Annotated in this window: 111 protein-coding genes, 1 tRNA gene, 1 pseudogene and 3 other annotated features (1 of these 116 only partly in view); of the genes and pseudogenes, 17 read left to right on the forward strand and 96 right to left on the reverse strand. The window is 43.0% G+C overall.

Annotated elements, in window-relative coordinates; translation table 11 throughout:
- Positions 1 to 30: 30 nt before the first annotated feature.
- The 5 genes from V1497_RS13510 to V1497_RS13530 form a co-directional block, all read right to left on the reverse strand.
- Positions 31 to 104, reverse strand: a tRNA-Gly gene (locus V1497_RS13510).
- 79 nt (positions 105 to 183) lie between these two features.
- The gene (locus tag V1497_RS13515) at positions 184 to 699 is read right to left on the reverse strand and encodes a metallophosphoesterase (RefSeq protein ID WP_349408061.1); all 516 of its coding nucleotides are present in this window, start codon (positions 697 to 699) and stop codon (positions 184 to 186) included.
- A 25-nt stretch (positions 700 to 724) separates the two neighbouring features.
- On the reverse strand, positions 725 to 1,321 hold the full coding sequence (locus tag V1497_RS13520; RefSeq protein ID WP_349408062.1) for an XTP/dITP diphosphatase: 597 nt from the start codon (positions 1,319 to 1,321) through the stop codon (positions 725 to 727).
- 12 nt (positions 1,322 to 1,333) lie between these two features.
- On the reverse strand, positions 1,334 to 2,077 hold the full coding sequence (gene rph / locus V1497_RS13525; protein WP_349408063.1) for a ribonuclease PH: 744 nt from the start codon (positions 2,075 to 2,077) through the stop codon (positions 1,334 to 1,336).
- A 146-nt stretch (positions 2,078 to 2,223) separates the two neighbouring features.
- The gene (locus V1497_RS13530; protein WP_349408064.1) at positions 2,224 to 3,306 is read right to left on the reverse strand and encodes a GerMN domain-containing protein; all 1,083 of its coding nucleotides are present in this window, start codon (positions 3,304 to 3,306) and stop codon (positions 2,224 to 2,226) included.
- 275 nt (positions 3,307 to 3,581) lie between these two features.
- Between V1497_RS13530 and V1497_RS13535 the strand changes: the two genes are divergently transcribed.
- Entirely contained in the window at positions 3,582 to 4,289 is a 708-nt protein-coding gene (locus tag V1497_RS13535; protein WP_349408065.1) for a peptidase E, read from the forward strand.
- 45 nt (positions 4,290 to 4,334) lie between these two features.
- On the opposite strand, the gene racE is transcribed toward V1497_RS13535, so the two are convergent.
- The 11 genes from racE to V1497_RS13590 form a co-directional block, all read right to left on the reverse strand.
- The gene (gene racE / locus V1497_RS13540; protein WP_349410822.1) at positions 4,335 to 5,087 is read right to left on the reverse strand and encodes a glutamate racemase; all 753 of its coding nucleotides are present in this window, start codon (positions 5,085 to 5,087) and stop codon (positions 4,335 to 4,337) included.
- Between the two features lie 68 nt (positions 5,088 to 5,155).
- Positions 5,156 to 5,572 (reverse strand): MarR family transcriptional regulator, encoded by a 417-nt coding sequence (locus V1497_RS13545; RefSeq protein ID WP_349410823.1) that lies wholly within the window; start codon positions 5,570 to 5,572, stop codon positions 5,156 to 5,158.
- Positions 5,573 to 5,831: 259 nt separating this feature from the next.
- Complete coding sequence (gene ptsP / locus V1497_RS13550) at positions 5,832 to 7,550, reverse strand: phosphoenolpyruvate--protein phosphotransferase (RefSeq protein WP_349408066.1); 1,719 nt, start codon at positions 7,548 to 7,550, stop codon at positions 5,832 to 5,834.
- The gene (locus V1497_RS13555) at positions 7,550 to 7,816 is read right to left on the reverse strand and encodes a phosphocarrier protein HPr (protein ID WP_349408067.1); all 267 of its coding nucleotides are present in this window, start codon (positions 7,814 to 7,816) and stop codon (positions 7,550 to 7,552) included. The genes ptsP and V1497_RS13555 overlap by 1 nt, the downstream gene beginning before the upstream one ends.
- A 15-nt stretch (positions 7,817 to 7,831) precedes the next feature.
- A complete protein-coding gene (gene ptsG / locus V1497_RS13560; RefSeq protein WP_349408068.1) occupies positions 7,832 to 9,910 on the reverse strand; it encodes a glucose-specific PTS transporter subunit IIBC in 2,079 nt (692 codons plus the stop codon).
- A 208-nt stretch (positions 9,911 to 10,118) separates the two neighbouring features.
- Positions 10,119 to 10,958 carry a glucose PTS transporter transcription antiterminator GlcT gene (gene glcT / locus V1497_RS13565; RefSeq protein ID WP_349408069.1) on the reverse strand — a complete coding sequence of 280 codons (840 nt, stop codon included), beginning with the start codon at positions 10,956 to 10,958 and terminating at the stop codon, positions 10,119 to 10,121.
- Positions 10,959 to 11,421: 463 nt separating this feature from the next.
- Positions 11,422 to 11,646, reverse strand: a complete 225-nt coding sequence (locus V1497_RS13570; protein ID WP_221566329.1) for a helix-turn-helix domain-containing protein — start codon at positions 11,644 to 11,646, stop codon at positions 11,422 to 11,424.
- Between the two features lie 115 nt (positions 11,647 to 11,761).
- The gene (locus tag V1497_RS13575; RefSeq protein ID WP_414703645.1) at positions 11,762 to 12,229 is read right to left on the reverse strand and encodes an acyl-CoA thioesterase; all 468 of its coding nucleotides are present in this window, start codon (positions 12,227 to 12,229) and stop codon (positions 11,762 to 11,764) included.
- Between the two features lie 85 nt (positions 12,230 to 12,314).
- On the reverse strand, positions 12,315 to 13,079 hold the full coding sequence (sdhB, locus tag V1497_RS13580) for a succinate dehydrogenase iron-sulfur subunit (protein ID WP_349408071.1): 765 nt from the start codon (positions 13,077 to 13,079) through the stop codon (positions 12,315 to 12,317).
- A gap of 5 nt (positions 13,080 to 13,084) precedes the next feature.
- The gene (gene sdhA, locus V1497_RS13585; protein WP_349408072.1) at positions 13,085 to 14,845 is read right to left on the reverse strand and encodes a succinate dehydrogenase flavoprotein subunit; all 1,761 of its coding nucleotides are present in this window, start codon (positions 14,843 to 14,845) and stop codon (positions 13,085 to 13,087) included.
- Positions 14,846 to 14,858: 13 nt separating this feature from the next.
- Positions 14,859 to 15,512 carry a succinate dehydrogenase cytochrome b558 subunit gene (locus V1497_RS13590; RefSeq protein WP_349408073.1) on the reverse strand — a complete coding sequence of 218 codons (654 nt, stop codon included), beginning with the start codon at positions 15,510 to 15,512 and terminating at the stop codon, positions 14,859 to 14,861.
- A gap of 356 nt (positions 15,513 to 15,868) precedes the next feature.
- Here V1497_RS13590 and V1497_RS13595 point away from each other — a divergent pair, with 356 nt between their 5' ends.
- Positions 15,869 to 16,348, forward strand: a complete 480-nt coding sequence (locus tag V1497_RS13595) for a YslB family protein (RefSeq protein WP_349408074.1) — start codon at positions 15,869 to 15,871, stop codon at positions 16,346 to 16,348.
- A 78-nt stretch (positions 16,349 to 16,426) separates the two neighbouring features.
- On the opposite strand, the gene uvrC is transcribed toward V1497_RS13595, so the two are convergent.
- The 20 genes and pseudogenes from uvrC to zapA all read right to left on the reverse strand — a co-directional run bounded on the left by uvrC (position 16,427) and on the right by zapA (position 38,797).
- Positions 16,427 to 18,220 (reverse strand): excinuclease ABC subunit UvrC, encoded by a 1,794-nt coding sequence (uvrC, locus tag V1497_RS13600; protein ID WP_349408075.1) that lies wholly within the window; start codon positions 18,218 to 18,220, stop codon positions 16,427 to 16,429.
- A gap of 17 nt (positions 18,221 to 18,237) precedes the next feature.
- On the reverse strand, positions 18,238 to 19,698 hold the full coding sequence (locus V1497_RS13605; RefSeq protein ID WP_349408076.1) for a hypothetical protein: 1,461 nt from the start codon (positions 19,696 to 19,698) through the stop codon (positions 18,238 to 18,240).
- A 310-nt stretch (positions 19,699 to 20,008) separates the two neighbouring features.
- Positions 20,009 to 20,971, reverse strand: a complete 963-nt coding sequence (locus V1497_RS13610) for an FTR1 family iron permease (RefSeq protein ID WP_349408077.1) — start codon at positions 20,969 to 20,971, stop codon at positions 20,009 to 20,011.
- Positions 20,972 to 21,000: 29 nt separating this feature from the next.
- On the reverse strand, positions 21,001 to 21,741 hold the full coding sequence (locus tag V1497_RS13615) for a hypothetical protein (RefSeq protein WP_349408078.1): 741 nt from the start codon (positions 21,739 to 21,741) through the stop codon (positions 21,001 to 21,003).
- A gap of 57 nt (positions 21,742 to 21,798) precedes the next feature.
- Positions 21,799 to 22,528, reverse strand: a pseudogene (locus V1497_RS13620) (glycosyltransferase family 2 protein).
- The gene (locus V1497_RS13625) at positions 22,491 to 24,005 is read right to left on the reverse strand and encodes an ectonucleotide pyrophosphatase/phosphodiesterase (protein WP_349408079.1); all 1,515 of its coding nucleotides are present in this window, start codon (positions 24,003 to 24,005) and stop codon (positions 22,491 to 22,493) included. The pseudogene V1497_RS13620 and the gene V1497_RS13625 overlap by 38 nt, the downstream one beginning before the upstream one ends.
- Positions 24,002 to 24,919, reverse strand: coding sequence for a lysylphosphatidylglycerol synthase transmembrane domain-containing protein (locus V1497_RS13630; protein WP_349408080.1), 918 nt, complete (start codon positions 24,917 to 24,919; stop codon positions 24,002 to 24,004). The genes V1497_RS13625 and V1497_RS13630 overlap by 4 nt, the downstream gene beginning before the upstream one ends.
- Positions 24,916 to 25,860, reverse strand: coding sequence for a GDP-mannose 4,6-dehydratase (locus V1497_RS13635; RefSeq protein WP_349408081.1), 945 nt, complete (start codon positions 25,858 to 25,860; stop codon positions 24,916 to 24,918). The genes V1497_RS13630 and V1497_RS13635 overlap by 4 nt, the downstream gene beginning before the upstream one ends.
- Before the next feature lie 207 nt (positions 25,861 to 26,067).
- Entirely contained in the window at positions 26,068 to 27,258 is a 1,191-nt protein-coding gene (locus tag V1497_RS13640; RefSeq protein WP_349408082.1) for a hypothetical protein, read from the reverse strand.
- A gap of 337 nt (positions 27,259 to 27,595) precedes the next feature.
- On the reverse strand, positions 27,596 to 27,910 hold the full coding sequence (gene trxA / locus V1497_RS13645) for a thioredoxin (RefSeq protein WP_349408083.1): 315 nt from the start codon (positions 27,908 to 27,910) through the stop codon (positions 27,596 to 27,598).
- Between the two features lie 173 nt (positions 27,911 to 28,083).
- Positions 28,084 to 29,055, reverse strand: coding sequence for an electron transfer flavoprotein subunit alpha/FixB family protein (locus V1497_RS13650; RefSeq protein WP_349408084.1), 972 nt, complete (start codon positions 29,053 to 29,055; stop codon positions 28,084 to 28,086).
- A gap of 15 nt (positions 29,056 to 29,070) precedes the next feature.
- Complete coding sequence (locus V1497_RS13655; RefSeq protein WP_349408085.1) at positions 29,071 to 29,841, reverse strand: electron transfer flavoprotein subunit beta/FixA family protein; 771 nt, start codon at positions 29,839 to 29,841, stop codon at positions 29,071 to 29,073.
- 16 nt (positions 29,842 to 29,857) lie between these two features.
- Entirely contained in the window at positions 29,858 to 30,631 is a 774-nt protein-coding gene (locus V1497_RS13660; protein ID WP_349408086.1) for an enoyl-CoA hydratase, read from the reverse strand.
- 13 nt (positions 30,632 to 30,644) lie between these two features.
- Complete coding sequence (locus V1497_RS13665; protein ID WP_349410824.1) at positions 30,645 to 31,235, reverse strand: TetR/AcrR family transcriptional regulator; 591 nt, start codon at positions 31,233 to 31,235, stop codon at positions 30,645 to 30,647.
- A 197-nt stretch (positions 31,236 to 31,432) separates the two neighbouring features.
- Positions 31,433 to 33,148 (reverse strand): AMP-binding protein, encoded by a 1,716-nt coding sequence (locus V1497_RS13670; protein ID WP_349410825.1) that lies wholly within the window; start codon positions 33,146 to 33,148, stop codon positions 31,433 to 31,435.
- Between the two features lie 248 nt (positions 33,149 to 33,396).
- On the reverse strand, positions 33,397 to 33,804 hold the full coding sequence (locus tag V1497_RS13675) for a DUF350 domain-containing protein (protein WP_349408087.1): 408 nt from the start codon (positions 33,802 to 33,804) through the stop codon (positions 33,397 to 33,399).
- 14 nt (positions 33,805 to 33,818) lie between these two features.
- Positions 33,819 to 36,176 (reverse strand): endonuclease MutS2, encoded by a 2,358-nt coding sequence (locus tag V1497_RS13680; protein WP_349408088.1) that lies wholly within the window; start codon positions 36,174 to 36,176, stop codon positions 33,819 to 33,821.
- Between the two features lie 28 nt (positions 36,177 to 36,204).
- Positions 36,205 to 37,917: a DNA polymerase/3'-5' exonuclease PolX gene (gene polX / locus V1497_RS13685; protein WP_349408089.1), complete on the reverse strand. Its 1,713-nt coding sequence runs from the start codon at positions 37,915 to 37,917 to the stop codon at positions 36,205 to 36,207.
- Between the two features lie 82 nt (positions 37,918 to 37,999).
- Positions 38,000 to 38,548 carry a CvpA family protein gene (locus V1497_RS13690; RefSeq protein ID WP_349408090.1) on the reverse strand — a complete coding sequence of 183 codons (549 nt, stop codon included), beginning with the start codon at positions 38,546 to 38,548 and terminating at the stop codon, positions 38,000 to 38,002.
- A 3-nt stretch (positions 38,549 to 38,551) separates the two neighbouring features.
- Positions 38,552 to 38,797: a cell division protein ZapA gene (gene zapA, locus V1497_RS13695; RefSeq protein WP_349408091.1), complete on the reverse strand. Its 246-nt coding sequence runs from the start codon at positions 38,795 to 38,797 to the stop codon at positions 38,552 to 38,554.
- 315 nt (positions 38,798 to 39,112) lie between these two features.
- On the opposite strand from zapA, the gene rnhC reads away from it, so the two are divergent.
- The gene (gene rnhC / locus V1497_RS13700) at positions 39,113 to 40,066 is read left to right on the forward strand and encodes a ribonuclease HIII (protein WP_349408092.1); all 954 of its coding nucleotides are present in this window, start codon (positions 39,113 to 39,115) and stop codon (positions 40,064 to 40,066) included.
- Between the two features lie 34 nt (positions 40,067 to 40,100).
- Here rnhC and pheT read toward each other — a convergent pair whose 3' ends face one another.
- Both pheT and pheS read right to left on the reverse strand, forming a co-directional pair.
- Positions 40,101 to 42,533: a phenylalanine--tRNA ligase subunit beta gene (gene pheT, locus V1497_RS13705; protein WP_349408093.1), complete on the reverse strand. Its 2,433-nt coding sequence runs from the start codon at positions 42,531 to 42,533 to the stop codon at positions 40,101 to 40,103.
- A gap of 98 nt (positions 42,534 to 42,631) precedes the next feature.
- Positions 42,632 to 43,666, reverse strand: coding sequence for a phenylalanine--tRNA ligase subunit alpha (pheS, locus tag V1497_RS13710; RefSeq protein ID WP_349410826.1), 1,035 nt, complete (start codon positions 43,664 to 43,666; stop codon positions 42,632 to 42,634).
- A gap of 111 nt (positions 43,667 to 43,777) precedes the next feature.
- Here pheS and V1497_RS13715 point away from each other — a divergent pair, with 111 nt between their 5' ends.
- Positions 43,778 to 44,434: a hypothetical protein gene (locus V1497_RS13715; RefSeq protein WP_349408094.1), complete on the forward strand. Its 657-nt coding sequence runs from the start codon at positions 43,778 to 43,780 to the stop codon at positions 44,432 to 44,434.
- Positions 44,398 to 44,631, reverse strand: a binding site (T-box leader). It overlaps the preceding gene by 37 nt.
- Positions 44,632 to 44,699: 68 nt before the next feature.
- Here the strand turns inward: V1497_RS13715 and V1497_RS13720 are convergent.
- A complete protein-coding gene (locus V1497_RS13720) occupies positions 44,700 to 45,461 on the reverse strand; it encodes an RNA methyltransferase (RefSeq protein WP_349408095.1) in 762 nt (253 codons plus the stop codon).
- 153 nt (positions 45,462 to 45,614) lie between these two features.
- On the opposite strand from V1497_RS13720, the gene sspI reads away from it, so the two are divergent.
- Positions 45,615 to 45,821 carry a small acid-soluble spore protein SspI gene (gene sspI, locus V1497_RS13725; protein WP_349408096.1) on the forward strand — a complete coding sequence of 69 codons (207 nt, stop codon included), beginning with the start codon at positions 45,615 to 45,617 and terminating at the stop codon, positions 45,819 to 45,821.
- A gap of 61 nt (positions 45,822 to 45,882) precedes the next feature.
- Here the strand turns inward: sspI and V1497_RS13730 are convergent, their stop codons facing one another.
- The 26 genes from V1497_RS13730 to V1497_RS13855 form a co-directional block, all read right to left on the reverse strand.
- The gene (locus V1497_RS13730) at positions 45,883 to 46,968 is read right to left on the reverse strand and encodes a M42 family metallopeptidase (RefSeq protein WP_349408097.1); all 1,086 of its coding nucleotides are present in this window, start codon (positions 46,966 to 46,968) and stop codon (positions 45,883 to 45,885) included.
- 30 nt (positions 46,969 to 46,998) lie between these two features.
- Positions 46,999 to 47,499 carry a dUTP diphosphatase gene (locus V1497_RS13735; protein WP_349408098.1) on the reverse strand — a complete coding sequence of 167 codons (501 nt, stop codon included), beginning with the start codon at positions 47,497 to 47,499 and terminating at the stop codon, positions 46,999 to 47,001.
- Positions 47,500 to 47,596: 97 nt separating this feature from the next.
- The gene (locus V1497_RS13740; protein WP_349408099.1) at positions 47,597 to 48,169 is read right to left on the reverse strand and encodes a TVP38/TMEM64 family protein; all 573 of its coding nucleotides are present in this window, start codon (positions 48,167 to 48,169) and stop codon (positions 47,597 to 47,599) included.
- A 42-nt stretch (positions 48,170 to 48,211) separates the two neighbouring features.
- Positions 48,212 to 48,469 (reverse strand): DUF1294 domain-containing protein, encoded by a 258-nt coding sequence (locus V1497_RS13745; RefSeq protein ID WP_349408100.1) that lies wholly within the window; start codon positions 48,467 to 48,469, stop codon positions 48,212 to 48,214.
- Entirely contained in the window at positions 48,466 to 48,771 is a 306-nt protein-coding gene (locus V1497_RS13750) for an HNH endonuclease (protein WP_349408101.1), read from the reverse strand. Before V1497_RS13750 ends, V1497_RS13745 begins: the two co-directional genes overlap by 4 nt.
- Before the next feature lie 430 nt (positions 48,772 to 49,201).
- The gene (gene rplT / locus V1497_RS13755) at positions 49,202 to 49,561 is read right to left on the reverse strand and encodes a 50S ribosomal protein L20 (RefSeq protein WP_349408102.1); all 360 of its coding nucleotides are present in this window, start codon (positions 49,559 to 49,561) and stop codon (positions 49,202 to 49,204) included.
- 80 nt (positions 49,562 to 49,641) lie between these two features.
- The gene (rpmI, locus tag V1497_RS13760; RefSeq protein WP_349408103.1) at positions 49,642 to 49,830 is read right to left on the reverse strand and encodes a 50S ribosomal protein L35; all 189 of its coding nucleotides are present in this window, start codon (positions 49,828 to 49,830) and stop codon (positions 49,642 to 49,644) included.
- A 19-nt stretch (positions 49,831 to 49,849) separates the two neighbouring features.
- The gene (infC, locus tag V1497_RS13765) at positions 49,850 to 50,353 is read right to left on the reverse strand and encodes a translation initiation factor IF-3 (RefSeq protein WP_349408104.1); all 504 of its coding nucleotides are present in this window, start codon (positions 50,351 to 50,353) and stop codon (positions 49,850 to 49,852) included.
- Between the two features lie 82 nt (positions 50,354 to 50,435).
- Positions 50,436 to 50,570, reverse strand: a sequence feature (ribosomal protein L20 leader region).
- 200 nt (positions 50,571 to 50,770) lie between these two features.
- Complete coding sequence (thrS, locus tag V1497_RS13770; protein WP_349408105.1) at positions 50,771 to 52,705, reverse strand: threonine--tRNA ligase; 1,935 nt, start codon at positions 52,703 to 52,705, stop codon at positions 50,771 to 50,773.
- Positions 52,706 to 52,802: 97 nt separating this feature from the next.
- Positions 52,803 to 53,035 (reverse strand) — a binding site (T-box leader).
- Between the two features lie 69 nt (positions 53,036 to 53,104).
- The gene (gene ytxC / locus V1497_RS13775; protein WP_349408106.1) at positions 53,105 to 53,974 is read right to left on the reverse strand and encodes a sporulation protein YtxC; all 870 of its coding nucleotides are present in this window, start codon (positions 53,972 to 53,974) and stop codon (positions 53,105 to 53,107) included.
- A 167-nt stretch (positions 53,975 to 54,141) separates the two neighbouring features.
- A complete protein-coding gene (gene dnaI, locus V1497_RS13780; protein WP_349408107.1) occupies positions 54,142 to 55,080 on the reverse strand; it encodes a primosomal protein DnaI in 939 nt (312 codons plus the stop codon).
- A 12-nt stretch (positions 55,081 to 55,092) separates the two neighbouring features.
- On the reverse strand, positions 55,093 to 56,475 hold the full coding sequence (locus V1497_RS13785; protein WP_349408108.1) for a replication initiation and membrane attachment family protein: 1,383 nt from the start codon (positions 56,473 to 56,475) through the stop codon (positions 55,093 to 55,095).
- Positions 56,476 to 56,656: 181 nt separating this feature from the next.
- A complete protein-coding gene (gene nrdR, locus V1497_RS13790; protein ID WP_349408109.1) occupies positions 56,657 to 57,118 on the reverse strand; it encodes a transcriptional regulator NrdR in 462 nt (153 codons plus the stop codon).
- A 190-nt stretch (positions 57,119 to 57,308) separates the two neighbouring features.
- Entirely contained in the window at positions 57,309 to 57,689 is a 381-nt protein-coding gene (gene speD / locus V1497_RS13795) for an adenosylmethionine decarboxylase (protein WP_349408110.1), read from the reverse strand.
- A gap of 842 nt (positions 57,690 to 58,531) precedes the next feature.
- Positions 58,532 to 59,575: a glyceraldehyde-3-phosphate dehydrogenase gene (locus tag V1497_RS13800; protein WP_349408111.1), complete on the reverse strand. Its 1,044-nt coding sequence runs from the start codon at positions 59,573 to 59,575 to the stop codon at positions 58,532 to 58,534.
- 151 nt (positions 59,576 to 59,726) lie between these two features.
- Complete coding sequence (coaE, locus tag V1497_RS13805) at positions 59,727 to 60,320, reverse strand: dephospho-CoA kinase (RefSeq protein WP_349408112.1); 594 nt, start codon at positions 60,318 to 60,320, stop codon at positions 59,727 to 59,729.
- A gap of 10 nt (positions 60,321 to 60,330) precedes the next feature.
- Positions 60,331 to 60,975, reverse strand: coding sequence for a sporulation membrane protein YtaF (gene ytaF, locus V1497_RS13810; protein ID WP_349408113.1), 645 nt, complete (start codon positions 60,973 to 60,975; stop codon positions 60,331 to 60,333).
- Positions 60,976 to 61,109: 134 nt separating this feature from the next.
- Entirely contained in the window at positions 61,110 to 61,934 is an 825-nt protein-coding gene (mutM, locus tag V1497_RS13815) for a DNA-formamidopyrimidine glycosylase (RefSeq protein WP_349408114.1), read from the reverse strand.
- Between the two features lie 39 nt (positions 61,935 to 61,973).
- Entirely contained in the window at positions 61,974 to 64,610 is a 2,637-nt protein-coding gene (gene polA, locus V1497_RS13820) for a DNA polymerase I (RefSeq protein ID WP_349408115.1), read from the reverse strand.
- 242 nt (positions 64,611 to 64,852) lie between these two features.
- Positions 64,853 to 66,580, reverse strand: a complete 1,728-nt coding sequence (gene pnpS, locus V1497_RS13825) for a two-component system histidine kinase PnpS (protein ID WP_349408116.1) — start codon at positions 66,578 to 66,580, stop codon at positions 64,853 to 64,855.
- Complete coding sequence (locus V1497_RS13830) at positions 66,581 to 67,291, reverse strand: response regulator transcription factor (RefSeq protein WP_349408117.1); 711 nt, start codon at positions 67,289 to 67,291, stop codon at positions 66,581 to 66,583.
- 114 nt (positions 67,292 to 67,405) lie between these two features.
- Positions 67,406 to 67,882, reverse strand: a complete 477-nt coding sequence (locus V1497_RS13835) for a MaoC/PaaZ C-terminal domain-containing protein (RefSeq protein ID WP_349408118.1) — start codon at positions 67,880 to 67,882, stop codon at positions 67,406 to 67,408.
- 142 nt (positions 67,883 to 68,024) lie between these two features.
- On the reverse strand, positions 68,025 to 68,966 hold the full coding sequence (gene mdh / locus V1497_RS13840; RefSeq protein WP_349408119.1) for a malate dehydrogenase: 942 nt from the start codon (positions 68,964 to 68,966) through the stop codon (positions 68,025 to 68,027).
- Between the two features lie 12 nt (positions 68,967 to 68,978).
- Positions 68,979 to 70,250: an NADP-dependent isocitrate dehydrogenase gene (gene icd, locus V1497_RS13845; protein ID WP_226546755.1), complete on the reverse strand. Its 1,272-nt coding sequence runs from the start codon at positions 70,248 to 70,250 to the stop codon at positions 68,979 to 68,981.
- Positions 70,251 to 70,392: 142 nt separating this feature from the next.
- Complete coding sequence (gene citZ / locus V1497_RS13850) at positions 70,393 to 71,508, reverse strand: citrate synthase (RefSeq protein WP_349408120.1); 1,116 nt, start codon at positions 71,506 to 71,508, stop codon at positions 70,393 to 70,395.
- Positions 71,509 to 71,761: 253 nt separating this feature from the next.
- Complete coding sequence (locus V1497_RS13855; RefSeq protein WP_349408121.1) at positions 71,762 to 72,223, reverse strand: DUF441 domain-containing protein; 462 nt, start codon at positions 72,221 to 72,223, stop codon at positions 71,762 to 71,764.
- A 125-nt stretch (positions 72,224 to 72,348) separates the two neighbouring features.
- Here V1497_RS13855 and ytvI point away from each other — a divergent pair, with 125 nt between their 5' ends.
- Positions 72,349 to 73,467, forward strand: a complete 1,119-nt coding sequence (gene ytvI, locus V1497_RS13860) for a sporulation integral membrane protein YtvI (protein WP_349408122.1) — start codon at positions 72,349 to 72,351, stop codon at positions 73,465 to 73,467.
- Between the two features lie 418 nt (positions 73,468 to 73,885).
- Here the strand turns inward: ytvI and V1497_RS13865 are convergent, their stop codons facing one another.
- The 8 genes from V1497_RS13865 to V1497_RS13900 all read right to left on the reverse strand — a co-directional run bounded on the left by V1497_RS13865 (position 73,886) and on the right by V1497_RS13900 (position 84,518).
- Positions 73,886 to 74,281: an FxsA family protein gene (locus V1497_RS13865; RefSeq protein ID WP_349408123.1), complete on the reverse strand. Its 396-nt coding sequence runs from the start codon at positions 74,279 to 74,281 to the stop codon at positions 73,886 to 73,888.
- 50 nt (positions 74,282 to 74,331) lie between these two features.
- Complete coding sequence (gene pyk / locus V1497_RS13870; RefSeq protein WP_349408124.1) at positions 74,332 to 76,086, reverse strand: pyruvate kinase; 1,755 nt, start codon at positions 76,084 to 76,086, stop codon at positions 74,332 to 74,334.
- Positions 76,087 to 76,136: 50 nt separating this feature from the next.
- On the reverse strand, positions 76,137 to 77,096 hold the full coding sequence (pfkA, locus tag V1497_RS13875) for a 6-phosphofructokinase (protein WP_349408125.1): 960 nt from the start codon (positions 77,094 to 77,096) through the stop codon (positions 76,137 to 76,139).
- Positions 77,097 to 77,234: 138 nt separating this feature from the next.
- The gene (gene accA / locus V1497_RS13880) at positions 77,235 to 78,212 is read right to left on the reverse strand and encodes an acetyl-CoA carboxylase carboxyl transferase subunit alpha (RefSeq protein WP_349408126.1); all 978 of its coding nucleotides are present in this window, start codon (positions 78,210 to 78,212) and stop codon (positions 77,235 to 77,237) included.
- Positions 78,212 to 79,066, reverse strand: coding sequence for an acetyl-CoA carboxylase, carboxyltransferase subunit beta (gene accD / locus V1497_RS13885; RefSeq protein WP_349408127.1), 855 nt, complete (start codon positions 79,064 to 79,066; stop codon positions 78,212 to 78,214). Before accD ends, accA begins: the two co-directional genes overlap by 1 nt.
- A gap of 32 nt (positions 79,067 to 79,098) precedes the next feature.
- Positions 79,099 to 79,731 (reverse strand): FadR/GntR family transcriptional regulator, encoded by a 633-nt coding sequence (locus V1497_RS13890; protein ID WP_349408128.1) that lies wholly within the window; start codon positions 79,729 to 79,731, stop codon positions 79,099 to 79,101.
- A 33-nt stretch (positions 79,732 to 79,764) separates the two neighbouring features.
- Entirely contained in the window at positions 79,765 to 81,000 is a 1,236-nt protein-coding gene (locus V1497_RS13895) for an NADP-dependent malic enzyme (protein WP_349410827.1), read from the reverse strand.
- Between the two features lie 140 nt (positions 81,001 to 81,140).
- Positions 81,141 to 84,518 (reverse strand): DNA polymerase III subunit alpha, encoded by a 3,378-nt coding sequence (locus tag V1497_RS13900; RefSeq protein WP_349408129.1) that lies wholly within the window; start codon positions 84,516 to 84,518, stop codon positions 81,141 to 81,143.
- Between the two features lie 114 nt (positions 84,519 to 84,632).
- Between V1497_RS13900 and V1497_RS13905 the strand changes: the two genes are divergently transcribed.
- From V1497_RS13905 to V1497_RS13915, 3 genes are all read left to right on the forward strand, one after another.
- Entirely contained in the window at positions 84,633 to 84,992 is a 360-nt protein-coding gene (locus tag V1497_RS13905) for a YtrH family sporulation protein (RefSeq protein WP_349408130.1), read from the forward strand.
- Between the two features lie 3 nt (positions 84,993 to 84,995).
- Positions 84,996 to 85,499: a sporulation membrane protein YtrI gene (gene ytrI, locus V1497_RS13910; RefSeq protein WP_349408131.1), complete on the forward strand. Its 504-nt coding sequence runs from the start codon at positions 84,996 to 84,998 to the stop codon at positions 85,497 to 85,499.
- 103 nt (positions 85,500 to 85,602) lie between these two features.
- The gene (locus V1497_RS13915; RefSeq protein ID WP_349408132.1) at positions 85,603 to 85,791 is read left to right on the forward strand and encodes a hypothetical protein; all 189 of its coding nucleotides are present in this window, start codon (positions 85,603 to 85,605) and stop codon (positions 85,789 to 85,791) included.
- A gap of 82 nt (positions 85,792 to 85,873) precedes the next feature.
- Here V1497_RS13915 and V1497_RS13920 read toward each other — a convergent pair whose 3' ends face one another.
- A complete protein-coding gene (locus tag V1497_RS13920; RefSeq protein WP_349408133.1) occupies positions 85,874 to 86,830 on the reverse strand; it encodes a bifunctional oligoribonuclease/PAP phosphatase NrnA in 957 nt (318 codons plus the stop codon).
- Positions 86,831 to 86,936: 106 nt separating this feature from the next.
- Here V1497_RS13920 and V1497_RS13925 point away from each other — a divergent pair, with 106 nt between their 5' ends.
- Positions 86,937 to 87,239, forward strand: a complete 303-nt coding sequence (locus tag V1497_RS13925) for a YtpI family protein (RefSeq protein WP_349408134.1) — start codon at positions 86,937 to 86,939, stop codon at positions 87,237 to 87,239.
- 60 nt (positions 87,240 to 87,299) lie between these two features.
- On the opposite strand, the gene V1497_RS13930 is transcribed toward V1497_RS13925, so the two are convergent.
- From V1497_RS13930 to V1497_RS13950, 5 genes are all read right to left on the reverse strand, one after another.
- Positions 87,300 to 88,616: a CBS domain-containing protein gene (locus tag V1497_RS13930; protein WP_349410828.1), complete on the reverse strand. Its 1,317-nt coding sequence runs from the start codon at positions 88,614 to 88,616 to the stop codon at positions 87,300 to 87,302.
- A gap of 61 nt (positions 88,617 to 88,677) precedes the next feature.
- Positions 88,678 to 88,923, reverse strand: coding sequence for a hypothetical protein (locus V1497_RS13935; RefSeq protein ID WP_349408135.1), 246 nt, complete (start codon positions 88,921 to 88,923; stop codon positions 88,678 to 88,680).
- A gap of 78 nt (positions 88,924 to 89,001) precedes the next feature.
- Positions 89,002 to 89,682: a metal-dependent hydrolase gene (locus V1497_RS13940; protein WP_349408136.1), complete on the reverse strand. Its 681-nt coding sequence runs from the start codon at positions 89,680 to 89,682 to the stop codon at positions 89,002 to 89,004.
- A gap of 209 nt (positions 89,683 to 89,891) precedes the next feature.
- Positions 89,892 to 91,007, reverse strand: a complete 1,116-nt coding sequence (gene ald / locus V1497_RS13945; protein ID WP_349408137.1) for an alanine dehydrogenase — start codon at positions 91,005 to 91,007, stop codon at positions 89,892 to 89,894.
- A gap of 181 nt (positions 91,008 to 91,188) precedes the next feature.
- A complete protein-coding gene (locus V1497_RS13950) occupies positions 91,189 to 91,350 on the reverse strand; it encodes a hypothetical protein (RefSeq protein ID WP_349408138.1) in 162 nt (53 codons plus the stop codon).
- 177 nt (positions 91,351 to 91,527) lie between these two features.
- Between V1497_RS13950 and V1497_RS13955 the strand changes: the two genes are divergently transcribed.
- Positions 91,528 to 91,842 (forward strand): hypothetical protein, encoded by a 315-nt coding sequence (locus V1497_RS13955; RefSeq protein ID WP_349408139.1) that lies wholly within the window; start codon positions 91,528 to 91,530, stop codon positions 91,840 to 91,842.
- Between the two features lie 39 nt (positions 91,843 to 91,881).
- A complete protein-coding gene (locus tag V1497_RS13960) occupies positions 91,882 to 93,207 on the forward strand; it encodes a Na+/H+ antiporter NhaC family protein (RefSeq protein WP_349408140.1) in 1,326 nt (441 codons plus the stop codon).
- A 31-nt stretch (positions 93,208 to 93,238) separates the two neighbouring features.
- On the opposite strand, the gene V1497_RS13965 is transcribed toward V1497_RS13960, so the two are convergent.
- The 9 genes from V1497_RS13965 to sppA all read right to left on the reverse strand — a co-directional run bounded on the left by V1497_RS13965 (position 93,239) and on the right by sppA (position 100,654).
- Positions 93,239 to 93,748, reverse strand: a complete 510-nt coding sequence (locus tag V1497_RS13965; RefSeq protein WP_349408141.1) for a molybdenum cofactor biosynthesis protein B — start codon at positions 93,746 to 93,748, stop codon at positions 93,239 to 93,241.
- A 5-nt stretch (positions 93,749 to 93,753) separates the two neighbouring features.
- Positions 93,754 to 94,596: an EcsC family protein gene (locus tag V1497_RS13970; RefSeq protein WP_349408142.1), complete on the reverse strand. Its 843-nt coding sequence runs from the start codon at positions 94,594 to 94,596 to the stop codon at positions 93,754 to 93,756.
- Between the two features lie 135 nt (positions 94,597 to 94,731).
- Entirely contained in the window at positions 94,732 to 95,919 is a 1,188-nt protein-coding gene (locus tag V1497_RS13975; RefSeq protein ID WP_349408143.1) for an acetate kinase, read from the reverse strand.
- Positions 95,920 to 96,103: 184 nt separating this feature from the next.
- Positions 96,104 to 97,093: a class I SAM-dependent methyltransferase gene (locus V1497_RS13980; RefSeq protein ID WP_349408144.1), complete on the reverse strand. Its 990-nt coding sequence runs from the start codon at positions 97,091 to 97,093 to the stop codon at positions 96,104 to 96,106.
- Between the two features lie 166 nt (positions 97,094 to 97,259).
- The gene (gene tpx / locus V1497_RS13985) at positions 97,260 to 97,760 is read right to left on the reverse strand and encodes a thiol peroxidase (RefSeq protein WP_349408145.1); all 501 of its coding nucleotides are present in this window, start codon (positions 97,758 to 97,760) and stop codon (positions 97,260 to 97,262) included.
- A gap of 161 nt (positions 97,761 to 97,921) precedes the next feature.
- On the reverse strand, positions 97,922 to 98,422 hold the full coding sequence (gene ytfJ / locus V1497_RS13990; RefSeq protein ID WP_349408146.1) for a GerW family sporulation protein: 501 nt from the start codon (positions 98,420 to 98,422) through the stop codon (positions 97,922 to 97,924).
- Complete coding sequence (locus V1497_RS13995; RefSeq protein ID WP_349408147.1) at positions 98,370 to 99,065, reverse strand: DUF2953 domain-containing protein; 696 nt, start codon at positions 99,063 to 99,065, stop codon at positions 98,370 to 98,372. Before V1497_RS13995 ends, ytfJ begins: the two co-directional genes overlap by 53 nt.
- A gap of 80 nt (positions 99,066 to 99,145) precedes the next feature.
- Complete coding sequence (locus tag V1497_RS14000) at positions 99,146 to 99,634, reverse strand: RDD family protein (protein ID WP_349408148.1); 489 nt, start codon at positions 99,632 to 99,634, stop codon at positions 99,146 to 99,148.
- A 12-nt stretch (positions 99,635 to 99,646) separates the two neighbouring features.
- Complete coding sequence (sppA, locus tag V1497_RS14005; protein ID WP_349408149.1) at positions 99,647 to 100,654, reverse strand: signal peptide peptidase SppA; 1,008 nt, start codon at positions 100,652 to 100,654, stop codon at positions 99,647 to 99,649.
- A gap of 191 nt (positions 100,655 to 100,845) precedes the next feature.
- On the opposite strand from sppA, the gene V1497_RS14010 reads away from it, so the two are divergent.
- Entirely contained in the window at positions 100,846 to 101,643 is a 798-nt protein-coding gene (locus V1497_RS14010; RefSeq protein WP_349408150.1) for an NAD kinase, read from the forward strand.
- 63 nt (positions 101,644 to 101,706) lie between these two features.
- Here V1497_RS14010 and V1497_RS14015 read toward each other — a convergent pair whose 3' ends face one another.
- The 5 genes from V1497_RS14015 to V1497_RS14035 form a co-directional block, all read right to left on the reverse strand.
- Positions 101,707 to 103,293 carry an amidohydrolase gene (locus V1497_RS14015; RefSeq protein WP_349408151.1) on the reverse strand — a complete coding sequence of 529 codons (1,587 nt, stop codon included), beginning with the start codon at positions 103,291 to 103,293 and terminating at the stop codon, positions 101,707 to 101,709.
- Positions 103,294 to 103,421: 128 nt separating this feature from the next.
- The gene (gene mbcS, locus V1497_RS14020) at positions 103,422 to 105,014 is read right to left on the reverse strand and encodes an acyl-CoA synthetase MbcS (RefSeq protein WP_349408152.1); all 1,593 of its coding nucleotides are present in this window, start codon (positions 105,012 to 105,014) and stop codon (positions 103,422 to 103,424) included.
- A gap of 210 nt (positions 105,015 to 105,224) precedes the next feature.
- Positions 105,225 to 105,413, reverse strand: a complete 189-nt coding sequence (locus V1497_RS14025) for an alpha/beta-type small acid-soluble spore protein (RefSeq protein ID WP_226546789.1) — start codon at positions 105,411 to 105,413, stop codon at positions 105,225 to 105,227.
- 100 nt (positions 105,414 to 105,513) lie between these two features.
- The gene (gene thiI / locus V1497_RS14030; protein WP_349408153.1) at positions 105,514 to 106,722 is read right to left on the reverse strand and encodes a tRNA uracil 4-sulfurtransferase ThiI; all 1,209 of its coding nucleotides are present in this window, start codon (positions 106,720 to 106,722) and stop codon (positions 105,514 to 105,516) included.
- Position 106,723: 1 nt separating this feature from the next.
- Positions 106,724 to 107,869, reverse strand: coding sequence for a cysteine desulfurase family protein (locus V1497_RS14035; RefSeq protein ID WP_349408154.1), 1,146 nt, complete (start codon positions 107,867 to 107,869; stop codon positions 106,724 to 106,726).
- A gap of 336 nt (positions 107,870 to 108,205) precedes the next feature.
- On the opposite strand from V1497_RS14035, the gene brnQ reads away from it, so the two are divergent.
- Complete coding sequence (brnQ, locus tag V1497_RS14040) at positions 108,206 to 109,561, forward strand: branched-chain amino acid transport system II carrier protein (protein WP_349408155.1); 1,356 nt, start codon at positions 108,206 to 108,208, stop codon at positions 109,559 to 109,561.
- A gap of 121 nt (positions 109,562 to 109,682) precedes the next feature.
- Here the strand turns inward: brnQ and ezrA are convergent, their stop codons facing one another.
- Positions 109,683 to 111,383, reverse strand: coding sequence for a septation ring formation regulator EzrA (ezrA, locus tag V1497_RS14045; protein ID WP_349408156.1), 1,701 nt, complete (start codon positions 111,381 to 111,383; stop codon positions 109,683 to 109,685).
- Between the two features lie 215 nt (positions 111,384 to 111,598).
- On the opposite strand from ezrA, the gene hisJ reads away from it, so the two are divergent.
- Positions 111,599 to 112,417: a histidinol-phosphatase HisJ gene (hisJ, locus tag V1497_RS14050; RefSeq protein WP_349408157.1), complete on the forward strand. Its 819-nt coding sequence runs from the start codon at positions 111,599 to 111,601 to the stop codon at positions 112,415 to 112,417.
- Here the strand turns inward: hisJ and refZ are convergent.
- The gene (gene refZ / locus V1497_RS14055) at positions 112,414 to 113,085 is read right to left on the reverse strand and encodes a forespore capture DNA-binding protein RefZ (protein ID WP_349408158.1); all 672 of its coding nucleotides are present in this window, start codon (positions 113,083 to 113,085) and stop codon (positions 112,414 to 112,416) included. The two genes, hisJ and refZ, sit on opposite strands and share 4 nt — an antisense overlap.
- Positions 113,086 to 113,232: 147 nt before the next feature.
- Here refZ and V1497_RS14060 point away from each other — a divergent pair, with 147 nt between their 5' ends.
- A complete protein-coding gene (locus tag V1497_RS14060) occupies positions 113,233 to 113,712 on the forward strand; it encodes a GAF domain-containing protein (protein WP_349408159.1) in 480 nt (159 codons plus the stop codon).
- Positions 113,713 to 113,763: 51 nt separating this feature from the next.
- Here the strand turns inward: V1497_RS14060 and megL are convergent, their stop codons facing one another.
- The gene (gene megL / locus V1497_RS14065) at positions 113,764 to 114,972 is read right to left on the reverse strand and encodes a methionine gamma-lyase (RefSeq protein WP_349408160.1); all 1,209 of its coding nucleotides are present in this window, start codon (positions 114,970 to 114,972) and stop codon (positions 113,764 to 113,766) included.
- Between the two features lie 359 nt (positions 114,973 to 115,331).
- Between megL and rpsD the strand changes: the two genes are divergently transcribed.
- Positions 115,332 to 115,343, forward strand: the 5' portion of a protein-coding gene (gene rpsD, locus V1497_RS14070; RefSeq protein ID WP_349408161.1) for a 30S ribosomal protein S4. 591 nt of this gene lie beyond the right edge of the window; the window shows 12 of its 603 coding nt (coding positions 1-12); its start codon is at positions 115,332 to 115,334; its stop codon lies off the right edge, out of view.

Genomic DNA, 115,343 nt, shown 5'->3' on the forward strand with positions numbered 1-115,343 from the left:
GCTTAGCAACTGGGACATATTGAGAATTAATGGAGCGGGTGATGGGAATCGAACCCACGACCAGAGCTTGGAAGGCTCTTGTTTTACCACTAAACTACACCCGCACATCGATCAGCGACAATAACTAATATATCGCATCTCTGATAAAATGTCAACGGTTTTTTTGGTCGTGAGTCCTCTCCATTAGACCTGATATTCTTTTGATAGATCTGTCAATTCATCTCCGCCAACCTCGAAGAAGCGTACACGGATTTTCGAACGATCCTGACACTCGACAATCGCATAAGTCTTTTCCATTCTACCTCTTGGTAGGCGAATGCTTCCAGGATTGACGAACACGATGCCGTTCTTTTCGAATGATTCAGCAACATGAGAATGTCCGAAAAACACGAAGTCTGCTCCATATTCTTCGGCCTTATAAGCTAGGTTCATATAGGACATCTTCACATTATATAAGTGACCATGGGTGACAAATATCCGATAACCCTGCTCTTCGATGAGTGCTTCATTCAGAAATTCATCGTGTCCCAGATCCATATTCCCTTGTACATTGTGGAACGCTGAAAGATGTTCGTGATCCGAAGGAAGTTCAGAATCACCGCAATGAACCATAACATCAACCTGGTTCCGGTGTAACTCTTGAATTTCCTTAAGTTCACTCGTCAGTCCGTGACTATCACTTACGACTAATATCCTCATTGCTGAAAGGACCTCCTTATCGGCATTACGAAAAGATATCTGTCCAACGGTTCCGTAATTCCTTCATCGCATTTGCACGATGACTCAATTCATTCTTCTGTTCTGGTTCAAGCTGAGCCATCGTTTTGCCAAGAGACGGAACGTAGAAGATTGGATCATAACCAAAACCGTTATCTCCTATCTTCTCCTCTGTAATAAGCCCTTCACATTTCCCTTGGACAATACTTGTTTCTTTCCCCGGTTGTGCAATTGCTAAAACCGAAATAAACCTCGCTGTACGATCCGCTTCATGAACGGATTTCAATTCATAAAGCACTTTATCCATATTGGCGTCATCGTTTTTCTCTTCGCCGGCATATCGGGCGGAGTATACACCCGGCCTTCCATCCAACGCATCAATGACCAGGCCGGAATCATCCGCTATGACGGTCTGATTAAATTGTTTTGATATCGTTTCGGCTTTTATCGTGGCATTCTCTTCAAATGTAGACCCTGTTTCTTCAATTTCTTCATGGTAATCAAGGTCTCTTAGGGAAACCACGTCTAGGCCGAAACCCTCAAACATCTTCCTGAACTCTTTCACTTTTCCTTCGTTATGAGAAGCGATAATCAATTGTTTCATTTAAATACCCGCCTATTCTTCACCAATACGATGGTGGATGTCTCCAAGCGCTTCTTTTTGATAGTCAATTAATTCACTTATTCCTTTATCTGCAAGCTCAAGCATAGCTTGAAGCTGTTTATAAGAGAAGGTAGCCTCTTCTCCTGTCCCTTGAAGCTCGACAAACTCCTTAGCACCTGTCATGATAACGTTCATATCAACATGTGCCTGGGAATCCTCCTGATAACATAAGTCAAGGATTTCCCCATGTTCAGCTACTACGCCCACTGAAGTCGCAGCAAGGAATTCTTTGATTGGCATCTTCTTGATCGTTCCTTGATCCAGAAGTTGATGAAACGCCATCGCCATTGCTACGAATGCCCCTGTAATACTTGCTGTGCGAGTACCTCCGTCGGCCTGGATGACATCACAATCGATCCAGCATGTTCTTTCTCCAATTTTCTCAAGATCGACTACTGATCTCAGCGCTCTTCCAATCAGACGCTGGATTTCCATCGTCCTGCCGGAAACCTTCCCTTTACTCGATTCCCTGATATTACGTTGTTCAGTTGCTCGGGGCAGCATGGAATATTCAGCAGCTATCCATCCTTTCCCCTGGTTTCGTAAGAATGGTGGTACGCGATCCTCAATGCTCGCCGTACAAATGACTTTCGTATCCCCTACTGAAATCAAGACAGATCCTTCAGGATGTTTTATATAATCCGTTTCAATATGTATCTTTCTTAATTCGTCCTTTGCTCTTCCATCCGTTCGCATTGTCAATTCCTCCTCTATGTTACAGACACTATCGGTTAGTATGACCCATTCGTTTTGAATTTAAAGTACGTTTAAATAGGAAAAAGGCGGCTAAAATAACCGCCTCACTCCTCTCCTATCGTAACACATTTCGTATGGTTGTTCATTTAAAAATCTACTGTGTTCACATTGACAGGTCTGGAAACAGGCTCTGTCATTAACTTCCCATCCTCTTTCAAGACTTCGCTCTTCCCATTGACCTTAATCAACACTTTTTCAACACCCGCGATTTCCGTCAAGGACAGCACTAAGGAATTCAGTACGGCATCTGAAATGGCAGTCCCTTTCTCTTCACTAAGGATCGCTTCATTGAAGTTAAGTGTAACGACTCCATCTTCTTCTACTGGTGCACTTACGAGATCAACAGTGCTTCGCAGGTCTGTAAGCAAGCCTGAATAGTAGGATGGACCATTCAACAGCTCATCAACCGTGGACTTTACTAGGTTCTCTTTAGAAGAAACCACCCTTGTAACGGGTACATAATACAATTGGTTGTCATCGTTTTGGCCGATGAAATAAACGGTGACCGTATCACTATTCGTAACATCAACTACACCATTCGTCTCGATGTTGATTCCGTCAGCACGTGACATACTATCCCCGATCGGTGTTTGATTCACAGGCATGACCTTCTGGTCGATTCCGTTGATCCGGATTTTCACTGCACTGACTTTATCAAACTGAGTAAGTGTATAGGTGAGTGACTGGAGAATCCGCTGTTCATCTTCAGCCGCATAATCCTTGAATTCTTCAGAGAAATCCACAACAGCTGTTCCTTGATCAACATTGACATCCAAAACTTCCGTTCCTGCCGGGAGTACTGCACGCATTCCATTCGGGAGCAGATTCGACACTTTCCCATCCTGAATGAGGTGCTCGACAACTTGTTTCTCAGGTTCCTCCGACAGAGGCAAATTCATTGTTTGAGGAACGACCAACCCGTTCTTATCGACTAAGTAAACTTGTAGCTGTTGAGTCTCGGTTGCACCTGCAGGAGCATCCTTACCGCCAACTGCCGCATCGGTTTCTTGCTCAGCATCTTCGATCGAACTTCCTTCATCATAGATGACCTCTTGTGGCGGATCAATTTCATTATTAGTTTCTTCCGTTAACAGTCCACATCCAGATGTTACAACTAAAAGGCCTGTTAAAAGAGAGACGAATATCATTCTTCTCTGCTTTTTCCTCATTCCATTCCCTCCTACAGTGGTTTGTACTACTATATATACGAGCCATCTGTCCAATTAGACCAACCTTGTTCTAAATTTGGAAAAATGTATTACTGTTGGTTGACGAGGTAGGTATCGGGGGAAAAGTGCTGTGATTTTTTCTAAACCCAATTATGAAACCAGTCTTTACACAAACTTTCCTACAGACATGTTAAAATATGGTTATCTTCAGTCCGAAATAGTAGACAAATCTATAAAGATGTGAAAAAACTATACCCTGCTAAAGGAGAGTAGGCATGAGACAGATCATTGCAATGGGAGGAGGAGGTTTTTCAATGGAACCAGAAAACCTTCTACTCGATAAATACGTATTAGCACAAACCAATAAAAGTCTTCCCAAGGTATGTTTTATTCCAACAGCTAGCGGGGACCAAACCAATTACATAGAAAGATTTTATAAAGCATTCAATACGATTCCATGCCAGCCTTCCCACTTGTCCTTATTTGAGCCAACATTCAATGACTTGGAAAAGTTTGTACTTGAGAAAGACGTTATTTATGTTGGAGGAGGAAATACAAGGAATATGCTTCTTTTATGGAAGGAGTGGGGATTAGATAAAGTGTTGAAAAAGGCATACGAAAAAGGCGTTATTCTTTCTGGTCTAAGTGCAGGTGCAATGTGTTGGTTTGAGGAAGGATTAACTGATCCATTAAATGCACCTCTATATAAACTAGATTGTTTAGGCTTCTTGAAGGGAAGTAATTGTCCTCATTATGATGGAGAAGAAAAGAGGAAACCCTCATATCATCAGTTCATTCTAGATGGAAGAATGCAAGAAGATTACGCAATAGATGATGGGGCAGCTCTGCATTTTATAGATGAATCTCGATTTCACTCTGTCAGTTCAAGACCAAAAGCAAGGTCATACTTTGTTAGATGTAATAATGATGGGGTTATAGAAGAAGAGATACATACAACATACCTAAAAACAGTAAAAAGCTGATTCTGACCTCGTCGAGTAAATGAGGTACTGGAATCAGCTTTTTCCTTATAGATTAATATGTTCAATGTACTTGACGCTTTGGTCGAACCACTCTCTGGAGAGACGATTGAAAATCCGGCTTGATCCAGTCGTATAGAAACGATGTTCCGGAAGCTGGTCTCCTATATTCAAAAGGTTATTATAATAGAGAATCGTACTTACTTCACGAGCCGTTTCTTCGCCAGAAGAAATGATCGATACACCCTTGCCCATAACCCTTTTGATCAAAGGCATAAGAATGGGGTAATGTGTACATCCAAGAATCAACGTATCAATAGGTAAGTCCAACAAAGGCGTTAACCGTTGATGGACAATACGTAACGTATCTCGATCATGGATCATACCATTTTCTACAATCGGCACAAATTCAGGACAGGCAAGGCTATGCACGGTCACTTTACTATCTATGCTGTGCAATGCATTCACATATGCCCCACTGTTTATCGTTCCAACTGTTCCGATGACCCCGATTTGCCGGTTGTTGGTCACTTTAATCGCCGCTCTTGCTCCGGGATGGATGACACCTACAACAGGAATATCCAACTTCTCTTGTGCTTCTTCTAATACAGCCGCCGTAGCGGTATTACATGCAATAACAAGAAGTTTAACATCCTTTTCAAGAAGATAGTGGATCATGTTCCACGTGTATGTCCTCACTTCTTGCAACGGGCGGGGGCCATATGGGCAGCGTGCCGTATCACCCAAATAAAAGATTTTCTCTTTCGGTAGCTGTCGCATTACTTCCCTCGCTACCGTCATTCCTCCAACCCCAGAATCAATAATGCCTATCGGTCTTTTCAAATGAACCCCTCAATTTCTATGTAGGTCTAGTTGGTCTCAACCGAATTCATCTTGTCATAAAGAAGATGCAAGCTTTGGTGCAGACTTTCCATTTCTTCATCAGAAAGCTGCTCTGTCAAAGCTTTGAGATAATTCTGTCTACGCTTGATGACCTCTTCTATTATTTCGTACCCTTTTTCGAGTTTCTGTATTCTTACGACACGGCGATCCTTAGGATCACGTATACGTCTTACGAGTCCGTTTTTTTCCATACGGTCGATTAAATCGGTGGTCGTACTGTATGCTAAGTACATTTTATTCGACAGGTCCCCGATTGTCATTTCATTTTGTTCAAATAACCATTGCAGGGCCACGAATTGCGGTGGTGTTATGGAGAAATCATTGAGGATTTCTCTACCTTTTTGTTTTATATGAGCTGAAATCATTCGTAATGCCTTTTCCATTTCGTTGATCTTCACTTCTTTTGATTGCAAAGACGTAACCTCCTGAATAAACTGTTATTTCTATTTTGATTGGTTTACGACTTTTTTTCAACTCTTATTAATTTGTGTTTCCAACTATCGTGTTGATTCATGGAATTGTTTTGTGCTCAATTCTTGTAAAAACACTATTTGGGGGATCGAATAACCGCCCTTCTGTCCCTAATCTCTGCAAAAATGAATCAAAAAAGCCTGACTCGAATTTCGAGTCAGGCTACTTTCTTTATTTTAGAAAATGTTCTTGAACATAGTCTTTCACTTTTTCATCAGAATCCAACTGAAGGATCGTATCTACATGATTCGCAATCGTTTCCTTCTCCAATTGGAGCAACTGAGATCGCGCCGGAAGCACGGATGTGGCACTCATGCTGAATTCGTCCAGACCGAGTCCAAGAAGGATTGGTATGGCGATTTCGTCACCGGCCATCTCTCCACACATACCTGCCCATTTGCCTTCTTTATGGGCAGCATCAATAACATTCTTAACCAATCGTAAAATGGCTGGATTATATGGTTGATACAAGTAAGACACTTGTTCGTTCATACGGTCAGCTGCCATTGTATATTGGATCAGGTCGTTCGTGCCGATACTGAAGAAATCCACTTCCTTTGCGAAAATATCCGCCATTACCGCTGTTGAAGGAATTTCAACCATCATGCCGATTTCGATTTCATCAGAAACATCGGTTCCCTGTTCGACGAGCTTAGCCTTTTCATCTAAGAGGATCTCTTTTGCCTGAAGGAATTCCTGAAGGGTTGCAATCATCGGGAACATGATCTTCAAGTTACCGTAAGAGCTTGCGCGTAATAACGCACGGAGCTGTGTACGGAAGATGTCTTGTTGATCGAGACATAGTCGGATTGCACGGTAACCTAGGAAAGGATTCAGCTCCTTCGGAAGGTCCAAATATGGAAGCTCCTTGTCCCCGCCGACATCTAAAGTACGGATGACGACCGGCTTCCCTTCCATTTTCGAGAGTACTTCCTTATAAGCCTCGAATTGTTCTTCCTCAGTTGGGAGTTGGTCACGGTTCATGTATAGGAACTCAGTACGGTAAAGACCAATTCCTTCTGCGCCATTATTAAGCACTCCAGGAAGATCCTTTGGCGTTCCAATATTCGCTGCTAACTCAACATGAACCTCATCTGCCGTTACAGTGCGTTCATTGACAAGTTTAGCCCATTCCTTCTTCTGCTCTTCGTATCTCTCTTGTTTTCGTACATACTTCGCAAGCTCATCTTCAGTCGGATCAATGATCACTTCACCGTCGATTCCATCGATAATGATCATCGTACCGTTATCAACAGATTCCGTAATCGTCTTCGTCCCTACGACGGATGGGATTTCCATCGATCTTGCCATGATGGCGGAATGCGATGTACGCCCTCCGATATCTGTTGCAAATCCTTTTACAAATTTGCGATTCAATTGTGCTGTATCAGAAGGAGTTAAATCATCTGCAAGGATGATCACTTCGTCCGTTATCATTGATGGAGTCTTGAATTCGATACCCATAAGGTGGGCCAGGATACGCTTTCGTACGTCCCGGATATCTGCTGCTCTTTCCTTCATATACTCATTATCCATATTTTCAAACATGGATATGAACATGCTCGTCACATCATCCAAAGCGCTTTCTGCATTTACATTTTCTTCATTGATTTTACCTTTTACATTATCGATCAATTCAGGATCTTGAAGAACAAGAAGATGGGCAGCAAAGATTGCTGCCTTATCTTCTCCAAGCTCCTTTTCAGCGTGAGTTTTGATCGCTTCAAGCTCTTCTTTGGATTTTGCAATGGCTGCATCAAAACGTTCAACTTCATCTGCTGGGTTCTCAATCTTTTTCTTTTCGACGTCCAGTACAGGATTCTCAAGCTTGAACGCTTTGGCGATCGCAATTCCTGCTGAAGCGCCGATCCCCGTAATGCGTTTACTCATTACTCAGCTAATCCTTCCTGTTTCAGTAATTCTGTTAATGCAGACAACGCTTCATCAGCATCGTTACCTTCTGCTTTGATTGTAATTTCAGATCCTTGTTGAATACCTAAAGACATGACGCCCATGATCGATTTCAAGTTAACGGATTTTCCTTTGTGCTCAAGTTCAATATCAGAGCTGAATTGACCTGCTTTATTCACCAATGTCGTTGCTGGTCTTGCGTGAATTCCTGATTCGCTTGTTACTGTAAAAGTTTTCTCTGCCATTTTTCATCTTCCTTTCTATTTTTCAATTGAAATGATGTTTTCTTCACCGTGGTCTACAGATCCAGATTTCTCTATTTTAACTTTTTCTCCATCCTGAAGATTTGTAAACACGATCGGTGTAATTGTTGATTTTGCATGCTTAGCAATGTAGTCAAGATCAGCTTTCATGAGCTCTTGACCTTGCTTCACTTCATCACCTTGTTCAACCAATACTTCGAAGCCTTCACCCTTCAGGTTGACCGTATCGATGCCGAAGTGGATTAAGATTTCTCTACCATCTTTTGTTTCTAGTCCAATCGCATGTTTAGTCGGGAAGACATTCATCACTTTGGCGTCAGCTGGTGCAACCACAGTGCCATCGGTTGGTTCGATTGCGAATCCATCCCCCATCATCTTACCTGCAAACACTTCATCAGGTACTTCTGTAATTGGCATTAACTTACCTTTGATTGGTGAGTAAATAGAATAGTTATTCATATCAACATCTCCTTTCAAAGAATCAGGATTAACATCTTCAATTTGTTCTTGCACTTCTTCTTCAGGATCAACCTCCACTTTTCGTGGATGCTTCCCTTTCATGATATCTTGCATTTGTGATTTTATGGAGTCGGATCTCGGTCCAAAGATTGCTTGAATATTGTTCCCTACTTCTAGTACTCCGGATGCACCTAATTTTTTCAGACGGTTCTTATCAACTTTCTTCACATCGTTGACGGAAACACGTAGACGTGTGATGCATGCATCCAAGTGTGAGATGTTATCTTGTCCACCAAGTCCTTCTAGGATGTTGTATGGTAGTTCATCCGCTTGTCCAGCTGGGGACCCATCTTCATCATCATCCTCAACGTCTTCACGTCCTGGTGTCATCAAGTTGAACTTGCGAATCGCAAAGCGGAATCCGAAGTAATAGATGACGGCGAAGACTAATCCTACTGGAATGACGAGCCACCAGTTTGTCTGTGCATTCAGCACACCGAACAACAGGTAATCAATCAATCCACCAGAGAAAGTCATACCGATTTTTACGTCAAGAAGATGCATCGTCATAAACGATAAGCCTGCAAAGATTGTATGAATTCCAAACAATACAGGAGCAACGAATAAGAATGAGAATTCAATCGGTTCTGTAATACCTGTCAAGAAAGATGTAAGGGCTGCGGAAGCCATGATCCCTGCAACCACTTTCTTACGTTCCGGACGTGCTTCGTGATAGATTGCCAAGGCTGCTGCTGGTAAACCGAACATCATGAACGGGAATTTACCTGTCATGAAAGTACCTGCAGTCAGATTTTGAACGCCATCCTTAATTTGTTCAAAAAAGATACGTTGGTCTCCCCGAACGAGCTCTCCAGCTTCATTCGTATACGTACCGAATTCAAACCAGAATGGTGCATAGAAAATATGGTGCAATCCAAACGGAATCAATGCACGTTCAATGACACCGAATACAAACGCAGAAAGCGCAAGGTTCGCGTGAACCATGTTTTGTGAAAATGCATTCAAGCCATCCTGCACTGGTGGCCATACGAACGTCATGATGATTCCGAGAATGACCGCACTTGCTGCTGTCGCAATCGGAACGAAACGCTTCCCTGCGAAAAAGCCTAAGTAAGAAGGAAGTTCAATGTTATAAAACCGATTATACATATAAGCGGCTACGATACCGAGGATAATACCTCCGAATACCCCGGTCTGTAATGTCGGTATACCTAGGACAAGTGCATAGGCAGGGTCGACATTATCTCCAGTCACATCAGGAATTTCCAACCCTACTATGACACTCATAGTCACGTTCATAATGAGGAACCCTACTGTAGCAGCTAATCCAGCAACACCGTCACCGCCAGCTAATCCAATTGCAACCCCAACTGCAAACAAGAGCGCAAGGTTACCAAAAATAATTCCACCGGCCGATTCCATTACCGATGCAATTAGTACAATTGCGTCATTTTCCAAGAATGGCGCAAGCTTAAGTAATGTGGGATTTTGCAATGCATTACCGAATGCGAGAAGTAGACCCGCTGCTGGTAAGATTGCAACCGGTAGCATTAATGCTTTACCGACCTTTTGTAAAGTCCCGAATGCTTTTTGCATTTCTTTTACCTCCAATTAAATATGTTTGCTCCAATAAATAAGAATACGTTTTCATATTGGTCCAACGTATGGTTTAAAACAATATAAAAAAGCATGAGTAAAGAATGAAATACAGCTAAAGGTAGGTTTCTCTATCTTCTGCATTTCATAAACTTCTTCACTCATGCCTGATCGAATCAGTAACACGTAAAGGATACGTACTCTTAAATTATTGAGGTGAAAGCCTTTGCAAATGCATCGTTAGATAAACGGCTTCCGCCTCATCTGCTTTCTTGCCTAACGAATGCTGCATGACTTTCATCAGTTTCCAAGCAGTATTGTAGCATAAAGGGTATTCTTCTTTCAATACTTTTGCTAACCGTTCTTGATTTCCTACCTGCTCACCACTTTCCAATCGGTCTATGGCTCTTCTCAGATGCTGAATCAGCCTCATATAATCAATGCTCTCTTTATCAATGTTCATTTCCAGTTGCTGCTCGATAATTTGAAGCAATTGATTGATAAGATGCGAATAACTGTTCAGTTTAGATAAGGATTGATTGGATGTGGCACTATGAAGATGCAACGCAATGAATCCGATTTCTCCATCAGGCAGGGAAACGTCCGTCTGTTTACGGAGGATCTCGACAACCTCCTGAGCAACGGCGTATTCCTTCGGATACATCAGTCTCGTCTCTTCTGAGAACGGATTGACGATATCCATCCCCTGCTTGATGCGCTTTATCGCAAAGGCGATATGGTCAGTAAGGGCGATATGGATATGTTCATTGAATTTGACATCCAGCTTTTTCTCACTATATTCGATAATGTCATTCATGACCAGGACAATGGACTCATCAATCTGGGTCAAGAGCTGTTTATATTGCTGTTGTTTTTCCTTATCCTTCAGTATGTAGAGCTTGTCTACCCTCTGTTCTTCCAGCTCATCTCCTGGTTTCTTTGAGAAACCGATCCCCTTGCCGATCAATACTGTCTCCTGGCTGTCCATCCCTTCAGCAATGACGACATTATTATTTAAGATTTTGAGTATTTGATATCGTGTTTCCATAACACGCCATTCCTTTCAATGGTAAAACCTTGGCGAAACGTCAACATCATACCGAATCTGTTCGCAATCGTCAACTTTTATGCTGAAAGTAATCGGAACTGAAGGACACTTGGGGTGCTGATTTGTGGAGGATTGTCCTTCATCAGGGGGATGAAAGACATTTGCGATGCTTTTTCATGTGGTTTGTCCTTCATCGGCGTTATGAAGGTCTTTTCGACCGCAATCTGAACTCATTTTGATCTTCATCAGCCGTATGAAGGTCTTTTCGCTCGCTTTCTTCCTTTGTTTTGATCTTCATCGGCCTTATGAAGGTCTTTTCAACCGCTATCTTCCTTCATTTTGATCTTCATCGGCCTTATGAAGGTCTTTTCTCCGCTAACTTCCTTCATTTTGATCTTCATACGCGCTATCAAGGTTCTCCAAAAAAAAGAGCGGCTTTCAACCTATTGAAAGCCGCAAACCTCTAAATTTCCAACTCGCCAAGCCGCAGTAGCTCGACGACAGCCTGGGAGCGCCCCTTGACACCTAATTTTTGCATCGTATTGGAAATGTGATTTCGAACTGTTTTTTCACTAATGAAAAGTTGTTCTGCAATCTCCCTGGTTGTCTTGTCTTGAACAAGAAGTTCGAATACTTCTCTCTCCCTTTTTGTAAGTAGAGGCTTCGGTCGGTAGTGTTTATCTTTCAATGATTTCACCCCTCCTTGCATGGGCTAACGAGCTGCGGTCATGCAGAAAAGATATTTAGTCAACATATCATATGAAGGGATGAAATTGGTCGTGACTTGCCACGTTGAAAATAATTCAGATATTCACTGAATTTCGTAGCCTTTCCATTTGATCAATCATTTCTTCTGTCCACTTTACAGGGGCGCCTTGGGCTTTATCTATGTGAACAATCCTTCCTCTTCCCACAAATACCGGCTCCCCATTTTCATTTTCGGCCTTGTAGTGGAGATCGATGGAGGTCGTTCCAATATGTGCGATTTTTGCAAAGAGCTTCAACTCCTCATCAAAAAACACCTGCTTCAAATAATTACACTGCAAATCTGCCACCACCGGAATCGTTCCGCTGTCTGGTCTTCCCCATTGCTGCATGAATCCGAGTTCTTTGAACAGTTGGATCCGTACATCCTCAAAATAGATGAAAGGTACCGTGTTATTCAAATGATTGAAGGGATCCACTTCTGAAAATCGTACCCGTGTGGTCGTGTGGAAGTGGAATTCTTTCGACCAGCTGGTCCAATCTTGTATGTATTCGATGTTCTTCATCATCATCAGCCTCCATGTATTTGAAAATAGGATATAAAAAACAAGGACTGAGGCACGTTCGTGTCAGTCCTTGTCATTGAGGTATTTATTGTGCATCCGATCCGAAGAAGCTTCGGAATGACTGCAATGTTGTATCACGGTTCAATGCCGCAATCGATGTCGTCAACGGAATTCCTTTCGGACATGATTGAACACAGTTTTGTGAGTTACCACATGATGCGAGTCCTCCGTCTCCCATCAATGCTTCTAAACGTTCTGCCTTATTCATCTCACCTGTTGGGTGCGCATTGAATAGACGAACTTGGGATAATGGAGCTGGCCCGATGAAGTCAGACTTGTCATTGACGTTCGGACATGCTTCCAAACAAACACCACAAGTCATACATTTCGATAATTCATATGCCCATTGACGCTTTGTTTCAGGCATACGTGGTCCTGGACCAAGATCATACGTTCCATCAATCGGAATCCATGCCTTTACTTTCTTCAAGGCATCAAACATACGACTACGGTCGACTTGCAGGTCACGGACTACAGGGAATGTAGACATGGGCTCGAGGCGGATGGGTTGTTCCAACTGATCGACAAGAGCAGTACAGGATTGACGTGGTTTCCCGTTAATCACCATGGAGCAAGCTCCGCATACTTCCTCTAGACATCCCATTTCCCATGTGATTGGCGTTGTTTTTTCACCTTTACTATTCACAGGGTTTCGGCGAATTTCCATTAAAGCCGAAATGACGTTCATATTCGGTCGATAAGGGATTTCAAATTTTTCATCATAAGCTGCCGAGTCAGGGTTATCCTGACGTTTGATAATAAATTGAATCATTTTCGTCTCTTCAGCCATGATTATTATTTCGCTCCCTTCTTCTTAGAGTAGTCACGCTTACGAGGTTCGATGAGCGACGTATCGACATCTTCATACTCAAAGTCTGGACCATTCTTCTCTGCATTGAAGATCGCTTTCGTCGTCTTCAACCATTCTTCATCGTTACGATCAGGGAAGTCCGGCTTATAGTGAGCACCGCGGCTTTCGTTACGGTTCAAAGCACCTAATGTGATGACTCGTGCTAATTGAAGCATGTGCCACAACTGACGAGTGAAAGATACACCCTGGTTACTCCACTTGGACGTATCGTTGATGTTGATGTCTTTATAACGTTCCATCAATTCAACAATCTTCTCATCCGTCTCTTTCAACTTATCATTATGACGGACAACGGTTACGTTCGCCGTCATCCATTCACCAAGCTCTTTATGAAGCTGGTAGGCGTTTTCGGAGCCGTCCATTTTCATGATCTGTTCTAAGTGGTCTTGTTCTTTCTTCACTTGACGTTCATAGACAGTTGAAGAAATATCTTCAGTCGTCTTTTCTAATCCGTTGATGTATTCAGCTGCCTTAGGACCTGCAACCATTCCACCGAAAATAGAAGAAAGCAAGGAGTTCGCACCTAGACGGTTTGCACCGTGTTGTGAATAATCACACTCTCCAGCAGCGAAGAGTCCAGGAATATTTGTCATTTGATCATAATCGACCCACATGCCACCCATAGAATAGTGGACTGCAGGGAAGATCTTCATTGGTACTTTACGAGGGTCATCTCCCATGAATTTCTCATAGATCTCGATGATACCGCCAAGCTTGATATCCAATTCCTTCGGATCTTTGTGGGAAAGATCAAGGTATACCATGTTCTCCCCATTGATTCCAAGCTTTTGTCTGACACACACATCAAAGATTTCACGTGTAGCGATATCACGTGGTACAAGGTTTCCGTAAGCAGGATATTTTTCCTCAAGGAAATACCATGGCTTACCGTCCTTATACGTCCAGACTCGTCCACCTTCACCACGTGCAGACTCACTCATGAGACGAAGCTTGTCGTCCCCTGGAATTGCAGTCGGGTGAATTTGAATGAACTCACCATTTGCATAATGGACACCTTGTTGATATAAAGCTGCAGCTGCTGCTCCTGTATTAATAACAGAGTTTGTAGACTTACCGAAAATAACTCCCGGTCCGCCAGTCGCCATGATGACGGCATCGGATTTGAAGCTTTGGATTTCAGAGGTCTTCAAGTTCTGGGCTACAATTCCACGGCAGACATGATCATCGTCAAGAACCGCAGATTGGAAGTCCCATCCTTCATATTTCGTAACAAGTCCTTGAACTTCATAACGGCGGACTTGTTCATCTAGTGCATAAAGCAATTGCTGACCAGTAGTCGCCCCAGCAAAGGCTGTTCTATGGTGCTGAGTACCTCCGAAACGACGGAAGTCCAACAATCCTTCTGGTGTCCGGTTGAACATGACACCCATACGATCCAACAAGTGGATGATGCCTGGTGCAGCATCACACATTGCTTTTACTGGAGGTTGATTGGCAAGGAAGTCTCCTCCGTAAACTGTATCATCGAAATGTTCCCAAGGAGAATCCCCTTCACCTTTCGTATTAACAGCTCCGTTTATTCCACCTTGTGCACAAACGGAGTGAGAACGTTTAACTGGAACGAGTGAGAACAGATCAACGTGCATTCCTGCTTCGGCGGACTTGATTGCAGCCATCAAACCTGCCAATCCACCACCAACAATTATGATATTACCTTTGCTCATCGTGACTCACTCCTTATAAAATTGGTAGGTTTGTCGCTAGAGAAGCAAACCATTCTGGATAAACGAATGCGAAGATTGAACGCATTCCGATAATAGACACTGCAAAGAAGATACCCACAGTTACGTAGGTAAGAATCTTTTGTGAACGAGGAGATACAGCAAGTCCCCAGCTGACAAAGAATGACCATAATCCATTTGAGAAATGGAATACAGTGGACAAGACTCCAACCACATAGAATCCTATCATGATCGGGTTATCCAGGATTTCTTCCATCATATTAAAGTTCACTTCTGCTCCGAAAGCAGCTTGGACACGTGTTTCCCATACGTGCCATGAAATGAAAATAAGCGTGATGATCCCTGTTACACGCTGAAGCATGAACATCCAGTTACGGAAGTAACCGTAGCGGTTCACATTATTTCGCGCCTGAAAAGTTATGTACAGACCGAAAACAGCATGAAAGATGATCGGTAGGAAAATAATGAAGATTTCAAGAAAATAACGAAATGGAAGTGTCTCCATAAAGTGTGCTGCAGCATTGAACTCTTCACGACCTCTAGTCGCAAAGTGGTTTACGGTCAAGTGTTGAACTAAGTATAGACCAATTGGTATGACACCAAGTAATGAATGTAGTCTTCTTAAAGCAAAATCCTTATTTTGTGCCATGTCTACGCCCCCTTTTAGATAAGTGTTGCCGCTGCAAAAAATTTCATTTCAAAAATTCCGATCATGCGCTCAGGTATAAATCGCCTATCAGAGACAAGCTCCGACAAGAATTGATAACATGTATATTGTACTCCCATCAATTGGGACCGTCAAGAAAACGAATACATTTGGATTTCTGAAAGTTCTTGAACCTGAAAGCCCTTCCTTTTAAAACGGGAAAGTTGGAAGCGCACACTGGATTGGAGAAATCAGATAAGCTGAAAAAAGTCCTCTCGATCTCGTCGAATTGGTTTGGAGATTTCTCAGAATAAGCTATAATAAAATAATAATGATGTAGGAAGGAAAGGAGAGATGACATGAAAAAAGACAAAAGCATCCTTCCGCAACCGAGTGAAAAAGAAGCATATCTATTTGGCTATGAATTACTGCGGGACGTCCTATTACCGGATTTGTTAGGTAAAGAGGACAGCAGTCTATTATATTGGGCAGGAAGGTCACTTGCACGTAAATATCCAATGGATTCAAATGAGGAATTGGTTCAATTTTTTGCGGCTGCCAACTTCGGTGAACTCAAGTTAAAGGAGGAAACCGCAAAGTCGATCACCTTTGAACTGACATCTGAAAGGATCTCACAACTGTTATCACAACGAAAGCATGATTCCTTCCAATTAGAGGCCGGATTCCTGGCTGAACAGATCCAAAGGAAAAAAGAAAAGATTGCAGAATCCTTTGAGGAAATCAAACGGGGAAAAGTCGACAAAATTATCTTTAATGTCCAATGGGATCGAAAAGATGAAGTAAAAACCGACCAGGAAGAGTCATCCGCTTCATCATAAATTACATACGAGTAAGATACAAAAAAACCGTTCATGTTGAACGGTTTTTTTCGCATTGCTGGGACCTTCATTTATAGCTTATTCCTCTTTCTGCTTTTCTTGATCCGTAAAATAAGAAACGATGTTCTCAGCGATGGATTGAGGGATGTTCGCATCTCTCAGCTCAGAGACGGAGGCTTCTTTTATCCGTTTGAACGATCCAAAATGACGAAGCAATGCTTTCCTTCGTTTTTCTCCTATCCCCGGAATGCTGTCCAAGCTGGATTGGATCATTCCTTTTTCACGTACTTGACGATGGAAGGTGATCGCGAAACGGTGAACTTCATCTTGAATTCGTTGCAGAAGGTAAAATTCCTGGCTCTTCCTTGAAAGTGGGACGATTTTTGGCGGGTCACCCATCATCAATTGGGCCGTATTATGCTTCTCGTCCTTCACTAATCCACAAACGGGTACCGAAAGACCAAGTTCATTCTCCAATACATCAACTGCGGCACTGATTTGCCCTTTTCCTCCATCAATGATGATAAGATCCGGCAAGGGAAGGTCCTCTTTCAGGACTCGTGTATACCGTCTTCTTGTCACTTCCCGCATTGAAGCATAATCATCCGGACCCTCGACCGTTTTGATTTTGTATTTTCGATATTGCTTTTTGTCAGGCTTACCATCTGTAAAGACGACCATCGCTGAAACAGGGTTCGTTCCCTGGATATTGGAGTTATCGAATGCTTCAATACGGTGCGGCGTTGCAATACCGAGCTGATCACCAAGATTTTCAACCGCATTGATTGTCCGTTCTTCATCACGTTGTATCAGTTCGAATTTTTCACTCAATGCAATCTTTGCATTCTTAGTGGCCAAGTTGACAAGGTCTTTTTTCTTACCTCTTTGAGGTTGAGAAACGGGCACTTTCAGAAGCTTTTCTAACAATTCCCGTTCTACATGCTTCGGGACAAAAATCTCCTTCGGCATGATATGGTTCTTTTGTAGATAAAACTGACCAATGAAGGAAAGGAACTCTTCTTCTGCATCCCCGTATACCGGAAAGAGCGAAACGTCCCTTTCAATCAGCTTCCCTTGGCGGACAAAAAAGACCTGGACACACATCCATCCTTTATCAACATGGTAACCGAAAACATCCCGATCCTTTTGATCGGTATGGACCATCTTCTGTTGTTCCATGACAGATTCAATGTGACGAATTTGATCACGAAGCTCTTGGGCCCTTTCGAATTCAAGCTCCTCAGCGGCCTTTTCCATTTTCGCCTTGAGATCTTTCTTGACTTCCTGATGTCCCCCATTCAGGAATCGGACGATCCCCTCCACCATTTTGCGGTTCTGTTCCTCGGTGACATCATACACACAAGGCGCGAGACATTGACCCATGTGATAATACAAACAAACTCTGTCAGGGAGTGTCTTACACTTTCGCAATGGATAGATCCGGTCAAGCAGCTTTTTCGTTTCATTCGCAGCATAGGCATTTGGATAAGGACCGAAGTATTTTCCACTGCCCTTTTTTACATTACGCGTTGTGATCAAACGAGGGTGCTTTTCATTTGTGATCTTAATATACGGGTAACTCTTATCGTCCTTCAGCATGACGTTATATCTAGGATCATGCTTCTTGATCAGGTTCATTTCAAGGACGAGTGCTTCCAGGTCGGAAGATGTGACAATGTATTCAAAATCCTGAATTTCCAACACCAGCCGCTGGGTTTTCCCATCATGGGATCCAGTGAAATAAGAACGGACCCGATTTCTTAGATTCTTTGCTTTTCCTACATAAATGATCGTTCCGTTACGCCCTTTCATCAAATAACACCCAGGCTGGTTCGGCAGGACAGATAGTTTTTGTTTCAATCTTTCTTGCATCAAGTTCTCCCTCCTTTTCAAGGAGTGTTGGCCCTACCCCATTCGTAAAGCTTTATCTGATTATAAATCGGATCGACAAATCCGTTTGATTGGAAAGATGCCACTCGTGTAACATGAGCTGAAACATCGATTCCTTGTTTTTCAAACCCTTTCAGGACTCGATCCGTTATAAGGATTCGATGTTGGTCCAACTGACTAATCTCTTCTTTAAATTTCGAGTAGCTGTATAACTTTTTATAGTAAAAAGGAGCATCCAAGTAGTCCATGACCCTTTCCTCTTCCCACGTATAGATCGCAACTGGACCGGCCTGATTTTCCACATAGTCAATCAACTGGTAGGATGCTGGTCGCTCTGCTTGGATTCGTTTCACCTCTAGAATTCCCTGAATCGATTGTAACATCATAAAGGGAACAAGTGTTAGTATAAACAATCTATTCCAGGTACGTCGCTTTCCTTGTAAACCTGAATCAAGCAGGATGAACAACAATAATGGAATAAGAGGTAAGATATGACGTGGTTTCTCAATATTTTGACCGATCCATGCCCATAAAAGATAAGTAAGAAGGAGTAGTGTTGCCACCCATCGAGCTTGCGTCATTCGGCCCAAATTCAAGCCTGCCAAGACAATTAGCGCAATGAATAGGATCGCTGACAAGAACGACTTACCTAAAACACCTACCCAAAGCAAATTGTTGAAAACCAATTGGAAAAGACGTTCAACCAATGACCTTTCACTCGTAAGGGCTGTCCCACCCCAATCCTGAAAATGACCATTTATAAATGAAATGGACAGTTCAACAAAGGCTCCAAATCCTCCGGTACTGAGTATCAATCCGAGAACCCATAAAAACTGGAAGAAAGTGAAGAGAAGGAGGTCCATCCATACAATCGATTTTCTTTTCAACTGGCGCCAACGCTTCCACCACAAAGGTATCAACACAATTCCCAACGGAAAATACGACACCCTGATACCCATCAGCAGGCTGAATAAAAATGAACTGAAAACCACATATCCATGCTTATCAGGCTTTCGGACAGCACAATCCACGCCCCAAAGAAACCAGATGAAGATACCGACAGCAGATGCCTCGCTCATGGGTTGAGTAGACATCACCCATATATAGGTCAAGGATTGGGGGACCAGACTTCCAATCAGTGCGAATGATTCAGGTAATCTCTTATTCAGAATCAGATAAGAGGGTATAAGTGCAGAAGTGATCAGAATCGCCCCGACTGCTGACAAAGCTTGTGCCGGATCGGACATCCATAGATGGGTGAACATGGCAAATAAAATGAAATAGGGATATCCCGGGAAATGGGGCTGCATCATGAACAAGTCAAAACGATCCAGCGCAAGACTGAAGTCAACCATGTCCCAGGTGGAAGCGTACGGGCTCGCATATCGTATACGGATTATAATCAGGATCAGTCCAAATATCCCAAGGAGGATATAAGACCTGGCTTTTGTCCATTTCATATTCAAGTCACCTAAAAACGTATTTTTATAAATGTCTTTGTTAAAGAATGATGTTGAATTGACCAGCTTCAGACGGACGCTTTCCGCGGGCAACGCTTCAGCCACACAACTTCCACAGGATGTGGTGACTTCGACGTTCACCATAGGACGTGGTGGTTTTTAGTCGAAGATCCTTAATGCCTCGTTCTGCGGGGTCTTCAGCTGTTGCTTTTCCCGCTGGAATCGCCGCCTTACGCTACTATTTGCAATAGCCTTATAAATAAGAAAACAAGACGATTACACATTGTAAACGTCTTGTACTTTCCAACTATTATGTGTTTACGGATGTTACGCCTGGAGCTTTTTTGCGATACGAGTTTGCTGTTTCCTTTTGGGATTCAGCCGTTGATTTTTGAGTGTTAGGCTCTTTACTGCTGTCTTTTACAAGCAAGTAGATGACCACGAAATATCCGATGTAAGCCAAGATTTCTTCGATGGAAGGCATCGAGGAATATCCGAATAAGGCTTTCAAGAATATGCCGATTTCACCTGATAAGAGAGGCGCTACACCGTAATCCCTTAAATAGTGTGCATAATCGATCGGATGTTCAGGCAAGATGCTCGTCAAGTTATACGCATGAGGCATGATACTTCCGATGATCTTCAAGTCCTGCATCATCGAAATTGCCTGGACAAGTAAGCCAGCAGCGACAACGACGATGAACGCTCCAGTTACCTTGAAGAATGTTTTCAATGGTACACGCATTGTTCCTTTGAAGAAGAGATGACAAACCACGATTGCGATAAGAACACCGGAGATTGCTCCCCATCCGGTTATTGCTTTCTCAATATTCCCTCCTGTTATAGCAGCGAAGAAGAAGACTGTTTCGATTCCTTCTCTTAACACAACAAGGAACGTGTGGAAAACCATGCCGATGACGTTACCTGCCGTCAGATATCCATCCAGTTTCGATTCCATCTCACCCTTCAGGTTCCGGCTGTGCTTTGCCATCCAGAATACCATTTGGGTCAAGAGAACGGATGAAATCAACATAATTGAAATTTTCAAATACATTTCACTGCCCATCGCAGCAAACCCTGTGAATACCACTTGGAATAATAACGCTGCACCGAAACTTGCCAAAATTGCAAGACCGACACCGAGCCAAACATATTTCGTAAATTCCGGACGCTTGATGCGTTTTAGATAAGTTGTAATGATCCCCACAATGAGTAATGCTTCTAGTGCTTCACGAAATGTTATCAATAATGCTTGGATTTCTAAACTCGCCATGTTGTCTCCCCCTGCCTCACTTCGACTTGCTATCTTTTTCTACGAACGTACACGATGACTCCAACAATGATGATTAAGAGTATCAAGATCGGAAGCCAGTTTTTCAACTGGGCGTAATCCGTCCAAGTCTCTGTATTCTGACTTGTATCTTCATCGATCCCCTCACTGGCGTAATGGCCGACCTCCACACTTTCCAGATCGAAGAACTGCTTCAGATCTTCAAGTATTGTTTCTTTGCTTTCTGTGAAAGCATTCTCATCCGATTCTTGTTCACCTACACCGAACAATCCAGGATTTCCAAGAGCTTTCAATGCCTTCTCGAATTCATCCTTAAGTTCTGCGTCCATCTCGGCATTCTCATTCTGGATCGTAGGTGATAGAGCTTTATATGTAGCATTGGCTTTAGCCAGTAAGACTTTATTTTTATCAACTTCATCAAACTTTTCTTCAATGGCATTCAGACGTCTTGAAATGTTCAATACGAGTACAGTTTGCATATGCTCGATAATCGTCTCTTTATCTTCATCTTCGAATGCTTTCTCTACATCCTTGACGACTTCATCGCCCATGTGCAACCGAACTTCTTCTTCTATCGTCCCGAACACTTCTTCTGCTTTTCCAATTTGATCGTCATTCAAATAACCGACGATTTCTTCATAAGCAATTGCAACGGGTTCTTCACTAGGATCACCATATGAATAAGCCATGGCATCCATTGGTATCATCATCAGTATTGCAATCGCTAGTATCGCTTGAACGAATTTGTGCATTATGAATCTTCCCTTCATCGTAAATGATAATCATTATCAGGATAAAAGTCAATAGAATTATTGATATTGATTTTCAGTTAGCTCGTTTTCATAGGTCTTTCGAATTGGTTTTCTTTTCATTTCCTTATAAATCGCTGGGAGGACTGATGACATGTACGCTTTGAACTTGATGAAGGATTGGCCTTTTGTACGAACCTGATAACGGATCGGAATCTCTTTCATTCGAAAGCCTTTACGGACCAGATTCAAGGTCAAAACTTGGGCATAATTATAGTCATGAATGATTTCTGCCTCGACCGTTGCTTTCCTGGAGAATGCCCGCATGCCGGATTGTCCATCATAGATCCAACGTCTAAGGAGAATGGATTGAAGTAAAGTGAAAACATAGTTCCCTAGTCTTCTGTGTAATTTCATCCCCTTTATCGTACCCATAAACCGTGATCCCATCACATAGTCTGCTTTTCCTTCTATGATTGGAGAAACCAGCTCTGGAATCTGATCGGCAGGGTACTCGTTATCGGCGTCAATCATTACGTTGATGTCTCCTCCAAGCTTCGCTGAAACGGCCAATCCTTCACGTACAGCTGCTCCTAAGCCCTGATTCTGTTTGAAGGAGCGGATATGATCCGCTCCTGCAGATTTTGCTATTTCTACGGTACGATCCGTAGATCCATCATCAATAATCAACACTTCTACCTTGATGAAATTCACGAGGGATACGATTGATGACCTCTTCAATCGATTTTTCTTCATTGTGTGCTGGTAAAAATACGATGATTTTCTTCAAGATGCTCCCTCTTTTCTTTTGATGTCTGCTTCAGCCCTTTTCTCAAAACTTTTCCTCTGCTATGACTAGGGAATGGTGCTCCTAATAAATGAGCGATAGTAGGGGCTACAGATACTAACGATTCCCGGTCTTCGACAACCCTACCCGACTGTACATGAGGACCCCACATGAAGAATGGGACGAAACGTTCACCTTCATCCAGATGACCATGTCCTCCGATACCATCTGCTTGACCATGGTCCGCACAAATCATCAAGGTTGTGTTCTCCATTTTCCCTTCTGTCTCCAAGAACGTGACAAACTCTTCCACCAATTGATCGGCCTCTTCGATTTTTTGGATATATTCATCATAGAAAACGCCTTGGGAATGACCCGTTTGATCCGTACCGATCAATTGGGTGATAAACAGATCCGGATCCTCGTCTTTCATGATCTTCTTCGAGCGTTCAATGATATTACGATCAGCGAGATCATTATGCATAACAGCGGTTACTGTATCGACATCTTTCCCAAGTGAGTCGACCAGGTGGGCAATCCCTAACAACCGCCCTTTCTTTCCGATCTTCCTTAATGAATCAAAAATGCTTTCCACCTTAATTCCGAGTTTCCATACCATATTTGACGTGATTCCATGTTCATAAGGGTAAGTACCAGTAAACATTGAGGTGAAACATACGACTGTCCGAGCCGGATACACGGTTTCCATCTGCGTGAATTCGGTTCCTTCTTTTCGTAGCTTATCCAAGAACGGTGTATTCGCTTCATAGAACCGTTCCTTTCTCATCCCGTCAATGACAATGACAATCACCTTGTCCGACAAACCATTGCTTTCCGGTTCGTTTTCATGAGTATACGATTCATACATTTTCGGTTTCCAGTCGAACAAATTACGGTGTAATACTAAGGTGAACAGCCATAAACCGATCAGGAATATCGCTGGAGCAGCAAACCCCTGCAAATCGATTGGTCCAGAGCGATCAATCGATTGATACATCAAATTCCAAAAGGATAGAATCAAAGCGATTTTCGGTAATTGTTCCTGGGCATTTCCACTCGTCGAATCACTGTTTTTCAATACTAATTTCCAGAAACGGGTGAAATTCAACCAACTCGTCCCGATCCGCAAATGATAATAGAAGGTTCCCCAGAAAAAAACGGTGAAAAAGAAATAAAGCCCAGTTGCAAATAACAGAAGGGGAACATTCAAAGCCGGCCAAATCACAACAAAAATAACCATCGGAATCCATAAATAATTACGTAACATCAACGGAAAATCGTAACGGAAAAATAGAACCAATAAAGGAATTGTCAGCAATAGACTTATGGAGCCTTGAATCCAGAAGTTTACGTCTGACCACGATGGTAGGTTGTAAAGAAGGAGTGTCCCTAATACGAATATTGGGGTGAACGGTTTACCCTCGTTTAATAAATTCCAACACCGCGCCGCAATTTTTTCAAACCTTGATGCCTTTTTCATGAGTGTTCTCCTTTCTTTCGTATCCATCCCTTTAGAGAAGCCCAAGGAATCGGGGTCCAGATGACAAGAATGATCCCTATGATGAATGACAGGATGAATTTATACAGATGAGTTAGAAGTGCTAACGTATATCCCGTCTTCAGGCTGATACCGAGGAAGAGAAGCACACCAGTCATCACGCTTTCATACGTCCCCAACCCTCCGGGAGTGAAATGGAATACTTGACCAGCGATGGTCACACTATTCGCCCATACACTTTTGAAAAAAGATAGTCCTTCTGAGAATAGGTTCGATACTTCATACAGGACGATACCTTCCAATATCCAGCTCATGCCTGAAATACTAATAATGAGCAATGACCTTCTCCACCCTAATTGGATCAAGTGGTCAATGCCTTTCCTGATCCAAATGAAACGAGATCGGTAAATCCACGCAAACCACATTCCGATTCCTAAGCAGGCAACAATTAAGAAGAAAATCAGGCTGGAGATATGATAGCCAAAATAAAATGCGCCAAAAAGAGCAATGCTCCCTAGGATGATCAGGTCCAAGCTACGTAAAGCAACAACAGAAAATAAAGACTGTCTATAGGTTATATCATGATGTGTGGTAACCACTCCGGCACGAATCAAATCACCGGCTTTAATGGGAAGGATGTGATTCATGACAAAGCTATAAAAGATACCAATCATCCCCCACTTCAACGAAATCGTATCCATTAATGAGAGTCGCCAAGCAATTGCACGTAACACAAATGCAAGACAATAGACGACCGTTATCATGATAACAGTCATCCAGTGGAATGAAGGAATGACAGCAGCCCTCATGTCTTCCAAATCTATAACCCAAATTGAAACCGTTATGAACAAGAGGAGGAACGATACTCTGAAGAATAGCTTCAATGAACGACTCATCGATTAATCGACCGGGCCCACTGGATGGTCCGTCCAATTCCCTCTTCAATACCGATTTTCGGAACGTAATCCAATTTCGCACGTGCATGAGACAAATCAGCCCAAGTCATCTTCACATCTCCTTTTCGCCAAGGGCGTTCGATGACTTCCATGTCTGGAAAATGGCTTTTGAACACAGATAGAAGTTCCTTCATCGATACAGGGTTTCCAGAACCTATATTGAAAGTGTCATAAGCATGGTCGGAAGTAAGCGTTCGCATGATTCCCTCTATACAATCATCGATATAGGTGTAATCCCGAGCACTTTCCATACTGAAAATTTCGATAGGCTGCTGCGCCAACAAACGTTCTGTGAATTTTGGTATCGCCATATCCGGCCTCCCCCAAGGACCATAAACGGTAAACAGTCTAAGGATAGAAAGCCTGAAACCATATAGCTTATGGAATGCATGACAGAAGGATTCAGCCCCGGCTTTTGCGGCAGCATATGGCGACTCGACTTCACCGATTTTCATCCTTTCATGGAAGGCTCCCGATTCTATATTTCCATAAACAGATGAGGAGGAGGCGAATAGGACATGCTTGACACCATTTTCCCCGGAAGCCTTAAGGACGTTAACGGTAGCTTTAATATCATAGTCCAGATAAGGGAGCGGTTTCTCAACAGAATAGGACACACCGGGTAATGCTGCCAGATGAACCACTGTGTCAAAGGTATGATGCTTAAATACTTCCATCACCGCATTCTCATCCCTTACGTCTACATTCAAAAATGTATAGGTTCCGCTTTTCTTTATTTCCTGCAAATGCATTTGTTTTCGTTCAATCGAATAATAGGGATCCAGGTTATCAATGATGGTAACGTCGTGTAAGTCATCGATTAATCTTCTGCTGAGATGACTCCCGATAAAGCCTGCTCCCCCTGTAATTGCAATCCTCAACTAACTCAACAACTTTCTATATCATTCTGCTAAAAATTCATACTGTACCATTATAGTATACCTTCAGTTAATTGAAATATTGAAAGTGCTCAACATAACGAAAGTGCCGACAGCGTCTGTCATCTAAGCAGATCCCCTTAGATGACAGCGTGTCCGACACTTGTGAGTAAGCCCTATTTTAAGCTCGATTACATTTTCATAATGGTCTTATTTCGTTAGACCGTTCAATGTTTCTTCGATAGAAGAAAGGATTTCTTTCGCTTTTTCTTGATCATCTGCTTCTACAGCAGCAATGTAATCTTCAGCTTGCTTATGAAGTTCATTGTATTTCTCTTCACCTAAGTCTGCTTTAAGATCCGTTTCAAGAATCTCGATGAACAATGCACCTTCAAGAGCTGTGATCATTGACTTATCTTCGCCCCAATACTCTTGGCTCTCTTCATATTCGTGAAGGGCTACCTTAGAGAATCCGCTGACGAATGCATCGTTGATTGCTTCAGGATCCAGTGCGGTAACATCACTTTCAAGGTTGAATTGGGATTCGATCAATTCTGCTTCTTCCGTTGCATATTTTTCTAGGTAGGATTTGATGGATTGATAGAATGCCCAACCTTCTGCTTGCTCTACGCGAGCCTCTTCAGGATTTTCCTTCGCTTCTTTTGCTGCTTTGAATGCATAACCATGTGGGTCAGCACCTGCTGCTAGGTAGAATGTACGCATCAACGTCTTGTCAACGACTTGCTTCCCAAGTTGGAATGCCAATTCATCGTCGTTCTCCACAGCTTTTTCCATTTCTGCAAATCCACCTTGGATCTTTTCTGCCATCTTTGTGGAGTAAGCTGAATCACGTTTTTGAACGGTTCCTTCTAGAGCAGCGTAAAATGCTTTCGCTTCTTCAAGCTCTTCCTTCACTTCTTCCTTCTCTCCCCAATGCTCTTTGATTTCAATGAATTCGTGACGCATTGTATCGAAGAAGGCTTTTTGCATCAATTTATCAAAAATTTGCTTGACAACATATCCATCAAGATCACCTGATTTACCAGCCTCTAATGCTGTAGTGATTTGTTGGTCCATTGACGTTTCAAATTCACCATCACGCTTTTTCACTAGAGCTTGCAGGTCATTCTTGTAAAGCTCAGTGACCTTGTCGTAATCGACTTCTTTATCTTCTTTTGCTTTTGCTAATTCATCTGTACCAGTTTTATAAGATTCGACCATTGCAGCAATCTGTTCAGATGCAGATTTTTCAGCTGTATCATTTTCGACCTGTTCGTTATTTTCATTCTTGTTCTCTTCTGCTTGCTTATTATCTTCTTTTTCAGCATCTTGTCCGCAAGCTGAAAGCATCAAGCTTAAGGCTAGGAAGCCACTTGTAAATAATTTGAATTTCTTTGACATATTCTGTACCCCCAAATGTATGTAATGTATTGAGAATGATAATGATTATCATTTCTGATCTCCGTTTTGTATTATATCGATAATGATTCTCAACGTCAATAGCGTTTTCACTTTTTCTTCATATGCGAATATTTTCCATTTTAAAAAGGTGCTTTTTTAAAAGTGGAGGCTTTGTTAAAAGTAAAAAGCTTTAGGCGGACGCTTTCCGCGGGCGCAACACTGGAGTCGCCGCCTTACACTTCCATTTTCAAAAATATCAACTAAAAGCTAACAAGGCCAAAACGTAAAAAAAGCTGGCTCCCTAAAGGGAGCCAGCTTCACTACGATCTAAAATCGATTATTGATGCTTGTTGATCAATTCTACAAGTGCTTCTTTTGGTTGGAAACCGACCACTTGATCGACAACCTCACCATTTTTGAAGAGCATAAGTGTTGGGATACTCATAACGCCGTACTTACCAGCTGTTTCTTGGTTTTCGTCGACATCCAATTTAACAATCTTCACTTTATCGTTCATTTCGTTATCAATCTCTTCTAGGACTGGTGCAATCATTTTACAAGGTCCGCACCAAGGTGCCCAAAAGTCAGCTAGAACGAGACCTTCGCTCGTTTCCGTACTGAAATTTTGGTCTGTTACATGTGAAATAGCCATTTTATTGCCTCCTCCTAATCTTCACTTACAATGCAAAGTATACCACCATGGAAATCAACTTCCTAACAATTTGCTTCAGTGGTAGCATACCCTTTTTGAAAAAACCTCACACATCATATTGGCATCAAAATAGAGCTGACCATCATACAAGGTCAGCCCCACTTCAGTTGTTCCTATACGAGTACCTTCTTGAATTCCTCTGTCAGCTTCGGTACTACCTCGAAAAGATCACCAACAATGCCATAATCCGCAACATTGAAGATGTTCGCTTCTGGGTCCTTGTTGATGGCTACGATGACTTTCGAATTGGACATACCAGCCAAGTGTTGGATTGCCCCTGAAATCCCACAAGCGATATAAAGGTCAGGAGTGACGACTTTACCAGTCTGACCAATCTGTAGGGAATAATCGCAATAGTCTGCATCACATGCTCCACGTGAAGCACCTACTGCTGCACCTAGTACGTCAGCGAGCTCCTTCAATGGTTCGAACCCATCTTCAGACTTAACGCCACGTCCACCTGCAACGATGACCTTCGCTTCAGAAAGATCCACACCATCTGTCGTTTTACGTACAATCTCCTTAACGATCGTACGTAGATCCTTAATTGTCACATCAAATTTGCTGACATCACCCGTACGGCTTTCATCCTTTTCAAGTGCAGAGATATTGTTCGGACGAATGGTCACGAACATCAAGCCGTCTGTGATAATCTTCTTCTCAAATGCTTTACCAGAGTAGATCGGTCTCGTGAATACCAAGTTTCCGCCTGTATTTTCGATACCAGTGATATCTGAAATCAACCCAGATTGCAATTTTGCAGCAATTCTTGGAGAAAGATCTTTTCCGAGAGCAGTATGTCCAAATACGATTCCTTCTGGACTTTCAGCATCGATCACTTGCATCAATGCTTGCGAATACGCATCCGATGTATACGTTTTCAAACTCTCGTCTTCAACAACAAGAACACGATCAGCTCCATAGCCGATCATATTACCAGCTACATCACTGACAGCGTCTCCACAGACCAGACCTACGATTTCCCCACCTTCAGAAATCTCTTTCGCAGCAGCGATCGCTTCATAGGATACGTTACGTAATTCTCCGTCTCTGACTTCTCCTAGTACTAATACTTTTTTCGCCATGGTTTCTCTCCCCTTCTATATCACTTTTGCTTCAGATCGTAACAAGGACACAAGTTCTTTTACTTGGTCGTCTACTTCACCATCTAATACTTTACCCGCTTGTTTTTCAGGCGGAAGGAAGACTTCTAATGTTCGTGTTTTTCCTTCCACTTCGTCCTCATCCAAATCGAGATCATCGAGTTCCAACTCTTCCAAAGGCTTTTTCTTGGCCTTCATGATTCCAGGAAGGGACGGATAGCGTGGTTCGTTCAATCCTTGCTGAGCAGTTACGAGAACAGGCAATGATGTTTCAATGATTTCTAGATCCCCTTCAACATCACGTTCGATTTTTACAGTCGAACCATCGATTTCCAATTTCGTAATTGTCGTCACGTGTGGTATATCAAGCAATTCAGCCAAGCGAGGCCCTACCTGCCCGGACGCTCCGTCTATCGCTACATTACCACCTAGAATAATGTCAACTTCCTTATCCTCAAAGTAAGCTGCCAAAATTTTTGCAGTAGAGTATTGATCGCCATATTCAACATCTTCATCATCGATTAAGACGGCTTTATCTGCTCCCATAGCCAATGCTGTTCGAAGCTGCTTATCACTTTCTTCTTCTCCTACAGTTACGACAGTTACTTCCCCACCGTGTTCATCCCGAAGCTTGATCGCTTCCTCTACGGCATATTCATCGTATGGGTTGATGATGAATTCCACCCCATCTTCACTGATTTTTCCATTTTCAATTGCAATCTTTTCTTCCGTGTCGAATGTTCTCTTCAAAATTACGTAAATGTTCATTTCTATCCCTCCAATATTAACGGTCTTTAAAATCTGGTTTCCGCTTTTCAATGAATGCTTGGATGCCTTCTTGTCCATCATGTGAAGCGAAGGCTTTACCAAATAATTCCGTTTCTTTCTTTGCCCCAAGCTCATAGTCACCGTGACGAGCGTGGTTGACTAATTCCAATGCGAATCCGACAGCGACGGCACTCTTTGCAGCTGCCTTACCAGCTAGTGCATATGCTTTATCCAGGAGTTCATCCTCCGAAACGACCTGGTTTGCAAGTCCCCATTTTTCGGCCTCTGTTCCAGTAATCGGTTCACTCGTCACTAACATTTCCGTCGCTTTAGCCGCACCGACGAATTGAGGGAGACGCTGTGAACCGGCAAATCCAGGAACTAAACCTAGCTGAAGCTCAGGAAGTCCAAGCTTCGCATTTTCTGTAACAATACGCATATGGCAAGCCATTGCTAATTCAAGCCCTCCGCCTAAAGCAGCTCCGTGAATCGCTGCGATGACCGGCTTGGAGAAACCTTCAATCCGATCAAAAACCTGTTGTCCGTATGCGCCGAGTTCAGAGAATCCTTCTGCATCCTTTACGGTTGTAAATTCTTTAATATCGGCACCAGCAGAGAAGAAACGTCCTTCTCCTCGTATGACCACAACCTTAACGTCAGCATCAGATTCGATGTCATTCAATACCGAATCGATTTCTTTGATCATTGGAGAACAAAGGGCGTTGGCCGGGTTATGCTGTAACAGGATCGTGCCAATTTGATTTTCCTTTGAATAGGATAAGTATTCCAATCTCTCTCCTCCTCTAACTTGGTTTATTACGGAAGCCGTTAATAAGTAGATCATTGACTGGTTTTGCAAGCGCTGTCAAATCATAGCGATGATCGTTCATTACCCAGCTCGTCGTCGTCTCGTCAATTGTTCCAAATACCATTTGACGCACGATCCGGAGGTCGAGCTCTGAATGGAAGACCCCTTCCTCCATCCCTTCTCTGATGATCTGATCGACCAGGCCAAGATATCGTTTCAACACTTCCCCGATCTTAGCACGCAAAGCTCGATTTGTCTGGCGTAATTCAAGCTGGGTGACGATTGCAAGTTCATGATCTTCAGATAACTGTTTGAAATGCATTTCAATCAGTCTTAACAGCTTATCTTCAACAGAATGCTGATGTTCAATTTCATTTTTAGTCGTGTCGATAAAGTGTCCCATCTTCTCCCGAAACAAGGAAACCAGAAGATCTTCCTTGTTTTTGAAATAGAGATAGATGGTTCCGTCAGCTACTCCAGCCTCACGGGCAATCTTCGAAATTTGTGATTGGTGATAGCCATGCTTAGCGATGACCGTTACGGCTGCGTCAATTATTTTGTCATATTTCGGTCCTTTTCTTTTCACGGTCATCCTCTTTACCCCCAACTTTTTAAAAATGAATGAACATTCACTCGGGTTCATTGTACTTTACAAACGTATCGTAAGTCAATGAATCTGTTGTATTTTTCTGAATTTTACGCATCCTGTTGCTTATCTGAATTATATCATTTATCAGGCAAAAATTGAAAAAGGAAAAGGATCCCTTTTAAGGGACCCTTTTCTTAGGCCTTTTCTTTCAATTTCTTCTTTTCCTCTTCAACAAGGACTCTTCTCAGTACTTTTCCTACCATCGTCTTCGGAAGTTCATCTCTGAATTCATAAAGGCGCGGCACTTTAAAGGAGGCCAGATACTTTCTGCAATGTGTATCCAGCTCTTCATCGGTGCAAGTTACCCCATCTTTCAATACGACGAAAGCTTTTACAGTTTCTCCACGATACGGATCTGGAACACCGATTACTGTAGCTTCTCTCACTTTCGGATGTTCAAATAGGATTTCTTCAATCTCACGTGGGTAGATATTGAATCCACCAGCTATGATCATATCTTTCTTTCGATCAACGATATAGAAGTACCCTTTTTCATCCATGTACCCCATATCTCCAGTCAAAAGCCATCCATCATGGAAAGTAGAAGCTGTCTCTTCAGGTTGATTCCAATAGCCTTTCATCACCTGAGGACCTCTAATCATCAGTTCACCGACCTCGTTCACTTCGGCGAATGTACCTGTTTCAGCAGATAGGATTGATGCTTCTGTATTCGGCCACGGCACTCCAATACTCCCTTTAATGCGATTTCCATAAAGGAAGTTGGCGTGTGTCACAGGTGAAGCCTCTGTCAAGCCATAACCTTCAACAAGGTTCCCCTTCGTGAGGGTTTCGAAATTTTCCTGGACCTCAACAGGTAAAGGGGCTGAACCACTGATACAGCTTGCAATTGAGGATAGGTCGTATGACGTGATACTCGGTTCGTTAAGCAATGCAATATACATCGTCGGGGCACCTGGGAACATGGTCGGTCTGTGCTTGCCTATCGCTTTCAATACCTGTTTCGGATCAAACTTAGGGAGAATGATCATCTCAGAAAGGTACATGATGGCGAAGTTCATGACACAGGTCATGCCATAAACATGGAAGAATGGTAAAGCTCCGAGTATTTTCTCTTCACCATATTTTGCTTTATACATCCATGTACGACACTGCATCGTATTGGCTACAAGGTTGTAATGTGTGAGCATTACACCTTTCGCTGGTCCTGTCGTTCCACCGGTATATTGCAATAATGCCAGATCTTCCTTCGGATCGATGTCAAGATCGATTGGATTGAGATCCCCCTCATCTAACAGCTTCTTAAAAGAGTGGGTTGTACTCGTATACTCGATCTTTACAACGATGTTCGTCTGTTTCTTTTGTACAAAAGGATAGATGAGGTTTTTCGGGAACGGAAGATAATCCTTTACTCCCGTGACAATAACATGTTCCAGTGATGTGCGATTCTTGACCGCCTCAACCCTTGGAAACAATAAATCGAGGCAAATGATGATTTTTGCGTCAGAATCGATCAGCTGATGTTCAAGCTCCCTCTCTGTGTACAGCGGATTCGTCTGAACGACGATGCCACCAGCCAATAAAACACCATAATAACCGATGACGGATTGTGGCGAATTCGGCAGCATGATGGCGACTCGATCTCCTTTACGAACACCAAGAGTTCGAAGTTGGTTAGCCATCTTCAAAGCACTTTCATAAACCTCGCCATACGACATACGCTTCCCTAGAAAATCCAACGAAGGCTTTTCAGGATGCTTACGGGCTGCATCTTCCAGATAGAATTGCAAAGGCTTTTCGTCGATTTCAATTTCATGAGGGATTTCTTCGGGATACTGCTGTAACCAATTTTTCTCCACCTTAATCTCCTCCTTTTTACCGCTCCTTTCCATTGAAAAACTCACTCTCTATCTCTATTATAATGAAAACGAATACAATTTTATATATTTTTAGAATATTTCCAATAAATTTCTTTCCTGGTACTAATGTATTACCTTGTTCCTGAAAAAAGACCCCCTCTGACATGGAAGTCAAAGGAGGTCTATCACGATTTTCTAAACAAACAAATAAATGATACCCGCTACGATAAAGAGACCGCAGCAAACCAATAACACTTTCCATAATGTTTCCATGCTTTCACCTATCCAATTCCGCTGCCGATTACAAATGATAGTCCAACTGATATGACCATTGAAATCAATCCGACAGCCCTGTTGTCTTTTTGAATTTCATCGTCGATCCGGAATCGTGGTGTCAAGAATTCAAAAATGAAATAGCCGATCAGGAGAAGTACGAATCCATACACGCCCCAAATCGTCATATCAATAATTGAATCATTGTGCTCAATCGAGTACCTGAAAATATTCGCGATTCCGAACACCTTGCCTCCTGTCGCCATGGCCACAGAGAGATTGCCCTTACTGATCTCTTCCCAATTCTTGTACTTCGTAACAATCTCAAAAATGGAAAGGAATACGATAAGACTTAAGACGACTACACTATAATTCGCTACTGTCACTACGTAAGGATTCATCAACCAGTTGTCCATCTCTTCCCCGCTTTCTATTTAAGTCCAACAATGGTTACGCCACTTCCACCTTCGCCTGCTGAACCAAGTCTCGTGGATTTCACATTCGGATGACCTTTAAGTAGATCTTGAACTCCTTTTCGGAGAGCACCTGTGCCTTTGCCGTGAATGATTGATACTTGTGGATATCCAGCTAACAAAGATTCATCCAAAAATTTGTCGACTGCCCGTAAAGCATTTTCGTAACGTTCTCCACGTAAGTCCAATTCAGGTTTGGTGACCGAAGAACCTTCTACCCGGACTACCGGCTTCGTCTCTTGTTTCTTTTTGGAGCGGATCGGCTCCAATTCATTGGCTTTGACGGTCATTTTCATAATCCCGACCTGAACCTGATATTCATTGTTACCGACTTTGTCAACGACATGTCCTTTTTGATTGACGGTCAGAACCTTGACTTCCTCACCTGGTTTCAAGTTTTCCGGTGCTTTCTCGTTTAGCTTGGATGTATCCTTCAGCTTCTTGTTCTTTTTAGGTGTCGCTTCCTCAAGCCTCTTTTGCGCTTCTATCAGTTTATGTTCTTTTACATTGCCCATTTCTTTTTGATAGGTTCTGAGTTCTTTCAGTATTTCATCCGCTTCGTTCCGCGCGTGTTCAACTGATTTCCTCGCCTCTTCTTCGGCCTTTTCCATCATTCTCTCTTTTTGCTGTTCGAATTCTTGCAATTTCTTTTCTAAATCCTGCTTTAACTGAACAGCCTCTGCATGGATGTCAGATGCTTCTGTTCGTTCACGCTCTGCTTTTTTCTGTGCATCCTCAAGGGAAGCGATCATCACATCGATTTTATTATTATCCTCACTGATATGGGATTTGGCGTCTGTAATGATAGACTCACTAAGCCCAATCCGTTTTGAAATTTCAAATGCATTACTTCGGCCAGGTACGCCAATGAGAAGACGATAAGTTGGCCGTAATGTTTCGATATCGAACTCGACACTGGCATTCATGACACCGGATCGGTTATAGGCATAAGCTTTCAATTCACTATAATGGGTCGTCGCTACGATTTTCGCTCCGCGCTCGTTCACATAATCGAGAATGGAAATTGCTAAAGCTGCCCCTTCCGTCGGGTCCGTTCCAGCACCTAATTCATCAAACAAGACTAAGGATTTGAAGTTCACACGATCAAGGATATCGACGATGTTCGTCATATGGGATGAAAAAGTACTCAGATTTTGTTCAATGGATTGTTCATCCCCAATGTCCGCATAAATCGATTCAAATACAGTGACCTCTGACTCTTCTTCCGCCGGAATCTGCAATCCTGATTGAGCCATTAAGGATACCAATCCGATTGTTTTCAAAGTGACGGTCTTACCTCCCGTGTTCGGACCGGTGATGACGAGAGCGTTATATTTCCCACCGAGCTCTACGTCAATCGGTACGACCTCCTCACGTGAGATCAGAGGGTGACGGGCACGCTTCAAATTCATATACTCACGATCATTCAACTTCGGTTTCACACATTTCATGGCATGACTGTAGCGTGCTTTTGCAAAGATGAAGTCGATTTCAGATAAAATCGTCACATTATGATTCAGAAATGCAGCCACTTCTGCAACCTGTGCCGTCAATGCTTTCAATATCCGCTGGATTTCCTGATGCTCTTTGCTCTTTGCCTCTTTCAATTGATTATTGATCGTTACCACGCTTTGGGGTTCGATGAACAATGTCGCCCCAGAAGCGGACTGGTCATGAATCATTCCCCCGAATGCAGAACGATACTCCTGCTTGACTGGAATGACATACCGATCATTCCGGATCGTGATGATGGCGTCCGAAAGCATCTTTTGTGATTTGGAGGAACGGGTGATCGATTCTAGCTTCTCTCTTATACGGGATTCATAGCTTCTGAGCTGTTGGCGTATCGTTCTGAGGGCTGGACTTGCGGAATCCATTACATGTCCTTGATCATCGATACTATCTTTGATCTGCTTCTCTACCTCGATAAGAGGATCGATTTGTTCCACCAGGTTTTCAAGGATCGGAAGGTTCACTTCGTCTTCCAACATCCCCTCAATGAATCGCTTGAATCTTCGACCTCCATAAATCGTAGTCCCGATTTCCACCAATTCCTCCGGGCTCAAAATCCCGCCGATTTCAGACCGTTTGATGGAAGGCCGTATGTCCCGGATGCCCCCCAAAGGGACATGACCTTTCAATCGGAGTACTTGCACCCCTTCATCTGTACTGTTCTGTTGATGAGCAACATCTTCCAGTTCAATCCATGGCTGAAGCTTATGAATCTTTTCTTTCCCTAATGAAGAGGAGACATGTTCAAGCAACTGTTCTTTAATTTTCGTATATTCTAACACTCTCAAAATTCGTTCGTTCACTTAAAGAGCCTCCTGTTAAATGTCACTATTACTTATGACGGTTCAGAAATTTTTTCAACTCGTCCAAGGTATACGTATTCAATACATTTTCTTTTTTCAAAAGTGCTGCCTGGCCGACGTTGACTCCGATTTCCATATGTTCTAGTGTTTCATCCACATGGGCATCGGTATTGATGGAAAGTTTCACACCACTCTCCTGCGCCTTTGCCAACCAATCCGGTGCTAAATCCAATCGGTTCGGATTCGCATTCAATTCTAGCGCTGTATTGGTTTCGGCAGCACGTTCTATCAGTTTTTCCACATCTACTGCATAGCCATTTCTACGACCGATGATTCGGCCAGTTGGATGCGCAATTAAATCAACATGAGGATTTTCCAACGCTGTTTCAAGCCGTTTCATAATGGTTTCGGTGCTTTGGGAGAAGGCAGAATGAATAGAAGCGATGACAAAATCCAATTTTTCCAGCAAGTCATCCTCAAAATCGAGTGACCCATCGGGCAAAATGTCCATTTCGATACCAGACAAGATTGTGAAATCGTCCCACTTTTCATTCAATCTCTGAATCTCTTCCCGTTGTTTCATGATGCGCTCCGGTGTCAGACCATTTGCAACGACAAGATATTGGGAGTGGTCAGTGATGACGATATGACTGTAACCCTTTCTCCGTGCAGCCTCAGCCATCTCTTCAATTGAGTTGGCACCATCACTCCACGTCGTATGCATGTGAAGATCACTCTTTATATCCTCGTGGACAATGTATTCCACTTCGGACTGGAATTGTTCGAGTTCGTCTTTGCCACGTCTTACCTGTGGAGGAATGTAGGTCAACCCGAAATGATTGAAGAATTCCGTTTCATCCTTGAACGTACGTACTTCACCTGTCTCGGCATCCTCTACACCATACTCACTGATTTTCTCTGAACGCTCTTTAGCGAGCTGTCGCATTTTCACATTGTGTTCTTTCGAGCCAGTGAAGTGATGGAGGGTAGAAGCAAATTCCTCTGGTTTTACGAGACGGAAATCCACCGAAATATCATAGTCATACGTAACGATGACAGATACTTTCGTCGATCCGGATGCGATGACATTCGTGACATTCTCCAAATCTTCCAATTGAGGGACAACCTGCTCCGCTTCATTCGTCCCAATGATAAAATCGATGTCTTTGATCGTTTCACTGTATCGGCGAATGCTCCCTGCTCTTGAGTAACGCTCGACCCCTTCAATCCTCTCGAGCTGTTCTTCGATTCTTTCTGCGATCGGAAGCATCATCGCAATCGGCAGCCGTTCTGGCCGTTTGCCGTAATCCTCGATCGCTTCAAGGATTTTTTCCTCCGTTTTCTTTCCAAACCCTTGCATCGCTTGTACTTTGTTGTTTTCACATGCTTCTTTAAGGGAGTGGATATCCGTAACACCTAATTCATGGTAAAGCTTAGAGATTTTCTTTCCGCCTAACCCAGGCAAGTTCAATAAGGCGATCAGACCCTCCGGCAGTTGTTCTTTCAACTCCAGCAATAAGGAAGATTCGCCTGTTTCCACGATTTCTTCAATAACGGAGAGTGTCCCTTTTCCAATACCTTTCAAACTTGAAAGATCATCAATTTCATCCATTGTCCGGGCATCGCTCTCCAATGCCTGGGCAGCTCTCCGGTATGCTGAAACCTTGAAGCTGTTTTCTCCTTTTATTTCCATATATAATGCAATTTGTTCCATTGTTTTGATAATCTGTTTTTTGTTCATCAGATTCTCCTTCCTCTGCTCTAATCAAATTGACATGGCAGGGCAGAATGTAGAAAAAGGATAAGTTTCCTTATCCTTCTTGCTACACTTTCGTATTCAATTCGGCAATCCAAATGCTTTTGATTTTTTCTGAGAAGACTGGTGTATGTTCGACCATCGCTTTCGCAATGACTGAATCAGACATTGCAGATTGTATTGAATCAAGTGGTACGAGCGCAGCGATGTACAAGAACAAGAATATGACCAAGTACACTTCAATGAATCCGAACACACCACCGAGCCAACCGTTGATGGTCCGCAAAATCGGCAGGTCTGCCAGAAAGTCGAGCATTGAACCTAGCACTTGCAATAGGATCTTCATACCGAAAAAGAGTAATGCAAAGGCAATCGCTCTATAATACGCATCTTCGAGAAAACCTGCATTAACAAAAATGGCCAGGCTGCTCCCCTCTGATACAGTCGGGTATGGAACCCATAAACGTAATTTAGGGGCAAGCTCATCAAAATACAAATATGCAACGATGAATGAGGCGATGAATCCAGTAAGGTGGACGAGCTGAAGAATCAATCCTCTTCTTAATCCGACCAGAAATCCGACAATCAATACCCCGATTAATATTAAATCTACCATTTTTTAATCCTCTTTCTTTTCTACTAGCTGCCTATACTTTTCTTGTAATTTCACATAATCATTCGTAATATTGACAGCAGTCAATACAGCAAGCTGTTTCGTATCAAGGTTATTCGTCTGCTGACGAATTTCCCTCATCCTTTTATCGACGATTTCTGCCACTTTGTTAACGTGGCCAGCTCCTTCTTCACCTATGATCGTATATTGTTGACCGAATATATGTACCGTTGTTCGATTATGGTTAGACACCCAGAAGCCTCCTAACTCGTAAATAACTAATCATTATCTTAACATGAACCATTCATAATGGGAATAATGAGACTTCCGCAACTTACATATTTTTACATAGGTTAGACTATACCTTCTTTATTTTACTTAAAATGTTAAACCGATTTCAAGTGTATTTCTATTCGCATTACCTTTCCTCACTCCGTTATAATGTTCGTAGGTAGTTACAGGATTGGGTCGCGCTGGTACCCACGGTTTAGAGGATCCAAAAAGATCTCCAATCCCGGAGGAATAAACAGGATATAACATAACCAAGGAAATGAAGGTGAAAAATGAATGTCAAATGCGGTGTTGAAACTGACGAAACATGAAATCAACGAAATCCAGAAGGCCTATCAACCATACATACAACCGAAAACGCCACAAGGCGGCCTATTTGTCGCTAAAGTGAATGGCTGCACCATCACAGCTTATAACTCAGGTAAGATCCTATTCCAGGGGCCTTCTGCTGAACAGGAGGCATCCAAATGGGGAGCGAGTATCGATAAAAGCAAGAACACGATAGAAAAAAAGGCGAGGAAAAAACATGCTCACCTTCCTCCTGAAAACGTCTCTTCCCTCTCACTCATCGGATCAGATGAAGTAGGGACAGGAGATTTCTTTGGTCCCATCACAGTTGTGGCAGCCTATGTTTCTAAGGAAAACTTATCGCTTGTCAAAGAATATGGAGTAAAGGATTCAAAGCTGTTGAAGGATCCCCAGATCATCGAGATTGCAAAACAACTCGTCCAAACCATCCCTTATAGTTTGATGGTCCTGCCGAATCCGAAGTACAATGCACTTCAATCCAAAGGAATGTCTCAGGGCAAAATGAAGGCGATGCTCCATGAGCAAGCGATTTCGAAGGTCATGGCTAAAATCGCTGACCCTTCCGAGGTAGACGGCATCCTTATTGATCAATTTTGTGAGCCTGATGTTTATTTCAGACATACGAAAAAAAGCCCAAATCAAAAGCCTCGCATTTATTTTGAAACGAAGGCGGAGGAATTGCACTTGTCCGTTGCAGCAGCTTCCATCATCGCACGCTATGCATTCTTAAAGAAGATGGACGAACTTTCCGAAATAGCAGGCGTCACCATTCCAAAAGGAGCCGGGCCCATCGTTGATGAGGCAGCTGCAAAGATTGTGATGAGACATAATGTTGATTTCTTGAAGGAGATCAGCAAATCCCATTTCGCCAACACTCAAAAAGCGCTCAAGCTTGTTAACCAAAAACGGAAAAAGCAATGAAGAAGAGGCTGACATCCCCGTCAGCCTCTTTCTTTTATCCTCTCATCTCAGCATTGAATTTTTCTTTTACATAATCGAGTACCTTATGATGAACCTTTTCAACATCTTCATCAGTCAAGGTCTTCTCTGGGTTGTAATACGTTAACGAGTATGCGACCGATTTCTTCCCGTCCTCCATATGCTCTCCTTCATAAAGGTCGAAGATGGACACTTGTTTCAACAAGTCTCCTCCAGCGGCTTTAATTCCAGCTTGCACATTTCCGGCATGGATATCTTGATCAAGAATCAAGGCAATATCACGAGTGATGGAAGGATAACGCGGTAAAGCGTGATAGGTGACCGGTTTCACTTCGGCTGCCAGCAATGCATCCAATTCAAGCTCGAAGAGATAGGTTTCTTTTACTCCCCAATCTTTTTGATCGCCTGGATGAAGCTGACCGACCACTCCAACTTGTTGCCCATCGAGCATAATGATTGCCGTACGACCAGGGTGGAATCCTTCACGTTTCGCTTGTTCATACGTCACTCGCTCATGTAAGCCTAGTTTGGCGAACAATCCATCCAACACGCCTTTAACGACATAGAAATCTACAGGCTTCTTTTCTTGTTGCCAAGGGTGGGCATGCCATAGTCCAGTAAAGGCACCTGCCAGTTTTTGATGCTCATTTGGCAGGTTTTTAAGCTCTTGCTCATCAGTCAAGTAGGTTGAGCCAATCTCGAAAATCGCCACATCATTGATTTGACGGTTTTGGTTATATTGAACAACCTCCAATAATTGAGGAACAATTGTGCGTCGAAGAACTGCACGCTCTTCACTCATCGGCATCGAAACTGAAATGAACGAAGGTTCATCCTCTGTCGCTAAGCCATGATAGCGGTTCGCTTTTTCCTTAGTAGTCAAGGAGTACGTGATCGCCTGATAAAGCCCTGCTCCTTCGAGATAACGGCGAACCAAACGACGTTTCGCTTGTGCCTCTGTCAATCCTCCTGGTGTCGTCGTACCTTCAGGGAGAGTGGTAGGTATACGATCATACCCGTGGATCCTTCCGATTTCTTCAATCAGATCTTCCTCTAATGTAATGTCGGGACGACGTGTAGGTACTTCAACATGATAACGATCTTCTTCTGTTTGGAAAGAAAAACCGAGACGATTGAAGATTTCATTGATTTCTTCATTTTTGATCGATGTACCAAGGACTTTATTCGCCCTTTCTCCACTCACTGTTACAAATTCACAATCCACATATCGTGGTCCGGCCTCCACAATTCCTTCGAGAACTTCACCGCCTGCAAGCTCTTCTAACAATTGGGCTGCACGGTTTGCTGCTTCATACACTCGATTGCGGTCAATCCCTTTTTCGAATCGAGTCGATGATTCACTACGCAGTCCAAGATCCTTGGAAGCTTGACGGACGAGAGAAGAGTTGAAATATGCAGCTTCCAGCAATACCGTTTTCGTTTCTTCAGATACTTCTGAATCCGCACCTCCCATTACACCAGCTACTGCTACTGGCTCGGAGCCATTTGTAATAACAAGGTGATGCTCTTCTAATTTCCGCTTTTCGTCATCCAACGTCATGATTTCTTCGCCCGCGTTGGCACGACGGACAAGAATCTCTTTAGAGCCGAAGCGATCATAATCAAAGGCATGGAGTGGCTGACCATATTCAAGCAGGACATAGTTCGTAATATCCACTACGTTATTGATCGGACGGATACCCGCTGCAATCAGACGATTCTGCATCCATTCTGGAGATGGACCAACCTGAATATTACGAATGACTTTTGCACCGTAATACGGATTATCCTCCAGGTTTTCAATCTTTACCGAAATATAGTCCGAAGCAGACTCTTTCATTTCCGTCAAAGAAGGCTTAGGCAATCGTAACGGACGATCGAGTACAGCCGCTGCTTCATACGCTACCCCCATCATATTTAAACAATCTGCCCGGTTTGGTGTTAGCCCCAGCTCAAGAATGGAATCATCAAGATTCAATGCAGCGAGGGCATCTGTTCCTACTTCAGCATCTTCTCTTAGCACATAGATCCCATCTGCGAATTCCTTTGGCACCATTTTCGAATCAACACCGAGCTCTTCTAATGAACAGATCATTCCATGAGACGCTTCTCCTCGAAGCTTCGCCTTCTTGATTTTAAAATCTCCCGGCAATACTGCGCCAACTTTCGCGACTGCAACTTTCTGACCAGCAGCCACATTAGGTGCACCGCAAATGATTTGGACAGGTTCACCTTCGCCGATGTCCACTTTACAGACATTCAATTTATCAGCATTGGGATGTTGATCGCACGCTTCCACGTGTCCGACGACCACACCTGAAATCCCCTTGTTCAGCGACTCGACTCCTTCTACTTCTATACCACTTTTCGTAATGCGATCAGCAAGCTCTTCAGCCGATATACCTTCTAGATCGACATATTCCTTCAGCCAGTTATAAGATACTAACATGATTTCACTCCCCTTGATTCATCAGTTCACTTTCGTAAGAAGCCTATGTTTTATTCCGTTCATCACATTTATAAATTAAATGATGCAGATGCACCCATTTAAGCTCGTTTAAACTGTTCTAAGAAACGGATATCATTCGCATAAAAATGACGGATGTCATCAATTCCATATTTCAACATCGCGATCCGTTCCGGTCCCATACCAAATGCGAAACCTGTGTATTCTTTCGAATCGAATCCAGCCATTTCAAGGACATTCGGATGAACCATGCCCGCACCAAGGATTTCAATCCAACCTGTGCGCTTACAGATGGAACAGCCTTTTCCGTTACACTTGAAGCAGGAAACATCCACTTCAACGGATGGTTCCGTGAACGGGAAGAAGCTTGGACGAAGACGGATTTCCCTTTCTGCTCCAAATAATCTTTGTGCGAACAACGTCAAGGTCCCTTTCAAATCACTCATTCGAACGTCTTTATCGACGTATAGCCCTTCAATTTGCATGAACTGATGAGAGTGGGTGGCATCATCTGTATCACGACGATAAACCTTACCTGGGCTGATGATTCTGACCGGCCCTCTCCCTTCATGCTTTTCCATCGTCCGAGCCTGTACAGGTGAAGTTTGTGTACGGAGGAGTAGATCTTCTGTAATAAAGAATGAGTCCTGCATATCTCGAGCTGGGTGATTTTTTGGTAGGTTCAAGGCCTCGAAGTTATAATAATCCGTTTCGACTTCAGGACCTTCTGCGATTGAAAAGCCCATGCCGATGAACAGATCTTCGATTTCCTCAACAACAGCTGTCAACGGGTGTGCATTCCCTTTACGAACTGGACGACCTGGAAGCGTAACATCAATTGTTTCCTTGCTCAGCTTCTCATCAAGCGCTTCTCTTTCAAGCTTTTCTTGCTTTGTTTCGACTTTCTGAGTAATGGCGTCACGCACCTCATTGGCGAGCTGACCCATTTTCGGCCGCTCTTCTGCAGGAAGTTTCCCCATTCCTTTCAACACTTCCGTAATCGGACCTTTTTTCCCTAAGTACTCAATACGAATATCTTGTAGTTCCTTCAATGAACCCGCTTGTTCAATCTTTTCCACAGCTTCATTCTGCAACGTCATCAAACGTTCTTGCATCATAGTTCCTCCTTTATCCTTCATAAAAATATCTTCATTAAATCCTATAAGGGCTTCCTCATTAAAAGCATTGCGGATGCAATGGGGGCTCTGAGGAGAAGCGAGGACGGCATGCTCGCATGCCAGGACTCGCTGAAGCCGATTGAGCCCAAAGGGGAAGTACGAATTCTCTTAATTCGTGACAACCCTGTCAATCAGACAAATGGCACCTCATCGAACCCGCTTCTGTGCTTCCCCATTAAAAGCATTGCGGATGCAATGAGGGCTCTGAGGAGAAGCGAGAACGGCATGCTCGCATGCCAGGACTCGCTGAAGCCGATTGAGCCCAAAGGGGAAGTACGAATTCTCTTAATTCGTGACAACCCTGTCAATCAGACAAATGGCACCTCATCGAACCCGCTTCTGTGCTTCCCCATTAAAAGCATTGCGGATGCAATGAGGGCTCTGAGGAGAAGCGAGAACGGCATGCTCGCATGCCAGGACTCGCTGAAGCCGATTGAGCCCAATGGGGGAGCACGAATTCTCTTAATTCGTGACAACCCTGTCAATCAGACAAATGGCACCTCATCGAACCCGCTTCTGTGCTTCCCCATTAAAAGCATTGCGGATGCAATGAGGGCTCTGAGGAGAAGCGAGAACGGCATGCTCGCATGCCAGGACTCGCTGAAGCCGATTGAGCCCAATGGGGAAGCACAACTGTATCTTACAATTAAAAAAACCTCCGCCCCCCATAAAGGGACGAAGGTATCGCGTTACCACCCTAATTAACAATCAAAAAAGAATTGTTCACTTCATCAAATAACGGGATTTCCCGGCACAATCTTAGCTCATCACAAAACGACCAGTGTTCGAAAGGCAACTCCGGAGTGAATTCCATTACCTCAACCATAAGCATGCTCCCAGTCTACGACATGCTCTCCCTGAAAGGTGATCAATAATGTACTACTTTCCATCATCGTTTTTACAAACTATCCAATTGTTTTCTACTACTGTATTATAAAAGTTCCATTCTGTTCATGCAACTATTATCGACCTATTCAGCCGCCTTTAAACCGTAAAGTAATACGCCTGCTGCTACAGCTACGTTAAGTGATTCCGCTTTTCCATAAATCGGTACATAAAGGTTCAGGTCAGTCTGTTCCAATAGATCCGGATGCACGCCATTCGCTTCATTCCCAAGCATCAACGCATATCCCCCATCTGGACGCTCATCTGTGTATGGTACGCCATCCTGTAAGGCAGTTCCATAAATTTTAAGCCCTTTCTCCTTCAACATCGGAACCCATTCGTTCAGATCCCCCCTGATAAGAGGCAAATGAAAAATCGAACCCTGAGTCGATCGGAGAACTTTGCTATTATATACATCCACTGTCCCAGGACCAAGAATGACTCCATCCACTCCGGCACTATCACCAGTCCGTATGATCGTCCCAAGGTTCCCAGGGTCCTGGATGCCATCAAGCAGGATGTAGGCTCCGTCTGGCTTTACATCATGGTTCTCTTTTTGAAATTGTACAATCGCTACAATTCCTTGAGGTGTTTCTGTATCAGCCAGCTCTTTGATGACAGGTTCTGTCACGACCCATGTTGTCACATTTCCCGTATGCCAATCATTCGGGATACGCATCGATTCTTCTATGATCAAGTCCGTCACTTCAGCATGATGCTTCAAAGCTTCTTCCACAAGGTGAAAGCCTTCTATGATGTATGCCCCTGCTTTTTCTCGACCTTTTCGGTTCTTCAGTTTCTTCCACTCTTTCACTCGACCATTCTTTGGAGATGTAATTCGATTCATTATCTTCAGTCCTTCAATCCATTTTCAATCCGTCCAAATAATAATGCTATTATACGTGAAATGAATACATAATCCAATGGAACTGGATAAAAACTATCAACATACACATCCTATGTACAATACATCCAATTATATTCAACGAGGTGAAAAGGAATGGATCTAAACTTAAGAAAAGCGGTATTGGCGAACGTATCAGGTAATAATCAGGAAGAGCTTCAAAGCACGATTGTTGAAGCAATCAATAGCGGTGAAGAGAAAATGCTGCCTGGTCTTGGTGTACTGTTTGAAGTCATTTGGCAAAATGCCGATGAAAACGAAAAGAACGAACTGCTTGAAATCTTGTCAGAAGGACTTCAATAATCAGTTTTTCAAAAATAGAGCTTAAAGAAAGGACCCTCAAGTGAAGGTCCTTTTTTACGTCCTAACATTGAATGATGCTATCCACTTGCTTCTGATCCAATCCTTTGACGATTTCCACCATAAGACGTACGGCGTTCTCATAATCATCGCGATGAATGATCGAAGCATGTGTATGAAGATAGCGTGTCGCAATCGTGATCGACACAGCTGGTACACCGTCATGACTGATATGGATGTTACCAGCATCCGTTCCTCCTCCAGCGGTCGTATCGATTTGATAAGGGATATTGTTCTTCTCAGCCGTTTCCAGAACATAATCCCTCAATCCTCGGTGGGCAATCGTCCGTGCATCATAGATGATGATTTGCGGTCCTTCACCTAAAACTGATAACGCATCACGATCCGTCACACCCGGAGTATCCCCTGGTATACCCGTATCGATCGCGAACGCAATGTCAGGGTTGATGAGGTTAGCTGCCGTTTTTGCCCCTCTTAAACCGACTTCCTCTTGAACAGTTCCGACACCATAGACCGTATTCGGATGTTTGATTTTCTTCAAATGCTTGAATGTATCAACAACAATGGCACACCCAATCCGGTTATCAAATGCTTTGGCCATCAGCATTTTCGGGTTACTCATTACAGTAAATTCAAAATACGGAATGACGGAATCTCCCGGTCTCACCCCAATATCCATTGCATTATCTTTATCCGCTGCACCGATATCGATGTACATTTCCTTGATCGGCATCGGCTTCTTCCTTGCTTCAGGTGAAAGGATATGAGGCGGTTTTGAACCGATGACTCCGACGACATCACCTTTCTTCGTTTTAATGGTGACCCGCTGTGCGAGCATGACTTGACCCCACCAGCCTCCTACCGTTTGAAAGCGCAGGAATCCTTTATCATCAATCCTTGTGACCATGAATCCGACTTCATCAAGGTGTCCAGCCATCATAATGCATGGGCCGTTCTTTGCTCCTTGTTTCTTGGCAATCAAGCTTCCAAGATTGTCGCAATAAACGTCATCCGCGTACGGTTCTATGTATTTCCGCATCACCTCACGCGGTTCCGCCTCATCGCCAGGAATTCCTTTCGCATCGGTCAATTCTTTCAGCATGGTAAGTGTCTCGTCTAATTTGTTCATGAAATCCTCCTGATGTCTCTACATTATGAATTAATACCCCTGATCCTGACGCGTATGGTTCACCTGATTTTTCGATAAATACGCTTCATTGATCTCCTCTGAGGTAAATCCTAATAAACGCCCGATCATCAAATAGTCTTCCATTAACGTGACGTAATTATTGACGTCATCTCGATTGTTTTTAAGGATTGTGAGGTCCTCATATACTTTCAGGAAGGCATTGACGAGATTCTCTTCCACGAGTTCTGGTACTTGCATTTGTTGTGGTACATCATACGGAAGGATAATACCTAATGAAAGAAGGAAATGCAGACCGTCCACGAATTCTTCCAAAATAACACTTTTTTCTGAAGGTGCTTTAGAGCTCCAGAACTTGAAGCATCGCGTTTCATTTGCGAGTTCACCGAGCTCTACTTGAAGGGCTAAGATTTTTTTATCAACAAGGTCCTCGTTTTCCAGACCTCGATCTCTTTCAATTCTTCGATCAAGTTCATTTTGCATATCAAATAAGGATTGCAACTTCAAATTCATGCTGATTCCCCTTTCTTATCTTGCTGTTAAGAGTATATCAATGATTGCTTGTCGTTTTAAAACAAAAAGAAAAAGACGGAAGTCATTTCCGTCTTTATTACCGAGCTTCGGCAAAAAACTCCTGCCATTTGTATACCCATTCTTTCCGTCTGAACATGTAGAATAATACTGCGAGAATGAAAAGGAGTGATAACATCCACTGGAGTGTCAGTTGGTTGAGCCAGCTTCCCAGTGAGGTATACACAATCGCAAGTGGGACATTGGTGAAGACTGAAGCTTTCGTATATTCTTTAAAATTGCGGGTGATTTCAATCAAGCATAGTGATATGAGATGAAAATGGAGAAAAGGCACAAGTCGTAAAATCGTGATTTGCCCGAATGATAAAGTGGAGCGTTTACCGAACCACTTTTCCTTCAACTTCATAAACCTGCTGTACGATTTGGGCAACGACTTCACTAATGCATAGAAATACAGGCTGACAAGTGTGATGCCAATCAACGAGTAGATCGTACCGAAAATAACACCAAACGCAACCCCACCTAAAATACATATGAAGCCTACTGGTATGAACAGAAATTGCCGGAGTATGTGCAGGAATATAAATAGGATCGGGGCTAATGCACCGCTTGCGCCAAGCCAGTGGATGAATTGCATCGCATGCTGTTCCATCTACATCCCCCCATTTACAATAGTATGAGGGAGCTTTAGCGATTAGACGTACCAATAGAAATAAACGATGGCTTGTAAAGCGATGATAGCAGGTACGCCATATTTAAAAGTGGCATGTTTCGTCTTGTGGCGGAACGTGCGCATACCGAGAAGGATCCCGACTGCTCCGCCTATGATAACGACGAGCCAGAGGTGCCCTTCTGAAATTCGCCACTGCTGTTGCCTCGCCTTTCTTTTGTCGATATACATGATAACGAATCCATATAAATTAATTAGTGCAAGTACGATGGGTAGTATCATCTTTTGCCTTTCCTTTTCTTTTCGTTGGATTTACGGGTAAGTGGAATGGCGGTGGATGGTTGTTTACGAATCCACTTGACGTATTTATGTATTTTTTCGTTCGCTCTGAGCGATTTCAAATCAGGATAAAGGGTTGCAAGCTCTTGATTGGTAAAAAGCGCATGCACCTGCTTGTGACAAGGAATGCAAAGCTGGGCCGTTTCACCGAAAGTCCCGCCATATTCACGAGGAACCAGGTGATGTTCAGTCGTTTTCACATTTTGTCTTCCGCAAAGCTCACAAGTTGTAATCGTATCACCCATCCAATCAACTCCATTCAATCCGTTAGCCCTGTTTGTATGCCCTACCCTATGCTGAATTCTGTCCCCCATTTTGGGTTTTCAGCGTTCTCAGGGATAGAAAGAGCACTTTTCTGTCCTTCATTTTGGGACTTTGTTGTTTTGAGGACAGATAACCGTAACTAGCGTCCTCCATTTAGTCAATTTCCTATTTTCGGGGACTCATGAACGCTCCTTGCGTCCTTCATTTAGCCGATTCCCTTTTTCAGGGACGCATGGACCTGACATGAGTGCATGAACTCGGAATTCCAGCGTTTTCGTTACCTCATGGAGGGACAATCATCGTTCGTTTCCCTTTTCATAGTGGCGTTTAACTCTCTTTTACCACCATAAACCTAACTCAGTATGTAAAAAAGAGGATTGACTACTGTAAGTCAATCCCCTCATTCAATCGTTACGCCTTAAGGCTTTCTTTTGCTTTAGATGCTAGTTCAGCAAACGCTTTTTCGTCGTTTACAGCTAGTTCAGCTAGCATTTTACGGTTAACGTCAATTCCAGCTTGCTTCAATCCGTGCATCATGCGGCTGTAAGAAATTCCGTTCATACGAGCTGCAGCGTTGATACGAGTGATCCATAGTTTACGGAAATCGCGCTTTTTTTGACGACGGTCACGGTACGCATAGCGTAGTGATTTGAAGACCTGTTGTTGTGCAACTTTAAATAATTTATGTTTAGCACCAAAATAACCTTTTGCTAGTTTTAATACGCGCTTACGACGACGACGTGTTACATAGCCACCTTTTACTCTTGGCATGGTAATCCCTCCTAGAATTTTCAGTAAATGTTATAAGTTCGAACGAGTTCAAAAGTCGAAAATGACTTTTGACTTCCGATTTAGATCATGTCTTTGATGCGCTTGTAGTCACCTTTAGATACAAGAGCAGACTTACGAAGCTTACGCTTTTGCTTTTGAGACTTGTTACGGAACATGTGGCTTGTGAATGCGTGTGCACGCTTCAACTTCCCAGTTCCAGTTTTCTTGAATCGCTTAGCAGTCCCTTTATGAGATTTCATTTTAGGCATAGTAGAGTTCCTCCTTTAATTACTTTTCGTTGATTGGAGCGAGGATTAGAAACATACTGCGACCTTCCATTTTCGGCTTGGATTCAATTGTTCCAAGATCCTCACATTCTTTTGCCATTCGCATGAGCACTTCACGTCCAAGCTCGGAGTGAGTGATCGCACGACCTCGGAAACGGATGGACGCTTTCACTTTGTTCCCTTTGTCAAGGAACTTTCTCGCGTTACGAAGCTTTGTATTGAAATCATGTTCTTCAATATTCGGACTAAGACGAACTTCTTTCGTCGTAATCGTTTTTTGATTCTTACGCGCTTCTTTTTCTTTTTTCTGTTGCTCGTAACGGTACTTCCCGTAGTCCATGATTCGGCATACCGGTGGTTTTGCGTTAGGGGCAACAAGAACAAGATCCAGGTTTGCGTTCTGAGCAATCTCAAGTGCTTCTTGACGAGTTTTTACGCCAATTTGATCTCCATTGGCGCCAATCAGGCGAACTTCGCGAGCGCGAATGCCATCGTTGACCATCATGTCCTTACTAATAATGAGCCACCTCCATCGATTTTTACAACCTAATATGTTCTTGTAAAACATGCAAATCTATTTTTAAAACAAAATAGAAAAAGCGTCGGCGCATACCACACCCACACTGAAATATCGATCTTACAATGAGATCTCGTTCATCGTACCTGTCAGCTGCACATTCATGCGCCAATCAGGTGAGAAGCGGGTGCTTCTGCTTTTACAAGAATATTCGATTATTATCACATTAGAATCATATCATCGACGCTACGCACCTGTCAAGTTCTTGACCTGTGCTTTATTCAACCTTTATAGCATATCTTATCTTCCGATGAATTTCAAGAGAATTTTTTCAAGATTTCATTTGGCACCTTTTTACAACAAAAAAAGAGACGACCCACTTAGATCGTCTCTTCCTACAATCAATTAGCTATGTTCAATTTCAGCGAGCAATTTCTCCTTGAAGCTTTCAAATGGTACCGTTTCTGAATCCTGTTCACCGTACTTTCGAACGTTTACAGCATTCGATTCGATTTCCTGGTCTCCGACGATGAGCATGTAAGGGATTTTCTTCATTTGTGCTTCACGGATCTTGTATCCGATCTTCTCTTCACGAGAATCGACTTCAACACGGATGCCGCTCGCCTTCAGCTCTTCATTCACTTTGTACGCATAATCCATATGAACTGAAGAAACCGGGATGATTTTCGCTTGGACTGGCGCTAACCAGGTCGGCAGTGCACCTTTGTACTCTTCAATCAAGAATGCGACAAAACGTTCCATCGTTGACACGACGCCACGGTGGATGACGACTGGGCGGTGGTCCTGACCATCGCTGCCTTTATACGTAAGGTCGAAGCGTTCCGGCAAGTGGAAGTCAAGCTGTACAGTGGAAAGTGTTTCTTCCTTTCCGAGAGCTGTTTTTACCTGAACGTCCAGCTTCGGACCATAGAAAGCTGCTTCGCCTTCTGCTTCCACATAGTTCAAATTCATATCTTCCATCGTTTCCTTCAACAACGCTTGAGCTCTTTCCCACATTTCATCGTTGTCGACGTACTTTTCTTTATCCGCTGGATCACGGTAGGAAAGACGAAACTTGTAATCGTTAATTCCGAAGTCTTTGTATACTTTCTGAACCAATTGAACGACACGGATGAACTCTTCCTTCAACTGATCTGGACGGACGAAAATGTGCGCATCATTCAACGTCATGGAACGGACACGTTGTAAACCAGCAAGAGCTCCTGACATTTCATGACGGTGCATCGTACCCAGTTCAGCGATACGAACCGGAAGATCACGGTAGCTGTGCATTGCATTCTTATAAATCATCATATGGTGCGGACAGTTCATCGGACGGAGCACGAGCTGTTCATTTTCCATCTCGATCGCTGGATACATGTCCTCCTGGTAATGGTCCCAGTGTCCAGATGTCTTATAGAGCTCAACGCTACCAAGGTGCGGCGTGTATACGTGATCATAACCGAGCTTCACTTCTGTATCAACGATATAACGCTCGATGACACGGCGGATCGTAGCACCTTTCGGCAGCCAGATCGGCAAGCCTTGCCCGACTTTTTGTGAAATCGTGAAGATCTCGAGTTCCTTTCCAAGTTTACGGTGGTCACGCTCTTTCGCCTCTTCCAAGAAATGAAGGTGCTCTTCTAGCTCGGATTTCTTATTGAACGCAGTACCGTAAACACGTTGCAGCATTTGATTATCGCTGTCGCCTCGCCAGTAAGCGCCTGAAATGTTCATCAGTTTGAACACTTTCAACTTGCTTGTTTGAGGAACGTGTACACCACGGCAAAGGTCGAAAAACTCTCCCTGGTGATAGAACGTAATCGGCTCTCCTTCTGGAATGGCTTCAACGAGTTCCACCTTCAGCTCATCGCCCATTTCTTTGTAACGGCGGATCGCTTCTTCACGGCTGACCTCTTCACGTGTAATCTCGAGATTTTCATCTACAATTTTCTTCATTTCTTTTTCGATTTTCGGAAAATCTTCTTCAGTCAGACGATACTCCATATCGATGTCATAGTAGAATCCATTCTCAATGACAGGCCCAACACCGAGCTGGATCTTTTCATCTTTAAATACACGCTTGATTGCTTGAGCCATCAAGTGAGCTGTACTGTGACGGATGATTTCAAGACCTTCCTCAGAGTCCGGCATGATGATCGTAATTGCACCGTCACGCTCAATCGGTTGACGTAAATCGAGCAATTGATCGTCAAGCTTTCCGGCAATTGCCTTCTTTTTCAAACCGGGGCTGATTGACGCCGCAATATCTTCTGTTGTTACGCCTTTATCAAATTCTTTTACAGCTCCGTCTGGAAACGTAATGTTTACTTTAGACATGGTTCTCACTCCTACAATTTACGTAATCACTACCACTACGGATTCCATTTCTCTATGCGGCTAGCAACCGAAAGAAATAAAAAACACCCGTCCCTAAGAAAGGGACGAGTGTTGTACTCGCGGTTCCACCCTCGTTCCGATCGTATGTGAAAAATACGAATCAGCACTTGGAATGTTTAACGGTCATTCGCCGTCAACGGATACTTCAAAATTCCCCGTTGAAGTTCAGAGGTGGTAAGTCCTTCTGACATGGTGAAGAGCTTTCAGCTAAGGCTCTCCTCTCTGGTAACCAGTCTGTAAAAAGGCTCATGTCCTCATCGATACTTTGGTAATGTAGCTTATTGTTATGTAGTATTATATTCACTTCACCAAAGAAAATCAAGCCTTTATTCAGACACATTAAAGTTTTTGCTGGCGATCCTCAAACTTACTACAAGGAAAAAACTTGACCCGTTCCTGAAAAATATTTTGAATCGCTTGGTGCAAGGTGGCATCTGTTTCATCTGTGAAGAGATAAATTTTCGAAGGGGCGATTTCAATCAACAGTTTCAAAACATCCGGCCCAGCAAAATCTTCAAATCGTTTCTGTTCATCCAGCATCAAACTGTTGATGTCTTCTTGCTTCAACTCATAATCATGCTCGTTGTATACCCTGAACCTGTCAGGCTCATGCTTGAGATAAACGATAGAGAACAGAGAGACCCGGGTTTTGACATATTGTCTCAATTGATGAATGTACTCCTGGTATTCCTGCTCCAGTTTGAATTCATCAATGGCGCATTCAATATAGGTTTGAAGGAGTTCCCGGTATGACTTCAATCGAAATTGCAAGAAGGATTCATAAGAAAACACCATGTCACAATCGAAGAGCACTTCCAACGCTTCCACAATGACATCCTCTCTCCGTGGCAATTCCCTCACTGCGGGAATGTCATCTCCATGCCCATCTAACAAGCAACGGACAATCGGCAGGATCTGTGATTGTTCTTCTTTATCCTGAAAATAATAGGTGTGCTCTAATATACGGATAATCCAGCTGTCCTCTCTTGTCCGTATGATATGCTCGGCGAAAAAGTTCAATAACGTCGGTTTTAGCATGTCACAAACCGGATCCCGGGAATCAAAATCAATCGTCAGGGCAAGATCGTCTGTAAAATGGATCTTGACGGGGGTAGACCGGTTGGATTTTTTGTGGTTGCTAAGTAATTTGGCTACACGTTTATACAGGTAATGTCCTTCTTTTTCATCTAGGAAATGGATCGTAACCAACCTTTATCCTCCTTGTCCATATTCATTGCTACAATATATGAACAAATTGGAAGATTATTCATTCAGGAACATTTCCACATGCCTAGAGGAGCTCAATGATCCTCATGCAGCATATTCGATACATCACCTGACCTGTATAAAAAAAAGAGACTGATGTTCATCAGTCTCTAAGCATTGCTTCTTCTGTTTTCTCCACCAAGCTTGATTTCAGTTGTGAAATGCTTGATGCGTTCCATGATCCGTTTTGCTTTCATCTGCTCAATCCCCGCCTTTTGGGAATATGCCAAATGATCCTCCAATTCTTCGTAATCATAATTGGAGGTATAACAAGTCGGGAGCTTTTCCATCATACGATATTGTAGGATGGAGCCGAGCACTTCATCTCTCACCCAGCTCGACATCGATTCTGCTCCGATATCGTCCAATACAAGCACAGGGGCATTTTTTATCACGTTCAACTTTTCATCGACCGTCTGATCTCCGATGGACGTTTTCATTTCTCTGAAGAAGTCAGGTGTGTACACAAGCATCGTTTGGATTTTTTTCTTAGCAAGAGCGTTGGCGATTGCGCCCATTAAGAATGTTTTCCCAACTCCGAAGCTTCCATGAACATACAGCCCTTTCGGATTGTCTTCAGGGTCGATGACTGATTTCACGAATTCTGCCGCTTTACGAGTCGCAAGGTATCTTTCCTGATCTTTCCGATCGAATTGGTCAAAGGTTGCAGAAAGGATATCCTTCGGGATGAAATAACTTTTTATTAAGGATTGCAGCTTTTCCATTTCGTCTTGCGCTCTTTTGTTCTGACACCGGTTATAGGTGATGTCGATGATTTGACCATTGATGAATAATTCCGGCTCATACCCTTTGATCATATTTTGACAGTGCTTCAGATCCTTGCATCCTTCACACCGTTTCGTCCCTTCAAGGAACTCCAGTATTCTCGGCAAGCTACGATTAATCATTTCATTCGTGATCTCTGGATGAGCTTTGTGGAAGGCTTGCCATTCAGGATGTGCCAAGACTTTACTTTTAACCGCCATCAACTGTTTTTGAACCTTCGATTTTTCAGAGAAACCTTGCATCGTTTCTGATAATGATTTCAATCTTGACACCTCCTATAATTCTTTCAAATAGTCTTCCAACCACTTTTCATCCATTTCTGAAACAGATTGTTGGTTCTTCTTTTCCTTTGGTTGATGATTATGATCATCTTTCATCCACTTCGGCAATTTATCTCTTCGTACTTCATTCCGTTGATATTTTGAATATTTCGGGTTGAAATTCGATTTCTGATTTTTGTACGCCTGATATTTCTGATGCTCAGCCTTTGCCAGGGCCATAGCGTCTTTGACCGTTTTTATTTTCTTACGCTTCCATTGGCTTGCAATTTTTTCGACATGACTATGAATCAACTTCATGTCGTTCGTATTAAGGACATAATCAATCAACACATTGACAACCCCGGCAGGCAGATTTTGATCGAACATGATCGTATCAATCAATTTAAGATCTGCACTTGCTGCTCGGCCACCCTCACTATGTCGTTCCAGTAACGCTTTAGGTGAGATCGTTTCAAATGTATGAACCATCATTTCTTCCGGTGTCTGTGGAGATTGTGTATTTGCCGGAGCAGGGGAGTCCTCTTGCTTTCTCACACTCAGTGTAGGCAGTTGACCAGGCTTTTCGATCTTGTACCACCTTTGCACTTCATTTCTGAGTGATTTGACTGTCAAAACGTCATCTCTAAAATAAGCTTGTTGAATAATACTGCTCATATCCAATGGCGAAATCTCGTAAATGAATGCTAGTCGATAAATCGCATCCTTGATTTCACTTGTTATAACTTCCGACGGTATAATGAAGCTGCTTAAATTACGTACGAGCAAGTCAAAATCAAAATCCTCTTCCGTGAATTGTGGAGATCGGCTGGTTGCTATCTTTTCTGATTCACTTCCTGTTGAATCGGATTGGTGGACTTCTGGATGGAGACCCGCTCGCATCTCCGACTGATGTAAGGAGTGGAAGACTTCATTAAAGCTTGCCGTAATCTCATGATAATCACGTGTGTCTACCGGCTTCATACACAATCGTCTCTTGACCTCGAGATATCGGTCCTTACCGAGACGACCATAAAGGTAAACACTGATGTCATCCTTGAAAAATTCTTCCGGTGACATGACAGGCAACAATTCATATAAAAATACCCGATCATCATCTGATGTCTTCTGATAGGTTTTCATCAGTCCGATTGCTTCAAGCTTCTTCCGTTCTTCAAAAATCTGCTGTAAATTCATTTGTGTATAATTCATCAAGCTATGATGAGAAGATTCATTCGAACCTAATTCTTCCATCAAGGTCATATACAAACTATAGGCTTTCGCACCAATTAATGGTTGATACAAAAGTGTCACGACATTCATGTCCTCTGAGCGAATCCGTCCCCTACAGAAAACAGAATATCGATCGACAGGAAGAATCTCTTTCCAGTGATTCGTCATATTTTCTTCACCTAATCTATCTCAAAAATTGACTTTATTGATTGAACCAGTACTCGCTACTAGAGAAAAAAGGGGTGACCCACTTGCGTCGGAAGCCCCTTTATCACCAACAAATTATTAGAAATGTGTATCCTTATAGGTGTTGGGAGGTGCCTGACAGCTTGTCATAGGTCAACCCGCTTTACTGGTTCTCTCGTTTTAAAAGTTCCTTCAATTCATCGATAAAAACGTTGATGTCCTTGAATTGTCTATAAACAGATGCGAAACGAACGTAGGCAACTTCATCTATCTTTGCAAGATGATCCATAACACGTTCACCGATATCCTTGCTCAGTATCTCAGAAACACCGTCATTTCGTAGATCCTTCTCTACAGAATTCACTACTTCTTCCAGTCTCTCAAAAGGAACGGGGCGTTTTTCACATGCTTTAATCAGTCCTCTAAGGATCTTATCACGGTTGAATTCTTCGCGAGTGCCCTCTTTTTTGACGACAACAAGCGGAATCTCCTCTACTGTTTCAAAGGTCGTGAACCTGTAGTTACAAGCTTCACATTCTCTACGACGACGAATTGATCGACCACTATGAACAGGTCGGGAATCTAACACCCTTGTACCGTTATTTTGACAGTTTGGACAACGCATTTAACCAACCCCACATCGATGAACGACTCTTTATCATGTATGAATGAATCGTTTTAACGAAATTTTATTGATATCTTTACTCTTTAATGATAGTAGAAAGGGTCTGCTGTGACAAGTTCTTTTCCGTCAATCACAAACTATTGAAAAAAGGGTGTGCATAGGCACACCCTGTTGTGTTTGTTTGTTTAATTTAGTAAGCAGAAACTTTCTTTTGTCCAACCTTCACTGGACCCATCCCTCTTGGGAGTTCGAAATTTTCTTTAGATGTTGCTCCAAGCGCTTCTGCAATGTAATTTGCAGCTACATTCGGATCTAGATCGCCACACGTATAAACATCAATACTAGCATAACCATGCTCTGGAAAACTGTGTATGGTCAAGTGTGATTCAGAAATGATGACGACACCGCTCACTCCATGTGGTGCAAATTTATGAAAAGCAACTTCTCTGATCTCAGCACCTGACTTTAGAGCAGCTTCTACAAAAAGTTGTTCAATATATTGCATATTGTTCAACTTCTCCGTGTCACATCCCCATAATTCAGAAATCACATGACGTCCCATTGTATCCATTTGCATAGTCCCCCTTTGTTTAATAATCATGCCTTCAAAAGCATGCGGAAATGGAAAATTACCACGGGGGAAAGTTAGTCCAGAGAGGTCCTAACCCTTTAAGTAGTATCCAGTTCCTGTATTTGCTTATAACTTGAAGTTCACGATGAACAGTATACTTCTTTTCTTACTTTTTTGCAAGATGTATTTTTTTATATATTCACCTCCATATATATGTACACTTCCACTAGAATTACCAATAAAAACATGAACAATGAACACATTTTTCCGCCTAAATAATGACAGCACTAGCTTAGAAGATTATTTCCAGGTCCAGTGTCGCAAGATCAATCCAAACACCCCGCCCGATCCACCTAGCAGAAATAGGTTCAATTTTCCTATCTTCACAAAAATAATCGACGGGAATCAAATTTTGAGGCTGTAGCCGTCAGCCTCTTTTCCGTTTTATCAGGGTGCGATATCGTCGATTCAGCCTTTTTGGGGTACGAATGAGCCGCTTTCGGGGTGCAATATCGTCGATTCAGCGTTTTCAGGGTGCGAATGAGCCGCTTTAGGGGTGCAATATCGTCGATTCAGTGTTTTTGGGGTGCGAATGGGCCGCTTTCGGGGTGCAATATCGTCGATTCATTGTTTTTGCGGTGCGAATGAGCCGCTTTCGGGGTGCAATATCGTCGATTCAGCGTTTTCGGGGTGCGAATGGGCCGCTTTCGGGGTGCAATATCGTCGATTCAGTGTTTTTGCGGTGCGAATAATCATCCTAATAAAAAAACTGCCGAGATTGACTCGACAGTCTTAAGATTGACTCCGATGGAGAGTCAATCTTCTTCACTTTTACGTTTATTTCAAGCGGTACCTAACACGCTTTTGTTCGTAGAATCCGTCATCAAATGCTCAGCTACCTTCTCAGCTAAGTCAACAACTCGGCAGGAATAACCCCACTCATTGTCGTACCATGCCAATACTTTCACTTTTCGATCTTCAATTACCATCGTTGACATTGCATCAATGATGGAAGAGTTTTCATTTCCATTGAAATCAATGGATACAAGTGGTTCTTCACAGTAACCGAGGATGCCTTGCAACGAACCTTGGGATGCGCTCTCAAGTGCTTCATTGACACGTTCAACAGAAACGTCCACTTTCAAATCTACAACAAGGTCGACGAGTGAAACATTCGGTGTCGGCACACGTAATGCCATACCATGAAGCTTACCGTCCAATTGAGGCATGACTTTAGCGATCGCTTTAGCAGCACCAGTGGAAGTCGGGATGATGGATTGGCCGCATGCACGTGCTCTTCTCAAGTCTTTATGTGGATTATCAATGTTCTTCTGATCATTTGTATAGGCATGGACAGTCGTCATGACACCGTTTTCAATTCCAAACTGATCATCCAACACCTTTACGACAGGCGCCAGGCAGTTCGTCGTACAAGATGCGTTGGAGATAATATGGTGTTCCTCTGCATTGTAAGCGTCATCATTTACGCCCATGACAATTGTGATATCTTCATTTTTACCAGGTGCAGTGATGATGACCTTTTTCGCACCTGCTTCAAGATGGTAACCGGCAGTTTCTTTTGAAGTGAACTTTCCTGTTGCTTCGATGACGATATCGACATTCATATCCTTCCAAGGAAGCTGTTTCGGATCACGGTTGCTAAGCAATTTGATCTCTTTACCATCAATAAGTAAAGCATTTTCCTTTGAATCGACTTCAAGATCATAAGTCCCATGAATGCTATCGTATTTAACCATATGAGCGAGTGTTTCTGCAGGATAACTTGCATTTATCGCAACAACATCTAATTGATCATTTTTCATCGCTTTACGGAAGACCATTCTTCCAATGCGTCCAAATCCATTAATTGCTACTCTAGCTTTCATGTTGAAATCCCTCCACAATAAAGTGCTATACTTTTTTCTAAAAATCTAAAATTAGTATAACATATTGTATGTCAAAGGGAACACTAAATTTAATAAAAATAAAAAAAAGAGGCCGGTGCCCGGCCTTTTTGTTCATCATACTGTAACTTTTTCAGTTGAGGATCTGCCATTTGGTGAAGATATGTATCAATTGTTGTCTGCTCTCCTCAACAGTCCCATTATTATCAATGATCTCGTCAGCCCAATCACGTTTCTTATCAAGTGGGATTTGGGATTGTATACGGGATTGTGCTTCTTCTTTTGTGGACTGATCACGAGCCATCAAGCGCTCTAACTGGGTTTTAGGGTGGACATAAACAAGTAATGTCTTCTCAACCATATGTGTCAATTTGCTTTCAAAAAGCAATGGAATATCCAGGATAATATCCTTGTGTTCCTTTAATAATTCCGTTTTTTGATTCAGCATCTCTTTTCGGACTGCTGGATGGACAATACCGTTCAATGTCTTCCGCTTTTGATCATCATTGAAAATGATTGCTCCCAGCTTTTTGCGATCAATGGTACCGTCATCCGTTACGATGTTTTCACCAAAAGCTGCGACGATTTCTTCATAAGCTTTTTCACCCGGCATGACGACCTGCCGGGCGATTTGATCTGCATCAACTACAGGTATTTCAAACATTTTTATCATTTCTGATATCGTACTCTTCCCACTCGCGATTCCACCAGTCAAACCTACAATCAAACGTAACACCTCACAATTTGAAAAAACCTAATACAATCAACATGATTCCTGGTAAAAAACTGAACAGCCGCATCGTTGGTAAATTCGATAATACTTTGCCTACTTTCATTCCCGACACAAGAAAAAAAGCACTCATTGTCGAAACGAACAACGCTGTCTGCAGATGCGGAAAACCGAGCAAGGAAGCACCGAGACCTGCCGCAAAGGAATCCAAAGAAAGAGCAAGCCCAAGAAGTAATGCCTCCAATCCAGCTATGGTTCCAGACCGGTCGATATCCGCCGCATCCGGAGTCCTCAAGATTTGGATGACAATTCCGAGTGAACGGATTTCCATATTCCAGATGTAGGTGGAATCTGATTCTGTTTTCTTATCAGGTCTCTCATCATTCTTCTTGAAAAATTGCCAAAGAACATAGAATCCAAGGCTGATTAATAATACGCCGCCTATCTTTTCCGCGATACTTGGAGATAAAAATGTACTGATGATGGAGCCAAGGTTCATGGCTGCAAGCAGCATCATCGCAGAACAGATTGCAATCAACAAGATTGAGAAGAAGGTAATTTTCATCCGACGTACACCATACGTTACACCGACGCCGAAACTGTCCATACTGACAGCGATCGTCAGTGTCATGAGGGCCACCCATCCTGTCACTTCTATACATCCTCCTCGTTCTGACACTAGGATAGTATATGGCTGGGGCCCATCCGACGTACGCCGAATTCATTGAATTTGTGTCGTCCATGCTAAGAAAAATGAAGGACAGAAAATCGTTCCTTAGAAAAATTTCATTTCTGACAGTTTGGGCAGATGTGCGTTCCTCTGCCTCCGACGACAATCCGTTCGATTTCTTTCCCACAATTCACACATGGCTCTCCTTTACGGGCGTAGACAGCGAGCTTTTGCTGGAACATACCCATGTCTCCTTGGGAATTGACATAGGATCGAATGGTACTGCCTCCTTGATCTACCGCTTCCTGCAACGTTTCCACGATTGCTTTGTGCAGCTTCATGACTTGTTGTTTACTTAGTTTATGGGCGACCGTTTCCGGGTGTAAGCCTACACGGAACAATGCTTCATCAACATAGATGTTTCCTAACCCTACCAAGACTGCCTGATCTAATAAGGCCGGTTTTATTTTCCGAGACGTCCTTTGAAGCTTCTCATATAACTCATCCGGATTGAATGTTTCGTCCAACGGTTCTGGTCCCAGCTGGACAAGCGGTTTATTCGCTTCTTCTTCACCGATCTTATATACATGCATTGTGCCGAACTTCCTGACGTCCCGATACCATAGTTCTGATCCATCGGTAAATCGGAAGATGACATGGGTATGTTTATCGGGCTCTTCTTCTCCCTCAACATAGACATATCGGCCTTCCATCCTTAGATGGGAAACAAGGACGACATCGTCAAGGATGATTTTGAGGAACTTTCCGCGTCGACCGATCGAATGAATCGTCTGACCAGAAAGAAGAGCATTGAATTCTTGCAGGTCATCAGGATGTTTGACGATTTTAGGCCATCTGACGGTTACCTCATTTATCGTTTTCCCAAGCACGAGATTCTCAAGTGTTCTTCTTACAGTTTCTACTTCTGGTAATTCCGGCATTCCAACTTCTCCTTCATCCATTCGGCCCGAACAGAGCCATTACTTGGCATCATACCATGTGTCACCATATGAATAATCCACTTTCAATGGAACATCTAACTGGATTGCATTCTCCATGACTTCAGGTACGATTTCTTCAAGCTTCTTGATTTCATCCTTTGGCGCTTCAAATATCAATTCATCATGTACTTGAAGCAACATTCTCGTTTGCAGCTTTTCCTTCTTCAAACGCTTATCCATTTCTACCATCGCTTTTTTGATGATATCAGCTGCAGACCCCTGTATCGGCGTGTTCATTGCTGTACGTTCTGCAAAGCTTCTTAAGTTAAAATTACGGCTTGTGATCTCAGGTAAATATCGACGGCGGTTCAGCATCGTCGTGACATACCCTTCCCGTTTCGCTTGCTGAACGATATCTTCCATATACTGTTTTACACCTGGGAAGCTCTCCAAATAACGCTCGATAAATTCTCCTGCTTCTTTTCTAGTGATGCCAAGACTTTGCGAGAGCCCGTAATCACTGATTCCATAGACAATTCCGAAATTGACAGCCTTCGCTTGTCTACGCATATCTGCTGTCACTTCGTCTTTTTCGACATGGAAGACATCCATTGCGGTTTTTGTGTGTACATCTTGTTCTTCGTTGAACGCTTCCATCATTTTGTCGTCCTGCGCAATATGTGCAAGGACACGAAGCTCGATTTGTGAATAGTCCGCTGCAAAGATGACCCAATCATTTTCTGACGGAATGAATGCCTGACGGATCTTTCGTCCTGCTTCCAATCGAATTGGAATGTTTTGCAGGTTCGGATCGATTGAACTCAAACGACCAGTTTGTGCTAGAGCTTGATTGAACCTGGTATGGATTTTTTCCGTATCCCGATGGACGACCTTCAATAGTCCTTCTACATAAGTGGAATTCAGCTTACCTAATTGGCGGTAATAAAGGATTTCTTCAATGATTTCATGCTTATCCTTCAGCTTTTCAAGCACGTCCGCCGACGTCGAGTATCCTGTTTTCGTTTTCTTGATGACCGGCAGCTGTAGCTTCTCAAACAACACTTCACCTAATTGTTTTGGTGAATTGATATTGAATTCAGTTCCAGCAAGCTCGAAAATCTTGCTTTCAATATCTTTGAGCTGTTCGTTCAGATCTTTCCCCATCTGTTCTAAACGCTCCACATCCACCTGGACGCCTTGCTGTTCCATCTCGCCCAACACGATTGATAACGGCATTTCAAGTTCGTAGAAAAGCATCTCAAGCTCATTCTTTTTGAGACTTTCCTTCAATGTTGGAACAACCTCACGTAATACAAAAGCTTTCCGGACAATATGTTCACTCAGCACTTCTTGCTCAGGAACCTTCTGTTTTGCACCTTTACCGTACACCGCTTCGTTACTGGAAACCCCTTTCACCCCGAGACGTGTGGCAATGGAGGCGATATCGTGGGACGAATCTGATGGATTAAGCAAGTAGCTTGCAATAAGTGCGTCAAATTTCACACCGTTCAGCTTGATTCCTTTCCAGGCCAGAGATACCGTTGCTTGTTTTGCATCAGGTAAATACTTGACGATTGAATCATCTTCGAGCCATTTTTTGAGTGCATCAGATTCCAATGCAACCTCTGTCGGGACAAAGAAATTGCCTTTATCTGAAACGATTCCGATTCCGAGAATTTCACCATTATGATAATTCTCTTCCAGACATTCGACGACAACAGCTGCTTCATCGCCAAAGTCGGCATCGTTCACTTCATTTAGAATTTCATAATCAATGTCTTCAGTAGGAGCTTCCGCTTCTTCTGCCGCTTCACTGTCCACTCTGTCCAGCAAGGAATTGAATCCTAATTCCTTGAATAACTCGATGACCTTGGCTGAGATTTCATTTGTATACGTACAGCTTTCCAATTCAATCTCAATTGGAGCCTCAACTTCAATCGTTGCAAGCTTTTTACTCATTTCTGCCTGATCTTTATGATCCTCAAGCTTTTCTTTTAGCTTCTTACCGGACACTTGATCGATGGAATCAAGGACATTTTCCACCGTGCCGAATTCTTTCAATAACTTGATCGCTGTCTTTTCACCGACACCTGGAACACCAGGGATGTTATCCGAACTATCTCCCATAAGCCCCTTCATATCGATGATCTGTTCAGGCTTTAGACCGTACCGTTCTTCTACAAGGTTCAAGTCGTATGTATCCACATCCGTAATCCCTTTTTTCGTAAGACTGACTTTAACATGTTCATCAACAAGTTGAAGCAAGTCTTTGTCTCCTGTGATGACTTTCACTTCCCACTCTTTCGAATCCGCTGTTTTAGACAGCGTTCCGATGATGTCATCCGCTTCATAGTTTTCAAGCTCATAACGCTTTATATCAAAAGCATCCAATAATTCACGAATCAATGGGAATTGTTCTGATAGTTCGGGTGGTGTTTTTTGGCGACCGCCTTTATATTCTCCGTACGTTTTGTGGCGGAACGTCGTCTTACCCGCGTCAAATGCAACCAGCATGTGGCTTGGTGCTTCTTCTTCAAGCACTTTAAGCAACATGGTTGTAAATCCGTACACTGCGTTAGTATAGACGCCCTTATCATTGTTCAAGAGCGGCAATGCAAAGAATGCACGGTAGGCAATACTATTTCCATCAATTAATACGAGTTTATTTTTAGCCATTCGATTTCCTCCTCGTAAACATTAGCTCTATTTTATCATGTTTGAATGTAGAAAGGAAAAGTGGAGGGGGCGGGCAAGCCAATGACGTTCGATAAATCCACATATCTAGTTAAAAGCATAAAAAAAGACGAGAGCGAAATGCTCTCGACCAAATTAGGGGATCCTTTGAAAAGGATTTTACAGCTTCAGCTTATCACCCTTTTATGAAGGATCAATGTCAATGATGTAAAGTTCTCGTAAACCTAGATATCCTTCTTTTTTGAAAAGGAGAGGATGAATGATGTACCCACATCCCTTTCACTTTTGACTTTGATTGATCCTTTGTGAGCTTCCACTAGGTGCTTCACAATCGCCAATCCAAGGCCAGTTCCACCTGAATTCCGACTCCTCGCCTTATCGACTCGATAGAAGCGTTCAAAAATCCTTGGGACTTCATCTTCTGAAATACCGATGCCTGTATCCTTCACTTCAAGCTCAACCTTATCTTCTAAATCACGTCCAGTGATGAAGACCTCGCCACCGGCTGGAGTGTAGGACAATGCGTTATTAATCAGGTTGATGAGAATCTGCTTCAATCGCTCTGCATCACCTTCCATTTCAAGATCGCCGTCAAGATTGATATTCATTTCGATGTTTTTTTCCTTCGATCGTGATTCAAGAAGCGTCGTCACTTCATCAACGATCGTCGTGAGACTTACTTTATGCCAGTTCAATTTAAAATTGGATTGCTCCATCTTTGTGAAATCCAATAGATCCTGGATCAGGTTTTGAAGTCGATCGCTTTCCTTCCAAATGATCGTCAGGAATTTCCTTCTAAGCTCCTCACTATCCATCGCACCGTCTAATAGCGTTTCTGCAAACCCTTTAAGCGAGGTGACAGGAGTCCGCAGTTCATGAGATACATTCGCCACGAAGTCTTTCCGCATCTGCTCAAGATTTTTCAATTCGGTTATATCATGGAATACAAGGACAATTCCTTTGATTTTTCCTTGGTAACCAAGATTTGGTACACACGTGATATGAAAATGCTTTCGTTCAATCCCCATTGAAATCATGATTTGTTTCCTGACTGTCGCTTCTGTCAGGAACGTCTCTTCGACGAGATCGATGACATCCTGATTCGGCATGATGTCATAATAAAGCGTTTCTCTCGGAATCTCCTTTTCAACACCGAAAATGGAACAAAAGCTTCTATTCACCAAGTTGATATAACCAAGGGAATCAATCAACAATAATCCGCTGTCCATATTCTCGATGACTGTTTTCATCCGTTCTTGTTCAGCTTCCCTGAGCTCTGTGATCTGTTCAAGATTACGTGCGAGAATATTTAGTGAATGATTCAACTCACCTGTTTCACTCAATTGGTACTCATGACTTCTGGCTCTGAAGTTTCCTTGCGCCAATTCTTTCGCAACACGCATCGCATCATCAACAGGTTTAGCAAGCTTCCCTGTCATCCGGAATGTGACATAGATCAGAAGCAAATAGCTAAGAAGCAGTGTACCTAAGATTGGAAACCACGCGTTCCTAAGCTCACGATCAAATTCGGCACGATCTGTCGTCAGTACGAGATAATCTGAGCTTTTCTGTTCAGGAGAAAGCGGCAAGACGAAATTCACTTTCTTGTCACGTTGAAGCTTTACGACTTGGTCACTCTGATGGATTAGATTTTCAAGCGCGTTATGAGGTATGGTATCGAACGTTGTGGCTGAAATTGAACCATCCTCGCTCAGATACGTCAAATCTCCATCAATACTCTTTTGAAACCCCTTCAAAAGAGATTCCAAATCTTCTCCATTTTCTGCTTTTACAGCCTTTGAAACGAGATCAAGCTGCGTTTTATAGGATGAATCCAGTTCCCTTTCCATACTGCCGATTGAAAGGTTAGCAATTGCGATGCCGAGCAATAAGAATATTCCGCTCGTAAAGATAATAAAGGAATTCAGGATTCTACCGCGGAAATTCTTCATTTACTGAGGACCATCCAATTTATATCCTAATCCACGGATTGTCTTGATATAAATCGGTTTACGAGTATTCTGCTCGATTTTTTCACGCAAATGACTGATATGAACATCCACTATCCGAGTATCACCTACAAAATCATAGTCCCAGATCGCATTCAGCAATTGCTCACGTGACATGACCCGTCCTTTATTCTTAACAAGATAAACAAGCAATTCAAATTCCTTTGGAGTGAGGTCCAACGGTTCACCTTTGAAGAACGCTTCATAATTTTCCGGATATACTTTAAGATCACCGACAACCATCGCTTCTAAATCAGATGGCGTTTGATTTGCTGAAGCGTTGTATTGACTACGACGTAAAATCGCCTTGACCCGGGCTACGACTTCTCTTGGACTGAAAGGTTTCGTCATGTAATCATCAGCACCTAGCTCCAATCCAAGAACCTTATCAAATTCATCATCCTTGGCTGTGAGCATAAGGATCGGAATCAACTGTTGGGATTGTCTCAGGTTCTTACAAACATCCAAGCCGTCCATTTCGGGAAGCATCAGATCCAATACGATCAGATCCGGATTTTCTTCTTTCGCTAACTTCAAGCCTGTAACACCATCCATCGCTGTCACGACCTCAAAGCCAGCTTGTTCAAGATTGAATTGTAGCAACGTATTGATTGACTCTTCATCTTCTATGACTAGGATCTTTTTCTCATTCATGGTCTCTTTCACCCCAATAGGAACTTTTATTCGATTTTATTTTCACACAACAAATCTAAAAAAAAAACAAAAAAGACGAAAACGTCTCTTTTGTTACATAATCTTTACATTCACTTAAAAATTATCAAAAGTTCTGGCCGTAATTGAACGAGGAGTATAAGGAGGGCAAACCTCGAGTACACCTTCTAAAATGGTGTCTCCTTCTTCATCATTCCCCTTTATGGATACGGTGACCAAGTGCTCTTCCGAATCAACATTCGTAACCTCGAATTGAAGGTCGATGGTCGCATAATGATAGACAGGCTTCGGAAAAGAAAGTGTCTGTTTTATGATGGAGCTCCCTGGACCTGGCAAGTATTTGCTTATAGCAGATGTGATGAATCCAGTTAACATGATCTGTGGTACAATCGGCTTCTTGAACGGGGTCAGCGAAGCATAATCATGCTGAATAAATAAAGGGTTGTTGTCATCTGTCAGTCCGAGATAGAGTAAAAGATCCTTATCTTCAATGGTTTCAGTAATTTCTAGTTTTTCCCCAACATTGATTTCATCGATTTTTCTGCCTAGCTTTCGCTTTTTTCCTAATAGCATGTGGGTTCCCTCCTCATGAAGTAAGCGTTTTCAACAAAATTTGAACAAAAATGCCAGATAGATTGAAACATTCTGACATTATTCGCATTTATAAAGAAAGAATTCGAGAAAACTTCCCGAATTCCTCCTTTTCATTTTTCCATTATTGAGCTAAAACATTCATGACATTACGAACAGACTCAGCAGATTTATCCAATTGAGCCTTCTCGTCTTCGGTCAATTCGAGTTCAATGACTTCTTCAAGCCCATTTCCTCCAAGGATTGTCGGCACACCTAGACAGATGCCATCATACCCGTACTCTCCTTCAAGATAGGCAATGGAAGGAAGGACCCGACGCTGATCCTTCAGAATCGCCTCGACCATTTCGACAAGAGAAGCAGCTGGTGCATAATAGGCACTGCCGTTCCCAAGAAGTCCGACAATCTCTCCGCCGCCCTTGCGGGTACGTTCTACGATTGCATCCAGACGCTCCTTGCTGATCAATTTGTCGAGCGGAATTCCGCCAGCGTTAGAGTAACGGATGAGCGGCACCATATCGTCTCCATGACCGCCCAGAACAAATCCGCGGATATCCTTTACAGACAGGTTGAGCTCCTGAGCGACGAACGTACAGAAACGCGCTGTATCAAGAATGCCTGATTGACCGATGACTCGATTCTTAGGAAAGCCTGATTCTTTCAAGACTGTATATGTCATCGCATCGACAGGGTTTGTCAGTACGATGATTGTACATTCTGGAGAATGCTTGACGACTTCCTGTGTGACACTCTTCATGATTTTTGCATTCGTGTTGACCAGATCATCCCGGCTCATGCCAGGCTTACGAGCAATTCCTGCGGTGATGACAACAACATCGGAATCAGCTGTATCTTCATAATTGGATGTCCCGATGATATTGGAATCGAAGCCTTGGACCGGACTTGCTTCGAGCATGTCCAAGGCTTTTCCCTTCGTCGGATCCTCCATGTCAGGAATATCGACCAATACAACGTCTCCGAGCTCCTTCTGCCCTGTTATGAAGGCAGTTGTCGCACCAGTAAAGCCTGCGCCGATTACGGATATCTTTTTACGTCTGTTCGCCATGTCTGTTACCTCCTAGCCCATATTTTTGATCAATTCGTTACCGAACTCGGAACATTTCACTTCTGTTGCACCGTCCATTAGACGAGCGAAGTCATATGTCACGACCTTGCTAGCAATCGTCTTTTCCATTGCTTTCGTTACTAGCTGAGCTGCTTCAGTCCATCCGATGTGCTCAAGCATCAAGACACCAGAAAGGATGACGGATGAAGGGTTCACTTTGTCAAGACCAGCATACTTCGGTGCAGTTCCGTGTGTCGCTTCGAAAATTGCGTGACCTGTTTCATAGTTGATGTTCGCTCCTGGTGCGATACCGATTCCACCAACCTGTGCAGCAAGTGCATCAGATACATAGTCACCGTTCAAGTTCATCGTTGCAACAACATCGAACTCTGCTGGACGTGTAAGGATTTGTTGAAGGAAGATATCTGCGATGGAATCCTTGATGATGATTTTTCCTTCTGCTTCAGCATCTGCTTGTGCTTTGTTCGCTGCATCCTTACCGTCTTTTTCAACGATACGGTCATATTCTGCCCAAGTGAATACTTTGTCGCCGTATTCCTCTTCAGCAACCTCGTAACCCCAGTTTTTGAAAGCTCCTTCAGTGAACTTCATGATATTTCCTTTATGGACGAGTGTTACACTCTTACGGCCTTCTGTAAGTGCATACTCGATCGCTGCACGTACAAGACGCTTCGTACCTTCTTCAGAAACTGGCTTGATTCCGATACCAGAAGTTTCAGGGAAACGAATTTTGTTTGCTCCCATTTCTTCTTGAAGGAATTGGATGACTTTCTTCACTTCGTCAGAACCTTTTGCATATTCGATTCCAGCATAGATGTCTTCTGTGTTTTCACGGAAGATGACCATGTCAGTGTCTTCCGGCTTTTTAAGTGGAGAAGGAACACCTGTGAAGTAGCGTACTGGACGCAAGCAAGTGAATAGATCCAACTCCTGACGCAATGCAACGTTCAATGAACGGATTCCTCCACCTACTGGAGTCGTCAATGGTCCTTTGATCGCCAGTATGTACTCACGGATGACATCAAGCGTTTCAGCTGGAAGCCACTCACCTGTTTTGTCATACGCTTTTTGACCAGCAAGTACTTCTTTCCATACGATGCCTTTTTCACCGTTATAGGCTTTTTCTACAGCTGCTTCCAATACTTTAGATGCTGCAGCCCAAATATCAGGTCCGATTCCATCACCTTCGATGAATGGGATGATTGGGTTATTAGGTACATTCAAATTACCGTTATCTACTGTAATACGTTCTCCGTTTGCCAAGTTCATTACCTCCTGATCGAAATGTTTTTCGTTTTTATCGTATCAAAAAAGACATGGTTAACCCATGAAAGTGCTTTTGGAAAGTCTTGCACGTTTACACAAGACCTTTCCAACACTTCCTGTTCGCTTTACGATTCTATCCTTATCGGTTTTCAATCGCTACATATTGTTGCTTTTCAGGGCCAGTGTATTCGGCACGTGGGCGGATCAAGCGATTGTTCTCATACTGCTCAAGAATATGCGCCAACCAACCGGATACACGGCTCATAGCAAAGATTGGCGTGAACAGATCATGCTTCAATCCTAAGCTGTGGTATACCGATGCAGAGTAGAAGTCTACGTTCGGTAATAACCCTTTTTCATTTGTCATCAATTCATCCAATTTGACGGACATGTCGTACCACTTTGTTTCTCCAGTGATATGTGTCAATTGCTTGGACATTTCACGTAAATGCTTGGCACGTGGGTCTCCGTCCTTATAAACGCGGTGACCGAAGCCCATGATCTTTTCTTTACGCTCTAGAGCACCCTTTAAGTATTCTTCGACGTTGTCAGGATCACCGATTTCAGAAAGCATTTTCATAACACGTTCATTTGCACCACCGTGTAGTGGTCCCTTCAATGCACCGATTGCTGCTGTAACACCTGAATAGATGTCAGAAAGCGTCGCTACACATACACGAGCCGTGAAGGTAGATGCGTTCAATTCATGGTCTGCGTGAAGCACTAAAGCTTTGTTGAATGCTTTCTCGGAGATTTCATCTGGCTCTTCACCGTTCAGCATGTATAAGAAGTTCGCAGCATAGCTAAGATCTTCCTTCGGTTCGATGATTTCCAAGCCATCACGTAAGCGTGAAAACGCTGCAACGATACTCGCAAGTTTTGCTTGAAGACGGATCGCTTTTGAGGAATTCGCTTCCTCATTCATATCATCTGCTTCTTCATCATATAAACCTAGTGAAGAAACAGCTGTTCTTACGGCTGCCATCGGATGGATCTTGTCCAGCGGAAAGCTCTTAATCATATCCAATACTTGTTGTGGCAATACGAAATTCTTGGATAGTTCAGCTTTGAATCCATCCAATTCCTTTTGGTTAGGCAGTTTGCCGTACCATAGTAAATACACAACCTCTTCAAAACTTGCATAATCAGCAAGATCGTCAATGTTGTAGCCTCGGTAAGTCAATACTCCATCAATGATAGAGCTTACCGATGAAGTTGTAGCTACGATTCCTTCTAAACCTCTCGTTGCTGTCATGGCTCTCTCTCCTTTAAAAATGATTTTTGTCTGTTCTCTCAATACATTAAAGTGTTGTCCAATTTCAGGATGTTATGCTAAGACCGAGCAGACACTCACTTTAGTATCAAAAAGAAAATGCTTACAAATGTAAACACGTATAATTAAGGAAGGATAAAACACATACAGTACAATTATAAACAAATTTCTGATTTTTGTGAACGCCTAACGCTCGAAAACCTTAATATATCAACGAATTTTGACAGACAAACCATTAAGTGATGAAATGCACCACCTTCATTACCATATATGCAATTCCCGCTCCAATCAAGGGTCCGACAGCAATTCCATTAAATAAACTGACCGCGAGAATCGTGCCGAACACGAGTGCAGTCGTAATATGTGGGTCTTCTTTCAAAAGATCGATGCCGCTTGCAGCAATCAAAGCCACTGCGATTCCAGAGCCGAGCGCAACCCACGCATAGGAGGATTTCATCGCTTCTCCCAATTGCTTGAAGCCGATTTCCCCCGTAGCAATCGGTACGAGGACGGCGATGGTGATGATGGTGACTCCCCAGTTGATCCCTTTCTTTTGGATATAAGGGAAAAATTTATCACCAAGCCCTGTCCATTTCAGAATCAGGAGGAAAATGACCGCGAACAATAAAGATTTGTTTTTCGCCCAAAGAGCGATACCGAGTAAAACGAGTAAAAATAATGAGGCCTGATTTAACATCTTTTTCTTCCTTTCTATCTTGAGCACATCTTCACAGCTTGGTATGCCATTGAATCTTATCGGGCAAGAATGTAAAATAATACTATTCTATAGGGTTTGATCCCTCTGAAAGGATCGGGATACAATTGAATCTTCATTATATTCATAGTTTCTTACGATTTTTGCTCGTAATTATTATTGTCGTTTTAGGAGTTTATGCCTTTTTATTCGCTGCAAAAGTTACATACCCGTTCATTATTGCTTTTTTCCTGGCTCTTATGATCAACCCACTCGTCAACTTACTTGAGCGGAAAGCAAAAATGCCGAGAGGACTAGCGGTGACGGTTGTCTTGATTCTTTTAATCGGTCTGATAGCAGGCTTCTTGACACTTGTCATCAGTGAAATGATTTCAGGATTCGGGTATTTGGCTGAAGTGATTCCACAACATACTCAAATACTTGTACAATTTGCACAGACTTATTTCACCCAAGAGATATTGCCTGTCTATTATGAGTTACTCGCCACCTTTAAAAACCTGGATCCTTCTCAACGTGAAACGGTCATAGGCAATATCCAGTCCATTGGTCAAAATATCACGGAGAATGTGAAAGATTTCGTACAATCCGTCTTGAGAGGTCTCCAGGGCTTCTTGCTTAGCTTGCCTAATGTGGTAACGGTTATGATATTTTCCTTATTGGCGACATTCTTCATCAGTAAGGATTGGTATCGTTTCAAAGGCTGGTTGGAAAACCATACGCCTGAACGTACCGTCGAAAGCGGAAGAAGTGTCTACAAAGAATTGCGTAAGGCTCTTGTAGGATTTGTACGGGCTCAGCTCACCTTGATTTCCATTACAGCTGGAATCGTATTGATCGGTTTATTGATATTGAGAGTCGATTATGCCATTACAATTGCCATTCTGATCGGACTGGTCGACCTTCTGCCTTATTTGGGTACTGGGGCTGTATTCGTTCCCTGGATCATATATAGCTTTCTCATGGAGGAATTCACATTAAGCATCGGGCTATCGATTTTATATGGGGTCGTCATCATCCAACGACAAGTGATGGAGCCGAAGATCCTTTCAAGCAGTATCGGTCTGGACCCATTAGCTACTTTAATCTCCCTTTTCGTAGGTTTCAAGTTATTCGGCTTCCTCGGACTGATTATCGGACCTGTAACGCTCGTCATTTTCAGAGCGTTAAGCCAAGCGCACGTCTTCTCAGACTTATGGAATTTCATCATCGGTAAAAAAGCAGCATAATCGTAATAAACAGGCAGACTGGGGTCATAGGACACCAGCTGCCTGTTTTTTTGTGAAATTGAGGGGTATGAGAGCACGAAATCGGCCAAATCACATTTTGGTGCACTCATAGAGCCGTTATGAAAGCACGAAATCGGTGAAATCACATTTTGGTGCACTCATAGAGCCGTTATGAGAGCACGAAATCGGTGAAATCACATTTTGGTGCACTCATAGAGCTGTTATGAGGGCATGATAATGGCTCTATCATCCCCAAAAAACAGCCAAACTCAGTTTTGAGGGCAAGATAACGGCTCTATCCTCCCTCAAAAACAGCGAAACTCAATTTTGACGGCACCACCACTTAAAACCCAATACGTAAAAAGCTGGCCGTTCATCCCATATTTCATGGGGTTGCGGACCAGCTTTTCTTTCATATTTATCGACGAATTGTAAATGTAAATTGCCCGGAGTCGATCTTTTTCTGGATGAAACGGCGCATACCTATTTTGAAAATGGCGCGTGTGTAAGGGATCAATAACAGAAACCCGATCGTATCCGTAATGAAACCAGGCGTAAGGAGCAAGGTCCCTCCGACCAAAATACACACTCCGTCAAGCAGAACATCGCTTGGGACTTGCGCATTCCGCAGTTGGATTTGTGCAAGCCTCATTGTTTCCATGCCTTCTCTTCTCGCGAGCCAGGCACCGATGATACCAGTCGCGATGATCAACAGAATCGTAACCGGAATTCCAAAGTTAGTTCCAGACCAGATCAAAATTCCGACCTCTGCTGCAGGTATGATGATGAGTAACAATAATAAAATACGAAACATAACTCCGCTCCTCCAGACCAGCTTTACATCCACATTCTCATTCGTTGATATTACAGTACGCTTGTCTTTCCACTATAAACGACGCCACGAGAGCCGTCTACTGTTATATCTTGACCGTCCTTCAGAATGTTTGTCGCTTGATCCACGCCAACAATGACAGGGATGCCCAGGCTCAGTCCAACGACAGCAGCATGGCTCGTCAGTCCGCCTTCTTCCGTGATAATGGCAGAAGCTTTCTTCAAGGCTGGCATCATATCACGATCTGTACCGATTGTTACAAGGATGTCGCCTTCAGTGACTTTAGCAATCGCATCTTCAGCATTGTTTGCTACAACGACTTTACCAGCGACAGAGCTCTGCCCAATGCCTTGTCCTTTCGTAATGACATCGCCGACAACATGAACCTTCATCAAGTTCGTGGTACCTGTCTCTCCAACAGGAACACCAGCTGTAATCAGAACAAGATCACCATGATTTACTAGACCAGATTGCAACGACGCATCTACGGCAATATCAAGCAATTCATCTGTAGACTTTGCTTCTTCACTCAATTGAGGTGTGACACCCCAAACAAGGGACATTCTTCTGCAAACTGCTTCTGAGCTCGTTACCGCAATGATTGCTGCCTCAGGGCGATATTTCGAGATCATGCGTGCAGTATGTCCGCTTTCTGTTGGTGCGATGATCGCAGAAATGTTCAAGTTATAAGCTGTGTGAGAAACGGATTGACTGATCGCATCTGTGACAGTCAATTTGCTGGACTTGCTTCGTGCGTGAAGAATGTCAGCATGATTCATCGCTGTTTCAGCTTTCATCGCGATTTTATGCATCGTCTGCACCGCTTCTATAGGATAGAGGCCTGCAGCTGTTTCACCAGAAAGCATGATTGCATCTGTTCCATCAAAAATCGCATTGGCAACATCACTTGCTTCAGCTCGTGTTGGACGAGGATTGCGTTGCATAGAATCCAACATTTGCGTTGCAGTGATGACAGGCTTCCCTTTATCGTTGCATCGACGGATCAATTCTTTTTGTACGAGCGGAACTTCCTCAGCCGGAATTTCAACACCAAGGTCACCACGAGCAACCATCAAGCCGTCGGACACTTCCAGGATCTCATTGATGTTATCGACACCCTCCTGGTTTTCAATCTTAGGAATGATATGGATGTGCTCAGCATTATGCTTTTCAAGGATTTCCCGGATTTCCAAGACATCGGACGCTCTTCTTACAAAGGAAGCTGCGATGAAGTCTACACCTTGCTCGATTCCGAATTCAATATCTCGTGCATCCTTGTCCGTGATTCCCGGTAGGTTGACGGATACATTCGGGACGTTAACACCCTTTTTGTTTTTCAAGATCCCGCTATTCAACACACGGGTTTTCAGCTGGTTGTTCTCAATCCCCATGACTTCCAATTCAATCAGACCGTCATCAAGCAGGATTTTAGAACCTTCATGGACATCGTTAACTAACCCTGGATAAGTGACTGAGATCATCTTCTCGTTACCCATCACCTCTTCCATGGAAACAGTCAACTCTTGTCCTGCTTTCAGTTCGATTTCTCCAGTCTCCAATGTGCCTGTTCGAATTTCAGGTCCTTTCGTGTCGAGCAGGATTGCTACCGTCTTCCCCGTTTTTTCTGCCGCTTGACGGATGTTTGCAATCCGTGCACCATGCTCATCAAAATCACCATGGGAAAAGTTGAGTCGTGCAACATTCATTCCCGATTCGATCAGTTGAGTCAATGTATCGACTTTTTCACTAGCAGGCCCTATCGTACAAACAATTTTTGTATTTCTCATATTCACGTTTTCCTCCTTGATTTTCACGCATCACTTTATATCAAACTTGTCTAAATGGAAAGTTCTTGTGACAGTTGGTACATGTCGTTATCAATCTTATGCGGTTGAGCAAGCACATCATTGATATCATGGTCTACCAATTTGTTATTTTGAATCCCTACAGCTCTTCCAGCTTTTCCATCAAGAAGAAGCTGCACTGCTTTTGCACCTAAACGGCTTGCGAGCACACGGTCAAAGGCAGTCGGAGAACCGCCACGTTGGATATGGCCAAGTACTGTCACTCGCGTTTCGAAGTTCGTATCTGCCTTGATTTGATTGGCGATATCCACTCCACTTCCGACTCCTTCAGCCACAACGATGATACTATGCTTCTTCCCTCGTTCATGACCTCGACGTAACCGGTCTGTAATCTCTTCCATTTTGAAGTCTTCTTCCGGAATCAAAATCGATTCAGCTCCCCCAGCTAGACCAGACCATAATGCAATGTCCCCTGCATTACGTCCCATGACCTCAATGACATACGTCCGTTCATGGGAGGTTGCTGTGTCACGGATTTTATCAATCGCATCAATAGCCGTATTTAAAGCCGTATCGAATCCGATCGTATAATCAGTTCCTGGGATGTCGTTATCAATCGTACCAGGTAACGTAATGGTAGGGAAGCCATGCTCGGTAAGTTTTTGGGCACCACGATAGGAGCCGTCTCCACCGATGACGACTAAGCCTTCAATGCCGAACTTTTCAAGCTGTTTGACCCCTTTCATTTGTCCTTCGTACGTTTTGAATTCCTCACAGCGTGCGGAATATAGCATCGTTCCACCACGATGGATGATATCGCCGACAGAACCTAGTTCCATTTTCTCAATCTGTCCTTCGATCAATCCTGTATATCCATGGTATACACCATATACTTCCATTCCTTTATAGATGGCTTCACGAACGACTGCCCTAACGGCTGCATTCATTCCAGGGCTGTCTCCGCCACTTGTCAACACACCAATCCGCTTCATCACTTTCACCTCGTACAATAGTTGTGTTCTTAAAATATCATGTTCCAAAATCGAACACAATAGACAAACTTTTATAGAATAACTTGGCAAACTTGCCACAGAAAAAGTGCTTTCCCACTTTGGGAAAAGCACTATTGTTTATTTAACGCCAATGGAATCGTTTTCAAATGTATATTGTCCCATTTTTTTGTACTTTTCATAACGATGAGCAACTAACTCCTCACCATTCAATTTCGTCAACTCATCTAATGAGGACTTCAAGGCTTTCTCAATGTTGGCAGCTTGCCCTTTGACATCGCGATGCGCTCCGCCTTCAACTTCAGGGATGATCTGATCGATGATTCCCATTTCATACAAGTCCGGGGCAGTAATCTTCATCGACTCAGCAGCCCGTTTAGCCTGACCTGAATCCTTCCATAACAAGGCTGCAGCTCCTTCAGGAGAGATGACAGAGTACCAGGAGTTTTCAAGCATATGGACATGGTTCCCGACACCGATTGCAAGTGCACCGCCACTTGCCCCCTCACCGATGACGATACACACCATCGGTACAGTAAGACCAGCCATTTCTACGAGATTGCGAGCAATCGCTTCACTTTGGCCGCGTTCTTCGGCTGACATCCCTGGATATGCTCCTTTCGTATCAAGGAGACATACGACCGGGCGATTGAATTTTTCTGCTTGCTTCATGAGTCGCAATGCTTTGCGGTACCCTTCTGGATGAGGCATACCAAAGTTTCTGCGGAGGTTTTCCTTCGTATCCTTACCGCGTTGATGCCCGATGACAGTGATTGGTCGTCCTTGGAATTTCGCTATCCCTCCGACAATCGCTTCGTCATCTCCGTATAGTCGATCCCCGTGCAATTCAAGGAAATCGGTGAAGAGTATTGAAATATAATCAAGTGTTGTCGGTCTTTCAGGATGTCGTGCGACTTGAACTCGGTCCCATGGGGTCATGTTTCCATAGACTTCTTTCTGAACCTTCTCAAGTCGTTCCTCAAGCCGCTCTACCTCATCACTCAGGTCAATTCCTTTTTCATCCATGAATGATTTCAGCTCAGCTATCTTATTTCTCAACTCTTTGGCAGGACGTTCAAATTCCAAATCTCCGACCATTACTCTTCACCTCCTTCATGAATATCCAATACGTTTGCAAGTGTAGCCTTCATATCGCGCCGATGTATGACGGCATCCAGCTGCCCGTGCTTCAATAAGAATTCTGCTGTTTGGAAATCTTCCGGTAATTCCTGTCGAATCGTCTGTTCTATGATACGACGTCCAGCAAAACCAATCAAGGCTTTCGGTTCAGCGAAATTATAGTCCCCAACAGAAGCGAAGCTCGCTGACACACCACCTGTTGTCGGGTGGGTCATCACTGAAATGAACAGCAGTCCGTTATCAGCGTGGCGTCTGAGAGCAACACTTGTTTTTGCCATTTGCATAAGGCTTAATACACCTTCTTGCATCCTCGCTCCACCTGATGCAGTGAAAATGATAAAGGGTTTTCCTTCTTCAGTGGCGACCTCAATCGCTCGTGTGATTTTCTCACCAACGACCGAACCCATACTTCCCATTCTGAAGTGCGCATCCATCACCGCAAACACGACGGAGTGCCCGTCTATATCCCCTTTTCCGGTTACAACCGCTTCGTTAAGTCCTGTTTTCTTGCGGTCCTTCTCGATGCGATCCAAGTAATCAGGAAAGTCCAGCGGATTTTCAGTTCTCATCTCTTTATTGATTTCTTCAAAGCTATCTTTATCGATGATGAGTGAAATCCTTTCATTGGCTGTCATCCTGAAATGATGATCACAAGAAACACATACCTTATGAGCCTTGTTCAGCTCCTTCGTGGTCATAATCGCTTTACATTCAGGACACTTCGTCATCAGTCCTTCAGGTACGTCTTGCTTAACCCGTTCGGAGGGTATCGTTGCATATTTTCTTTTTTTGGCAAACAAATCTTTTAACAAGTTGTTGCACCTCCATCAATCGCTTGTGACTGCTACGTAATTTCTAACCGCGTGTTTCGATCGAGTTCATGATCATCAGCACGAATCATTTCAACGATTTTCTTGTAATCTGAAACTGGAAACAATACCTGTTGATCGTTCTTATTCTGATCATACTCAATCAATTCCACCCATAAACGGTTTAATAGTGAATTATGTGCTGCTTCAAATACGATTTGGAAAAAGTCTCGATCGACTCCTTCCGAAACCCCCTCTGATTCTTCTGCTTCCATCTGGCTCAAGAAAGCGACCATCCTGGAGAGTTGCTCTTCAGTCCGGCGTGAGGCAGCTAAAGCTACGGCATTTTTTTCAATGATTCTTCTCGTTTCCGTCAAATCATCCTTAGCAATGCTGTCATTCAAGATGAAAGACGCTAGGACTTCTACAAGTCTATGGTTACGGGCTTGCTTAATGAACGTCCCTTCGCCTCTTCTCGTTTCAATCAGTCCTAACAGTTCCATTGCTCTTAAAGCTTCACGGACTGAGGAACGACCTACATTCAACCGTTCGGAAAGCTCCCTTTCAGATGGGAGCTTATCCCCGGGTTGCAATCGATCCGTTTGGATGATGGTTTTCAACTGGTTTAAAATCTCTATAAACATCTTTTCATGAGGTTTCGTTGTCATTTCGGGAACGCCACCCACTTTTCAGAGGCTTGATTATTCTTCAATTAAGGCTAGACGACGCGTTTTTTCCGCTATTTCTTCCGGATCTACATTGATTCTTGCTACACCGGTTTCCATGGCAGCCTTCGCTACTGCAGCTGCAACCGCTGGAGCCACCCTTGGATCGAATGGAGCTGGAATGACATAATCCTCTGTCAAATCGTCTTCGTCAATCAAATCCGCGATCGCATAGACTGCTGCAATTTTCATCTCTTCATTGATATGGGTTGCTCGTGTATCCAAAGCACCTCGGAAGATACCAGGGAATGCTAGGACATTATTAACTTGGTTGGCGAAATCAGAACGACCAGTCCCGATCACTTTCGCACCAGCTTCTTTTGCTTCACTAGGCATAATTTCAGGTACAGGGTTCGCCATTGCAAAGATGACAGGATCGTCATCCATGCTTTCAACCATCTCTTTCGTAAGCGCTCCCTCTACTGAAACCCCGATAAAGACATCCATTCCTTTAACTGCTTCTTCAAGCTGTCCTTCAACGCGTTGACGGTTCGTGAAATGTGCTACTTCGGTCTTCACACGATTCATGCCATATGGACGCCCTTCGTAGATTGCACCCTTGGAGTCACACATGATGATGTCCTTCACACCGAACCGGTTCAACAATTTGATGATCGCGATACCGGCAGACCCGGCTCCATTAACGACAACCTTTATGGATGACATGGTTTTACCGGTTAATTTAAGAGCGTTTACAAGGCCTGCCAATGTCACAATCGCAGTACCGTGTTGATCATCATGAAAAATCGGAATGTTCGTTTCCTTCTTCAGTCTTTCTTCAATGATGAAGCAGTTCGGTGCAGCGATATCTTCCAAATTGACTCCGCCGAATGTTGGTTCCATCAGTTTGACGGATTGGACGATTTCATCGACATCAGTGGTATTCAGGCAGATTGGGAAGGCATCGACTCCGGCAAAGCTTTTGAAAAGAACCGCTTTCCCTTCCATGACAGGCAATGCCGCTTCAGGCCCGATATTCCCTAGACCAAGGACAGCGGTCCCATCTGATACGACTGCAACGGTGTTCCCTTTCATCGTATATTCATAAACTTTGTTCTTGTCTTCATAAATTTCCTTACACGGCTCAGCAACACCTGGTGAATAAGCCAGGCTGAGATCCTGTGCGTTCCTTACAGGAACCTTCGCTTTCGATTCCAGTTTTCCTTGATTGATTCTGTGCATATGCAGTGCTTCTTCTCTAGAAACAGACATCAGTTCATCTCCCTCATTCTTTTGGATATATATGAATGAAATCGTCTGCTGCTTGTACTTAACGGACAAACGAGGTGGTCTGACCACCTTTTGACTTATTCATTATAACAAACCTGTCCAAACTGTAAAGAATTAACGGTTTATTTTAAAACGACATTTTTCGAGCCAAGCAACGATTCAAACTTTACAACACATTCTTTGATGGGGTCAATACAGAAATCCTCTGATAACCTCACTATTTTTTTATCCTGCTCATAATACAGGATGACGTCCGTATTCCCAGGGTACTGGAGGACGATATTCTTGATTTGATGAAGGACACCTTGATCTTGCTTGGAAGACTCGATTTTCAGATAAAGTTCCTGGCGCTTCCTATCAGTCGCTGCATTCAAAGATTGTAGATCAGCTGCTTTCCCTACGATGAATTTCGTATCTTCATAATGCTCGACATCTCCTTCCAGGAAAACGAGTCGTCCCTCCTGAAAAAGTTCGGCATTCCTTTGATAAGCTTTTGGAAACACGATTCCTTCCATTTCACCAGTTTCATCGCTTAATTGTAGAAAGGCCATCCAATCTCCCTTTTTCGTTTTGATCAATTTGACCTTTGTCACCATCGCCCCCAGGCGTACCTGTTTCTTATCTGATTCTAGTTCGCTGATCTTTCTAGAACGATAGGATTGCAACACACCGAAGAATTGTTCGATCGGATGACCGCTCAAATAAAAGCCTAAGGCTTCATATTCGAATTGCAGCTTTTCTTCGTCTTTGAATGGAGGCACATCTTCCATACCCGGCTCTTGATTATCCCTTTCATCCTGAAACAAATCAATCTGTCCTTCTGCCTCAGCTTTTTGAATCTTCATCCCGTATTCAATCGCCGCATCAAGATTGGCTAACAACCGAGCGCGATTGTCGGTGAACTCGTCCAGGCATCCAGCTAAAATCAACGATTCCAGTGACCTTTTGTTCATCGTTTTAAGCGGAACTCGCCGGCACAGGTCAAACAGACTTTTGAAGACTCCCTTCTTCCTTTCCTGAAGAATTGCTTCAATGGCTCTGATCCCGACATTCTTGATGACAAGCAAGCCGATGCGGAGACCATCATTTTCGACGAGAAAGCCTGCGTCACTCCGATTGATTGACGGCGGGAGGACGTCAATTCCCCGCTGGCGGATTTCACTTAAATAAGCTGCTGTCTTACCATGATTCCCAACAATGCTGCTAAGTAATTCAGCTAGGAAGAATAATCGGTAATTCGCTTTTAAATATGCAAGCTGATAGGCTATCACACTATAAGCGACAGCATGCGATCGGTTAAAGCCGTAATTGGCGAAACGGACGATGAGATCATAGACCTGTTCAGCTGATTGGACATCGTACCCTTTCTCCACCGCGCCTTCAATAAAATGCTTCCTCTGTTCATGTAAGACTTCTGCTTTCTTCTTACTCACGGCCCTTCGCAGAAGATCGGCTTCTCCAAGCGAAAAGCCTGCCATGAGCGATGCAATCTGCATGATCTGTTCCTGATAGACGATGACCCCATATGTTTTCTGCAAAATGGGTTCTAGATCAGGATGTGGATATTGCGGGACGTTCTTTTTATGCTTTCTTTCAATGTAGACAGGAATGTTCTCCATCGGACCCGGACGATAAAGCGCATTGACTGCTACGATATCTTCGAATTCACTCGGCTTCAGTTTCTTCAGGACTCTACGCATCCCCTCTGATTCAAGCTGAAAAATCCCTGTCGTATCCCCATCACTTAACAGATCATAAGTGTTCTCATCATCGAAGGGGAGGTGTTGGAGGTGGATCCATTCACCTGTCGCCTTTTTAATAGATCGTTGGATATTTTCCAGGAGTGTAAGATTCCTCAAGCCAAGGAAATCCATTTTCAAGAGCCCGATATCTTCTAATCCTTCCATCGTATATTGGGTAAGAGTAAGATACTCTCCACCTGCTTGAGTCGGCACCACGTTCGTGAGCGGATCCTTACTGATAACGATTCCAGCAGCATGAGTAGAGCTATGGCGTGGAATCCCCTCAATCGTCTTGGAAATCCTCCAGAGTTCTTGGGCTTGATCCGATTGGCTCAGTGTCTTTTTCAGTAACGGTGACTCGACCAATGCGTTTTCTAATGTAATACCCGGCCTCGATGGAATCTGCTTCGCAATTTTGTCTACAAGTTTTTGATCGATATCCAAAACCCTGCCTACATCTCTTATAGCTGCACGTGCAGCCAACGTTCCAAAGGTGATGATTTGAGCGACATGGTCCCTGCCATATTTTTGTGAAACATACCCAATGACCTGGTCACGTTTCGTATCAGGGAAATCAATATCGATATCTGGCATTGATACTCTTTCAGGATTCAAAAAGCGTTCGAACAACAAGTCATGTCCAATCGGATCCACCTGGGTGATGGAAAGGGTGTAGGCAACGAGTGAACCCGCCGCTGACCCTCTCCCGGGTCCTGTCATGATGCCATGTTCTTGGGCATACTTCATGAAATCCCAAACAATGAGGAAATAATCATTGAATCCCATCCGATCGATGATGTCCAATTCATATGTAAGCCTGTCCAAAACGGTATCGGAAGGTGACGCCCCATATCGCTCCTGAATTCCTTCCATACATAATTTTCGTAAATAGGTTTGACTCGTCTCTCCCTCTGGTAATGGATAAGCCGGTAGAATCGGCGTACCAAATTCCAATTCGACTTGACACTTACGAGCAATCTTTTCGGTATTGGATAGTGCCTCTTCCATGTGCGGGAATAGATCGCTCATCTCAGCAGGAGACTTGAAGTAATGCTCTTGTGTTGGGTATCGTCCTTCATCTGAGTCACTGAGCTTCTTGCCTAGTTTAATTGACCTTAACGCTTCATAGGCTGGGGCATCCTCTTTATCTAGATAATGGATGTTATTCGTAACGACTAATGGAACATCGGTCTCCTTCGAGAGCTGATCTAAAGTGAGGTTCATTTCCTTTTCTTTCGCGACACCATGATCCTCTAACCCAAGATAAAAATCCGAACCGAAAGAATGCTTCAATTGTTGAATGATTCGATTGTGCTCTCCGCTCCCCTGTAGGACAGCACGCTGGACAATTCCGTCCACTCCTGTAGAAATCACCAACAACCCTTCATTGCATGTATGTATATCTGTTAGTCCCAATCCATTTTGCTTATGATCATGTGACTGGATTTTCGAGCTCAACTGAATGAGATTTCGATAGCCCTTTTGGTTGATTGCATATAAGAGTAACCTAGCTGGATTCGTTCGTGCATTCGAATCCTGCCATGGTACCGCTACATCAATTTCAAGACCAATGACCGGCTTTATTCCTTTAGCCACACAGTTCTTATAAAACGGTATGATTCCGTACATCACATTCTTATCTGTAATCGCCAAAGCTTCCATACCTTGGTCAACAGCTTTGTCGGTGAGTCGATTCATTCGACAGGCACTTTCGAGCAGTGAATACTCACTATGTACATGTAAATGGACGAATCCCATAGGTGTCACCCCTTTCTTCTAACTTCCTTACCTCCATTATATACAACACGAAGGCAACAATAAATCAAGCATACTTGGAGGTGGCTGTCCATATCTATAAGTATGAGAGACTGAATGATGACCTATAAAAAGGTGGAATGTAATGTGGTCCGCGACTTCGTTTCAACCAATCTCATCTATTTCTTTGTTGCATTCGGCATCATCATCGGTGGTTCTTTGATTGGAGCAATGGGCATGATGCTGATCGGGCGTCCTCCCTTCCAATCGATGAGTGATTTATCACGAACGCTTAAAATCTGGGCAATTGTAGCTGCAATAGGTGGAACCTTTGAAACCATCAATAAGTTCGGAGACAGTTTACTTGTGAATGGATCCTTATTCGAAGTCCTTAAACAATGTATCTATATTATTGCAGCATTGGTGGGAGCTAACTCAGGGCAAGCCGTCATCCATTGGATCACCCAGGAGGATTAAGAGATGCGAATCCCTCCTTTACATCGAAGGAAAGGTTATCAGCGTTTCTTTGCTGGAATCATCCTAGGCTTTATCATTGGCTGGTTCTTTTTTTTATTAAGTTATGGATCATTGCAAGACTTCTACATGACCGAAATTTTAAGAAGAGATGAACAGATCGGAGAGCTTAAGAAAAACCTCCATCATTATATGAGTGAATATGAAGAAAAAAATAAAGAAATCGAAAAAAACTTACGTGTTCAGGAAATTGAAGTGACGATTTTGAACCGTGAAAAGGCGAAGCTTACCGGACTCACTTTCCACGAGTTGGAAAAATCGGTCAAGTTTGAACTCCATGACGTTTTGACGAAAGATATTGAATCCGTATCCAAACATTCTTCTCTGCTGATCAAAACACTCGAGAATAAGGATTTTTTGATTGGTGATCAAACCTTTAAAGTAAAGGTCTATCAAATGCATCTTTATACAACCTTACGTTTATATTTGAACGTTGAACGAAAAAACTAATAGGTTAATTTGACAATTCTTAGACAAATAAGCGTAAGTGTCGCAAAGTACAGGTTCATCGTATACAATAGAAGTAGAAGAAACATGTAAAGGGGAAATGTGTATGATTATCAATCGAAAAGAAATGGCCAAAGCAAAAGTTGAAAAGTTGATGAGCGGATATTCTGCTTTTGCTGAAACGAAAGAAGTTGCAGAACTGATTAAGAAACAAGCAAAAGAGTTGAACATTGATTTCACAGAGGACGTGACAGAAATTGGATCTTGGTTTATTCCAGCCAAACCACAACAGTAATAAGGAAATGAGTTAGCCCCGCCCTTTCATAAAAAAGGAGCAGGGCTATTATTATGTCTTCTTTTAGATGGTTAAGCTTCACTTACGTGTCTTGACCACCGTGGGTTTTGCAGGCTGCGATTAAATCTTGGATGATTTGTTCTGTTTCTTCAATCGTGTAGACTGTGGCACCTGATGCCATTGGATGCCCTCCACCGTTATATTTCGCTGCAATTGTATTGACAATTGGTCCCTTCGAACGTAAGCGAACCCGGATTTGGTCTGGTTCTTCCACGAAAAAGACCCACGCTTTCAAGCCTTCTACATTTGAGAAGGTATTGACGAGCAATGAAGATTCACTCGCTGTCGTGTTATATTCCTCCATTACATCCTTCGTCAAGTAAATGTAACCGACCCCAGGATCAATGTACTGGAAGTGAGATAAAACATAGCCGTTCAATCGAGCTAAGTTTAATGAAACCTTATACATTTCCTCGTAAACTGCAGAAAGGTCGAAATCATAGTTCCGCAGTTCTCCGGCAAACTTCATGGTTTTCTCGGTTGCGTTCGGAAACAGGAATCTGCCTGTATCTCCGACGATCCCAGTGTATAATAACTCGGCTCCTTTATCAGTGAGCTTAAATTGGTGGTGTTCCCTGCCATAAAGGTAAAATTCGTAAATCATCTCACTAACACTGCTTGCATCCGTATCAACCCAAATAAGATTCCCATATTTGTCTTCATTCGGGTGATGATCGATTTTGATCATAAACTCTCCCAAGGAATAACGGGTATCACTGATTCTTGCTTCATTAGCCGTATCACAGACGATGACAAGCGCACCTTTATAAACATCATCCGATATCGTATCCATCCGGTTCATGAACATGAGTGAAGGCTCTTCTTCACCGACAACATAAACAGACTTATCTGGATAATTCGCTTTCAGAATTTCTGCTAAGCCCCCTTGTGATCCGAGTGCGTCAGGATCGGGACGAACATGGCGATGGATGATGATCTTTTCGTATTCATTGATTTTCTTGATAATCTGTTCTTTCATCTGGCTCTCCTTTATCTGTAACCTAATGTTCATTTCTTACGTATGGATTTTTCGTGTGAACTTCTATACAATGGTAGTCGACATCATATCGCATTGGAGGATTATCATGCCTGCATTCATTATCATCATTGTAATTGCTCTAAGTCTTTATATATTCTATAAAATCAAAGAGTTTCGAGTGAAAGCTCCTAATGAAAAACGCTGGACGAAAGCAAAAGCGAATATCGCTTTGGGCGCATTTATCGGTACATATGGCCTGAACCGCTTGTTCATCAACGAGTCAAAGTATGATTTGATCATCGGTGGTATTTTCCTCGTCCTTGGAATTTTGAATATTGTTATGGGATATAAAGCATATAAGTATTTCTTGCCGCTTGCGATCGAAGAGAGCAAGCAAACAAAATCATAAAGCGTATGTTGGGGGCCGACACAATTGTGTCAGCCCCCTTTTTCTAATTCAAAGCCTAATTTAAAGATGTCTGTCGATAAGCTGAGCCATCATAAGGGCTTTTCCTACAACATCCCCTTCATGATAGATCTCAACATCCACTTTTCCATATCGGCGGCTAAGCTCCAATATTTTCGGACGGATTGTGATTTTGCTATCGATCTGGACAGGTTTCAAAAAGTAGAGGGTGATGTTCTCAACGACGAGGTCACCCTTCTTCTGTTTTCGAAGTGCTCGGCTTCCTGCTTCAGACACGAGGGTTGTCATGACCCCATAGGACAACGTTCCAAGGTAACTGGTCATCTGAGGCGTGATTTCGCACGTATACGTTTCTTCATGCTCTTCTTCGATGTCATGCACATGGCTCGTGATCAGATCATCAAATGTTTCGCCGACTTGAGGTTGCTTCTGGATCATCTGCAAGGCCTTCAGCACATCCTGTCTGCTGATAATTCCTTGCAAAGTGTGCTGCGGCCCGATGACCGGCAAAAGTTCGATGCCTTCCCAAATCATCATATGGGCAGCATTCGCAACTGAAGTGGCTCCTTTTACCGTTATCGGGTTTTTCGTCATGACCTTCTCAATCGTCAAATCTTGATTATTCCCGATAATATCCTTGGAAGTCACGACTCCGACCACACGCATCATCCGGTCGACGACAGGATAGCGGCTATGTCCTGTTTTTTCATTCAGTTGATACCACTTTTTAACTTTGTCATCTTTTAATAAATAATCCGTATTCTCGATCGGTGTCGTAATATCACTCACAAGCACGATTTCCTTTTTGATGAGTTGATCATAAATGGCTCGGTTGATCATGGCTGCTACAGTAAACGTATCGTAACTCGTAGAAATGACAGGAAGCTCCAATTCATCAGCGAGCTTTTTTACGGATTCATCTGTATCAAACCCACCAGTAATCAAAACAGCTGCTCCCGCTTTCAAACCGAGGGCATGCGCTTTTGTCCGGTTCCCTACGATTAAGAGGCTATCCGGATCGACGTAACGCATCATCGCTTCCAGCTTCATGGCACCGATGACGAATTTATTCAACGTTTTGTGCAAGCCTTGCTTGCCACCCAAAACTTGTCCATCAACGACATTGACGACCTCTGCAAAAGTCAGCTTTTCAATGTTTTCTTTTCTTTTCTTCTCAATACGGATTGTTCCTACCCGTTCAATCGTGCTGACTGTCCCTTGATTCTCTGCATCTTTTATTGCACGGTAAGCAGTACCCTCACTTACGGAAAGAGCTTTAGCGATTTGCCTGACGGATATTTTGCTTCCGATTTCCAATGATTCGATATATTCTAGAATTTGTTCATGTTTCGTTGCCATCATCTCACCAAGCTTTCTCATGGCTAAGTCTTTCCTATTATACTAAGGGTACACCTCTACTTCAATGTTGTCTTACCTTCCTCCGCTCTTTTTGGATGCGTTTTGATCCAGCAGCTTCTGATCCTGCTTGAGGATATTTCCGGAACATTAGTGCGGAAAGATTCCCACCGATCACTACTACTGCGAAAATCAGCCATATTGCTGAAAACCATCCACTCAGCCCCGGTTCCATCTCGGGTAAGTATGGGATGGCAAAATACACAAGTGCAAGAGCAGCGAGTAAGGATAAAATCAACCTGTTCTTCATCGTCATCTTCTCCCTTCAAAAGAGGTAGTCCTTGTTCCTACTCTATGCAGACACCTCTTAAGAAAGAAGGATTCAGCTTTAAAGTTCGATTGATTCTCCTGACTTGAGGACACGCCCCTTCTTCCCTTCAAGATCGTTGACGAAGGCTTCAGGATCCTGTTCAATGACAGGGAACGTATTGTAATGAACTGGAACGACTGTATTTGCTTTCAACCAGCTCGCAGCAATCGAGGCATCCTCTGGTCCCATTGTAAAGTTATCCCCAATCGGCAAGAAGGCAATATCGATATAATTCTGTTCACCAATCAACTTCATATCTGAGAACAATGCTGTATCTCCAGCATGGTAAACGGTTTTATCCTCTGCTGTAAATAGAAGACCTGCTGGCATTCCTGTATATACCACTGTGCCGTCTTCCTCTGCATAACTTGAACCGTGGAATGCTTGTGTCAGCTTCACTTTTCCAAATTCGAATTGGTATGCACCTCCGATATGCATCGGATGTGTTTCCACACCTTTTGTAGCCAGATAGTTCGCTAGTTCAAATGGTGCTACAACAAGAGAGTCATTCCTTTTCGCAATATCAACAGTATCACCGACATGATCGTTATGACCATGCGTAAGGAGGATGACGTCTGCTTTCACATCATCTGCTTCAATATGGCATTGTTCATTACCCGTTATGAACGGATCAATCCAAATCGACTTGCCGTTTGTTTCAATTGCGACTACAGAATGTCCATAATACGTTACTTTCATTATGATCTCTCCTCTTTCCAAATTTGTTGTTAGATCTGTTCTAATCCTTCTACCTAAATGATTCCCATTCCTTCCTTCAAGTAAAAAGATGAACACATATTTCTTGTACCCGTTTCAATCTGATTTTAAAAAGTGGATTAGTAAAGGGCTGACCCTGCATCATGAAACGATGTATCGGATCAGCCCTTTTCATTTTTTCTTACCTTCGATTACGAAAGCATTTTTCGGACATCTTTATATTCTAATTGATGCGCCTGGGAAACAGCTTCGTATGTCACATAACCATCAAGCGTGTTGATGCCTTTCAATAAAGCTTCGTTTTCCTGGCATGCTTTTTCATAGCCTTTGTTTGCGATTTGCAGCGCATATGGTACTGTCACATTTGTCAAAGCAATCGTTGACGTACGTGGAACAGCACCTGGCATGTTCGCCACTGCATAGTGGACAACCCCATGCTTATCGTAAGTCGGGTTATCGTGAGTCGTAATGCGATCAGTCGTTTCAAAAATACCGCCTTGGTCAATGGCCACATCCACAAGGACAGATCCCTTACGCATCTCTTTAATCATTTCTTCTGTAACAAGTTTCGGTGCTTTTGCGCCAGGGATGAGGACGGCACCGATGACAAGATCAGAATCCACGACTGACTCTGCAATATTCAACGGATTAGACATCAACGTATTGATATCTGAACCGAAAATATCATCTAACTGACGTAAACGTTCAGGGTTCAAGTCGATTACGGTTACGCTTGCTCCAAGTCCGACAGCAATCTTGGCTGCATTCGTTCCAGCTACACCGCCACCGATAACCGTAACCTTTCCGCGTTTGACACCAGGTACTCCTCCAAGTAGGATCCCCATGCCACCATGTGGCTTTTCAAGGAATGAAGCACCGATTTGAGTCGCCATGCGTCCTGCAACTTCACTCATTGGTGTGAGTAATGGAAGGCTGCGGTTCGGAAGTTGAACGGTTTCATAGGCAATTCCGACAACCTTATTATCAATAAGTGCTTTCGTCAATTCCGGTTCAGCTGCTAAGTGAAGGTATGTAAATAAGATCAACCCTTCTCGGAAATATTGATATTCCTCTTTCAAAGGTTCTTTGACCTTCATGACCATTTCCATACTCCACGCTTCTTCAGCCGTATCAACGATGTGAGCACCCGCTTCAACGTATTGTTCATCTGTAAATCCTGAGCCTACACCAGCATCTTTTTCAATGTAAACTTCATGACCGGAAGTCAATAAGTTCACAACCCCGGCTGGAGTCATTGCAACACGATTTTCATTGTTCTTAATTTCTCTTGGTACACCAATTCGCATAGTTTGCGACCTCCTAAATCAACAAATCTTCATCCAGTCCGTAAGACTGCCCATTTAAAGATAACACCAAATATAAAAAAGAAAAAGAGAAAATTCGTAAGATATCGTTTCCATTTTAACATATCTAAAAATCATAAAGGGGATGACCAATAAGGTCACCCTTTGGTACATCTGATTTGATTTATTTAAGTCGATTTTCTTCAGCCAGCTGATTCGGCGATTGATGCTCAACAGACTGATCAACAACCCCGCTTTCATAGGACTGCATGATCTGTTGTTGAACCTCAAACTCACCATTCGCATCGTATTGGAATGCTTCAGGCTTTTTCGGTTGTTTTTGCATGATGACTGCCTCCTTTTCGAACGACCTCACCCTTAGTATGTACCTCAGCTCAGCGGATATTGCGAAAAGATAAAATTTGTTGGGTGCAGCACAACTCATGATGCCGGAATTCTAAGGAGTAATCGTAGCCTTACACATCCATTTTCTGTACAATGTGGTTTAGTAGGGGGGATGAAGATGACGTATTCGTTCCAAATTGATGAAAGGTTAGGCATTAAATTGCCTGTTCTTGAGCAGTCATGGAATCAATATACGATCCAATCACAAGAAACGATCCTATCCGAATGGGAGACGATCAGAGGAAAAATTCCTGACCGGATCAAAGAGCTGGAATGTGAAATCAATCGAAAACAAAGTCAGTTGAACATAGAAGAGAATTTTGAACGTTCCTGTCAATTGAATTCCGAAATTGCAGAGTTGGCATCCATCATCAATGACCTTTGGATTTGGTATAGAATGAACAATCACATTTCTACTAAAGGACACCAGTAAGTGAAAATATCTGTCCTTTTATCGGAGGATCCTTAATCCATGCAGCCTGAAAAAGTCACATTTACAACGAAAGAACTCATCTTACTTGTGGTCATTACGGTTTCCGGATTATTAACAGCCGTCTCCTTCGGATTTCAACTGCTGATCGGTTTCTTTCCAGGGTTCGGCTTTTTGATCCACAAAATTATCCAAAAGGGTATTTCTTTTGAGAGTATTCGGCATACCGCAATAAAGGGTATACATCGTAATCGGGAAATCATATGGCTGCTTTCATTGATTGGCATTCTTCTGCCTTCTTGGGCGATCATCGGAACTGTACCGAATATGGTTGCCTTTATCTTATCCATCATTCAGCCGGAGCACTTTCTGCTTTTAGCATTTTTGATGACGATGGTCATTTCGATGATTCTTGGCACTTCGGTAGGGAGCTTGAGTGTGATCGGACTACCCTTGATTGGGACCGCTCAAGCCCTCGGCGTACCATTGGATTGGACAGCAGGAGCACTCATTTCAGGTGCATTCGTCGGTGATCGATCTTCCCCATTATCGAGTGCCTTTCAATTGCTCGCCTCTTCACTTGAAATCGAGACCAAAAAGCAATTCATGGCCATTATCCCGACTGCATTCCTAACCATTATCGTAAGCAGTGGGCTGTTTGCATGGCTGGATCAGTCTCTAGCATTGGACAATCGTGATCAAAATGGCGCTTCGTTCACATGGATGATGACAGAGTGGATCGTGTACATTCCACTGGTGATTTTAATCATTGCAGTCTTGATAGGTATTAGAATTCGCTATTCCTTCATGTTGAGTATAGCGGCTTCTTTTATAACGCTTCTTGTAAAGGGCCTCCCAGTCGTTGAATGGGTACATGCCATTGTATTCGGCATCGATGGAATTGGTGGATTTTTAGGAATGGTTCCATTCATCATCTTCATCAGTGTAGTAGGGATCTATAGTGAAATTTTAGAGAGGTACCAAATCGTCCAACCTTATATCAACAAATTGCTGAACAACGGCCAATCATTGACTGTAAATTCTGTTCAAGGTGTGTCTTTGGCATTTGCGATCTCACTCATTTCACCGAATCAATCTTTCCCGATCATCTTGAACGGAAGAATGCTGCTGCCTCATTGGAAGAAGTATTTCAATCCACAACAGCTCGCCAGGGTCGTCAGTGATTCAACGATGGTTTACGCTGGACTTGTGCCCTGGAGCCTGCTTGCTGTTTTATGCAGTACGATCTTAGGAGTCCCGGTCCTTCAATACATGATGTTTGCTTTCTTTTTATGGCTATCACCTCTGATTACAATCGGCTATTCCTTCTTTCGTGAAAAGAAAGCACATCTCGCCCATAACATTTAAACCTAAAAAAAGGATTGACCATTCTGAATGGTCAATCCTTTCGTATTTCGCGTACAATATGGTTCAATTCAGGTATGATCAGCTTCGACATTGCGAGCTTGACTGCTCCGCTTGAGCCTGGAATTGAAAAGACGGCGGTATCTTCATAAACTCCGGCGACTGCCCGGCTCATTATTGCCGCAGATCCGATGTCTTCTGTGTAACTTAGCATCCGGAACAATTCGCCGAATCCAGGTATCTCTTTATGTAACATGCCGGATACAGCCTCAACCGTGACATCTCGTTTCGCAATTCCAGTCCCGCCATTCAGGATGATTGCATCCGTTGATGAATCAACCGCTCCATCATTGATTGCATCGAATATGAATTCAATTTCATCCTTTACAATGGTATAGGAAATGATTCGATGGCCATTTTGTTCAAGTGCATCAAGAATTAATTTTCCGCTCTTATCCGTCTCTTCCGTCCGGGTATCACTGACCGTTACGACTCTAACATTCACTTGTTCGGGCGCTTCTCGTTTATGTTCAGCTACACTCACGTTCTTCACTCCTTATGATGCTTCTCAAGCAACCATCTTTTTTGGTAAAAATGATTAGCAAAATCGGTGATTTGTCGGGATAATTGATAATTTGCTGCTGCACCATACACCATCCCCATCAACGGAATACCTTGAATCAATCGCTTCCTCAACGTGAACAGGATGACCCCTTTTCCTATTAATCCCACAAGATGACGGGTCCATTGTTGATCAGCAACGACTTCATCCGTATCAAAGAAATATGGATTCATATCCGGTTCAGTCGCTTCACTCAGTAGCTTTTCCCATGCGTTTTGCTGATGCTCCTTCGGAAGCGTAGCAGCATGGAAAACCTTCAGTGATAGCATCGTTTCATACGGCTGATTGATTGCATACCCATAGGACAAAGCAATAACTTGGATGGATCTAAGATGTGCGGCAATGCTTGCCGGGATATCGATTCCTAAGAACAGAAGTCCTCCTGCACCACTAAGCCCTCCCTGAGCAAATGACAACAGTCGATGCTTTGCCACTTGGTGTTGTGCGATATAGCGCAATTGTTCAATTCGGCAATCCGCTATATCTTCGAATACCGCCACATCTGCATTCATTGCCTGAGCTGAAAGGAGTACTCTTTGCTTCGTATCCTGCTGAAACTGGCTGTTCAGAATGATCGAATGCAAGTGGAAGAGTAAATTATCGATTGTATGTAAAGCTTTATCTCTCCATTTCGGACTCAGTTTTTCCATCGCTTCGTCGAAAGTCCGAACGTAAGCCCTGCTGAAGTCTGTCGGGACATATGTAAAATATTCCTGTTCCCACTTTTCAATCGAAGACCATATTTGTTTCTCGTTCTTTGACCAATCCATTTCAGCACCTCCGTAACTTTGCATCCATTATATCAAACTACACACAGTAAAATCACTAAGAGGCTGATAAGGTCATTTTGTAAAAAGAAATCAACAAAAAAACTCCATCTACTTGAGACGGAGTTTTAACATTCTTTATTGCGAAAGACGTACAGTATCTCGTGCAATCATCACTTCTTCGTTTGTCGGGATGATCAGTACTTTTACAGGTGAATGTGGATAGTTCAGGAATGCTTCCTTTCCACGCACCTTGTTCAAGGCTGGGTCCCAATATACGCCCATGAACTCAAGTCCTTTCAAGACACGTTCGCGAATGACATCACTGTTTTCTCCAATACCAGCTGTGAACACAATCGCATCAATTCCGTGCATTTTTGAAGCATATGAACCAATGTATTTGTGAATTCGCCCTGCAAATACCTCTAATGCAAGCTCGGCACGCTCATTACCTTCCTCAGCCTGTTGTTCAATGTCACGCAGGTCACTAGAAAATCCGGATACACCTAGCAATCCACTTTCCTTGTTCAACACGTTCATGACTTCCTCTGCTGTCTTTCCGGTCTTATCCATGATATACGGAATAAGTGCTGGGTCAATGTTTCCAGAACGCGTACCCATTGTCACACCTGCAAGTGGAGTGAATCCCATGGATGTATCGATTGATTTTCCACCTTCGATGGCTGCGATACTCGCTCCATTTCCAAGGTGACATGAAATCAAGCGTAGCTGCTCAATCGGTCGGCCTAATAGTTCAGCACAACGTTGAGAGACATATTTGTGGCTTGTGCCGTGGAAACCATATTTTCTGATTCCGAACTCCTTATAATAATCATATGGAAGACTGTAAAGGAATGATTGCTCAGGCATCGTCTGGTGGAACGCCGTATCAAATACCGCAACAGCTGGAACATCTGGAAGTATCTCTTTAAATGCTTTGATTCCGACAATGTTTGCTGGATTGTGTAGAGGAGCCAAATCAGAAACCTCTTCAATCTCTTTAATGACTTCATCCGTAATCAACACGGAATCGTTGAATTTCTCACCGCCGTGGACGACCCGGTGCCCGATCCCTTCAATTTCATCATAAGAACCGATGATATTGTGGTTGATCAATTTATCCAAGAGCATCTTGACCGCAACTGAATGATCTTCGATGTCTGTCACTTCTTTCACCTTTTCACCGTTAACCTCGATTGTGAACACGCTGTCAGGAAGGCCGATTCGTTCGACAAGTCCTTTTGTTATGACTGCTTCCTCAGGCATTTTTAACAGCTGGAATTTCAATGATGAACTTCCGGCATTAATGGCCAGTACCTTTTGCATATCTATGACAACTCCTTCATTGTTGAAGCATTTTTACCAAAAAACCTGCTACCATTAAACCACCAGTCCACGGTATCCTGCAAGGCTGGAAAGCGTTTTCCACCCATATTCATTATTTTCAGATTTGAATGCGATTTCATTTCGTTCTTCTGGATAAAAGCGAAATGCCAAACTCGTTTTTAAGTTAACCAGTAAACGACGTCTTAAACCAATTATCGATCTTGGCCACAATACCTTGCAGCGCCTGAGGCTCAGAAAAGCTAGGAAGTTCAGCCATCAAGGCTTCTTTAGGCGGTTCGACGTCTTCTCCTTTCTTTTGTAAAAAGAAAATGCTTTTTGCCTGCTCTTCTTTTTTGAACATCGTCAATGGCAACTGAAGCAACCCGTGAATGACAGCCTCTTCTTTCAGGAAGCTGTTCAGTTTCTTCGCTTCATCGCCCGCAAATAGGAAGTTCGGAATAAGGAAAAACAGGAAGCCGCCTTCCTTGGCATGCCTCAACCCCTGTTCAATCATGAGATGGTGGGCCAAGGAATGACCTGAATCTGCCTTAAGCTGATAATTGGATGCGGTCTGATCATCAGGATAATACCCGACCGGCAAGTCTGTCACCACGACATCGACTGGGTCAATCATGAGGGATTTCAAACTATCCTGGTGATAAAGCTGTATATCATGCTCTTGGGCATTAAGGCTTGCATAAGCCAGCTTGATCAACGTCTCGTCCACCTCAGAACCGTAACTGAAAACAGGCTTCTTAATTTGATTTAGTAGGGCAGAAACGAGATTTCCTGTGCCGATTGCTGGATCGAGCAACGTGATACGCTCTTTCTTCGAGATCGTCTTTTCCACCAAGTACCCGACAAACAAGGCTACAGCATCCGGCGTCATAGCATGATGAGATTGAACACCATCCTGCATCCCTTTCAAGATCGCTAATTGGAAGCCTTTCCTGATTTCTTCCTTCGTTAAATCATCTAATGAAATGGACTCGTATTTATAGAGTAGATCCTGTTTTGTCTGGTCATCAAATCGATCCGGTATGCCCCCCTGGACGAGGTATTCACCGGTCAATGCCAATCCATCGAGATACGTTGATTGGTCTTGTTCTGATAGGATCGTTGCTGTTTCATGCAGCAAGCGATAAAATGATTCGACTTTCTTAAATTCAGCCATACTAAAATCCTCCTATAATGCATCTAAAGCTATTGTACCAAATCCTTTGTATCAAAGAAAAAAGGTTAACCCGGCAGTGCCGGCAATAATACGGTAGCGTTGTACCGTAGTTATGCCGACAGCTGTGAGGTTAACCCTGTCCATCATTTATGAAAGGAACTACGTATTACTCTGCAGACTTCGCTGCTTCGACTGCAGCCTCATAGTCAGGATGATTCGTCGCTTCATTTACATATTCAACATATGTCACTTTATCATTGGAGTCTACGACAAATACAGCACGAGTCAGAAGACGTAACTCTTCAATCGCTACACCGTACGCTTTTCCGAATGAAAGATCACGATGGTCAGAAAGTGTCTGTACATTCTCAACACCTGCGGCACCACACCATCTTTTCTGTGCCATTGGAAGATCGACACTGATCGTCAGTACCTTGACGTTATCAAGCTTACCTGCTTCTTCGTTGAAACGACGGGTCTGTTGATCGCATACGCCCGTATCAAGAGATGGAACGACACTGATAAGTCGAACGGAACCCTTCGTATCTTCAAGTGTCACTTCAGACATGTCATTTGCAAGAACTGTGAAATCTGGAGCTGTGTCACCTACGTTTACTTCGTTTCCTAATAATGTCACTGGTTTTTCTTTAAACGTTACTGCTGCCATTGCTTAACAACTCCTTTTAAAAGGTTATCTGAACAAGTTAATGGTAAACTTTCTGGTTACGGCTTTCAAGTAATAAGTTTAAAAGGATCCGAAATCTTCATTCATTCAAAAAAGCCTGGTACTCTCGGCAGAGTATCAGGCTTTCTTTTTTATGGCAATTATTAAAAATCAAGATCCTGCTTTTGTCGTCGTTCCGATTGGTGTTGGGTCTGTTGGAGGTCCGGTTGTTGATGGCGTTGGTCCTTATTGGATCTCGAACCACCACTTTGTCCATTGTTCATCATCTTTTGGATCTTTTCAACGACTTGTGGAGCTAGGTCCAACAAACGCTCATAGAGATGGGTACTATTATCTAGATGAATCGTCTTCACTCCGGAAGAATTGACGATCAGAAACGCAATCGGTGTGATGGATACTCCACCACCGCTTCCTCCACCAAACGGCAGAGATTCGCCATCTGAACTCCCCTTCGAGTGACCTGACGTTGAAGGATTAAATTGGCTTCCACCAGCTGCAAAGCCGAATCCGACCTTGGAAACTGTAAGGATGACACTTCCATCAGGGGTTTCAACAGGGTCTCCGATGATCGTATTGACATCGATCATTTCCTTAATATTCTCCATTGCCGTTTGCATCAAGCCCTGGATTGGATGTTCTGACATGCTGTTTCCTTCCCTTCCAATTTTTTACGATCTGATATGCTGCGAGCATAGCTTTCCCGATTCGAAAAGAAAACATACATTGTAATTGCATTTCGACGATTGGAAGCTGAAAAGAAGGATGAACCTCAATGATCGGGGGCTTCTTTAGAGTGGTCATGGAGCTGACAAGTGCTGCTACACTGCCTTTAATCGTCCATAACATACCTGAAAAAATTCCAGTTGAAGCTGCATCTCCTGTCCCGATTGTAGTGAACCACTGAAATTCTTCCGTATGTACCGTCTTCAAGAATCTTCTGATGATCCTGTGAAGCTGATAAATCGAATCAATCAACTCTTTCGTTTCATGGGCTCTCTCAATAAGCGTTTCTGCCTGGAAAATAGCTTCCCGATCTTTTTCTCGGTCCTGTTCGCCGAATTCCAATTCCGTCTGATAGTTTACATGCATGCCATCTTCCTCCATGTTTACCTGGTCAAACGGAATATACCAGGAATAATGAAGCTTCCCTCTCAAAAAATGCGCATGGATTGTACATGCATCTTTTTCAGCATTACGGATATAGGTTATGGAGATCCTTACTCTACTAAGTAGAAGGAACGTTATTAAGATACTAATCACAAGCAGGATACCGATGAGCCAATACATCCAACTGACCACCTTTTAATAAAGCTTTAAATATAAAAAAGACCTATCAGCATTATGTACTGACAGGTCTTGAACGATACCTACTTCTTCGTATGGATGACTCTTGTATCTGCAAATATATCATGCAAAGCTCTCTTTTCACTCGTGAACGCTGCAATAAGGTAACCGATGGCAAGAATCTTTATACTGATGAAACGTCCAATCACTTCTCTGAAAAAGAGGGTCGACCAATTTAATCGATCATCCAAGTCTTTTGTAACGACCTTGATCGCCAAAACCATTTTTCCAAGTGTTTGACCGAAAAACCTTGTCATGAGTAGAAAGTAACCGTAGAAGATGACTGCAGTCAATATCGCCTTCAAAGAAAAGATGCTTTCATCCGACAACGGAAGATCGAACCAACGGAAGGTAGGATAAATCAAGATTCGATATAGGCTGCCTATGACAAGAAGATCAATCAAGTTTGCCCACAACCTCATCCAAAATCCAGCATAAACCTTCTCCTTGGGCGGGTTAGTTGAAGGGGAATCAAAGCCTGATTGATGCTCCTCTGATTGTATATGGTCCAAGTCAATCCCCCCTTATTCCGTATATAGGTACTTGATTTGCGGTGTATTTGTCTGGCTCATCAACTTCTGGATGCCGAGCAGGTCACCGTTCGGTTGGAAAATCTTCTGAGCCGTCATGTTCAACAATGAATTTAGGCCGATATTCTGTTCATACCGAATGACCCTTAGATGAGAATTCCCTAGGTCCTTTTTCATTTTCTTGATCGTATCATCCAAATCTCCTAATTCATCTACAAGATTCAATTCTTTAGCCTGCCGACCGTCATAGACCCTTCCGTCCGCCAGTTCCCGGACTTTCTCCTCTGGCATTTTACGCCCTGATGAAATGACATTGACGAATTCATTGTAGGAATTGTCTACAATGGACTGGAGGATCTCTCGCTCATCCTCTGTCATTTCGCGGGCAGGGGAAAGGATATCTTTGTGCTTACCACTTTTGATGGTCTCCCACTTCACGCCCAATTTTTCCGCGAGTTCTCCGTAATTCATCGATTGGATGATGACGCCCAATGATCCCGTCAATGTTGAAGGATGTGCAAAAATCTTATCAGCAGGCGCTGAGATGTAATAGCCTCCCGATGCTGCCATGCTTCCCATCGATATGTATACAGGTTTCTTACTTTGCTTTTGGATGGTCTTAATTTGGTCATGTATTTCCGCGCTCTCGACTACTCCGCCACCTGGTGAGTTTACCCGAATGATGATGCCCTCTACATCAGGATCCTCTCCTGCATGCTCCAGCATATCTAGAAACCGTTGGTGGTTATAGCCTGGAGATTGGAAGAATGAAGTTGCGTCCCCGGTGTCTTGGATTACGCCATCCACTTCCAACACGACAATACTTTCCTTATCACTACCTTCTTCCACCACATTTTCGACGAATGGTTCTTCTTCAAAAAGGGCGTTCCCTTGTAGCCCTGAGAAATTTGCGTTAGCCGATAACGATAAAAGATTGATGACGATTGAACCGACCAGCAGTACGCCTGCAATCAATAAAGCTGCCCAACGTTTTCTGTTCATTTGAAGCCTCCTAGCTCTCATTCTTTTGTAAAGTTTGTCCAATACTAGTAAGAATATCATATTTTGAAATGAATGAAGATGATTTGACAAAAAAGTTCAGAAAACCGATTATTAGTGTACATACATAATAATCGTACCTATTAAAAAAGATATGGAACGAACGATACTGATGTTGATGGAGGTCTTAAGAGATGTCTGAACGAAAGAATATCCACTTCTTTTATAAAAAAGGCAGTGAATACGAAGATAAGATTAACCAATTGAAAGATCTAGCAGTCAATAATGGATTTACTCTCGTAGATAATACGGATGAAGCGAATATCATCGCAAGTATAGGTGGAGACGGAACCTTCCTGCAAGCAGTAAGGCAGACTGGATTCCGTGACGATGCATTATACGTTGGGGTCAGCACAGGCCAACTAGGATTTTATTGTGATTTTGATATCGAAGACCTTTCTGGTATGATCCAAGCGATGATGAATGAACAGGTAGAAGTTCGTCGATATCCGACCATCAAGGTTGACGTAGAGAATGATTCTTCTTTTTATTGCTTGAATGAATGCTCGATACGTTCAGGAATCATCAAAACGCTCTCATTGGATTTACATATTGATGACCTGTTTTTCGAACGCTTCAAAGGTGATGGGATCATCGTTTCCACACCTACGGGAAGCACCGCATATAACAAATCCCTTGATGGAGCGATCGTGGATCCGAAATTACCATGTATGCAGATCAGCGAAGTCGCTTCAATAAACAACAACCACTACAGGACACTTGGAAGCTCATTCATTCTAAGTGAAGAGCGTGAATTGGAAATCCGTATGGTGGATGACGGAAACGATTTTCCAATCATCGGAATGGATAATGAAGCCCTGAGCGTAAGGCATAGCGGATCGATCCGTATCAGCCTCTCAGAAAAGCGGATTAAAACGGTCAAGTTGAAAGACAACTCGTTCTGGCACAAAGTGAAACGAAGCTTCTTATAAAGTGCTCATATAGAAAATCGTAAGGGTGACCCAAAACCATTCGGGTCACCCTTTTTTATATCTTTATGCTTCGTAGACGATTGCATTATCCACCACAGTCATCACGACTTTCACTTCTGGAATCTTTTCGGGATCGATTTGAAAAAGGTCTTCTTCTAAGATTGTGAAATCTGCGCTGTATCCTTTTTGGATTACGCCTGTCTCATTTTCTTTTCCAATCGCATAGGCGCTTCCCTTCGTATAGAGCTCTACTGCCTCAAATACCGTCAGCTTCTGCTCTGGGAAGTATCCTTCATGTTCATCTCCTTGTTTCTTACGAAGCACAGCAGCATGAATCGTTGATAAAGGATCAGCTGTTTCAATCGGAGCATCCGATCCAGATGCACAAGGAATTCCTTCCTCCAGAAGGGTTTTCCATGCAAAGCTATACTGCATCCTTTCTTCACCTAAACGCTCGATCACCCATGGAAAGTCGGAGGCGACAAAATGAGGCTGAATATCTATAATAACAGGAACCTTCCGCAGCCGTTCAATCAAGTCAGGTCGTACAACTTGTCCGTGGACGAATCGGTCACGCAATCCTTCTGGTGGCGGGTTCTCTTCCACAGCATATAAGGCGAATTCGAGGGCCAGATCTCCAATCGTATGGATGGCAACAGGCATATTGTAACGCCTCGCCTTTTTGACCAACTCCTTCAGCTCTGTAAGGGTATGGATGGCAACGCCGTATGTTTCAGGCATATCATTATAGGGCTTACTTAAATAGGCTGTTCTTCCACCAAGCGCACCGTCAGCAAAGATTTTCATCGCACCAAGCTCAACATACCCGTTCGTACTGCCGAATTGATAGCCTTCTTCATGCATGTCTTCAACAACTTCATGATGGACAAGAAGGTTGGCTTTGAACTTCAAGCGGTCGTTGTTGATTACATCTAGGAATGTTTGATACGTCCGTCTGAATCCACCATAATAATTCAAATCCTCACTATGTCCTCCAACGAGACCGTGTTTCGTCAGGTCCTCCACTGATGTTCGCAGTGCACGATGCAAATATTCCTCTGTAACTTGTGGAATGGCATTCTTCACTAAATCTTGTGCCTTGTCGAGCAGATATCCTGTCGGTGAACCGTTTGAGTCCCTAACAATGACACCTCCAGGGGGATCAGGCGTTTCCTTTGTGATTCCGGCCATTGCTAAGGCTTTCGAGTTGGCTAAAAGGGCATGTCTGCATATTCGCGTCAACATCATTGGATGATGTGGAGCAATCTCGTCCAGTTCGATTCTATGGAAAATCTTCCTATCAAGAAAATTATTCTCATTCCAGCCTTCACCTATGATCCATTCTTCCAGGGGGGTGGAATACACCTTTTCCTTCAGGACTTTCCGCATTTCCTCGGCAGAATGAATGTCGGATAGGTCCAACCGGAGAAGCTTTTCTCCATGACCGATCATATGTAAGTGACTGTCTACAAAGCCGGGGTACATGACAGCACCTTGCAGGTCCTGAACCTCATCAATGTCATGATGTTCCTCGATCCATTCCTTTGATCCACAATCAATGATTTTCGTACCCTCGACCAATACGGCCTCGACTGTCTCGCCTTCTTTTTCCATTGTGTATATCGTACCATTTGTCCATAACGTCTTCATGATCACACCCCAAATTTCATTCAGTCTCGTAAGATTAGCATACTTGAATTTTCTGAAAAAATCTAATCAGAAATGAGGAAGAATCAACTCTGAATAAGAAAAAGGAGCCGTAAGCCGGCTCCTTTTCATTATCCCTTTACTGTTGTTTGGTTTTCCTTCATACGAAGTTCAATCCTTCTGATTTTTCCAGATGTAGTCTTTGGCAGTTCATCCACGAATTCAATTTTACGTGGATACTTGTAAGGAGCTGTCAGTTCCTTGACGTGATTTTGAAGATTAGGAATCAGATCCTCAGATGAAGCTTCTGCAGGATTCTTGAGTACAATGAATGCTTTGACAACATGTCCTCGTACTTCATCAGGACTTGCAACAACCGCACATTCCTTGACAGATGGATGCTTGACGAGGGCATCCTCTACTTCAAAAGGTCCGATCGTGTAGCCTGAACTGATGATGATGTCATCTCCACGACCTTCGAACCAAAAGTATCCGTCTTCATCCTTTTTCGCTTTATCTCCAGTAAGATAATAATCTCCCCTGAAAGCCATGCGCGTTCGATCTTGGTCTTTGTAATAGGATTTGAAAAGGGCTGGTGCATCTCGATGGACGGCTATATCACCGACTTCCCCCGGTTTGACAGGCTGTCCTTCCTCGTTGATGATCTCTACCCGGTTTCCTGGAGTCGGTTTCCCCATTGATCCCGGTCGAACCTCCATCCCCTCTACAATTCCGACTAGCAACGTATTTTCAGTCTGTCCATATCCATCACGGACAGTGACGTTGAAGTATCTTTGGAAAATATCAATCACTTCACGGTTTAATGGTTCGCCTGCAGACACTGCACTTCTTAAATGGGAAAGCTGATAGTCCTTCAAGTTATCGACTTTCGCCATCAATCTGTACTCAGTCGGTGTACAACAGAGAACATTGATTTGATACTTTTCCAATAAATCCAAGTACGTATTCGGATCGAACTTTCCGTTATATACAAAACCAGTCGCACCTGTGCCGAGTACAGATACGAATGGACTCCAAATCCACTTCTGCCATCCCGGTCCAGCTGTTGCCCATACTGTATCCCCTTCATTGATCGCCAACCATGATTTGGCAGCTGTACGAATATGTGCATATGTCCAGCCATGCGAATGGACAACACCTTTCGGCTGACCAGTCGTACCGGATGTATAAGATAAGAACGCCATATCATCACGAGTAGTCGTTGGTAGCTTTACTGAATCATCTTTCTTGGCAATCACTTCACCCAAGTCTGTCCAACCCTTCTGTTCACCGCCTACAGTGATCTTATGCTGAAGGGTATCAATCGGGTCTTCAATCTCATCGAACTGGGAAGTGAATGGATGATAGGCGATCACGGCTTTGACCTCGCCATGATTGATACGGTAGCTCAGATCTTTTGCTCTTAACATTTCCGAGCAAGGAAGGACAACAAGCCCAGCTTTTATAGTCGCAAGATAAACTTTATACGTGTCGATTAGACGAGGCATCATTACGAGTACTCGATCACCTTTTTCAAGGCCTAAGGAAAGTAGGGCTTTTGCTAAGTCTTCAGCTTGGTTGAAGAGGTCTTTGTAGGTGATTTCGTCTTCTTCCCCTTGATCACTTCGCCACTTGATCGCGATACGAGATGGGTCTTTGGCGTATTTCTCCATTTCTTCTGCTGCATTATAGGTTTCTGGTGCTATGAGTGTTTCGTTCTTCAAAGTGGTTGCCTCCTTATGTAATCGGTTACACCTACCATTATACATAATTTTTAGAATATTTCCATTTTGAACGAACGTTCACTCAGAAAGATAGGCCATATTGCATAAGGTGAAATTGATTCATTTTTCATTCAATCCATTATAAAAGCACATTAATAGGCCAGCACGAATGCTGACCTGTTTCCATTGTTATGATGTTGTAGAGGTGTATTACTTAGGTTGTTGACCTTGAGCCATAGCTACAAGACGCTTAGTGATTTCTCCTCCTACAGAACCGTTAGCACGTGCAGAAGAGTCTGGTCCAAGTTGGACACCGAATTCAGAAGCGATTTCAGTCTTCATTGCGTTGATCGCTTGTTGAGCACCAGGTACAACTAGCTTGTTTGATTGATATGCCATGTGGATTCACCTCCTTGTACCCATAGGTTACGAAGGTAGGCGAAAATCATACCTTAATCGTAAGTGGTAAATTTTTGCTGAATTTACAGGACCACTTATTTTAAAGCAAATCTTCAAATTCCGACTTACGCTCGGGTTGAAGTTCACTGAAATGAACGGTTTCAGTCTTAACCACCGCTTCCTCTACTAAAGCTTCTATATCCATATATTGCTCGAATCTGTTCGCTTTTTCGCGATTCGGCTTCGTTTTCGGAGCAGAAGGTAAGAAGACTGTACAGCAATCTTCATATGGACGGATGGAGATCTCATAGGTACCGATTTTTCTCGCGATATCCATGATTTCAACTTTGTCCATCGTAATAAGTGGACGGATCATCGGCAGATTCGTCACTTCATTGATGGTGTTCATGCTTGATAACGTTTGACTTGCTACCTGTCCTAAACTTTCACCTGTCGCAATCGCAAGCGCCTCATTCTGTTCCGCTAATTTTTCAGTTATACGTAACATGTATCGGCGCATGATCGTCATGCTGTAATTGTCCGGAATCTGCTTCTTGATTGCTTTCTGGATATCCGTGAATGGGACAACGTGCATCTTGATCGTCCCACCGAATTTTGTAAGGACTTGTGTCAAGTCTTCAACCTTTTGGCGTGCACGTTCACTCGTGAATGGCGGGCTGTGAAAATGTACCATCTCGACTCTAATACCGCGTTTCATCGTCAAATAACCTGCAACCGGGCTATCTATGCCTCCAGAAAGCATAAGCATTACCTTTCCGCCACTTCCAATCGGTAAGCCGCCTGCACCAGGATAATTAATAGAGCTGATATAGGCTGCTTCTGGTTTAATTTCTACTTTCAACTCGACATCAGGATGATGAACATCTACAGATAAATCATCTGAATGCTGCAACACATATCCACCGATCAAATGATTCAGCTCTTGTGAATTATGAGGATATTGTTTATAGTTTCGCTTTGCTGATACTTTAAAGGTTTTCACATCAGGACCTGCATCCTTCATGGCCTGAAGCGCTGTTTGCCTGATTGTTTCCAAGTCAAGGTCACATTTGGCGGCGAGCGTTAAACCTTGTATGCCGAATACTTCCTGCAGCTTTTCAACGACCGGTTCATGGTTTTGTCCATTCAGATGAATATACATCCGATCGAATGCTTTTTTTACCTCAACCTGCTTAAAAGACCTCAATTTCCGCTTTACGGTATCCCGCAAACGATTTGTAAAGTGATGTCTATTCTTTCCCTTTAATGATAATTCTCCGTATCGAATGATGATGTGATCGTAAATCATGCTACTCCCTCATTACTTTTCTTAAATTTAAAATGACTTGTTCAAGTGAGCGAAGAAATTGTTTCCCTTCGTTTAATGTGTTCTCATAACTGAAACTTACTCGGATTGCACTGCTCGCACGTTCATATTCATGGCCTGCTGCCTCAAGTACGCGACTGACGTCGTTGGACTTAGAGGAGCACGCAGACTTCGTTGATACGAATATCTCTTTTTCCTCCAAGGCATGAATCAGCACTTCCGGTTTGACTCCAGGCACTGAGAAATTGATGATATGTGGCGCGCTATGTTGTTCAGGTGTATTGATTTGTATCTTATCCATCTCGGATAATTTCTCTCTTATATATGCTTTAAGCTCGAGCATGTCACCAAGCTGACGATCAGCCTTTTCTAAGGTCATTCGTAAAGCTTTTGCCATTGCAATGATTCCCGGAACGTTTTCTGTACCAGCTCTCAGCCGGAATTCATGGTCTCCGCCTGTCATGAGTGGTGAGAGGGCCACACCCTTTCTCACGTAAAGGAACCCGGCACCTTTAGGTCCGTGGAACTTGTGGCTTGAAAAGGAACATAAATCGATGCCTGATTGCTCATACTGAAGAGGTACTTTACCAATGCCTTGAACATTATCAACATGGAAGAGAACTTTTGGATACCCCTTCAAAAGCTTACCTATTTCTTTGACAGGTTGTACTGACCCAAGCTCGTTATTAACATGCATGATGGAGACGAGGATTGTATTATCCTTCAACGCCTGTTCGACATCGCTTACAGATACCCTCCCACATTCATCAACTGGAAGATATGTGACGTCATATCCCATCGCTTCCAATTGTTGAAAGGAAGAGTAGCAAGAGGCGTGTTCAATTTCAGTCGTGATCAAATGGCGCCCGCGAGAACGATGCTCCAGTGCTACACCTTTAATCGCAAGGTTATTCGCTTCCGTACCTCCGGAAGTGAAGACGATCTCATCAGATTTTACTTTAATAAGATCTGCAATCTGCTGTCTCGCCTTACTGATGAGGCGTTCCACTTCACCGCCTAGCCGGTGTATGGAAGAAGGGTTTGCAAAGTAATTCTCTGATACTGTGACATATGTTTTTAATGCTTCAGGATAAGGCTTTGTTGTTGCACTATTATCAAAATAGATCATGTGTCCTTTGACCCCTTTAATAAAACGTTTTACGCATCATTTAATATTACCATATATTAAAGTTAATCCAAACCGAATCCAACAAATCACCTTTTTCGACATATTCAGACATAGTTCTACACATATACTCGGATTTGACGTTTATTATATGAGGAACAATAAAAGAGTAAATAAGATTATTTTCGAGAATGATGAATCTGTTTAAACATTGTTAATGATAGAAAAATTTAAACTTTTTTGTTTTGTATCTTTTTTTCGTAAAAATTATGTTAAGATTTAAATCGATTTTAGAAAACTCAATGATTTCTGTCAGATATGCATCAGGAGGGTTTCACCATGAATTCAAAAAAAGCGCTTTCATTAAAGGATACGACTACAATTGGAATGATGATGTTCGCTCTATTCCTCGGAGCTGGAAATATGATCTTTCCACCTGCCCTGGGTCAAACAGCGGGCACAAATGTATGGACAGCCATTACCGGGTTTTTGATAACGGGTGTAGGACTTCCATTACTTGGTGTCATCGCAATCGGATTGACTGGAGGAACATTGCGTGACCTTGCTTCACGGGTCCACCCTGGATTTGCGATTGTCTTTTCAACGCTCATCTATCTTGCGATCGGACCATTCTTTGGAATTCCACGTACAGGTACAGTAGCCTACGAAATCGGTGTTATACCTTTTTTGCCTGAAGGCTTGAACGCAAATGGAGTGCCATTATTTATTTATACCATCCTATTTTTCGCAATCACTTTCTGGTTTGCTTTAAACCCGACAAAGCTTGTCGACAGGATCGGTAAGATTCTTACGCCAGTCTTGATTATCGTGATTGGTTTAATCGTCTTCAAAGGAATTTTTGATCCGCTAGGAAGCTTCTCAGCTCCAAAAGGTGATTATGCTTCTACGCCATTCTTTACAGGATTTATCAATGGCTATTTGACGATGGATGCCATTGCAGCACTAGTTTTTGGTATTGTTGTGATTAATGCTGTAAAGTCTAAAGGCGTCTCAGACAAAAAAGAAATTGCAAAAGCCACGACCAAAGCCGGCATCATTGCTGTAAGTGGATTGGCGCTTGTCTATCTCTCTCTTGCATTTGTAGGGGCAACAAGCCGCAATGTGCTAGGAGAAATGGATAACGGCGGTGCAATCTTGACAGGAGCGGCGGATCTCTTGTTCGGTCAATTCGGAATCATCCTGCTCGCAGTTGCCATAACATTTGCGTGCTTGACAACATCCATTGGCCTTGTTACAGCGTGTGGAGAATATTTCAAGGGCTTGATGCCGAATGTATCCTACAAATTGATCATCGCCATTCTATGTATTTTCAGTGGTGCGGTCGCCAACGTAGGACTGACCCAATTAATCAACTTGACATTACCAGTCTTGATCGGTATTTACCCATTAGCAATTGCACTGATCGGTTATTCCTACCTTCACCGTCAATTCAACGGATACCGGGAAGTCTATATCGGTGGATTGCTTGGAGCAGGAATGATCAGTATATTTGATGCTCTTGCTCAAATGAATATCGACATTACCGCTGTTTCCAGTGTGTTTGAAGCTTATCTACCGCTTTATACACAAGGCGTTGGATGGATTGTTCCTTCGATCATCGGTGCACTGATCGGTTATGTCATTGGTCGTACCCGATCCCAATTGAACGAAAATACAGATCCTAAAGAAGCTTAAATTGAAAAGAAACGAGCCTCCTATTTGGGGCTCGTTTTTCTTATGTTGATTCGTCCTAACCTTAATAACATCAGAAAAACCCGGACCAAATTTTCTTTGGTCCGGGTTTATGATGATTCCTTTACACTTTTTCTACTGGCCGGTAGCTTTCCTCCAGCTCTTTTAAAATACCTGGCTCTACTGTATCGATTGCTTCAGCTGCATGTTCAAGCGCTTCTTCATATTGATATGTACGGAAAGCTTGCTCTGCCTCTGATAACTTGACTGCTACAGCGATATGCTGGCTTCTGTACCGGTTACCATATTGAATCAATCGTTCAGCCCAGATGGCCCGATCAATGATATGGAATGTTTTAGTATAGATTTCTTCGACCGCTTCTTCTGCCTCTATCAGCCGGTGAAGAACTTCAGCCATTTCTAGCGGTTTATCACTTAGCTTACTCGTAACCGTTTGTAATCTGATTTCTGCATTTTGCATCGAATGATAAAAATCTTCTGGGAGACCAGGTAGATTATTGCGATGTACTTCCTTTTTCGCATCAATAAGTTTTTTGCGGAACAACTGAATTTTTTCCACTGCTTCGAGCTCATCTTTACGCAAGTTTTGAAGCTTTTCCTGATAAATTTCAGTCATATCTCTCAATTCTTCTAGTTGTTTCGTAACCTGTTCAAACATTTCCTTCGTTGAAGTAAAGGATTGGTGATTCTCCTCCATTGAATGGAAGATTGTACCGACTCTTTTTTCCAGTTTCTCGAAGGAGGTCTCCAGTCTTTCCTGCAAATCGAGGTTTTCTTGCTCGATCTGATAACTTAACTTGACCACATTGGTTTCTTCTTTTAAATCTCTGATTTCCTTGCCAAGCTCCTCGACTTCCTGTTTGACAGTTTCCTTCTCTTCAAGAACCGATTGTTTCGCCATCACTTCAGCTTCTAACGTATCGTATAATTGTTCGATCTTTATGTTCATTTGGACGATTTCTTCCCTGGCTTCTTCTACTTCGACTTCATGCACCTTTTCCTTCACGATTCCGTATGCATAATCGATGACTTCCAACTCTTTATCGACTCCTAATTGATCGACACGGAAGCCTTGCTCTTTCATTTGATTCAAGCCGTCTTTCAACTCTTTAATGGTATCCGGAATCTCCGAATTCAACTGATAAAGGAGTTCTGGCATAACTTCCAACTCGTATTTAAGCTTTGTGATGCTCTCATCCAGTTTTATGATATATGTACGAGCAGCAATGTGGTTTCCATTTTCGGTTTCTTCATTATAACTGGAAAAATCAGCAGAAACGTCTTCCAATCGCTTTTCAAACGTTTCAACAAGTGGTCCTAAAGCTCTATAATGAGTTAAGAGATGTTTACGAAGTTCCTTGAATTGTTCTTTCAATTGACCGATTTCCTTACGGTTCAACTCTTCGCTCTCCACGAATTCGTTGATCTCAGAGGAAATCATATCGATCTTCTCTTCAATATGGTGGATGGATTTTCTTGTATCAGATAAGATGTTCCGTGCTTTTTTGAAACGATACTTATCTGCAGCATCCTCTGCGTCAAACAATTTCTCTTCAAGCATCGGAAGCTGTTGTGTGACGATCTCGTCCCAATCTTCCCGCCATACCTCGAACTTCTTTTCTGTTTCTCCGATCATTTCAAGTGCTTTGACTTTCGCAATCTCATCTGTCAAAGGCTTGTTCATGATGTTGACTTTTTGGGTTTCGAGGTGATCGATTTGATCATAAATCTTCTTTCTCGTATATGTACCGTATGCAATAAATGCTGTAAGGAGAACAATCAGCACCATCAAGATATAAACCATAGGGACCTTCCTTCCTTCCCTTTTTCAGTTATGTATATTAAGCTGAGAGAAAATAATCTACATTTTTTATCATTTTTCGCCAAAATTCATCCAGTTTCGGCGTTCATCGTAACTACTATAATACCATGTATGCTACTTTTATAACTACTTTTTTTCGGAAATTTGCTAAAAAATTGCTTAATTCTTACAAAAACGATTTAACGAGGAGGCTGCCAATGAACGTATATGATGGCCATGTCCATACCCCCTACTGTCCGCACGGCTCCAAGGATGATTTCACAAAATATATTGAACGTGCAATCGAACTTGGATTAACTGGATTGACTTTCACAGAACATGCTCCCTTACCTGCTGGCTTTCATGATCCTACCCCTCATAAGGATAGTGCGATGAAGCTTGAACATATGGAAGCATACCTGCAACAAATAAAAGAACTCAAAAAAGAATATGAGCGAGATTTGACAATAAGCACAGGATTGGAAGTTGATTTCATCGAGGGTTTCGAAGCCGAGACGAAGACTTTCCTCGATACTTACGGACCGTACTTGGACGATTCGATTCTTTCTGTCCACTTTTTGAAAACGGCCAAAGGTTACCATTGTATGGATTACAGTCCTGATGTATTCGGTGAAATGATCGACGAATTAGGAACAGTCCAGGATGTATATGCCCTGTATTACCGTACTCTTAAACGTTCGATTCAATCTGAGCTCGGTGCTTATAAACCAAAACGGATCGGCCACATCAGTCTTGTCATGAAATTTCAGCAGAAATACCCAAATTTAAAACTCGACAAAGAAATGATTCGTGAGACCCTCGATCTGGTTGCAAAACAAAAACTCCATTTAGATTATAATGGTTCGGGCATGAACAAACCTTTATGTCGGGAGCCTTACCCGCCTCGATGGATCGTTGAAGAAGCGCTGAAAAGGGACATCCCATTCGTATATGGCTCTGATGCTCACAGTGCCAAGGAACTTGGACAAGGATATGTAAATTTGATGAAAGAAGCACCGCTTAACCAGCCTTTTTAGGGGGCTGCCAGCGGTGCTTGTTTATTTTCTTTTCCTGCAATCGTATTCGCATCATAGTTGATGCACAGTGCATCGTCTGCCCAGTCCTGGATGATATTTAAATATTTCGAAATGAAGTATCGGTCGTTCACGGAAAATTGATAAATCTCTTTGATATATTGCGGATATAAGAAAGGCATGAATAACATGCTTCTCATTTGCATGATGACCATGTTTTTGGATAATGGCTTGAACTCTTTTTGCTTCATACCTTTATCGAGAATCGCATTCAGATAATATTTTTCCTTCATAAGATATGTCGTCATAATCTCACGGACTAGAGTCGTATCAATACTGATTTCCCTATGGACCAGTCGCGCCGCCTGTGAACGTCCCTGCTGATAAAGGATGACTTCTTCAATCAGTTGAATGAGGCAATTGCGTGCAGATTGTTTCTCTAATTTTTCATAAGCATCCTGCAGAACATAGAGATACCCTTCAAGGAATGAAGACATCAAGAACTCCAATAACCCTTTCTTGCCACCAAAATAATACGAGATCAACGAAACATTGACGCCCGCTTTCTCAGCAATGTCACGGACGGATGTACCTGAGTATCCTTTGTTGTTAAAAAGGTATGCTGCTGCTTCTGCTACTTTTTCTTTGGTGATAGACATGGCCTTACTCATCGCAAATCACCTCAACATACGATCTATACTACCAACATTCTCCTTTACCCTTGATTATCCTCTGTTAAACGCTCGACATATTCAATGAAACTTTCTACAATGTCTGATATGATAAGACTAATTTCTAAGATTGCGAGGAAAAATCTCATGTTTAATGTCGAATCTTATACAGGATCTCGTGAAGAACAATATAAAATGGTCATCAAACAATTGAAAGCACTACTTGATGGTGAGACGAACCGAGTTGCCAATTTGGCTAACGCATCTTCCCTCTTGAATCAATTCCTTAAGAATGTGAATTGGGTCGGCTTCTATCTGATGGAGGATGGAGAGTTGGTACTGGGGCCATTCCAGGGATTGCCCGCTTGTGTTCGTATTCCAGTCGGTAAGGGCGTTTGCGGAACAGCCGTTAGTGAAAAGAAAACGATGCTCGTCGAAGATGTTCATCAATTCCCTGGTCATATCGCATGTGATGCTGCCTCACGATCTGAAATCGTGGTTCCGATCGTGAAGGATGGTAACGTGATCGGCGTACTGGACATCGATAGCCCAGTGACCTCCCGTTTTGATGAAACAGACAAAAAGTACTTGGAACAATTCGTTGAAGAGCTGACGCTGCATATTTAATAGAGACCATAACAGAAGGGGGCGAATGATTTCGCCCCCTTTTTCATTGCATTATACGGTTTCAGTTTCAGTCATACCGCTGTTCGAGTAAAGTTCAAGTGCTCGCTCAAGATCTGCCCAGATATCCTCTTTCGCTTCAAGGCCGACAGATATACGGATCATATTATCGGTAATGCCCATTTTTGCACGAGACTCTTCCCCTACCACCGCATGTGTCATGGTTGCCGGGTGCTGAATGAGGGTCTCAGCATCTCCTAAACTGACGGCAATCTTGATGAGCTTCATAGAATTGATGAACCTCTGTGCGTCTTTTTTATCCCCTTTGATCTTAAAGCTGATCAAGCCACCAGGCTGATCCATCTGTTTTTCTGCAATCATATAATCACGGAATTGCGGATCACCTGGGTAGGCGACTTCCTCAACCATCGGATGTTGCTTTAATTTTTCATTGATATAAGCCGCATTATCACAGTGACGGTCCATTCGAATCGGCAAAGTCTTGAGGCCTCTGAGGAGCAACCATGCGTCGAACGGGGACATGATGCCTCCGATGTCCTTTTGAGTCGTTGAAGCCAGGAAGTTGATCGTTTCCGCGTCACTGACGACGAGACCTGCCACGACATCTCCGTGACCTCCGATATATTTCGTCGCACTGTGGATGACGATATGACAGCCATGCTCTAGCGGTCGTTGCAGATATGGCGTGCTGAACGTGTTATCGACCACAACCGTGATCTTGTGCTTTGCTGCTATTTGACTGATCATTTCGAGATCGACAAGCGCCATTGTCGGATTGATCGGCGTTTCAATGAAAATGACCTTCGTGTTTGGATGGATATGTTCTTCAATATATTCCGGATCGGTCATCGGGATGAGGTCGTGATGAATACGGTATTTCTCTTCCATCATTTGAAGCAAGCCGAATGTACAGCCATAAACCCCTTGTGAACAAAGGATGTGGTCCTCCGTTTTGGTGAGACCGAGCAGGACTGCAGAAACAGCAGCCATCCCAGATCCAAAGGCTAGTCCTTTTTCGCCACCTTCTAACACTGCGATGCGTTCTTCAAGCATTTTGACTGTCGGATTTCCGAGCCTTGAATAGATATATCCTTCCTGTTCCCCAGCAAACCGCTGTTCTCCAGTTTCTGCATTTGGAAAAACGAACGTCGAAGTCGGATAGATCGGCGGTGCCAGCGCACCATGATGCTGATCCGACGAGTAACCTGAATGTATGACCTCTGTTTCAATTCTCTTCTTCACTCCAGAACACTCTCCCTTTTTCTGTATGTAAACGCTTTCTTTTTACATCGTACCATAATCGCCGACTGTTTTGTGTTACATTATATGGAGGAAAGTCGAGTTTTGTCTGTGCTTATTGGAAAGGCTCTTGACTAATACAGCTAAAAGTAATACAATGTTCTTTGTGTAAATTAAGACAGCCATGTGAAATCATGTGAGCCCTCTCATTATGTTCCTTGCGATTGCGGCTGATTGCAAGGTGCATCGCGTAGCCTCATGCTGTCGAGGTGAGGATGTATGAAAACATAATGAACACGTGATCGATCACACCGGCACTGTTTTTGTTTCACAACAAAAAATCAGTGAAGGAGGAGTCAATTATGGCTCGTTAT

Source organism: Pseudalkalibacillus sp. SCS-8 (assembly GCF_040126055.1).
In the GTDB taxonomy this organism is placed as follows: Bacteria; Bacillota; Bacilli; order Bacillales; family Fictibacillaceae; genus Pseudalkalibacillus; species Pseudalkalibacillus nanhaiensis.

Coding starts and splice junctions, on each gene's coding strand:
- V1497_RS13515 (WP_349408061.1), bottom strand. CDS start 699: ATGAGGATATTAGTCGTAAGTGATAGTCACGGACTGACGAGTGAACTT.
- V1497_RS13520 (WP_349408062.1), bottom strand. CDS start 1,321: ATGAAACAATTGATTATCGCTTCTCATAACGAAGGAAAAGTGAAAGAG.
- rph (WP_349408063.1), bottom strand. CDS start 2,077: ATGCGAACGGATGGAAGAGCAAAGGACGAATTAAGAAAGATACATATT.
- V1497_RS13530 (WP_349408064.1), bottom strand. CDS start 3,306: ATGAGGAAAAAGCAGAGAAGAATGATATTCGTCTCTCTTTTAACAGGC.
- V1497_RS13535 (WP_349408065.1), top strand. CDS start 3,582: ATGAGACAGATCATTGCAATGGGAGGAGGAGGTTTTTCAATGGAACCA.
- racE (WP_349410822.1), bottom strand. CDS start 5,087: ATGACGGTAGCGAGGGAAGTAATGCGACAGCTACCGAAAGAGAAAATC.
- V1497_RS13545 (WP_349410823.1), bottom strand. CDS start 5,572: ATGGAAAAGGCATTACGAATGATTTCAGCTCATATAAAACAAAAAGGT.
- ptsP (WP_349408066.1), bottom strand. CDS start 7,550: ATGAGTAAACGCATTACGGGGATCGGCGCTTCAGCAGGAATTGCGATC.
- V1497_RS13555 (WP_349408067.1), bottom strand. CDS start 7,816: ATGGCAGAGAAAACTTTTACAGTAACAAGCGAATCAGGAATTCACGCA.
- ptsG (WP_349408068.1), bottom strand. CDS start 9,910: ATGCAAAAAGCATTCGGGACTTTACAAAAGGTCGGTAAAGCATTAATG.
- glcT (WP_349408069.1), bottom strand. CDS start 10,958: ATGGAAACACGATATCAAATACTCAAAATCTTAAATAATAATGTCGTC.
- V1497_RS13575 (WP_414703645.1), bottom strand. CDS start 12,229: ATGAAGAACATCGAATACATACAAGATTGGACCAGCTGGTCGAAAGAA.
- sdhB (WP_349408071.1), bottom strand. CDS start 13,079: ATGGCTGAAGAGACGAAAATGATTCAATTTATTATCAAACGTCAGGAT.
- sdhA (WP_349408072.1), bottom strand. CDS start 14,845: ATGAGCAAAGGTAATATCATAATTGTTGGTGGTGGATTGGCAGGTTTG.
- V1497_RS13590 (WP_349408073.1), bottom strand. CDS start 15,512: ATGGCACAAAATAAGGATTTTGCTTTAAGAAGACTACATTCATTACTT.
- V1497_RS13595 (WP_349408074.1), top strand. CDS start 15,869: ATGAAAAAAGACAAAAGCATCCTTCCGCAACCGAGTGAAAAAGAAGCA.
- uvrC (WP_349408075.1), bottom strand. CDS start 18,220: ATGCAAGAAAGATTGAAACAAAAACTATCTGTCCTGCCGAACCAGCCT.
- V1497_RS13605 (WP_349408076.1), bottom strand. CDS start 19,698: ATGAAATGGACAAAAGCCAGGTCTTATATCCTCCTTGGGATATTTGGA.
- V1497_RS13610 (WP_349408077.1), bottom strand. CDS start 20,971: ATGGCGAGTTTAGAAATCCAAGCATTATTGATAACATTTCGTGAAGCA.
- V1497_RS13615 (WP_349408078.1), bottom strand. CDS start 21,741: ATGCACAAATTCGTTCAAGCGATACTAGCGATTGCAATACTGATGATG.
- V1497_RS13625 (WP_349408079.1), bottom strand. CDS start 24,005: ATGAAAAAGGCATCAAGGTTTGAAAAAATTGCGGCGCGGTGTTGGAAT.
- V1497_RS13630 (WP_349408080.1), bottom strand. CDS start 24,919: ATGAGTCGTTCATTGAAGCTATTCTTCAGAGTATCGTTCCTCCTCTTG.
- V1497_RS13640 (WP_349408082.1), bottom strand. CDS start 27,258: ATGTCAAAGAAATTCAAATTATTTACAAGTGGCTTCCTAGCCTTAAGC.
- trxA (WP_349408083.1), bottom strand. CDS start 27,910: ATGGCTATTTCACATGTAACAGACCAAAATTTCAGTACGGAAACGAGC.
- V1497_RS13650 (WP_349408084.1), bottom strand. CDS start 29,055: ATGGCGAAAAAAGTATTAGTACTAGGAGAAGTCAGAGACGGAGAATTA.
- V1497_RS13655 (WP_349408085.1), bottom strand. CDS start 29,841: ATGAACATTTACGTAATTTTGAAGAGAACATTCGACACGGAAGAAAAG.
- V1497_RS13670 (WP_349410825.1), bottom strand. CDS start 33,148: ATGGAAAGGAGCGGTAAAAAGGAGGAGATTAAGGTGGAGAAAAATTGG.
- V1497_RS13675 (WP_349408087.1), bottom strand. CDS start 33,804: ATGGACAACTGGTTGATGAATCCTTACGTAGTGACAGTAGCGAATTAT.
- polX (WP_349408089.1), bottom strand. CDS start 37,917: ATGAACAAAAAACAGATTATCAAAACAATGGAACAAATTGCATTATAT.
- V1497_RS13690 (WP_349408090.1), bottom strand. CDS start 38,548: ATGGTAGATTTAATATTAATCGGGGTATTGATTGTCGGATTTCTGGTC.
- rnhC (WP_349408092.1), top strand. CDS start 39,113: ATGTCAAATGCGGTGTTGAAACTGACGAAACATGAAATCAACGAAATC.
- pheT (WP_349408093.1), bottom strand. CDS start 42,533: ATGTTAGTATCTTATAACTGGCTGAAGGAATATGTCGATCTAGAAGGT.
- pheS (WP_349410826.1), bottom strand. CDS start 43,666: ATGCAAGAACGTTTGATGACGTTGCAGAATGAAGCTGTGGAAAAGATT.
- V1497_RS13715 (WP_349408094.1), top strand. CDS start 43,778: ATGCTCGCATGCCAGGACTCGCTGAAGCCGATTGAGCCCAAAGGGGAA.
- V1497_RS13720 (WP_349408095.1), bottom strand. CDS start 45,461: ATGAATCGAATTACATCTCCAAAGAATGGTCGAGTGAAAGAGTGGAAG.
- sspI (WP_349408096.1), top strand. CDS start 45,615: ATGGATCTAAACTTAAGAAAAGCGGTATTGGCGAACGTATCAGGTAAT.
- V1497_RS13730 (WP_349408097.1), bottom strand. CDS start 46,968: ATGAACAAATTAGACGAGACACTTACCATGCTGAAAGAATTGACCGAT.
- V1497_RS13735 (WP_349408098.1), bottom strand. CDS start 47,499: ATGAATTTGAAGTTGCAATCCTTATTTGATATGCAAAATGAACTTGAT.
- V1497_RS13740 (WP_349408099.1), bottom strand. CDS start 48,169: ATGGAACAGCATGCGATGCAATTCATCCACTGGCTTGGCGCAAGCGGT.
- V1497_RS13745 (WP_349408100.1), bottom strand. CDS start 48,469: ATGATACTACCCATCGTACTTGCACTAATTAATTTATATGGATTCGTT.
- V1497_RS13750 (WP_349408101.1), bottom strand. CDS start 48,771: ATGGGTGATACGATTACAACTTGTGAGCTTTGCGGAAGACAAAATGTG.
- rplT (WP_349408102.1), bottom strand. CDS start 49,561: ATGCCAAGAGTAAAAGGTGGCTATGTAACACGTCGTCGTCGTAAGCGC.
- rpmI (WP_349408103.1), bottom strand. CDS start 49,830: ATGCCTAAAATGAAATCTCATAAAGGGACTGCTAAGCGATTCAAGAAA.
- infC (WP_349408104.1), bottom strand. CDS start 50,353: ATGATGGTCAACGATGGCATTCGCGCTCGCGAAGTTCGCCTGATTGGC.
- thrS (WP_349408105.1), bottom strand. CDS start 52,705: ATGTCTAAAGTAAACATTACGTTTCCAGACGGAGCTGTAAAAGAATTT.
- V1497_RS13785 (WP_349408108.1), bottom strand. CDS start 56,475: ATGACGAATCACTGGAAAGAGATTCTTCCTGTCGATCGATATTCTGTT.
- nrdR (WP_349408109.1), bottom strand. CDS start 57,118: ATGCGTTGTCCAAACTGTCAAAATAACGGTACAAGGGTGTTAGATTCC.
- speD (WP_349408110.1), bottom strand. CDS start 57,689: ATGGATACAATGGGACGTCATGTGATTTCTGAATTATGGGGATGTGAC.
- V1497_RS13800 (WP_349408111.1), bottom strand. CDS start 59,575: ATGAAAGCTAGAGTAGCAATTAATGGATTTGGACGCATTGGAAGAATG.
- mutM (WP_349408114.1), bottom strand. CDS start 61,934: ATGCCGGAATTACCAGAAGTAGAAACTGTAAGAAGAACACTTGAGAAT.
- polA (WP_349408115.1), bottom strand. CDS start 64,610: ATGGCTAAAAATAAACTCGTATTAATTGATGGAAATAGTATTGCCTAC.
- pnpS (WP_349408116.1), bottom strand. CDS start 66,580: ATGAAGAATTTCCGCGGTAGAATCCTGAATTCCTTTATTATCTTTACG.
- V1497_RS13830 (WP_349408117.1), bottom strand. CDS start 67,291: ATGAATGAGAAAAAGATCCTAGTCATAGAAGATGAAGAGTCAATCAAT.
- V1497_RS13835 (WP_349408118.1), bottom strand. CDS start 67,882: ATGCTATTAGGAAAAAAGCGAAAGCTAGGCAGAAAAATCGATGAAATC.
- mdh (WP_349408119.1), bottom strand. CDS start 68,966: ATGGCGAACAGACGTAAAAAGATATCCGTAATCGGCGCAGGCTTTACT.
- citZ (WP_349408120.1), bottom strand. CDS start 71,508: ATGACAGCAACGAGAGGTTTAGAAGGAATCGTAGCTACAACTTCATCG.
- V1497_RS13855 (WP_349408121.1), bottom strand. CDS start 72,223: ATGTTAAATCAGGCCTCATTATTTTTACTCGTTTTACTCGGTATCGCT.
- V1497_RS13865 (WP_349408123.1), bottom strand. CDS start 74,281: ATGTTTCGTATTTTATTATTGTTACTCATCATCATACCTGCAGCAGAG.
- pyk (WP_349408124.1), bottom strand. CDS start 76,086: ATGAGAAATACAAAAATTGTTTGTACGATAGGGCCTGCTAGTGAAAAA.
- pfkA (WP_349408125.1), bottom strand. CDS start 77,096: ATGAAGCGGATTGGTGTGTTGACAAGTGGCGGAGACAGCCCTGGAATG.
- accA (WP_349408126.1), bottom strand. CDS start 78,212: ATGGTCGGAGATTTGGAATTTGAACGTCCTGCCAAAGAGTTGAGAAAT.
- V1497_RS13890 (WP_349408128.1), bottom strand. CDS start 79,731: ATGACAACGAAACCTCATGAAAAGATGTTTATAGAGATTTTAAACCAG.
- V1497_RS13895 (WP_349410827.1), bottom strand. CDS start 81,000: ATGTCTGTTTCTAGAGAAGAAGCACTGCATATGCACAGAATCAATCAA.
- V1497_RS13900 (WP_349408129.1), bottom strand. CDS start 84,518: ATGGGATTCGTCCATTTACATGTACATAGTGAGTATTCACTGCTCGAA.
- V1497_RS13905 (WP_349408130.1), top strand. CDS start 84,633: ATGATGACCTATAAAAAGGTGGAATGTAATGTGGTCCGCGACTTCGTT.
- ytrI (WP_349408131.1), top strand. CDS start 84,996: ATGCGAATCCCTCCTTTACATCGAAGGAAAGGTTATCAGCGTTTCTTT.
- V1497_RS13915 (WP_349408132.1), top strand. CDS start 85,603: ATGATTATCAATCGAAAAGAAATGGCCAAAGCAAAAGTTGAAAAGTTG.
- V1497_RS13920 (WP_349408133.1), bottom strand. CDS start 86,830: ATGAAAGAACAGATTATCAAGAAAATCAATGAATACGAAAAGATCATC.
- V1497_RS13925 (WP_349408134.1), top strand. CDS start 86,937: ATGCCTGCATTCATTATCATCATTGTAATTGCTCTAAGTCTTTATATA.
- V1497_RS13930 (WP_349410828.1), bottom strand. CDS start 88,616: ATGGCAACGAAACATGAACAAATTCTAGAATATATCGAATCATTGGAA.
- V1497_RS13935 (WP_349408135.1), bottom strand. CDS start 88,923: ATGAAGAACAGGTTGATTTTATCCTTACTCGCTGCTCTTGCACTTGTG.
- V1497_RS13940 (WP_349408136.1), bottom strand. CDS start 89,682: ATGAAAGTAACGTATTATGGACATTCTGTAGTCGCAATTGAAACAAAC.
- ald (WP_349408137.1), bottom strand. CDS start 91,007: ATGCGAATTGGTGTACCAAGAGAAATTAAGAACAATGAAAATCGTGTT.
- V1497_RS13950 (WP_349408138.1), bottom strand. CDS start 91,350: ATGCAAAAACAACCGAAAAAGCCTGAAGCATTCCAATACGATGCGAAT.
- V1497_RS13955 (WP_349408139.1), top strand. CDS start 91,528: ATGACGTATTCGTTCCAAATTGATGAAAGGTTAGGCATTAAATTGCCT.
- V1497_RS13960 (WP_349408140.1), top strand. CDS start 91,882: ATGCAGCCTGAAAAAGTCACATTTACAACGAAAGAACTCATCTTACTT.
- V1497_RS13970 (WP_349408142.1), bottom strand. CDS start 94,596: ATGGATTGGTCAAAGAACGAGAAACAAATATGGTCTTCGATTGAAAAG.
- V1497_RS13975 (WP_349408143.1), bottom strand. CDS start 95,919: ATGCAAAAGGTACTGGCCATTAATGCCGGAAGTTCATCATTGAAATTC.
- V1497_RS13980 (WP_349408144.1), bottom strand. CDS start 97,093: ATGGCTGAATTTAAGAAAGTCGAATCATTTTATCGCTTGCTGCATGAA.
- tpx (WP_349408145.1), bottom strand. CDS start 97,760: ATGGCAGCAGTAACGTTTAAAGAAAAACCAGTGACATTATTAGGAAAC.
- ytfJ (WP_349408146.1), bottom strand. CDS start 98,422: ATGTCAGAACATCCAATCCAGGGCTTGATGCAAACGGCAATGGAGAAT.
- V1497_RS13995 (WP_349408147.1), bottom strand. CDS start 99,065: ATGTATTGGCTCATCGGTATCCTGCTTGTGATTAGTATCTTAATAACG.
- sppA (WP_349408149.1), bottom strand. CDS start 100,654: ATGAACAGAAAACGTTGGGCAGCTTTATTGATTGCAGGCGTACTGCTG.
- V1497_RS14010 (WP_349408150.1), top strand. CDS start 100,846: ATGTCTGAACGAAAGAATATCCACTTCTTTTATAAAAAAGGCAGTGAA.
- V1497_RS14015 (WP_349408151.1), bottom strand. CDS start 103,293: ATGAAGACGTTATGGACAAATGGTACGATATACACAATGGAAAAAGAA.
- V1497_RS14025 (WP_226546789.1), bottom strand. CDS start 105,413: ATGGCATATCAATCAAACAAGCTAGTTGTACCTGGTGCTCAACAAGCG.
- thiI (WP_349408153.1), bottom strand. CDS start 106,722: ATGATTTACGATCACATCATCATTCGATACGGAGAATTATCATTAAAG.
- V1497_RS14035 (WP_349408154.1), bottom strand. CDS start 107,869: ATGATCTATTTTGATAATAGTGCAACAACAAAGCCTTATCCTGAAGCA.
- brnQ (WP_349408155.1), top strand. CDS start 108,206: ATGAATTCAAAAAAAGCGCTTTCATTAAAGGATACGACTACAATTGGA.
- ezrA (WP_349408156.1), bottom strand. CDS start 111,383: ATGGTTTATATCTTGATGGTGCTGATTGTTCTCCTTACAGCATTTATT.
- hisJ (WP_349408157.1), top strand. CDS start 111,599: ATGAACGTATATGATGGCCATGTCCATACCCCCTACTGTCCGCACGGC.
- refZ (WP_349408158.1), bottom strand. CDS start 113,085: ATGAGTAAGGCCATGTCTATCACCAAAGAAAAAGTAGCAGAAGCAGCA.
- V1497_RS14060 (WP_349408159.1), top strand. CDS start 113,233: ATGTTTAATGTCGAATCTTATACAGGATCTCGTGAAGAACAATATAAA.